Below are 115,343 nucleotides of genomic sequence, written 5' to 3' on the forward strand. Positions count from 1 at the left end.
TTAGACACAGGTAGCGATCCTGAGATTTCCCCAGCCTAGCATCAATGGACAAGCTCAAATGCTGAGCAAGCTTGGCCAAATCGCCTTCAGGCTTGACCAATTGCTCAATTAACGATTCATCTGCACAAGCAATAATGGCAGGCTTGCGGTGGTAACGAGCGTAACAGATGGCGTAGAGCAAATAAACGAGTGTTTTCCCCGTTCCAACTCCCGCTTCCGCGAAAATCGTCTGCTTCTCAGCGAATGCCCTTTCTAATTGAAAGGCCATATAAATTTGCTCATCGCGAATTTCAAATCCCGCTTCTGGCAATATATCGTAAAACACATCCGCAACCCATTCTCCGACTTGCTGAAGGAATGGTTTAGAATGCTCAAATTCAAACGGATATTTACTCAATTGAAAGCCTCCAAGACGAAATGGTGTCGTGACATTATCACATGACTACCTTACAAAAGCAAAGATAAATTGTTCTTATTATTAGTAGTTAGATTTAAATCACACCATTCCTCTCGAATCAACAAGAGAATTATGTGAGGTTTCTCATCATTTTATCATAATGGGGAAAATGGCTTGTGCGGACAAGGTTGCACTTTCTTGCTAGTAAATGTTGGATGAAAAAGGTGTGTTATGGTTGTTTCAGGTGCTCGTCACCTACCATTCCAACTAGCCATAGGAGGCCATTATGAATCATATAAATTATATTCCTAAATCTCGTGTCGGCAAATTGTTGATAGGTACAGCATTGAGTCTTACGGTAGCCTTATCCGCGGGAACGTTGCTCTCAAGCACACAAACCGCATACGCTGCCACTTCTACCAAATCCTCTACCGCTGATAACGTTATTGCATTAGGAAAGAAATATATTGGAGTTAATTATAAGTTCGGAGCCCAAGCGAATAGCACATCAACATTTGATTGCTCTTCCTTCACACAATATGTGTTTAAACAGAATGGGATCAGTATTCCCCGTTCTTCCAAGCAGCAATCCAAGGCTGGCACTTACGTTTCCCGTGCTCAATTACAGCCAGGTGATTTAGTTTTCTCAGATACTAACCGGGATGGTGTCATTAATCACGTTAGTATATATATTGGGAACGACCAGCTTCTGCATACCTACCGGGTTGGGATTGGTGTTACGATCTCTAAATTCTCAGGCAGCGCTTGGGATAAGACTTACGTAACTGCCCGTCGGGTAATTCCTTCTAACGGACAGCCTGAGATTGTTAATCCGCCCGTGGTGACGCCGCCTGTTGTAAAACCACCTGTTGATACGTCGCCTGTGGTAACACCGCCAGTTGTGAAACCGCCTGTAGATACATCGCCTGTCGTTACTCAACCGAAACCAGATAAGAAACCCGATCACCAACCTTGGTATCAGCGACCATCTCACGACAACGATAACAAAAACAATAATTGGTTTTGGTAAGTAGCGAATGATAACCAATCTGAATCGTTTGAAGAGGGACTATCCCGGAAGGTCTAAGTAAGTGAGACCTAGGGGGTAGTCCCTTTTTTTGCGATTGAGCAGTTGGAATACCTCCGGCAAGCGGCGGAAGAGGCAAACTTAATCCGGGCTTGTGCTATAATAAGCTTAACTATGACGAACTGAGGTTCTGATAAGCAAGATTAATGATTAGCAGATCTGGAGGAGCAAACGCATCATGGATTGGAAACCGGATAAAGAATTGCAAATCCCGGTATATATTCAAATCTCCAATTACATGGAGATGAGAATCATGAACGGTGAATTTCCTTCGGGCAGCTCTTTGCCTTCGGAACGCGCGCTAGCTGCCCTACTCGATGTTAACCGTAGCACGATTATTGCTGCCTATGATCAATTAAACGCTCTTGGGCTTGTGAGTCGCAAGAAAGGCTTCGGAACTATTGTAACCCTTTCTTCAACTGCTGAAGGAAGCATGAAACGCATCCCTAATTGGGAAGAGTATGTGAAGGGCGGATTTCTACATCGCAATGATCCCATGACCCGCCAAATCCACAAAATCCTAGGCTCTGACAAGCCTTACATAAACTTTGCAATCGGTGAGCTTAGCCCCGATTTGTTTCCTGTTACCCTTATGCAAGAAGCACATAGTCAGTTGGAGTTAAGTCAGTATTTAGGTTATGAACACATCCAAGGTAATCTCAAGCTGCGGGAAAGCATTGCCATTCATCTACAAACCTTTCGTAGCATCTCTTCCTCATCATCATCTATTCTTGTTACTTCAGGCGCGCAGCAAGCCTTGCAGCTTATTATACAATGCTTGTTACAACCGGGGGACGGTATTGCTATTGAAGATCCTTCCTATTCCTTCTCCCTGCCCATCTTTCACTCTGCAGGCTTAAGAACCTTTAGGTTGCCCGTTACTGCGGACGGTATTGATCCAGAGGAGATCGTTTCCTTATATAAACAGCATCGAATTAAGATGGTGTTCGTTAATCCGATCTATCAGAACCCTACAGGAACTTTGCTATCCTATGAACGTAGGCAAAGATTGCTGGAAATATCGACGAAATACGGGATAGCGATTGTAGAGGATGATCCAAACAGTCTCAGCAGCTATAACCAAGAGCCGGTGTACACCTTGAAGTCGATGGATCAAGATGGATCCGTTTTATATGTTAGCTCATTGTCGAAAATCGTATCATCCGGACTTCGGATCGGCTGGATTACCGGGCCGCAATCCGTCATTCAGCGGTTAACTGATGCCAAGCAGCAATGGGATTTCGGTCATTCCAACATTCCTCAATGGATCGCAGCTCAGCTACTTACTTCCGAGCATTTGGACAACCATCTTATGAAGCTTAGAGTTGGCTTGCAGAAAAAACTCGATCTAACGATAGAATCCCTCCGATTGGAATTCGGCGACAATGCGCAATTCGAAATTCCTCGCGGAGGGATCCATCTTTGGTGTGCTTTAAGTGGGGATTGGGAAGAGCAGCGTTTGTTTAACTATGCCATCGACAACGGCGTTGTATTTACTCCGGGAAGTACACTCGGTTCGGATAACCGCCATATTCGCCTGACCTTTAGTAAGGTTGATGACCATCTGATTAAACAAGGGATTAAAAAGCTTGCGGAAGCTTATCATAGAGCAATAGCTGATAGCAAGTAGGTGATAGTGATCAGTGTTAGGTGATTTTTTAATGAGATCATTTCATTACATTTAGGAAAATAATTAATACTCCGATTATTACGACTACGTAGAGGGACAGTAATCTTCCCCATTTACGCCCTCTATTTAAGGAGTATGTGCTCGTATCCTCTTTTTTAGCCAAGGTCGAGCCTACTTTAAGGGTTATAACTACAGCTGAAACCATAACTATAAGTGTCAGTATTAACAAAACGTTAGTGTTCATACACTAGCACCATCCTTTGTGCTCATTTTAACCGTTTTGTTAATTACTGAGACCATCCATTTTTCGATTTTATAGACCATCCACTTCTAACTCCTCTTCTTCTTGCTCAATTCGCTCAATTAGAATTCCCTTCCAAACTGTTCATTAAATAACTTTCTAATTTGCTCTTCAAATTCAGGATTAGACTTATAGTAAATCTTGTTTATATGATCAGGGGTAAATCCCAGTCTATTTTCTTCCCCTTTAAACAAGCTTATTCCGAATATATATCCGACTCGCCCTTCCTGGTTATCATCGGGTACTAATTGTATATCCTTAATTAAAACTAACCATTCTTTGATAGTATTTTGGTTCTCAATAACCTTCTTCTCTCCAGAAGAACCATCCAGCAATTCAATTTTATTTACTTCCAGAATATCTCCCGGATAGGCCTCTGCTAATGTAATCGGCTTAAGCTCAACAGATTCTTTCTCTCCTTGACATCGTAGAGTAGAGAACTGAAATTTTCATTGGGGGGCGGAAGCCCTCCTTTTAATTTTCCAGCTCCCCCTGCATCAAACCGGACGTGAGGTTTTCCCTCATCCGGCTTTCCGATGTTCTTCTTTCTTCCGCGTTACGGTACTTTCCTATCCAACGAGTTTCTTTAGTCCAGAGTGCTGGGCAACAATGCCCGCTATTCTGGAATGACTATGCTTCTTACGACGATTGCGTTTCTTATTCCAAAACAATGTCAATCTTTTTAGAATATACCAGTCGATTTTATTTAGAAACAGATCAGCAAAGGTATCCATAGCGTAGTAGTTCCTCCAACCCTGTATTTTCGGATTGAGTTCGTCAACCATTCTGTTCATTGTCCAAAATAGTCGGTTACGCGGCTCAGTGACTTCCTTTACCTTCTCTTTCATTTTCTTCATGGCTTTTTTCGAGGGGTAGCTTCGCAGAATATAACGTTCTATTCCCTTGACCTGTTTCGGGATTTTTCGGTGATGCATGCCCAGAAAATCAAATCCCGACTTATCATTCCATAGGTTAATAAGTTTGGACTTGGACGTATTCATCTGTAGTTCGAGTTTTCCGAATACTGCTTTCAATACGTCGATTGACTTCAGCGCTTCTTCCTTGGTTTTGCAAAGGATAACAAGATCGTCCGCATAGCGGACGAGTGTGCCAAGTTCAGTGAATTTGTTCTCCCAAATCGTGTCGAGATAGTTCAGATAGATGTTTGCAAGTAATGGACTAATCACGCCACCCTGAGGGCTTCCGAGGTCGGTTTCGTAGAACTGATCATCTTTTACGAAGCCTGCCTTCAGCCATTTCCGTATGAGTTTGAGTATCCTTCTGTCGCTTATTCGTTGCTCCACAAGCTTCATCAACTTCTCATGCGGAATGTTGTCGAAGTACCCGGCGATATCAATATCCACTACCCAGTAGACGCCTTTCTTAACGGCACGTCGAATGTGGCGGATTGCTCCTTTGGCATCTCGTTTTGGGCGGAATCCATAAGAGCATTCCTTGAAGTCCGTCTCAAAGATTGGCTCAATTACAAGTTTCGTTGCCATTTGCGCAACGCGGTCGACGACAGCAGGAATACCGAGCGGACGAAGCTTTCCGTCCTGCTTAGGTATCTCTTTCCTCCTTGCCGGTAGCGGATGATATACACCTGTAGTTAATTGTCTGCGAATTTCTTCGACGAACTGTTCTTCCCCATGCACCTTTACGATTTGGTCGATGGTCATTCCATCGACACCTCCACTGCCCTTGTTGCCTTTTACTCGTCTCCAAGCTTCCCACAGGATATCTTCCCGATAAATTTTGTCGTAGAGGGCATGAAACCTTCTTTTCGATTTTTCCTTGGCGGCAAGATATAGCTTGTTTTGAAGTTCTTGAGCTTTTACTTTGGCGTAGTTAGCAGGTTTGACTGCATTCACTCACTCGTACCTCCTCAACTTGCTTGAACAAAGCAGGGGCTCTTCCCTCCATGAGGTTTTGTTGTCCTCATTTCATCGGTAATACTGCCCCCTCCGACTTCCTTCTCGCAGCTCGCCATTTCACCTTTCGGGCTTATAGGTCCGCTCCTTACGAAAAAAAAACTTCGTGCGAAGTAGGATATCCCTAGTTCCAAACACAACTTTCCTAGCATGCCGATCCCCGTACACCGGAGGGTTCTTCCGCGTTGCACTTCCAAGGGCTTCACGCGTTCCATGGTCTTCGTCCATAACACCGGGACTCGACTCCCTCTTGTCCTTTTCAGGTCTTTTTTGACGATGCGGCAGGATTCACTTGATGTTACGGCCTGCTGTTTTGCTCGCACTCCTTTACGGAGCTACTTTGTCACGGGGCTTCAGCCTTAGGATCTCTCCACCAGATGCCCGTCAGCTACGAGGCGACTTGGCTCTTACCTCGACCGGACTTTCACCGGCTAGTTGTGCCTAGCTTGGCTAGGCGCGCCCATTATAAAAAGGAGGCAAACCATAAGAAATAGTTGTTTCATGCTCAACCACCTGACCTTCTTTAATTATGCCGCAGAGTTGCGCGGCACGACCGACTAATTACCTCCACTCGCTTCGGATTGGTACCCAGTTGCGCGGTCTCTCCTACTAACTACCACCATTCTCACTGGTTTCCTGCCGAGTTGCGCGGCACGACCGACTAATTACCTCCACTCGCCTCGGAATGGTGCCCAGTTGCCGGTCTCTCCTACTAACTACCACCATTCTCACTGGTTTCCTACCGAGTTGCGCGGTACAAACGACTAATTACCTCCACCCACCTCGGATTGGTGCCCAGTTGCGCGGTCTCTCCTACTAACTACCACCATTCTCACTGGTTTCCTACCGAGTTGCGCGGCACGACCGACTAATTATCTCCACTCGCTTCACCTAGTATTTCGCACGCACTTTTCCAAGCTGAATAAAACTCTTTCACCGATTGATATCTATCATTTCGATTAGGTTCAACAGCTTTAAGCGCTACCTCATATAAGGCTTTTCCAGCGTCCCATTTCGTAGAAGAACGATCAAGCTCCCCGCCAATAAGCGCAAAAGCAATTGCTCCCATATTAAACACATTCGTAACCGAGTCAATACTGGCCCCAAGCTCAAACTCTTCTGGAGACATGAATCTAGAAGACCCCCACAGCCTCCCCATTGTATTAATAAAGGGCTTTTTCTGATAAACATCAATATCACAGACTTTTGTTGCATTCGTATTAAAATCATACAAAATACTACCGTCATAGAAATCAACAGCAACATAACCACTTGCCTCAACTTCCACATGAAAGGAAAAAATACTATCTATAGAAAGTAGACGTAACTCAGTCGGCAATTGTTTATATCGAAAATAGGGCGAGTTCGGATCGTTATATTTGGCTGGTGGTGGAAATGACCAATGAGGATGAAGACACTCCCCATCAAACCATTCAAACACTAACGCATATCCATCCTCCACTTCAAAATGGTTAATTAAATTAATGAGATGCTGATGACTTAAATGCTGATACAGAGGTATCGCTTGCTTTAATCGAGTGACTGCGTCCTTTGGATCACCCAAATAGGCTAAAGGATGCGCTCCCGCATATTTGATAAACCTCTTCGTTTCACCATTTTGAACCCCAAAGGATATATTCCCTGAATCCTGTTGATCGAAAACACAAAACACATTACCTAGCTCTTTTAGCCATTCGAAATCTTTGTCTTTATGTAGTTGAAATGATATGTCATTCAGTGTGATAGTAACAGAATTAGCCATTTCATTCCTCCATTATTTCTTAATTCCTCGATACTGGGCAGTTCTCAACTCCAAGATGTATGCTTCTAAAGATGGCATATCTTCTTCAAGCGCCTGTTTAACAGCTAGCTCAATGTCATATGGCACTCTTACCAACTGAATACTAAAGGATGAAGGTTCTCGGCTGTTATACTCCCCTTCTAGTATGGCATAAGATGCTTGAGGAATTTCTAATGGATTCCCAACGCTTCCTACATTAAATAACGTTTTCCCATTAAAGTTCTGAATGAGTGCATTATGGATATCCCCATAGCCAACTACATCGGCCTCAATCTCTTGCTCGCAGAGATCGGAGGACTCAAACAGTGACAGTCTTGACTCGTATGAATCCCATGGTTGAATTCGTTCATGAACACTGCGAGGAGAAGCGTGAAAAAGCCTAACAAATTTACCACTCATGTAAAATTCAATGGAAAAAGGCAACCCACGAAGGTAATCCAGCCTAACTTTACCTAGCTTATTTTGGTGCCACTTTATCGTTTTACTATCAGTAAGTTGAGGTACATGTGCATCCCAATTTCCCGTAACTACTTTCTCACATGTTGCTTGAACCAAATCTACAGCAATATCAGAGCTTGGCCCCTTGCCAACCAGATCCCCCAAACAGAAAATTCTAGATATCTCCCGTGCTTTAATATCATTCAATACTGCGTGAAATGCCGGGATATTCCCATGAATATCAGAAATGATCGCGATTTTCTCCATTAAATTACCTCCGTCCGTGAATAAATATCCAGTTAAACCACCTATTCTAATATTGTCTTTCTCCTTCAGGTAAATTCCCTTAAATTGATCTTTATTGGTATTATAGACCATTTGTTAGATATTTGGTTAAACACAAAGCTGCGAGCCCAGACTTCCCAGATTCGCAGCTTTACATTTTTTTCATTCGTACAACTGTTGATCTTACCCTTCAACCGCATTACAATAGCATAATTGCTCTCAACATCAGGAAGGAACTATATATGAAAAAAACCTCGCCGCCGATTGCACCTTTTCTACCGCTTCTTGTAGGAATGATTGCAATTTCGTTCTCACCTATATTAGTTCGATATTCTAGTGCTCCCGTTTCTGTTCAAGGAATGTATCGCATGCTATTCACGGTCCTTCTTATGCTACCATTCGGAATTCGCCGAATACCACAATTACGCCTCATCACGAGAAAGGATTGGATTCTGCTAGGTTTGGCAGGATTTTTCCTTGCGCTGCATTTTCTATTATGGATGGATTCATTAAACTATACTTCAATAGCAAGCTCCACTATTATTTTATCGTTAGAGCCTGTCTTCGTTATGATCGGTGCCTATTTCATATTCAAAGAGCGATTAAGTAAGCTTGCTCTGCTTGGTTTATTCGTCGCTATTGTAGGGGCATTCTATGTAGGGTCGGGAGACTTCGGCATATCCAGTAAAGCAATTAAGGGTGATATTTTATCATTTCTAGGCACCATAGCAGTAGCAGTGAACATGCTAATCGCCAAAAGAATTCTCACACGTGTGCCATCCTTTTTGTACAGCTTAATCGTCTTTGCAGTCGCATCCTTTTGTTTCGCTCTATACAATCTCTCGATGGATTTCAACATGACGACTTATGCCTCTAAGGAATGGGGTGTTTTCCTCCTACTTGCTATCGTGCCTACCGTTTTCGGCCATCTCATTTTTAATTGGCTGCTGCAATACGTGAATCCTACAACCATTTCTATAACTGTTCTAGCCGAACCAGTCGGTGCAAGCATCCTTGGCATCATCCTTTTTCAGGAGATGGTTACTTCCTCCCAACTCATTGGGGGCGTGCTTATTATTGCAGGTTTACTCCTTTATATGAGATCGGAGTATTCTGTTAAATCAGGGGTTGTTTAATTTGTTTTATCAAGGATATCAATTTAGCTTTTAAGAGATCTTAGTAGAATCTTTAATTATGTTTCTATCCAATAAGACTTTGGATTTTGGGATAGCACATCCTCTGTAACAGCTATCAGACTCCCATCATCAAGCCATGATACAGAGTAAATAATAAAACCATCATCAGAAACTGGGGTATCTTTTATCTCCCCTGTCACTGAATTTACTAGAATCAATTTATTTCTACTTTCAGTTCTGTTTTGTTGAAAAAGAACTGCAATTTCTTTTTTACTATTAATAATTACGTTAGCAATGTTCCCTCCTGAGTTGCCTGACCAAATTATTTTTTGACTAAGATCGAAAGGATTAATTAAATATATTCTATTATTATCATATTTAATCAAGCTATCATCTACTAATACAACGGATTCCAACGGTGACAAATCTGGAACTACTACATGAGAGATTCCAGTAATTATATTAACTGAGATTACTTGATCAGGTGATTTTAAGAACAAATCATCATTTATCCACCCCATTATTAAACCACTGCTATCAATAAGCTTTTCTTCGCTATTATTAAAGTTCTTCACCCAAATCTCACCTGATGCATTCCTATCTTCACTATAAAAATATCCTCTATTGGAGTTGAAAGCTATTATATCTCCCGCCTGATTGATACACGGTATAGTACCCCATTGCAAGATTTGCTCTTCTTTCTTCACTTTCAATAAGTCTAATCTTTTATAAACCCCAACCTCATCACTTAAGACTTGTGAAACTTGCCAGGTACTCACATCAAGGTTAAATAAATTTTCTGCCCACTCAAGAATATATTGATTTTGGTTTCTTTTTGTTAAATGGTAGTTACTGCGATTATCTGTTAGAAATATTTGTTGTCCGTTTTTTTTATAGTAACTAAGTGTAATTTCAGATATTACACCATTATAATTAATTTGAATCGTCTTATTGGATAACACTGTCTCTTCTAGGACATCATTTGTTTTTTCCACCACTTTTAGAGGATACAGTGGATTAGAAACTTCACTATTATTAATGTACTGTTCAGCCTCTTGTTTTGAAGGGTTTTTAATAACCAAACCGGAATCTACATACAGAGATCCATCGAATTCAACAGTTTTTGACATAACATTAGAAGCATCTACATTCTCATTCTCAATTGAGCTAGATATGACCTTTCGATTGTTCTGTTCTTTTTGCCCACATCCAACCAAAAATAATGATAACAATAAAAACAATAGAAATACTTTCTTTAGGAACAAAGTAATTTATCCCCTTTTTAGAAGATTTTAATTAATTCACATCATAAACCTTTATACTCACTGCATTTTCCCACCTACTTTCCAAAACAAAAAAATCCAAAAGCGATGTTCATCATTTGTTGCTATGACCTCACCGCCAAACAAGTGAATAAATATCATTTTTTGTTTTTTTCAATGTTATAGAATACAGCGAACAAAATCCCTAAGAGTAAAACAATCAGTAAGGTAGTTGTCGTTTTCGACAAATTAATTAGCTCATCATACCAAACATATCCAACAACAAATATTATATTCAGTGAAATCAGGGAAACTATTATGTTTGCCCTATTAAAGTTTGAAAAAACCAAATATCTAAAGAACATTATGATATTTACTAAAACCATTCCTGAAATGAATTTTTCAAGATTGTTCAACGTGTTACCTCCTAAAAATCCCCTTCTTTTTCATCGTTGGAAATTCTCTTCTAATGCTCTCTAGCTTAACGCTTAAATAACGCTTTCAATAGCAAAATAACAATAGCTCTTTTACAGTTATCACCAATTGTATCATTCTAATAACTTCTCATACACTGTTACATTTACACACTCCGACTTGTGGAGTGCTTACTATGGATGATTCTTAATCAATAGATGAGATATGAATGTATGGTGCTCAACCAAATTTTACTGATAAAAAACACCCAAATGTTAGAGTGCAGGTACAGAAATATGCTGAAAAATTAAAAATATAAGTGTATGTGGTGTCTCTTGTTGTTTCATTCCCCCCTCCCTCCCTACCCAATCGGGGGATATATTAATTTTAGAGATAGTGATACTATGCATAGCGGACAAGATAAATAGACTCAGTGGAGGTAACTACATGGTAAGAAGAAGTTCAAAGCGTTTTGCATCCGTATTCATGGCACTTATTTTAGTTTTTACGATGTTTGGTAATGTGGTTTCAGCGGAAGGAGGCGCACCGGGGTCTTCTATGAACCTCACAGCATTCTCCATCAAGGGATATGCAGGTGTTATTAGCACGAATAATGATGGTAGTGCTGAGAGTGTTACTATCACCGTACCTTACGGTACAGATTTAACCAACATTAAGCCTCAATTCAGTCACAACGGGACTTACGCCGATGTTAACGGGGTTGCTCAGAAATCTGGTTTGGATGCTGTTGATTTTTCTTCACCTGTACTTTATAAAATACACAATGCATCAAATGAAAATACTCACAATTACTTGGTCACTGTCAACGTACTTCCCCATTTGACGCTAACTTTAACCACGGATAAAGCTTCCTACAAACCTGGAGAGCCTGTTGTAGTTACTGTATCAGCCAGTAATACTACAAATGTCAACGCAGATGGCGTCCAAAGGATTAAAACCACTTTGGAGTTCGATCCAACTAAGTTCTCTGTGAAGTCTTACATAGACGAGGATGATGAGTATACAGAGAAGGGGTACAAACCTCTTCTAAATACAGAAAATACGTATATGAATGCTCCATATTTTCTTAAAATGTCATCGCCCAATGCGAAGTATTTAGTCTTAGACTTGCGTTCCGATATTCCTTTTAAGGATGGGCCTATATATCAAGTAACTTTAGATTCTCTAGACACTTTAGGTAGTTATGTTGCTGCGCTAAGCATTTATATTGGTACCGTTACCGCAGGTGGTGATTATATACAGGGCTCACCTATTATTGTTAATACCTTGGTTAATGTAGTAGCACCGAGTTCAGAAAAGCAAATAACACAATTTTCTATACTTAATAGCACGGGGTCAATCGATCAGAAAGATAAAACTATAAATGTACAGGTACCTTTTAATACTGACTTAACCACCTTAGCACCGCAATTCACTGTATCAGCTAGTGCATCTGTCAAGGTAGGAACAACTGCACAAGTTTCAGGAACTACATCTAATAACTTCACGAACCCAGTTAAGTATACTGTTTACGCAGAAGATGGGTCTAAACAAGATTATATGGTTACTGTTAGTCTTGAAACCGCACCACCAATACCTAGCACATCGAAGGATTTAAGCACATTCTCGATACTGGGTAACGCAGGGTCTATTAGTCCAACAGCTAAAACTGTTGATGTAATAGTACCTTTTGCAACTGATTTAACTGCATTAGCACCACAATTTACGATTACAGGTACATCCGTTAAGGTAGGAGATATTACACAGGAGTCTGGTGTAACATTGAATAACTTCACGAGTTCAGTTACGTACACAGTTTATGCAGAAGATAAATCGTACCAAGATTACAAAGTTACCGTTAGGCTTGCATCACCAGATGTAGTTTATCCACCAACTAGTCCTCCACCAACAGGCCCTGTTTCAACGCCTGCACCAACTGCAACACCTAAACCAGTCTTGAATGAGAAGCTAAATATCGATGTAATCAAGGCTCAAGTAGAAAAAGCTACCTCTGCACCTGCAATTGCATTCAAGGATGTACCCAAAGATTCCCCAACAGCTAAAGCAATCGAGTTAGCGACTAAGCTTGGGATCGTTATGGGATATGCGGATGGTTCATTCCATGCTAATGCTACGGTCACTAGAGCAGAATTTGCAACTATGTTAGTGAAAGCGCTTGGTTTAGAATCTACTGACAAAGCGAACTTTAAGGATACCAGAGGGCATTGGGCAGCGGATGCAATTGCAGCATTACATTCGTTCGGTTTTATTAACGGTTACGCAGATGGATCATTCAAGCCAAATCAAAGCATCTCTAAAGCGGAAATAGTGGCTATACTTTCAAAAGTAATAAACATAACTTTATCTTCAAACCCAACGAAGTTCAGTGACGTTTCTGGTTCTTGGGCGGAGGATGCAATTAACAAATTATCGGATAGTGGTATTGTAAAAGGAGCGAGTGACGGATCATTCAAACCGAACGCTAAAGCTACTAGATCAGAGTCATTACTCATGATCTTACGTATGTTAAATGTGAGTCTTAATCTTTCACTAGACATAGAGTAGTCGCTGCAAGTTACTTATATAAGGTAGGTACTGGTAAAACAGTATCTGCCTTATTTTTTTACACCAATGTCACGATTCAATCCCGCTACTCTTCAATTGTTTTAACTCGAACCACAAGATATACTTATATTCACATAAACAAACTAAGGATAAGAAGGTGACGAAGATGAATACCCTGATTGAGGAGAAAAGAAATAATCATGTCTGCGAGGTTTTACAAGTACTTGGCTCAAAATGGGGATTTGCGATTATCAGTGAGTTGTATACAAGCCCCAGACGGTTCAATCAACTCCAGAGGGAGCTAGCCCCCATTCATACGCAGTCTTTAACGGATACTCTTCGTCTACTAGAACAAACAAAATTGGTTCAGCGTCAAGTATTTCCTACTGTACCCGTAAGTGTCGAATACTCTTTGACGGAAAAAGGAAACGACTTTCAAACCGTAATAAAGGAAATGAACAACTATGCAATAAAATGGGATACTCAACGTTGAAAACTACAGGAAAGACAAAGATTGCTCCGCCCTTCCTGCAATAGTTCTTTCATTATTATAGGGATAATAAGATTTATGCCTTAATCGAACCCTTAGATTTGCTCAAGGAGAAAGAAATGCTAGCCGTCATTAATCCAAGCGCAATCACACTGCTTGCAACCCATGGATTGTAAACTACAGAGGACGTAGCGGTCACAATTAAGCCTCCCAATCCTGCTCCAACCGCCAGCCCCAAATGACTGATTGGAGTGTTTAATCCTAGCAGAAGATTAGCCGATTGAGGCGCTTGTTGAATAATGTAGGTTTGAACCGCAGGAGCAGTCACAAACATCGAACACATACAAATGGTTATCAATATTAATTCAACTGCAATAATCGAAGCAAAGACAGGTACAAATGCAAGAGATACAGCTTGTACTGCCAAGCCGATAGAAATCACACGAACTGTTCCCCATTTATCTACTCCATAACCTCCCAAGCGTGACCCGATAATCCCGAAAATTCCGATAATAAGCATGAATGCGCCAATGTATGAAGTTGTCATGTGAAGAATTGTTTGTAAATAAGGAGTTAAATACGTTTGTGCGACTGAATTGCCAGCGCCCCAAAAGAAAGAGACCAACAAACCACTGATCACGATGGGATTTCTGAGCACTGTGAATTGCTGTTTAAAGGAAATGGGTGCATCGCCTTCAATATCCGGAAGAAAAATCATAATGCCAAGTAAAATGAGAAAGCTGATGATGCCCAAGATTAAAAAAATGCTCTGCCAATGTAGCCATTTGGTGATCGTTATCCCTATAGGTACGCCTAGCAACATTGCAGTACTAAATCCCAAAATGATTGTGCCGATTGCTCCTCCTAATTTCTCGGGTGGAACTAATTTGGCCGCCGAGCTAAAAGCAACAACATTGAATACGCCTGCGGCTATACCCGAGACTACGCGGGCAAACAGCAAGACAGAATACTGAGCGCTCCAAAAGGAAATCAGACACCCGACTATAAAAACTACCAGTGAACAGATTAGCACTTTTTTACGTCCAATACGGGAGGTAACAGAAACCAAGAAAGGCGTTCCAATGGCCAGGGCTATAGAATATACCGTTATGAGTTGCCCTGTGAGGGCAATGGTAATACGCAAATCATCGGCGATGATATTGAGAATACCGCTAACGACCAGCTCCGATGTTGCTGTTACAAACACACCCTAAGTAAGAAGATAAATGTGTATACGATTCATTTTTGCAGTCCATCCTTTCTGAATATCTCTAGAAATTATAACTGCGCATTCATGTCTGCATAAGAAGGCAATCGTTTTGGTGTTACTCTCAGTAGTACGACCTACTCACTTAAAGTAAGTTAGTAGTGTGACAATAAAAAAAAGAAACCACATTGAGTTGTTACACTCATGTGGTTTCTTTACTTTTCCCCTGCCTGGAAAATATGAAGTTTTATTTGTTACCTAACGCCCACCAATAGTAAAATTACCTGACCCCGTGTGGACACGGACTGGCGTGCTGCCATCGCCGAAACGTATATTTTGTTTGTGATCGTCGTTAGAGTTCTTATCCCATTGGTTACGGAATGTGCCAGAGCCAGCGGTAAAATTGAATTCGACGGATGCCGGTTTTTCATCTGTGTTAATGGTTACATTACCGCTTCCGGTTGAGAGATCCATAGGGCGTTTGATATCCTGTTGCTCGGCTCTAATGTTGCCGCTAGCAGCTTTTACTACAAGCTCAGCATCCACGTCAATCATTTTAACATTGCCGCTACCCGCCTTCACCGATAGCTTCTGCGCTGTCAGCTTCTCGATTGTAATATTGCCAGAATATCCATCCAGCTCAGCTGAATTAGCCGAAACATTAGTAACTTGAGAGGAACCACTACTTACGTTTAAGGTAAGTTTATTTGCTGTTAACTTATTCAGCTGCACATTACCTGAACTATTCTTAATTTTGATGGTTTGAGCAGCCAACTCGGCTACGTTAATATTGCCGCTGCCGTTGTCCATGGTGATGGATTCATATTGCTGCTCCGGCAGCTCCAGTCTGAGCTCTAAATCAAGAATGCTTAATCCAAATGTAAACCCATTTTTAGTATCTACGCTAACTGTAATAGTATCGGCTTTCCGAGAAATATTTAGTTTAGTTGATTCCAGAAATTTTTTACTCACTTTCCCAGTAAGAGAAGCCTTAATTTCATTCGTAGAACCTTTAACTGTAGTTACATCCAAGCTATTGAAAGATAGTACAATATGCTTTACCCCAGTGGCATCCATCGCTTGTTGCTGATCAATCTCTACACTTCCAAAATTAAAAAATCCTTCATTCCCCATCGTTCTGCCTGCACCAACTAACCCGACTACTAATAGAATAAGTGCGATAATAATCCAGTTTCTCATTTTATTTTCACCCTTATCACCCTTGAATTAAATTTCAAATATTGCAATGTAACTCTTGAGACTACACGGGTAAGCCAAAGTGAGAACGCTCCTAGCAGCATACCTACCGCTATCAGAGTTATTGCTACATAGATTCCTTGGACTTTGGTAAATGCTTCTCCGAATACCCCTTCGTAAATGGCAACCAATGAGGACAATCCGATAGCGACCGATGAAGCCCATAATGCCAATAGTACACCGAGAAGGGCGATGAAGGGCCCGAGAATGAATATCAGATTAAAAAATCCTAAGCTCACCGCAGCAAACACGGCACGCGACACATGCGTAATCCCACCATTTTTGCTCACTGCTTGCTCCACACGGTAACCTAACAGCATTTCTTTGGCTATAAGGCGCGGATCGCCAAGCTCCTGTGCAATTTCCTCCTCCGTACTACCTTCCTGGCCGGCTTGCCGGAAATGCTCCTCGTAATCAAACATCCATTCACGACGTAGCGGTTCGGGAACCGGCGCAAGCAAATCCCAAAGCTGCTGCAAATACTTATCTCTTATCATCGCTCGACACCTTCTTTAATTAATTGATCCACAGATGTGGAAAATGACCGCCATTCGCTTGTTAGCTCCATCAGATGCTTGTGTCCACGCTCTGTAAGCTTGTAATATTTACGCGCCGGACCCTCAGCGGACTCCTTCAGATAAGTGGAAAAATAACCTTCAAGAGTCAGCCTGTTCAACAGCGGATATACACTTCCTACTGCGACTTCAAATTTCGAGGACATCATTACGGCAAGCTCATAGCCATAACGGTCCTCCCAAGCGGTCAAAGCAAGCACACATAAATCCAGAACGCCCTTCTTAAACTGTACATTCATTCCCAGCGCTCCCTATGTAGCATGGTATGGTATTCATCATTGTAGAATAGCTAGGCAAAAAAAAATAACGACCACAGCTATAATATATCATCAGCTATTCTACAATGCAATATAGTGAAGCTAAATTTTTCCAGCTTATTCCATCGAATCTTAAGATTCGTCTGTTCAAGTTTACTCACTTACCTTTTTAACCGCCCAAATTTTCACGAGCACATCTCCTCCCCAGACTTCCTGAGCGAACTACACATACCCGTCTGCCAACCCATATGTGTACTTCACTCAGTAAGTTTAAAATAGAGGCCTTCATGAAATGGCTTCTCAGTCCTTCGGACGGCGGTACACTTAATAACAACCCTACAACCACTGAATACAAGTTAAAATCAATCCAATAACGAACCCGCATAACGCGCCATTGACGCGGATCCATTGCAGATCGCTGCCGACCTTTTCCTCCAGCATCCGTACTAATTCCTTGTCATCCATACGATCGAGGTTGTCTTTAAGTAAAGCCCCTAGACGATAGTGGTTTGCCTCCACGAAGTCAACGATAAAAGATAGCAGCTTTCGTTCAGCGCCCTCCATCATTTCCTTCTCAGACTGCAGCCTCCGTATAACGTAACGTACGACTGTTACGACCTTCCGTCCACCGCCTTGTTTCTCTTTCTCAAGTGATGCCAGGAGAGAAGTCCGAATGTCCTCCAGCCGCTCTAACAAGAATGCCTTGCTATCTGGAGACTCAGCTTTATTAATCAGCCACTCCTTACCTCGATTAATCAGCGATTCATCTTCTGTAATCTTAATCATTTGATTTCGAATTTCAACAAGCAATCTTTCCCGATTCGTGTTATCAGGTCTAACGAGATCCTGAATTCCTGAAAGCAGAAGCTGCTGAATCATCGTCCCCAGCTTCTCCTCATTCATGAAACCAGCAAAAGCTTGTACAGCGAACCCCATAATGCCGCCGACCTTGGCTTCCGATATTTTCTGCTGGGCGATGGATCCAAGCAGTTGACCCGTTTCCGGCTTACTCACCCAAGCTCTACCTTGATTAAGAGCATAGTCAAGTGCCTGTTCGTCCCATTTCCCTTGTATCGCTGTATGCAATACTTTCTCAGCCAGCGGCTTCATGTCCGTATGACGAAGAAACGACGCAATGCCCGTTTGAATGGACGGAACAATAGAATCGAGTGGCAGCTTAGTTAGATTGGTTTGCAGCATAGCGATCGCGCTAGTACGATTGCTCTTCTTCCCTATCCACTTGGTCACTGCTGATCCAACAATCTTTAACAAATCAAATTGCTTTAGCTTGCGTGTAATGCTTTCCTTATTCAGAAGCTCATTTTCCAAAGCTGATATAAGAGAAGTGGCGATTTTATTTCTATTCTTAAGCAGCAACGATGTGTGTGGGATTGGAATGCCCATCGGATGTCGGAACAAAGCCGTTACAGCAAACCAATCAGCGAATCCGCCAACTAGCCCCGCTTCAAATCCCCCCTTCAAAAGCTGAACAAACGCATTATCAGGAAGAAATAAAGTCGTGACGAACCCGGCACCCATCGTAACAAGCGATAATCCTGCTATATATCTCGATTTCATATTAAGACCTCATTAAGTAAGATTGGATATGGATATTACATTAATTATAACCGAATTAACAAATGAAAGATGCACCCCTGCAAAGAGAGTGCATCACCTTTACCCTATTTCATTTATTTTTCTCGTTATTATTCACTTCAATCTCTTCGACCAATTCTCTTGTACCTGACCGAAATTCACGAATGGTTGTTCCAATTGCTTTACCGAGCTGAGGTAGCTTAGATGGTCCGAAAAATAATAACGCGATAAATACCAGAAGTATAATACCCGAAAACCCAATATTTAATGGCATATGCTTTTCCACTCCTCTCTATGTGTATCAATGCTTCATTAGAATTTGACCAACAAAGCCGTCACATACATTAACACAATTCCTAACGTCAATCCAGAAAAATTCAACCAAGAGATGGTCGGGGTTCCGTTTTTATTAGCCTCTCTAACAATCATTTTACCAATAACGTATATAACTTGCACGATTGCCCCCGCTCCAATTCCGAAGAATAAAGCAGCTAATGTGTTATTGAAAACAAAGCCTCCTGCCCAAGTGCCTAGAATCGCAGGCCCTCCAGCTAAACAAGCCAAGCTAACAAATGTCTTCCAGGTCGGTCGCTCCCGCAATAAGGGCGATGCGATACCGATTCCCTCTGTAATGTTGTGAAGCGTGAAGCCAATGATAAGGAATGTTCCAAGCGCCGCTTCCCCTGATGCGAAAGCGGCACCTATCGCTAGCCCTTCACCCAGATTGTGAAGCCCTATCCCTCCAGCAATTTTGTAGGAAACCCTAATGCCAGATTCGTTCCCTTTCCTCTCGTTCGCTTGATCAATGGCAAGCAGAAGAAGAAAGCTCAGTAAAGCACCGAACCACACCAAGCCTGTGCCTTGGAACACCCCAGGTGCCTCCGCTCCTAGCTCAAAGCCTTCCTGGAAGGTGTCAATGACGAGAAAGAACAATAAGCCAATTGTTAGCGCCAGCACAGCCTGCATCCATCTGTCAGAAAACCGACGCATGAACGGAAACCATAACAAGCCCAGACCAATAGGGACGATACCTACATAGAAGCCAATTAAAGCATACTCTCCAAAAAGCTTGGCCCCAGGCTCGGGTGATTTCATTGCTACAGCAACCTCACCATTGAAAATCAATCCATTAGTCGTAATGAATCTAATCTCATAGGGGTCACCCTCAACCCATGCATAAGGGATGTTCACCGTTGTCTGTGCAAACCTTGCGATTGAAGGACCTGGATCATAGCTTGCATTCCAGAACGCATCATTCACAACAACCTGAGCGATCTGAACCTCCTCCGGCCCGGAATTGAGAATTTTAACCTTAAAGCCATTGTCTGTAAGCAAAATCTTCTGGACATTTAATACTTCAATAGGGGCCACGGATTCATTGGTTATCCCAGTACCTAAGCGAGTAATAAGAAAAATAATAGCGAACAGCAGCACCAATGGGATAACTCCCCATAGCCACACTGTTTTAGATTTCCGCGGATATGACCCTGTCACGGTTTGAAGACTCATCTATGATTGCTCCCTTCTAATTCTATTTAGCTAAGAAAAAGCCCATCCATCCAAGCTCAGCGAACTCACTCTGATGCGCATGGAACATATATTTGCCTGGCGCTGGGAATTCCATCTCGAGTATGCCTCGCTGCCCCTGACACTGCATGACCGTATCCGTGTAGATGGGACGTGCCTCTGGATCAGCACCAACCTCGTAATATCGAAAGAAGTTCGCATGTAGATGTAAGGAGTTAATGAGATCGAATTCCGTCATATTGCTTAAGTAAATACGAACCAATTCCCCAACCTTAACCTCAATAGGATAAGCCTGATAAGCAAATGCATAACCATTTACAGTATAAATTTCATTCTCATTATCCATATCAAGATCGAAGCCGTTCATCACCATGCTCATCTCGTGTGCCGATTTTCTTGGCTTAATTGGATCGACGATAAAATTACCGTACAGCCCTTTGTGTATATGCTTTGCAAGCGGCGGGATGTGGCAATGATAGACATGCATACCGGCTGGCTTTGCTTCGAATTCGTAGATGAATTCATTACCGGACGCGATAGGGTCTAAACCATCCATGCTCGTAGGGTGTATACCGTGAAAATGAATGGTATGGGGATGAGTCGAGCCATTAATAAATTTGATACGCAAGAAGTCCCCTTCTGTGCATCGAAGCGTAGGACCAGGAATCGTACCGTTAAACGTCCATCCTGGGAATTTAATACCGTCAGCAATCTCAACGTCTGTGTCATATGCAACAAGCTCGTATTCTCTTACTGTCTTCCCATCGGCACGAATACTCTTTTTTCCGTAATCAAATGCACTTAACGCATCTATTGCAGCCTGTAAGCCCTTATTCATCTTAGTGGAAGGATCATAGCCGTGAGCCATCTCATGGCTGTTTTGTTGATGATGAAGATCGTGCTTATCCATTGCCTTCACTGTCTTAGTAAATAAGGAGGAAGGATTGAGAACCGTTGCTCCAAGTATTCCGACCGCACCTGCGGCTCCCCACTTCAGGATATCACGTCTAGAAACGGGCTTCTGGGAATCAAAAGACATAAATATACACTCTCCATTCTTGTATCAAGCTAATATTCTTTACCTAAGGCAACTTATTGTTCAAAAAAATATATTATGGCTTTAGGACAAAATGTTTCCTTAGTGCAAAATTATCTAATAAGACTATATGACAGGAAGTGGTATTTGTAAACCCTCAATTTTAGTGAAAATTTACTCGATATCTGAAAATTAATTAGGCAACAAGCAAAAAAACCGCGCAGATTGAATTCAATCTGCGCGGTTTTTTGATCTTACAGCCGAGCCCTTATAACAATTACCTAAATTCAATTATTCACCTTCTGGAGCCTTAGTCTTTTTCACGAAGAAGGCAAGCACCAATGCGAAGATGGCGAAGAACATACCGATGTAGAAGGAATTATGAATACCAGCGCTTAACGCTTTAGCTAGCTCTGTCGTTGAAGTCGGATCCTCTGAATTAGCCAAATAATCTTTCTGCCCCGCTGACATAATACTAATAAAGAAAGCAACCCCTATTGCACCAGACACCTGCTGAAGGGTATTAAAAATCGCCGTACCATGTGGGTAGTATTTTCTTGGTAGCTGGTTTAGACCATTCGTCTGTGCAGGCATCATAATCATGGAGATGGCAACCATCATAATACAGTGATAGAAAATGAGTGTTCCACTACCCGTTTCAAGATCAATACGGGTAAACAGCCACATCACAAGGACGAGAATAGCTGCTCCTGGTATTACAAGCACACGAGGACCGAACTTATCGAATAGCTTACCTGTCACTGGGGAAAGGAAACCATTAAGTATTCCACCTGGGAGCAATAAAAGTCCCGCAGCGAATGCGGTCATCATTAATCCTTGCTGCAAGAAAATCGGTAATAACAGCATCGTTGAGAACAATGCCATCATAACGATAATGATTAATACCGTGCTTAATGAGAACATTGGAGACAAGAAAGCTCTAAGATTCAGCATCGGCTCTTTCGACACAAGCTGTCTCCAGATGAATAGCAGCAATGCAATACCACCGACAATAAGCGTGATATATACTTCTGGATCTGACCAGCCTTTTTCACCTGAGCTACTGAAGCCGTATACGATACCACCGAAACCAATTGTGGACAGGATAATCGATATGATATCTACTTTAGGCTTGGTTACTTCGGATACGTTCTTTAAGTAAATAGCTGCAATAACAACAGAAAGCAATGCAAAAGGAAGTACAAAATAGAACAGCCATGGCCACTCGAACTTTTCAAGAATTAAGCCGGACAATGTCGGTCCGATTGCTGGAGCGAACATGATAACAAGACCGATACTTCCCATTGCGGCTCCACGTTTCTCAGGTGGATACAGAATGAGGATTGTGTTCATCATTACTGGAAGCATAAGGCCTGTCCCGAACGCCTGAATGATTCTTCCGATTAGCAATACAGGGAAATCAACTGCAAGTGCACAGACTAGCGTTCCGGCTGAAAATAATATCATAGCGCCAAGGAACATCTGCCTCGTCGTAAACCATTGTACCAGTAAAGCCGAAATCGGAATTAGGATACCTACGACCAGCATGTAGCTTGTTGATAGCCACTGGATCGTTGAATACGGTACATTCAAATCAAGTGTCATGTCAACCAATGCGATATTCAATAATGTTTCGTTTAGAATGGAGAAGAATGCACCGATGACAAGTGTAATTAATATCGGTAATCGTTTAATGTTGCCTAAATCTTTATACTGTGACTTTACTTCAGAGCCTGGGTTATTCACTTCATATCCTCCAATATCCAATAAGCTTCTTTTTTAGTTTTTACTGTGCATCTTATAAGCAAATAGATGGTTTGTTTAAGCTTTGCCACAACTAAGGTAAATATCTCTCTTTGATGACATGCAAATGATGGAGCTCATGTCCGGCAAGGATGTAAGCTAGTGCTCTTACAGAAATCCTAGTATCATTAGCAATGCCAACCCTTAAATATGCTTCCTCCTTCAAGCCACGAGCTAACGTAATTGTTGACCTACGCACGGCTATGTAATCCTCAATAAGCTCTGTTAAAGTAAGTGCATGGAAATTCGCACCCTTTATCAAAGCATCTTGATCGTAGCCCGCATGAGGAGTTTGATCCCCTCTGGCAATTCTGAGTAAACGATAGCTCATAATGCGCTCATTGTCGTTGATATGCCCGATTACTTCCTTCAAGCTCCATTTGTCAGGCGCATAACGATAATCACCCTTCGACTCAGGGATGTCGGATAGAAACGTAGAAGTCGTCTCAAGAAGGCCCTGGAGCACGTCCAAGATATCTCCATCCCCCACTAAGTTTACATACCTTTCATAGTAAGGAGCATATTCTTCACTTGCAGGTCGATTGCTCATTTTGCGTCAGCTTCCTCTCTGATGTACATTAATTGTTAAACCTCTGACGATAGCCGCATTTGCGGCATAATTCCTCTACAACTTCTCTTCTAGAAAATCCATCGTACAGCTTAGTTGCTCGTTCGCCCTCAATGATTTCGGAAAAAGGAGTTTTGTTTATGTTACCTAAGTTAATAACGCCCTCCCCATCAAGACAGCAAGGAATAACCGTGCCATCAACGAGGACACCGGCCTGATTACGAAGCGCATGGCAGAAGCCTTTGCTTTCATCTTCCTTTTCCTTCAAGTCTGGCCATACGAATTCTTCCTCATGGTTCAAGTAAATCCTATCCGCAATCTTAATACCCTTGCCCCTTACAAAATGCTCCTCGATCTTATAATCAAGATCGAATGCTTTCTCAATCTTCTCCAGAATTTCACGATTGCGATCATTTTCCAGATTAGTTGTATTGTCTTGCGTTAGATTCCACAATCTTAAAGAAATGAGAATATCAGAGGTCGCCACGGCTTCCTTCGCAAAATCAAGAACGCTCGTTACATATCCTTCTTTATCAACAGAACCCTCGTGACCGTCAAAGCTGTGCAAGGAAAAATTGATTTGTCTCAGAGCCGGCTTACCCAGAATCTTCGACTTAGCCTTATGCAGCAGTGTACCATTAGAGGTTAGATTCACCTTGAACCCTTTCTGATGACTGATATCGAGCAGCTCGTCGATTTTAGGATGAAGCATAGGTTCGCCTTTGACGTGGAAATAAATATATTCAGCATGTCCTTTAATTTGGTCCAATGTATTCGTAAAAGCATCTACCTTAATAAAATTGGCTTGACGCTTTGTCGGAGGACAGAAAGAGCAAGAAAGGTTACAAATGCTCGTAATTTCGATGTAAAACTTTTTGAATTTCTTCAATTTAGCAAAGCTCCAATCCATATAGCCCTTGAATGATGCTCCTATTATAGCATAAGTACAAATTGGAAACTTAGGCTGAAAGAACTTCTTATACGAAAATATTCGCGCAACACCAGCAAAAAATCAAACAAAAGAAGCAATCCAAAGCTAGAAATTTTAGCTCTGGACCGCTTCCTATTGTACATATTCGTTATTAAATGCTTTTGTACTCGTTAACTGGAAGTCCTTTAACACCCGGCTTATAGCGGAAGCAGCTGCCAGCTAGAGGCTCTTCGCGCAATTGCTCTTCACTCAAGCCCTCTCTAGCAGAGGTAATGTATAGCTCATCCAGCTGTTCCCCACCGAAGCAGCAGGAAGTCACTTGGGAGACAGGTAGATTAATTTGGTCAATCTGCTCACCTGTATTAGGATTCCAACGGGTGACGCAATTGCCCTCCCAATGTGCAACCCAGATCATCCCCTCAGCGTCTACAGTCATACCATCAGGATAACCCTGACCCTCTGACAGCTTAACGATGATCTTCTTATCGGCAATGGCACCAGTAGCCGGGTTGTAGCTAAACCGCTGAACCTCACGGGCAGAATTCGTATCAATATAATACATCTCGCTATCATCCAGGCTCCAGCCCAGTCCGTTGGAACAGTTTATGTCTGTAAGCACCTTGCGGACGGTTCCATCACTCTCCAAGCTATACAGAGCTCCTGTGCCTTCCTCACCCTGCAAGGACATCGACCCTGCCCAGAATCGTCCAGATCGATCGCATTTGCCATCATTAAACCGGTTGTTCGCAAGCTGCTCTTCCGGATTTACGATTTTCTCAAACTTTCCACTGACAACATCCAAGAAATAAAAACCATCCTTTAATGCGCACAATAGGCGACCCTGTCCAGCAGGTACCGCTGCTCCAACATATTGTTCAGCCTGGATTGTCCATTGCTCATTAGTTTCTGGTTTATAGAATCGAATCTGCTTTTCTATAATATCTACCCAATAGAAGGTTTTTTCGGCTGCTAGCCATACTGGACCTTCTCCCAAAGTAGATATTGTTCCCTCGATGACTTCAAGTCCCTTTTGCACAGCTACATCTCCCCAAGATCCCAAGATCAAATGTTTTATCCTCGTTCAGCAACCATTCGATTCGTTAAAGATCCCAGCTTCTCAATCTCGATAGTGACCAAGTCCCCTGCCTGCAAGTAAACTTGCTTCTCTGGCGGGTAACCCATTACAACCCCTTCTGGCGTTCCCGTTAGGATGATATCACCAGGCGTTAATGTAAAATGCTGCGAAATATAGCTAACAATCTCATCGCAAGCGAAAATCATATCGGATGTATTGGAATTCTGTCTTACTTCACCGTTAACGAATGATTTGATTTCTAGATTGTTAGGATCTCCTACTTCGTCAGCGGTTACCAGATAAGGTCCGAGTGGCGAAAATCCGTCGCAGGTTTTGCCTAGCAGCCACTGTTGTGTTCTCATTTGCAAATCACGTGCCGACAAATCATTAACATTACAATACCCGTATACGTGGCTTAAAGCTGCTTCCTTCGTCACATACTTAGCATTTTTACCGATGACGATAACAAGCTCAGCTTCATAATCTACCTTCTCAGTGACTCTTGGTAGCTCAATCTCATCGCCATCTGCAGACAAAGTATTATTAAATTTATTAAACAAAATCGGATACTCTGGTATAGCCATGTTCGTTTCCTTCGCATGCTTCCGATAGTTCAAACCCACACAGATGATTTTGTTAGGGTGCGTGACACAAGGTCCCAGCTTTAAGCTTTCTTCCTCCAACCAGCTATTAGAAGCTTCTGGAGCACTTTCTGCTTGATCCACGAGCTTCTGAAGAGCAGCTTGACCCGCATCCCCTTGCTCAATCGCTTCGTGTATCGTTGTTGGAACTTCAGTTACAGATAATTGCGTTGAAGCGGAAAGAACATCGAGAATACCTTTGTCTGTTTTGATTCCTAAACGATAGTCATTATTTTGCTGGAAAGTGAGTAGCTTCATGAGTATACACAACCATTCTTATTATAATGTATGAAACATAATCTTTCTATTATTGGCGATGGGATAGTAGTTTTGCGAGTTGGAGTACCTCACGTTTTGCCAGCTCTTGCTTGCTTTCCCATCTATGCTGAGGAATCGAGCAGCTAACTGCCGCAATAACCTCATTGTTAGAACCATAAATCGGTGCTGCGACGCAGCTAAAGCCATTGACCGCTTCTTCCAGATCTAACGCATAACCAGCAAGCTGAGTGTCCTTAAGCTTGTTCAGTAAAACAGATCTTGTCGTTATCGTGTTGGTTGTAAAATTGGGCAGCTGCTCCTCCGGATATAACGCTATCAGCTCTTCCTCGGTTTTTACCGAAAGCATTGCCTTTCCAAGCGCAGTCACAGACGCAGGCCAGCACATTCCTGGCTCTGATGCCAGCTTAATTGGAGAAGGTGCTTCTTCTTTAGCCAGATAAAATACCTGATCCCCTTCTAGCCTACCGAGCTGAAACGTTTCCTCTACCCGTTGCTTAACTATAGAAGCCTCACGATGAAAATCTGAGATCAGATCAAATTGTCTAAAGTAGACGCTTCCAATTCGACCAAAGAAAGAGCCTAAGCTGTACGTATCACCCAAATCGCGCTTAAGCCAGCCCAGCTTCTCCATCGTGTGAAGAAGGGAAAACATCGAGCTCTTATGGATATCCAGCTCTCGTGAAATATCCATCAGCTTGAGGCTTGACGGCTGTGAGGCTACAAGATTGATGATCCGATTGGCTTTATCCAGCGCGGGGACTCCGTATTTATTTTCTTTTTCTATTGCAAATCCGCCCCTATGGTTTTCTATGGAAAACCTAGTTTTCAAATCTTCATAAATTATATCATCGACTCCTGAGACGGTCAATTCAAGTTTATTCCTGCTATCTCCGTAACTTTTCCAGTTTTCTTGCGTTACTTATACAGAAGGAGGCGCTTCAATGAGGCACTTGGCCATCGTAGCAACCGTAATCAGAAGACTAATCATAGTCGTATTTGCCATCATACTGATCCCGAAAGCTATAGAATATATCCCACAAAGCGACAAGGGGGGCCCTGACAATATTAAAGCATTAGCACAGGACGGTCCCGTTACGCAGTATGAAATAAATAAATCATTTGAAATAGACAAAGACAAATTTACCGTTGATACTCTCTTCGTTACACCCAAACAGGTCGTCATCCACTATACTTACCGCACGAAAGAACCAAGCGGATGGTCCTTTCCAAGCTCAGCTATTAAATTATTTGAATCCAATGGAGAAGAGCTTGTTATGGATTCTTCAGGTAACGACGGGAGACCGTGGGGTTCTACAGGATTGATCTATTATAGCGCCTTAAAGAACACCAGCTCGAGCTTGAGTCTGAAATATGAGTGGTATGATCGTCAAGCAACGCTAGACCTCCCTCTAATAGATAAGGAGGGGGAGGGAAAATGAGAAGAAAAACGATTATCACTACTGTGGAGTGGTGTATTGCCATCCTACTCGTCTTTCTTTACTTCAAAGAGGGGCACACTATGAATGGAAGCTTAACTGCAGCTAAAGCCCATCAGCTGTCTGAAAGAAGCTATCATTATGGTCCCTCCCAAATCGTCAGGGAAGTCCCTTATGGCAAGGATACTGTCATTTTTTTAGGTTTATACAAGGATTGGTTTTCTGCGGACACGTCTGTTAAGCAACGGATGGGGTGGTATCCAGGCGGGGGTGTTTCAGGTGTTGCCATCGACAAGAGCAAACCGCTTACTTACTTCTGGGAGATCTCACAGCTTAATAAGACGCTCCGACTAGGGAAATTTTTCGGTTATGTTTCCGATCCTAAAATCACTACAGTCGTTCTAAACATGGTTTATCTTAACGATAAGCGGGAAGAGTTAAATAAGACCATTGAGCTACGTGAAAGCATTAAGGAAGACCGAATGTTCTTATTCTTATGGAATGAGCTCGAAAATCAATATCGCTGGAAGTCCATACAAGGAATGGACGACGAGGGAAAGGTTCTGTATGAGTATTCATTTGAGTAGGTCTAAAAAGCCATCAATTCCACGATAGTGTGGGCTTGATGGCTTTTCTCGTTGAAAAAAACGCTAAAATGTTATATCCCAAAGGCTTCAGCAACATGACGGTAGGACTGAACTCTTTTGTCAAAATCATGGATATGTGAAACGATCATCAGCTCATCTAGATGCATACGATCCGCATAACGCTTAAGCGCTTCCTTAACCTGACCAGGTGTGCCGATGAACCGTCTTGACCGCATCTGCTCAATCATCTGCAGCTCTACTGGTTGATACGGATAGTCTACTGCAGATTGCACCGATGGCAAGTAGCCAAGCTCCTGTCCGCTTAATAGCTTGAGGAAAAATAGCTCATTGCTCTTAGCGAGAAGACGAGCTTCCTCCTCCGTGTCACTGCAAATAACCATAACAGCGGCTAGCGCTTTGGGCTTGCTATTGTAAACCGACGGTCGGAAATAGGCAAAATAATGCTGGAGCGCTTCATCGCCAGCAGCTCCGAAAAACTGGGCAAAAGCATAAGCAGTCCCCTGCTCTGCCGCTATTTTAGCACTACCGTCGCTGGAGCCAAGCAGCCATAATTCTGGAACCGTTTCTGTCTGTGGGAATGCTCGCAATCCTGCAAAACGATGACTAGCCGGGTTCCTATCGTAAAGGTAATCGTTCAAATCCGTCACCTGCTGCGGATACAAATCAATATCTACACGTTTGTGCTCCTGCAACGCACGAGTCGCGATTGGCATTCCGCCAGGTGCCCGACCAAGGCCGACATCGATGCGACCGGGATGGAGCGCTTCCAACAGCTTGAAGTTTTCGGCAACTTTATATGAGCTATAATGCGCGAGCATTATTCCACCCGATCCAACCTTTATGGATTCTGTATGGGCGGCGATATGTGCAATGAGAACCTCTGGACTTGAGGAGGCTAAAGCTTGGGAGCCATGATGCTCAGACACCCAGAAGCGATGATACCCCATCTTCTCCGTTTCTTGGGCAAGCGCAACCGTTTCATTCAGCGCATCCTTCACGGTTCTTCCTTCATTTACATGGGAATGGTCAAGCACGCTCAATTTCATCGCTGTCTAACGCCCCTTTCTCCGTCGACCTAATTATACAAGCATAAACGGCTGACGCCGTCCTTTCACGGCGTTCAACGTTTATGTCGAGCGATCAGATGAGTATAAAGACATTGAAATTTATACTTTCTGATCGTACAAAAAAGCCCGCAGCAAAGCGCGGGCTCTCATCATCAAATTAACGTTTGTTGAAGATGTCCGTGAGAACAGGTACGATTTGTGATTTACGTGAAACAACGCCTTTAAGCACTGCTTTGTTGTCTTGAAGCTTAACATTGTAAGCTTGCTCTACAGCATCAGCTGCACGGCCAATAGCAAGACCAACAGAATCGTTGTTCAGAATGTCCGTCACGACGAACAAGAACAGATCCAATCCTTTTTCACTAATGATAGCTGTAAGAGCATCTTCTAGCTCAGCTTGCTTGGACAGAACATCATTCACATCCACAGCATTAACTTGAGCAATTTCTACCTTTGCGCTACCCATTTGGAATTCTTTTGCATCCAAGGAGATAAGCTGAGCAATGGTTTTGTCGCTAAGATCAGCGCCCGCTTTCAGCATATCCAATCCGTAGCTATCTGCGTCAACGCCAGCAATTTCTGCTAGCTCACGAGCAGCAGCAACGTCTTGTGCTGTGCAGGTAGGTGATTTGAACAACAAGGAATCGGAGATGATTGCAGAAAGCATCAACCCAGCAATTTCTTTAGGGATAGATTTTCCGTTTTCTTTGTAGAGCTTATTAAGAATAGTCGCAGTACAGCCAACTGGTTCAGCACGGTAATAAAGTGGAGCGCTTGTCTCGAAATTAGCAATGCGGTGGTGGTCGATAACCTCCAGCACAGTAACTTGATCGATATCAGACACGCTTTGTTGACGTTCATTGTGATCCACGAGAATAACGCCTTTAACTTCATTAGCAACCGTCTCAACAAGACGTGGTGCTTGAACGCCGAATTTATCAAGCGCGAATTGCGTTTCACCGCTAATAGAGCCTAGACGTACAGCTTCAACGTCTTCTCCTAGCTGTTTCTTCAAATCCGCATAGGCAATGGCGGAACAAATCGTATCCGTATCCGGATTTTTGTGACCGAAGATCAATACTTTGCTCATTTTCTTGCTCCTCATCTATTATTTTGGCGAGAAAAGTATAACTCAAATGGATAGGTATAATCAAGAAAAATGGCAATCTATTCATAATCTATTCCGATAGGCATACAGAAATTTTGCTCTACTTAATCATGAAAATCCGTATTTCAGGCTTCAATGCCTTCCCGCGCTCTCCAAACTAAGCAGCTGCTGCTTCATCGGAATTCCGCCTCGATAGCCTGTCATTCCGCCATTTTTACCAATAATCCGATGGCAGGGTGCGACGATTAATACGGGATTTTTGCCGATTGCTGAGCCAACTGCTCTTACTGATTTCGGGTTGTGAAGAATTTGTGCCACATCGAGATAGCTCACTGTTTGACCATAAGGCACTTGGCTCATCGCATCCCATACTGAACGCTGGAACGGAGTGCCCTGCAAATCCAAAGGTAGAGAAAATGAAGTTCGCTCCCCTTCCAAATACTCCTTCAGCTGTCGATGATACGGCTCCATGTGGGCTTCATCCTGAACCCATTCATAGCTCGGATAGCTTTTCTTAGCCCAATCCTTAACCACCTGCAATGACTGTTCCCATGAACCGACGTAGCACAGACCCTGCGAGGTAGCTGCAATAACCAGTTGTTCGGAGCCCTGCGTTAGATATGTCCAGTATAGGTAAGGAGCTTCTCCTTTATTCTCCATTCGGTGCACCTCCATTTGTTAATAAGTCTCTATTGTTTTTGCGATATAAGGACGGCGAGCATCCGACTCGACTTAGAAATTGGGTTGAAAAATGTGACGTGTTCGGTATCCCGACTGCGAGGGCGATTTCCGTTACGGAGAGAGTCGTATTCAAAAGTAGCTCGCGCGCTTTAGATATTCTTGTTTGAAGAAGATATTCAGCCGGCGAAACGCCCTGAATTCTTTTGAATGTGCGTTGAAGGTGATAGGGACTCCCATGAAAGATTTCGGCAAGCTTACCAAGCGTCAGCGGCTCCGCAAAGCGTGATTCAATGACTTGAATCATCTGCATTACCCATTCTTCATTAGGCAGCCTCCCGCCATCTGGCTTACACCGCTTGCAGGGTCGGAAGCTTGCTGATAAAGCCTCTGCACTATTTTGAAATAACCTAACATTCGATCTTACGGGTACTCGTGATTTACATGAGGGTCGACAGAAAATGCCCGTTGTCATGACTCCATAATAAAATTTACCGTCATATGAGGCATCGTTCAGGACGATTGCCTGCCACAATTCATCATTCATCCTGTCACCTCCACATTCAGTATACCCCGAACGATTCGTACATGTTAGCTATTAGAGATGAAAGCGCAAGATTACCAAAGTGAGTGGGGGAGATTTTATGGTACAACTAGTTTAGAATGATGTCATTGAAGGAGGTGTCCGGAATGAGTCAAATAATAAAAATCCCCGTCCCTACAGAATTCTTATTTTCCGTCAACTTAGATTACTTATCCCGTTCGCCCGATGAATGCTTGTACCAAATACGCGAGGATAAGCTATATAAGGCTATTCTAGTTGGGGACTCTACGGCTTTGTTTGAAGTTAGCGAGGAAAATAACTGTCTAGTCATTCGGTCCATTGAGGAAAATGTAGCTTGGAGCATCGAGGTACAGGAAGCGATTATCGCCTACGTTAGGGAGTGGTTCGATCTCGATAACGATTTGGCTCCGTTCTACCTCATGTCAGGGCAAGATGCCGTATTACAAGGTGTTGTTGCTCGATTGTACGGACTTCGAAATATGGGTATACCCGATTTGTTCGAGGCATTGTGCTGGGGCATTATTGGTCAACAAATTAATTTGGCTTTTGCCTATACCCTTAAGCGACGCTTCGTTGAAACATTCGGGAAGCCGGTAAAGGCTGGCGAACACACTTATTGGTTATTTCCGACTCCTCAGGATATCGCTAAGCTAACTGTTGATGATATAGCTGCATTGAAAATGACCTCCAAAAAGTCCGAGTATCTTATCGGGGTTGCCCAGCTTATAGTCGATGGTCGGATAAGTAAGGAAGGTCTATTGGAAGCAGACAGCTTCAAAACAGCCGAAAAAATGCTTGTGTCGATACGCGGAATAGGCCCTTGGACTGCGAATTATGTGCTCATGAGATGCTTGAGATATCCTGCCGCCTTCCCGATTGACGATGTAGGCCTTCACAATGCCATTAAATCCGTCCTAGAGCTTCAACAGAAACCAACCGTCTCGCAAATCAAAGAGCTTGCAATCGGCTGGACGAATTGGGAAGCTTACGCTACCTTCTATCTGTGGCGTGTCCTGTATTGATGTTTCAGAAATGTCGAAAAGCCTGCAAAACCACGTCTTCAGGTGGCTTTGCAGGCTTTTTGGTTATATGGTTATGTGGTTATGTGGATATACTATTAATCGTCTATTTCCGGTAAATACCGTCCATAGCCCTCTTGCTCCAGCTGATCCTTCGGGATAAACCTAAGCGAAGCAGAGTTGATGCAGTAGCGAAGTCCGCCCGGCTTCGGTCCATCATTGAACACATGTCCTAGATGGGAGTCCGCTTCTCTGCTTCTTACCTCTGTCCTTAGCATGCCATGACTAACATCCTGATGTTCATGAATATTGCCGTCATGTAACGGCTTCGAGAAGCTAGGCCAGCCACAGCCGGCGTCGAATTGATCACGTGAGCTGAATAGCGGCTCCCCTGATACAATATCCACATACAGTCCCTGCTCCGTATTATTATAAAATTCATTGCGGAAAGGGTGCTCAGTAGCATTGTTCTGAGTGACCTCGAATTGAATAGGAGTTAGACGCTTACGCAGCTCTTCCTTATCTTTTTCAGTGTTCCAGCTCTTTTTGATGAATGCGTCTCTGCCCGAACCACTGCGGTAGGACTTGTATCTCAGCGGATTTTTATGATGATAATCCTGATGATAATCCTCTGCCGCATAGAATACTTCAGCAGGTTCAAGTGTGACAGCAATCGGCTTATCAAATCTTCCACTATTCTGTAAAGCTTCTTTAGAAGCTAACGCTTCCTCATGCTGCTTCTCATTGTGATAGAAAATGGCTGGTCGGTAGGACGAGCCTCTATCGTGGAATTGTCCGCCACCATCGGTCGGATCAACTGAGCGCCAGTAAATATCGAGAAGCTTACTGTATGGGAATAATTCTGGATCGAACGTAATTTGCACTGCTTCTGCATGACCTGTTGTCTCCGAGCATACTTCTTCGTACGTTGGATTAACTGTATGTCCTCCCGTATAGCCTGAGACGACTTTTAGAATACCCGGAAGCTCCTCGAAAGGTGTAACCATACACCAGAAGCAGCCTCCGGCGAATGTAGCGAGTTGCGCTCCGACTTTGTTGTTATCGTTATTTTCCATATAAAGTCTCCTCTCCATTTACAATTAAACATGTCGTATTATTCTATTGTAATCATAAATCACTCTCGTTTCCAATGAGGAAGCTAAAAGTTATTCATTTTCAGTTCAGTGATACGAATTATTTTAGCACAAAAAGCGGATTGGTTGATCCAACTTTAGCATTATCGATTATGATAGAAGTAATTGTTACTGATTCGATTGAAGTTTATTTAGGGGGAAAATAGCATGAGCTGCAGCAATATGGAATGGGTTTGTGCGGACGGTACTCGAATGTTTGCTTGCGAATGGACGCCGGATACACGGGGAGAAGCCCGGGCGGTTATCGGTCTCGTTCACGGGATGGGTGAGCACATGGGCCGTTATGCGCACGTGGCGGAAATGTTCAATTCAGAGGGCTATCCCGTATTGGGATTTGACCAAAGGGGTCATGGTAAAACAGCTGGCAAGCGTGGTCATGTTTCTTCCTATGATGGGCTGCTTGAAGGTGTGGATTTATTAGTCGCTGAGGCACAACGTAAGTATCCGGGTGTCCCTCTATTCTTATACGGTCATAGCATGGGCGGAAATGTTACACTCAATTACTTATTAAAAAGACAGCCAAAGCTTGCTGGAGCCATCGTCACTGGCCCGTGGTTGAAATTGGCATTCAAGCCCCCTTCCCTGCAAGCCACAATTGGTAAAATAATTGAAAGAATTTACCCCAAATATACGAACAATCGCCCGATGGTTGCGGAAAGTCTTACCACTGATCCGGAGATGATCAAGCGATATGTAAGCGATCAGCTCGGGCATGGTCAAATTACCGCGAAGTTTTTCTTTGGTGTACAAAGAGCCGGCCTTTGGGCATTAAATCATGCTCAGGACTTGAAGGTTCCTTTGCTACTCATGCACGGAGGCGATGACCGCGTAACCTCAATCCATGCCAGCCTACAATTTGCGGAGCACACGAAAGCTCTAACCACTTGGCTAGAATGGCCCGGCTACAAGCACGAGCTACATAACGAAACAGGACGGGAAGAAGTCTTCGCCGTCATCCGTGACTGGCTAAACAAGCAACTGGCCGACCAGTAGCGGAGAATTGAGCAGAGGTGCCGACTATCTACTCTCCAATACGCGCCTCTACTAGGGAGTTAGTCGGCCTCTCCGCCTATCTTCTCTTCAAAACGCGCCTCTGCTAGGGAGTTAATCGGCCTCTCCGCCTATCTACTCTCCAATTCGCATCTCTCCTTCGGATTTAGTCGGTCCCTCCGCCTATCTACTCTCCAATACGCGCCTCTACTGGGGATTTAGTCGGTCCCTCCGCTTATCTTCCCTCCAATACGTGCCTCTACTGGGGATTTAGTCGGTCTCGCCGCTTATCTCCTTCATCAAACCGTTCCGCTGATGGGAATTAATCGGTGCCTCCGCCTATCTTCCTTCCAATATGTGCCTCTACTGGGGATTTAGTCGGTGCCTCCGCCTATCTACTCCACCACACTACGCAGCTACTGGGAATTAGTCGGTCTCTCCGCTTATCTTCCCTCCAATACGTGCCTCTACTGGGAATTAGTCGGTCTCTCCGCCTATCTATTCTCCATTACGCGCCTCTACTGGGGAGTTAGTCTGTCCCTCCGCCTATCTGCTCTCCAATACGCGCCGCTGATGCGAATTAGTCGGTCTCTCCGCTTATCTTCTCTCCAATACGCATCTCTTCTGCGGAGTTAGTCGGCCTCTCCGCTTATCTTCTCTCCAATACGCGCCTCTACTACGGATTTAGTCGGTCCCTCCGCTTATCTACTCTCCAAAGCGCGCCTCTACTACGGATTTAGTCGGTCCCTCCGCTTATCTCTTTCCAAAACGTCCCGCTGCTTGGGATTTAGTCGGTCCCTCCGCCTATCTCCTTCACCACACCGCATCTCTCCTGCGGGTTTAGTCCGAGCGCCCAAAAAAAATAAGCTGCCCAAAAGTCGTCGCTTCTGGGACAGCTTATTCGTATTAGTATTCTCCTCACTAAATCTCTTAAAGCTTATAGTAGGATTTCAGCAACGGGATAAGGCCTAGCGGGTTTTTCCGCAAATGATTTGCGCTGAAGAAAATATCACCTTTAATTATTTCTGAATATTGTTCATTATAAATAAGCTGATTAATGATTTCTTGCGCATTACTCCAATCCGCTGCATCCTTGCTGCCGAGCTTGTAAGGTGCGTGGCCGATATAGAGATCGACTCCCGTTCCTTTGACCTCATTAACCCACCAATCGACTAACTTATCATACCGCGCTGCAGAAAATGTAAGGCTCCAATAAATTTGTGGAACGACATAATCGATCCAGTCTTGTTTAATCCAAGTCCGCACGTCCGCATACATACTATCGTAAGCCGTCACGCTCGCCTTTGTATCTGAGCCACTTTTGTCTTTCGCTAGGTTCCTCCATACACCGAACGGACTAATTCCAAACTGTAGCTTCGGCTTAGACTGGTGTATTGATTTACCTAACTGCTGAACAAATTGATTAATATTATCCCGACGCCAGTCTTCCTTGTTCAAAATCGAACCACTATTATTAGTCAAGTAAGTAATATCATCCGCGAAGATACCACTAGAAGGATAGAAATAATCATCAAGATGAACACCGTCAATGTCATAATTATTTACAACTTCCATAATGACATCTATGATATGCTGTCGTGCGTCTGGAATGCCGGGATTTATGTACATAATAGTGCCGGATGTCACGATCCATTCCGGGTGGGTAATCGCCACATGGTTAGGAGCTAGATTTTCCGTCTTCACTTCCGTGTTAGCTCTGAACGGATTAAACCAAGCATGAAACTCCATTCCCCGTTTGTGCGTCTCCTCAATCATGAATGCTAGGGGATCATAATCCGGTGCTAGTCCCTGTTTTCCGGTTAAGTATTTCGACCAAGGTACAAGCGCTGACTTGTAGAAGCTATCTGCAGAAGGACGTACTTGTACGAATACGGAGTTCATCCCTACAGCCTGTAGCTCATCCAGCATTTGAACATATTCCTGTTGCTGCTTAGCCGATTTGCCATAGGATCCACTGGAAGGCCAATCTAAGTTATAGACCGTAGATACCCAAGCTCCATTAAGAAGTTTTTTCTCAGTCGAGCCGTCCCCATTTCCATTTCCATTTCCATTACCACTGCCATTACCGTTATCAATATCATTATTGGATTGAAGATTAATAGTTTGCAAAGCTTGATTCCAGGCTACAAGCAGTCCCAGCTGATTACTCACAAAACGTAGCGGAACCACAATGCGACCATTAATTAGCTGAACGGAAGTGTCTAAGCTAATGCTCTGCCCGTTAACCAACACATTTTTCTGCCCTACCGTCATGATGAGCGTTAAATCTGATTTTGTAATAGTAGCTGTTTTCGTATTTTGCTCCCATGATGCACCTGCACCAAGATTTTTGGTTATGACCGTTAGAGGCACCATCGTAATATTTACTTTAGGAATGATGTAAGGTGCAGCCTCTGAGTTGATTTGATTCCCATCCAGATAAATACGTATTACTGTTGGTTCTTTTGCAAAAGAGGTATCTCCTAATACAGGCAAAAACAGGACAATAGATAATAGAGTGTACAAAATACGGTAAAACAGCTTCATAAAACAATCCTCCAAAGTTAGTCTCATTACAATCCTACATTGCGATGTAACCATTAGACGCTCTAGAGTGACATTTGTTTCATTATTCGACTTAATTAGCGCTTTTGGACCATGTAAACATAGCTAATAGCTTCCCTGCTTCACTATCTTGAATTAACGTTGCCAGCCTCTTGAGCCTCGTTTCCTCTCTCTTGGCCCCATTTATCCACCAAATTGCCGATTTACGATACCGTGGAGATTGATTTTGAAAGAAGTCCCATGCCTTTTGATTAGCCATAAGCTGTTGCTCGTATTTGGGATCGAGCACAACATTCTCATCCTTCTGCTCATGCATATAGATAGCCGACTTTTCCAGCTTACGTCTCCCGAAAGCTGCTAGCCCCGCCGGACGCATCAGCCCTTGCTCAGTTAAATGTTCAACACGAGCAATATTAACCGCACTCCAAATACTGTTCGCTTTTCTCGGCGTAAACCGGATCGTGTAGCTTTCTTCGTCTCTACCTTTGCGAACGCCATCAATCCAGCCGTAGCACAACGCTTCATCCACAGATTCAGGCCAAGTCATGCTAAGCTTTCCCGAGCCTTTCTTATAAAATAGAACCAACAAATGAGACACTTGCTCATGGTTATCATTAAGCCAGATCCGCCACTCTGCAGGTGAAGGGAAATACAAGACTTGATCATCCATTACAACAAAACACCTCAACTTTATTTATTCATTAGTTCTAATGTACACCATCCGGTACACACATAAAAGCCAACACCCCTACTCTGGTGTTGGCTCTCGTTTATTCCCTTAAGGAATAAATTGCTGTACGATTTTCGTAATTTTATTATTCTCAATGGTTAGATGGTAAGGGTAGTCTTTCAAATTCATTTCGGAGCTATCGGAGAGCAGAGTCAGAAATTTACTCAAGTCAATCTGCTCATTCCAATTCGTAGTGGCTTCTTCAATTTTACCCGTGCGATTATAGATTTGCATATATATTTTGACATCGTCTGCTACTTCTAATGTTTGCAGCTGTGTGTCATCATTTACAATATAATAGCCGTCCGGAGCTTCCGTCATATCAGGATCCTGCTCCTTCTCGCGAAACACCTTATTAGCTTCCTCACCTTCATACCATTCTATGAAGTCGGCTTTAATATAGGTTTTACCATCTTGCTGATAGATTTGATCAATGTACGAGGCTTGCGTCTGCGAGTTTCTAGGGACAGGAGTATAATCGCTTGTATTTGCATGAATAAATCCGAGAGACACGAACCCCAACAACACGGCTGCAAGACTGAGAATCATTTTGTTAACCATAACCGCATTCTCTCCTTCTGGGGCACGGACTTGCTGCCCACACTATCCTTTATCCATTAGACGTAAGTTTCAAACAGAAGGTTTCATGTCCACAGCAAAATTATTAAATTTTTTTAACTTTTGTGAATTTGAATCCGAAAGGGCATGCGAATGCTTGCAGAACCGTTGAAAACCCACCCATTAAACGTATTATGCCGAAGTGCCTTTTAGTCTGGATCGCACAAAAAAAGCCCGCATAAGCGAGCTTTTTTTGTTATTCAGAATGCATCTTTCACATTCTATAAACCTATAATTCTATTCATCTCATCGTGGATCTCATAGGGCGCATCCTTCGGTATATTGACGATAAACACACCGCCAAACACATGCTCCCACCGTCCATGTAAAGCCGTAATCCGACTCTTCACTGCATCAAGCTGTTGCGAATCTGTTGCTTCTTTACTTAACAGCCAAGAAAACCGATTGTAATCGGATGTACGAACAGTTTCAAGATAAACATAAGTATCTGGCTCTTCCCTGACAAGTATCGTATCTCCGAATGCAACAAGCTCTGTGAATATCGGGTTTTCTTCTATTCTATAGAGGCTGTCTCCAACCTGAATGACGTCGATGACTTCAATCTCTCGACTGTCTTCGGTAAACCGAATAGGTAGCTGCTGAATGTTACGAATAGGTCCCTTCACGCTCCTTCACTTAATCCCTTTATAGGATTACAGCTCTATAATAATATAGTTACCTATATCATATAAGGTTGCTTTTTCTAATCGATCGTTCGCGATCTCTTTAAACACATTCCTCGTTGCAGCCATAATTTTATCATCATCTATCTTGGCTAACATACGTACGGAAATAACCGGCTGCCCTTGCTTTAATAGCTCGGCTAGCTTGGTCTTGTATGCAGGCAACGTTTTGATCTCCAAATCATTAACAACATAGTAATCATTAACGTTCGTAATTCCAATAAGATCGCTTAGCTCATCATCAAGCCAATACAATTCATCCGATACATAATCTAAGCTCTCAGCGGTTTTGTCACTGGAGTTATACAGTAAGTAAGGAACCCCTGCATTCGTTCGTCCGTTCGTTGGATCTACGTTCAACCATTCTGTACCTATTTTAACCTTATTCCAAGCATGAGGGACATCGCCCATTCTTCCTGTTACTACGATGGTATCAATTCCGGCTAAATCAGCAAGCAGCTTATATGAGTAGGCGTAGCTCATACAAACTCCAACTTTGTTCACCATAATACCGTATGTCGTGAATGAATCATTATACTTATCATCTACAGTCCGGTAATTATTTTTCTTAGCACTCTCTAATGCAGCATCATCGTACTTTGTGTTGCTATCCAAATAGTCATATATAGCTTTGCGCTTTTCCTCATCGCTCATGCTTGGTGTAATAACCTTAGCGACAACTTTCTTAGCCTCAGTAACAACACTCTTCTGCTTCTTTTTCATCACATCAGTGGAATCCTCGTACTTAATTCTAAGCGTCAGTGTACGATAGTTGTAGCCGTAGCTTTTCACCCCTATTATTAAGGGGTTCTGATACATGACCTTTTGCATCGTATCGATTAAGGTTTCCGAATTTTGTGCTTCTGGAAAAGCTTTGAGTGATATCTTCTCCTGTCCGGCGATCATACTTCTGGCAAGATACTCTTCAATTGCAGAGTCCGCGTTTAACTCTACCTCACTCAGGATATCCGGATTAGAAATCACTCCCTGATTTCCCTCTTTAACTTGTTTACTCGTATTATTTCTCTGCTTGTCTATTAAGTCGAATGCAGATTTGGGAGAATTGCCCTTATCAGTAGAATTCTCATCCTCAATGATTGTCGGCAAATCTGGAGTAGGCACATAATCTGTCGTATTGACAGGTTCAATATACCCCGCGCTCGACTCCTGAGTATGACTGTTCTCGAATGCCTCTTTGTCCTTCTTGGTCACATTCCAAACATTCACGTAACCCTTTAATGCCGTTCCTTTCACATGAAAACGAACACTTGGTTCTCTAAATTCACCTAATTCTATCGTTGAAGTTTCCCAAATGATATCTTTTGTGACAATGGAGCCATTTAAGAACTTTACTTTCATTTTCTTAGGCAGCTCGGATAGCGTTTCATAGGATGTAAAATGAACGATGTCGACTGGGTCCACCGGAAGCTTATTTGACAAGGCATGCGTGCTTACAGCAGCGCTAAAGTTGGACTCCTTGCGCCCCTTAATGGCTGTAACATAATAATCTCCGCCGACCGAATAGTTCTGACCCGATATATATCCGTCCTCATCACCATTAATGCTACCCTTACCAAAGAAATCAATATACTCTGTATTATGGACAGTACCGTATAATAAAGGATATTGATCCGCATATCCTTCCTTCGCCCCGGAAATCGCGTCATTAAATTCATTACTTTTCACCCTGTTGCTATTGTAGACTTTATACCCGTCCACACCTTCAATCGCATCCCATACTAGCTTAAAACGTCCATCTGCGCTAATTTCATATCTAAGGTTAGGGACAGGAACCTCGGACTTGACGGTAAAAGGAATAATGATAGGTTGTTCAAGCTTTGTTGGTGTGCTGGCTTCCATATCATAGTTAATACGAATGTAATAGATTGGGGCATTCCCCCAATATCCATCGTAGCCGCCATAGGTTTCCGTAGATACCAAAACACCGATTAAGGGCTTAACTTCAAGCACCGACTTATTATTTTTATCGTCCAAGTAATCTGTGAGAGTATCAATCTCACTTTTGCGCAAAGCTTTGATGTCTGTATGAACGGAAATAACATCCTCGGGCTTAATGCCCGTAATATCCGATTTAAAGCTAAATTTGAATGCCTCATCGCGTTTGACATTGTACAGGGGCATCACTGCGTTATTCGTTTCTGTTTTATATTTCTTCTTTAAATCTAATACAGTCAAACCGCCATTGGAATTCGCAGATCCTTCTGTATTCTGAATGGGAGATTTGCTTTCCTTTTCCACGCTATCTTTCCGCACATTATCTTTCTCAGCAACCTTACCCGAATCTGATCCGCCCATACATCCCGTAAGAACGACACACATAACCAATAAGCCTATAATTAACCTCTTCAAACCCTACACCTACCGTTTCATCGCTCTATGTTAGTAAACTAGTAATATTCTATATATTACCACACCCTATCTAATTTGGCTGTCATTCCCTTCCTATTCTCTTTCTGACTTCATATGAAAATAACCTTTTGGGCGCTTCCCGCATAGAATGTAGCACTTGAATCACCAAGGGAGATGAATATCGATGTATCATTATTATAGCTATCGTGAGCAGCCTCTTACCTTCGTGCTCATTCACGGCTCGTGGGCGGATGCCAGCTTTTGGGACGGAATAGCGGCACATTTGCGCCAAATGGGTCATATTGTCTATACACCAGAGTACCCCGGACACGGCGCTGACCCCAATAAAAATGTCACTCACGAGATGTTAACCAAATCTATTGTCAATTTCATAATCGCGAATCAATTGAGAGATATTGTCCTTGTTGGACATAGCTTTGGCGGAACTCTCATTCAGAAGGTCGCAGAAATCGTTCCAGACCGAATTAGAAGACTTGTTTTTTTAGATGCCTTTGTTCTCCTAGACGGTGAGAGCGTAGTAGATGAATTTCAAGCGGGCACACGGGCAACTTTCGAGCAGCTTAGAAAAAACAGTAAGAACGATACGATCATGCTGCCCTTTCCGATTTTCCGTGAAACCTTCGTTAACTTAGCTAGCTTAGGCTTAGCCCAACAAATATATGATCAAGTATCGCCTGAGCCTGCAAAGCCTCTATTCGAAAAGCTAGATCTGAAGAAGTTTTATACGCTTAATACCCCTCGTAGCTATGTTTACCTCACAGAGGATACAGCATTGCCTCAAGGCAATGACGTAGGATGGCATCCGCACATGTCCAACAGACTAGGCTTGTTCCGTTTCATTCAAGGAAACGGAGATCACATCTCAACGGCTAAAACCCACCCTGCCTATTTAGCAAACAAATTATATGAGGCTGGAAGGGATTAAGGTGTAGCGGTAGCTTGTACCCTGGCATACAAAAAAGCTCAAGCATGAATGACCTCTGCTTGAGCTTTTTTATATGCCAGGATTAGGCTTAAATCGTTTAGCTACTCTGCCAGTAGCCTACTCTTCTAATCTATCTTCCTTTATAGGCTAGCTAACGCCTGATTAAAGTCTTCCATTAAATCATCGATATCCTCGAGCCCAACAGATATCCTAGCGGTGTGCTCTAATCGGGTTTCATGCTCGGTGCGAGTTTTCTGTTCAGGATTAATGCCTAGACCCGGGGAATAAATTAGACTTTCGAAGCCTCCCCAGCTCACGCCGATTTGAAATAGCTTCAGATTGTTCATTAGCTTTGCTACAGCAGATGGACCTCCATGTAGCTCAAAGCTGAACAAACCCGTACTCCCACTAAACTGTTTTACCGCAAGCTCATGCTGCTCATGCTGCTCCAGCAGTGGGAGATTAACTCTGCTGACTTGAGGGTGCTGGCTAAGCATAAGCGCAATTTGCATTGCGGATTCGGCATGCTGCTTCATACGTAGTCCGAATGTCTTCAGTCCACGAGTAAGCAGCCATGCCTCCAGCGGTGCTAATGTAGCCCCAAGTAATGCAATCTCATTGTTCGCTATGGCGTCGATCCGCTCTTGCGAAGCAATGACTACGCCAGCAGTCACATCACTGTGACCTGACAAATATTTGGAAGCGGAATGAATGACGATGTCAATGCCCCATTCAATGGGGCGCATAGTTGCAGGTGTTGCACAAGTGTTATCCATTACCGTTAGTAATTGATGTTCCTTGGCGATTTGGACGACAGCCGGAATATCGAACACATCCATGAAGAAGGTTGAAAACCCTTCACAATACAGCATTTTCGTATTCGGCTTAATCGCTGCTTGTACCTGGTCTAATTGTCTGAAATCCACGAAATCAGCAGTAATACCAAACTTAGGCAAGTAGTTCTGAAGCAGCTGATATGTGCCATTGTATATCGGATAGCTGCACACCACATGGTCGCCTTGGCTCAAGCAGTGAAGCAACGTAGAGGAAATCGCCGCCATTCCTGAAGTGAACAGCTTAGCCGCTTCTCCCTTTTCCAACGCCGCTAGCTTCTTCTCTGCTATCTGCTGAGTAGGATTAGAAATTCTTGAATAATAATAAGTTTCTTCCTGCCATTGCGATTGTTGGAATGCCTCATACGAATCAAATGTAAAAAGTGTATTAATAAATACGGGTGGAACAACCGCTCCTAGAAACGTTTCATCCCCATAGTGGGCAAGAATGGTCTGCATACCTGCATCCTTGGTTTTTTTGCCTAATTGCTTACTCATCTTGTCCTCTCCACCCTCTACCTCTATCTATTCAAACTTATCGAGTGTTATCCTTTAACAGCTCCGTCTGTCAGTCCATCTACAACAAAACGCTGTACAATTGCAAACATAATTAATGAAGGAACAAGCGCCATAACAGCACCAGCTGTCATTACTCCCCAGTTGACATCATAGTTCTGTACGAACATAGAAAGCCCAACAGGAATCGTCTTAAATTCATCACTGCTAATAAACATGATGGCACAGAGCAATTCATTCCAAGCTCCGATAAATGCGAATACGAAGGTAGCTACAATTCCAGGAAGCATAATCGGTAGCACGACCCGGAAGAGTGCCCGCAGCTTGCTACAGCCGTCGATTAAAGCCGCTTCCTCTAAATCTACCGGTATTCTATCGAAGAAGCTTCGCATGAGTATTAGACAGAATGGAATATTACCCACGATATAAATCATGATCAAGCCGCCTAGATTGTTCATTAAACCAATCTTGCTGAACAGAATAACGGTTGGAATCATAACCATTACACCGGGAATCATTTGGGTTAGCAATAAGCCATACACAGCCATTTGCTTCCCTCTGAATTTATAACGTGCTAGCGCGTATCCACCTAGAATCGCGAAGCAGGTTGTGAATAATCCAGTTCCTAACGACACGAGAACACTGTTTTTCAGAAAAACATCGAAATTAGAGGATTGCCATAATACTCTGTAGTTGTCTAATGTGAAATTTTTGGGCCAGTATTGAATGTCTGTAGTAAGGATATCCAGTTTCGGCTTCAAGGAAGTAATAAATAGCCAGTAGAATGGCAGAAGGACCCCGAGTAGAAACATAGTAAGTATTAATACACGAGATATCGTAATCAAGGCGCGTTGGGTTCTAATCATCAGAAATTACCCGCCTTCTCGAATTTAGTCGCCCTCATGAACAGGTAGCAGAATACGATCAACAGCGCCATGAAGAACAGACCGATTGCCGATGCTTGACCATAATCCAAAGTGGCATACGCTTTCATGAACATGTAGGAAGAAAGAATATTAGAGGAATTAGCTGGTCCTCCAGCCGTCATAATATAGATGAGATCAGCTGCGGCAAATACCCATATTGTCCGTAGTAATAAAGTAAGTACAATCGTTTGCTTAATGTAGCTGAAAGTAATATGCCAGAACTTAGACCATATCCCAGCACCATCGATAGAAGCAGCTTCGTACAAATCCTCAGGTATAGACTGCATGGCTGCAAGCAGCATGATGGCAAAGAAAGGAACTCCATACCAAATCATCGTCAGAATAACGGTGTACAGTGCTAGATTAGGATCGGATAAGAAATAGATTTTGTTCTCAATAATGCCCCATTTCATTAACAAGTCATTAACTGGACCATATTCGGCATTTAGCAACCAACGGAAGGTTAAGCCTACTACGAACGAGGATACCGCCCAAGGCAGAAATACAATCGCTTGGTAGAAGTTTCTTCCTGGGAATGGTTTTCTTAACGCCAAGGCTAAAATAAATCCTAGAACAAACTGCCCGCCTACTGTGAGTACAACCCACAGAAATGAATTGCGGAGAACCATACCGAAATTGGCGTCTTGAAAAACCGCTTTGAAGTTAGCTATCCCATTGAAGCCAATATCATTCGGAGCGGTAAGCTTATAGCTTTGAAAGGCATATAAGAAGGAGCTCAGCAAAGGGTAGATTAGGAAAATAAACAAAAGAAGAAAGCTTGGAGCTAGCATAAAGTAAGGCTCTTTTGATCTAAATCGTTTCATTAGAGGAATCCTCCTTGCCGTTCATGAATGTAAGCAGCAGGGAAAATCTCTTTTCCCTGCCCCACTTCCTGACTGGCTATTATTTCATTTGTGGCTTCGTTACATGTGGCAATGGTACTTCTGGGTTATCCTTCATATACTTCTGCTGCGCTTTCGTTAAGAAGTCACCCAGGTTTTTCAACGTTTGCTCAGCTGTCTGTTTGTTCAATAAATACTTCTGCACCTCAGCATCCATGAAGCTTTCACGGAATTCGCCTAGCTCTGGGAAATTACCCAGATCGGCAACCAAATAGCTGTCCGGATCATCCAAAGTGTCGATAAAGCCTTGCATTGGACCTTCAGCGAGCGTCTTGTCTTCATTCTTGAAGATCGGAATCATCGTCAAGGCATTGGAGTACTTCAAGTTATTTTCTGGAGAGGATAAGAACTCAATAAATTTCCAAGATTCATCCTTGTGCTTAGATTCTGCCGATACGCTGTAGCCCCAAGTTGCTGAAGCACCGATATAACGTTTGCCGTCCGCGCCTTTCGGATAAGGAATTACTGTCCAGCTATCATCCGTCATGGAAGATTTAGCTGTCGCAATAACTTCCGTTGTTTGGTTCAGGATACCTGTGACACCGGAGGTAAAGCCCTGTACCATTTCTTGATAGCCCCAGTTGATGGCATCCTTCGGTGCAAAGCCTTTCTTGTAAATATCCGTAAATCTAACAAAGGCTTCGAGCGCTTCCGGTCTCAACAACACGGACGTACCATCCTTCTCGTACGATTCGCCGCCTGTTACTGCCGTAATATAAGCGAAAATTTGGTCAAAGCCTGCACGTGATCCACGATAAGCCCATCCATAACGGTTTTTGGCAGGATCTGTTAGCTTCTCAGAAGCAGTGAACAATTCGTCCCAAGTCGTTGGAAGAGGTAGATTAGCATCTTTAAACCAATCTTTACGAACGAATAGAGCACTCGACATCAGAGCATCAGGCATGTAGTAGATCTCTTTGTACACTTTACGTTGAAGCTCTTCCATCGTGATTCCGCTTACAAAGTTAGTTAACTTGTCTTTATCCGACCAAGCATCATATCTAGTAGAGAGCGGTTCTAAGTAGCCAGCTGGAACGAATGTATTTAACCATGTAGGGTACATATTCACGACGTCAGGCATTGTTTTACTAGCCCCTTGCATCGCTAGCTTTTTGAAGGCTTGATCCCATGGCACCGTTTCCATTTTTACTCTGATGTCTGGATTTGCTTGTTCAAATGCTGCAATAACCTCGTTAAAATATTTTGTACGGTCTGGAGAAGGAGAGACGTCAACAAAGCTGATCTCCACCTTCTTATTGCTCGATCCCTTGTCCTCCCCATTCTTCGTTTCATTGGATGATGAACAAGCACTAATCGTTAACATTGCACCAACTAAAACTCCGGCTGTCACTTTCTTAAGCATGTGGTAATCCCCCTTGAAAATTTTGATTTATGAATTGGAGAAGCATACTGCGAATATTTCACTCACCTCCCTTAAAAGAAAAATCACCAAAATTTTACTATTGGATAGTTGTCTGACCAATTTGATCAAAACAATTTGGAGAAAAGCTAGTCTCCAATGCTCTTTAGATCGTTACGCATAATCTCAAAATGCTTGCTTATGAGCTTCTTCGCCTTTTTCGCATCGCCTTCTCTCATCGCTTCATAAATGAGACGGTGAAGCGGCTCAGTCTCTCTCCCGAATACATGAACATCCAATACATCAATAACACGATCCGCCCATAAGGTATCCATCTCCTTAATGGATTGAAACAATGTGAGCATTAAGCGATTGTCTGATCCTTCGTACAAGGTAAGGTGGAACAGGTAATCCTCTTGACGAGGAATTCCGCCTTTACTAATCTTGCGGTCATACTCATCAACAATTTCCCCAAGCTTATCTAAGTAGAAGGCTTGACCATTTTTAATAATCTGTTCGATTGCGTGCTTCTCCATCATTTCACGCATATCGATCATTTCAAGAATCGCCTTCTTCTCCATTGAAACCTTAAGAGTAAGGTTAGCCATTTCAGCTAATATCGTTTTTTCCGCACGCAGATACATCCCGCTGCCTGGCTTAATTTCGATTACACCATAGGATTCTAATTTCTTCATCGCTTCGCGAAAAGATGGACGGCTAATTTGAAACTGCTCGCAGAAAAACCGTTCAGTAGGCAGCCGATCTCCTTGGATGTAGCCCTTCTGCTCTATAAATTTAAGCACTTCCTCCGTTATGGATTCATGTAGCTTCTGTCTCTTTAATGATTTCAGCATCTCTATCACCCCAGATGGTAACTAGTAAGTTGTCAGACCAATTAATCGAATTGTACATTCTCCTGAAATCGCTGTCAATACAAAATAAGGATAAAATTTATGACTTGAAAGTTTGGAATGTAACCGTTATTATGATGGACATTGTGGCATATGCAATTGCAATGACACTAAAAAATACGAAAGGTGTGATGGTTATGACTAACAAATATTTAGACGGAAGACCGGAAACACATGCAACAATAGCAGCTAAAGATTACGGTATTGTTCTTAGACGTGGCAGCGAAGAGCTCGATGGCTTCGGCATTAGAGAACCCCTTATTTTCGAATCCGAAGGTACTTATTTCATGCATTACGATGCCTCTGATGACAAGACAGGCTGGAGAAATTATTTGGCAACCAGTAAGGATCTTATTAACTGGGAAAAGAAGGGTGTTATTCTTAACCTAGGGGTGGAAGGCGAGGACGATTCCAGCTGTGCTGTATATGGCGTAACTTATCTTGAAGACGGTGTGTGGCATATGTTCTATATCGGCTCCGATTACTATCGTGAGCATCCCTATGACATACCGGATTTCCCCTATGTCACTATGAAAGCAAAGTCCGACTCCCCTTACGGGCCGTGGATTAAGCAAGATATCGTTCCTTTCAGAATGAAGGAAAACACATACTACAGCACGACAGCAAGCTCTGGTGCAATCGTCAAGGCTGGAGACGAATATTTGCAATTTTTTAGTGCATCCGTATTAGATGCAAACAAGATTACGAAGCGGACTCTAGGCATCGCGCGCACTAAAGATCTAGACAAAGAATGGACGATTGATCCAGAGCCCCTCTTCCCTCTTGAGGAACAGATCGAGAACAGCACTGTTTTCTACGAGGAAGAAACCGAAACATGGTTCCTATTCACCAACCATGTAGGACTTAACGAAATTAAAGAATACACCGATGCTATATGGGTTTATTGGACTAAGGACATTCAAAACTGGGATGTTAATAACAAAGCTCTAGTACTGGACGGCAATATGTGTAGCTGGTCTAAAACAATCATTGGCGCACCTAGTGTTTTCCGACTTGGAAATAAATTAGCGCTATACTATGACGGTGTCGAAGGTGCTGGTTTTGATCATTTTTACCGGGATATCGGCCTTGCATGGCTTGACCTGCCAATCCAGCTGCCTCAGAAATAAATTTCATATGGCTTGCTCTGCATAATATGAATAATTACTGCATAAACCCCACTCTCTTATTGGTAAAACCAATCAAGAGGGCGGGGTTAGTTTGGTTTATCCTATTAAGAGATCGAATCGATTTTACTAATTCGGGGAATAATCCCTACGGGCAACTCATTTGAATTAACTACCAATTAAACAGCTCATATTCTTTTACAAAGCGAACCCCCTACTCTACCTTAACTTTGTTAAAAATTGACCCTTTCCACCCCTTTCCCAGTTTACATTACTTTTAACATGAAATTAACAGCTACCAAACAGTAGACGGATAAGATGGGCTTATGTCGCAAATCAGGTTTCTTGAATTTTGTGGACTGAGCTAAAAAATAGAAAAAAGTGGAGGTTTTCGTACGTGAAAAAGAAATTGATGCCGTTTGTCGTTTTAGCTTTAGTAGGTGGACTTATCGCTGGATGTGGATCGAACAACAATAATAGCTCCAGCAGCCCCTCGGAAAGTGCCGCAAGCCCTTCGGGGGACACAGCAGCTCCAGCCAAAAATATCAAAGAGCTTAAAATTAGCTTTGTTCCTTCCAAGGATCCGGATCAGATTATTACAGCAACCGATCCACTTAAGGACCTGTTGAAGACTCAATTGGCAGCCGAAGGCTACAATGTCGACAAGGTAAGCATAGATGTAGGTACAACTTACGAAGCAGTAGGAGAAGCGCTTATCGCAGGAACGACGGACATTGGATTTATTCCGGGCGGTACCTATGCATTGTACGATGACGGCGCGGACGTAATTCTGACAGCTACCCGTTCGGCTTTGTCGAATGATTCTGACAATGCCAAGGATTGGAACGACAACAAGCCTACGGATCCGACAAAAGAACAAGCGACTTATTACCGTTCATTGTTCATCGCCGGTCCTTCCAAGAAAGGCCAAGAGTTGGCCAGTAAAGTGAACAAAGGCGAGAAACTGACTTGGGACGAGCTAAACAGCGCCAACTGGGCTGTTATGTCGACCTCATCGTCTGCCGGCTATATCTATCCGACTTTATGGTTGCAAAACAATTACAGCAAGAGCATCACAGATTTGTCCCACGTGGTAACATCTGATTCTTACGGCAGTTCGTTTGCCCGTCTTGCTGCTGGCCAAGCTGACGTCATTGTCGCTTACGCAGATGCAAGAAGAGACTATGTTGACAAGTGGACGGCCGACTTCGGACAAAAAGCTTCGATCTGGGATGAGACGAATGTAATTGGTGTTACGCAAGGTATTTACAACGATACGATCAGTGTCAGCAAGAAATCTTCTCAGATAACGGATGAATTCAAAAAGGCGCTTCAAGATGCTTTCATTGCTATCGCTCAAACGGAGGAAGGCAAAAAGGTCATCGCGATCTACAGCCATGAAGGCTACAAAGTTGCCCAATCCTCTGACTACGACGGCGAGAGAGAAGCTCAGAAGCTGATCAAGAGTATGAAGAAGTAAATCGCAATCCCTATTAAATGGGTACTTTCCTTTCAAAGATGAGAGCATCATCTCCAAATGATGCTCTCATCTTTTCCTAAACTACAGGATCGGGGTATTACCATGATTGAGTTTATCGATGTACAAAAGACATATCCGAATGGCACAGTCGCCTTGCAAAATATTAATCTAAAAATAGCTCAGGGAGAATTTGTAGCAGTCATCGGTCTATCCGGTGCGGGCAAGTCAACGCTGATTCGTTGCATTAATCGGATGCATGATATTACCGGTGGGCAATTAAACGTAGATGACGTAGATGTAGCCAAGCTCAAGGGCAAGCAAGTTCGCCGCTTCCGCAGACGAATCGGGATGATCTTCCAATCCTTCAACCTGGTGACGAGGACTACAGTTATTAAGAATGTTCTTGTCTCCTTTGTGCCGGATCTTCCCGTATGGCGCAAGCTGACTGGAATCTTCACTAAGGAGCACAAGATCCAAGCTCTGGAAGCACTAGATAAGGTGGGCATCCTAGACAAAGCATTCATTCGCGTGGACCAGCTGTCGGGTGGGCAACAGCAGCGGGTAGCCTTGGCGCGTACGCTTGCCCAAAACCCCGCCATTATCCTAGCGGATGAGCCGATTGCTTCACTCGATCCTCTCACTGCTAAGCTGGTCATGGATGACTTCAAGAGAATCAATAAAGAGATGAACATCTCCGTTATCATGAATATTCACCATGTGGAAATAGCTTTGGAATATGCTGATCGCATCATTGGGATAAGTAAAGGAGCAGTCGTCTTTGACGGAAAGTCTGCCAAGGTAACCAAAGAAATCCTAGACGCTATTTACGCCGGCAAAGCGAACGAAATGAAATCCTCGTCGGAGGAGTCCTCGGCCCATGTATGATAAAATTTTCCCGCCCAAAAAAATTATGCTGCCCGGCGGCAAGATTGTTCTTGAGAAGCGGACTAGAATGCCGCTTATTATACTTGTACTAATTACTGCGACTATTCTATCCGTGAACATAACGGAATTTAATCTCCACAAACTTATTACGAGAATTGGCAAGTTCTTCGGCATTCTTGGGGATATGATCCCTCCGGAATGGAGCTATTTGTCCAGCTTGTGGCCCGCATTAGTTGCCACCCTGCAGATGTCGCTGCTCGGCTCGATGATCGGGGCACTGCTAGCTCTCCCGTTCGCTATTTTGGCTTCTGCGAATATTATTCGCAGCAGAACAATTGTGACTATCTTTAGAGTAATTCTCAGTCTATTGAGGACACTTCCTACGCTTGTGACGGCTTTGATTGCTACCTTTGTTTTTGGCTTGGGTCCAACCGCTGGAGTTGTCGCTATACTGCTCTTTACTCTCTCGTATGTTGGTAAGCTACTGTATGAACAAATCGAGAACGCCGATATGAGACCCTTCGAGGCAATGGAATCGATCGGCATGACCCGGCTTCAAGCGTTTCGCTATGCCATTATGCCGCAAGTGCTGCCGGGATATTTGTCCACCTCCTTGTTCTGCTTCGAAGGTAATGTCCGTTATGCGGCCATTCTGGGTTATGTAGGAGCTGGGGGCGTAGGACTCCTTATCAATGAAAATATCGGCTGGCGCGATTATCCGAACGTGGGGATGATTATCTTGGCGTTGGTCGTAGTCGTATATCTGATCGAGATGGTTAGTGAGCACTTCAGAAAAAAGTTAATTTAAGGAGTAGTTGGCGCTATGACGACAGTACTGAAGCAATTACATGCTTCGCCACGTAACCACCGTTATATCCTGACTGTTACGGTGATCATCCTCATCCTCTTTGTCTGGTCATTGGCCTCTGTAAATCTCCAGGATATGAATCAGAGCGGGTTCAAGATTGCACTTAATATCCTGAAAGGGATCACACATCCCGATCTCGATTTGCTATTCAATGTATCCAAGCAAAGCATTCTATACCTGCTAGTTCAAACCGCTGCAATTGCTTTCCTGGGTACGATTGTCGGTGCGATTTTATCTATCCCACTCGCCTTTTTAGCAGCTTCCAACATTGTTCCCAAGCCGATCTCCTGGCTTACGCGGCTTCTGCTAATCGTAATCCGGACGATTCCGGCTCTGGTCTATGGGTTGATGTTTATCCGAGTATCGGGTCCGGGACCCTTCGCAGGGGTGCTGACAGTCGGTTTAACCTCCATCGGCATGCTCGCCAAATTGTATGTGGATGCGATTGAAGAATTGGACACGCGGGTGCTGGAGTCGATGACTTCCATCGGCTGTTCTACACTTGAGAAGATTCGTTATGGCATTTTTCCACAGTTGTTATCGATATTCCTGTCGGTCACCATCTATCGCTTCGATATGAATATGCGCGAGGCTTCGATCCTGGGCCTTGTTGGTGCCGGAGGAATCGGAGCCCCGCTGATCTTCGCTATGAACGGGTACAAGTGGAGTCAGGTCGGATCCATCCTGATCGGATTGGTTATTCTCATCTTGATCATTGAATGGATGTCCAATCGAATTCGTGCCAAACTAATAAACGGTTAAAAGCTCACTTCATATTTTAATAAACGACCTTCCAGTTATGGTCACATGAGGCGCGGATAATTCCGCGCCTCATAATATGATCGGCCAGAATTTCCGTCATGTCCGTAGGAATCTCCCGTACGACAGGCTTGTCCTTGATCATATCGAAGTTGCCCCCGCCACCTGCGCGATAGCTGTTCATGACAACCTCATAAGCCCCATCTGGGTTTAGAGGCTCGCCATGCCGTAGCAGCTTGACGACCCGCTGTCCCTCAGGCTTTAAGATATCAAGCTCATATTCGATCCCTTCCCACATATCGTAATTAAAGTGCTGCGGCTTCGGCCACAGGTAAGATTCGGACACCCGCAAGCTGCCCGTCTGTTCCTCAATCACGAAGTATCGGGCATTCTGCTCAAGCGCTTCGCGGATGTCGCGGCCGCTTAGGAGCACGACCTTAAGCGTGTTGGGATATATGTAGTTGGATACTACGTCACGCATCGTGATCCGTTGCTCGAACCCTCTGGCCTCATTAGTAAAAATAGCTGCGCACGAAATCTCTGTCCCCGTTACTTCCATTTGCACGCGATTGACGAATTCCGTGAAGGCATGATCTGTCTGTCGCGCCGCGAACGGGTCCTTTATCGACAGATCGCCCTCCGCCGTACCGATCGGCTGATCCAGCCATTCCTGAGTCCTCCGTTCGTCCTCGATAAACAGAGCGAAGAAGTCCTCATCCGCCGTTACGGAATCATCCACATGAATCAATTCGGCCATCTTGCGCCCAATTTCCCATCCACCGTCCGCCTTTTGCTCGAATACAAGTTGAATTTTGGCGATTGCCTGTCCTGCGCTGCCAGGCTGCGCGAACGCTATGCCATTCAGTTCACCAGCAAGCAGTCGATGCTGGTGTCCCGTCAGCAAGGCATCGATGCCTTCCAGACGACTGCACATCTCATAGCCCTGATTTTCCCCGGTCAGTGGTTCGGTCGCCTCCCCAGTAGCCGGGTCCCGCTCGAATCCACCGTGATAGCAAACGACGACCGCATCCGGATTCTCAGTTTCGCGGATAAGCTTGACCCAGTGTTGTGTCGTTGCCAGTGCATCCTCAAAGGCTAGACCTTGAATATTAGATGGATCCTCCCAGTTCGGGATATAGTGTGTCGTGACGCCGAGCACGGCAATTCGAATACCAGCAGGCATCTCGAATATCCGGTAAGGCTGTCCGAACGCCGGCTGTCCGTCAGCTTTATTCACGATATTGGCGGATAACCAAGGGCAGGAGGACTCCTCGGTTGCCTTATTCAACAGCTCCAATCCGTAATTGAATTCATGATTGCCAAGAACGGCTACATCATAGCGAAGGACGTTAAGAGCTCTAGCAGCAGGATGGATACCGCTTCGGTCATTTTTGGCATAGTGGTACATAAAAGGCGTGCCTTGTAAAATGTCTCCGTTGTCGATTAGCAGAAGCGCCGGGTTCTCACTTCTCTCCCTGCGAATGATGTTAGACAGCTTCGCAAGCCCGAGTGGCTTGTCTTCAGGCCCCCGATAATCAGTCGGAAAGAAATGTCCATGCAAATCGCTTGTTCCAAGCAGAGTAACTGTGACTGTGTTTTGAGAGTTCAATCTGGTTCTTCCTCCTATCCAATACTCGCCTTTACTACTGGTTATGGCTCTTTCAAGACTATTTTATACTGAAAGGATAAAATCCCCTATATACTATACTGATTTTGGAAAAGAAAATCATAGGTTTCGTCTCTGTTACTCAGGTTTTCATGGGAGTCGAAAGCTACCGTTGCGCCATCTTGTAAAACCATCTCTATGAAGACTATGCGACTGGTGAGTAGCACAGCAAAAAGACACCCATCAAGGTGTCTCATCGCATAATATTGGTGGATGTTTGGTAAGATTGCTTAATGCCTTGCGGGGCGACCTTACGTTTCTTCATTCGTTAAAACGCTATGCGCGTCATTTTATACATTCTTGCTCAGGAACAGGGATGGCCCCAGCAGCGTTGCCACTTCTGTTAGTTCAGATGCTCGTATCCGTCCTTGAACCGCAATACCCATTCAAAGGAAAGCTGTCCCGCCGATTTGCGGGTGAGCTTCAGTTCCGGATAATCTTTGGCAAAATCGATCGTATAGAGCAACGAGTATTGTACATACGGCGATGTCTCTCCGGCGCTGGCCTTGTCGCTCGGCACATGCTGATCGGGATCGAAGCCGTTGTCGCGGGCAAATTGCTCCAGCGTCACAGAGTTGTCGATTTGACCGGAAGCGCGTGCTACCTTGTAATGATCCTCAATCTCCCCATACTGACCCGAACGCGGCGTCGCTTGCTGAGTCACATCGATCTCATCATAGACTGCGCCGCCTTTTTTGATTCGAATCAGCGCCTTCTCTAGTTCTGTTCCGGGTATTCCCAAATCCTTTAATAAAAAAGAGAAGTCGGCATTCAACCGTTCATCGGAAATCCCGGTGCCCGTACTCCCGTTGTCCACACGGTTACGATACACATCGTCGAACAGAGGCAGCCGACGCATCTCGACGTTCAGTTGCTTCTGCCCTGCGTCACTCTGCTCCCACACTGTCAGCTCGTAATTGTGCTCCAGCGACAGTTCCAGCTCTGTTCCGTATTGCATGCCTCCTTGATGGTCCAGTACCGCTTCCAATGGTTCAACCTGACCATCGTGGCGCATAGATACCGAAATGACTGCGGAGGACGACATTTCTTTCAACGCAACCTGCAGCCTAACCTTCGCTTTCTTCTGCACCAGATCAGCCTCAGTTAATGCATAGTCTAACCGCTCTACCTTGTCGGACTGGGCGGTCAGTTCTCGCTTGATGCCGTTTACTATCTGGCTTTCCAGCAGTTGCACCTGCTGCTGCAGCCCACGGATTTCCATGCCAGTCTTGTTGTCATTGCTGTGAATCGCGCCATTGGTCCTGTAGCCAATGTACAGAACAGCCAGTATATTAACGACCAGTAACACCATAATCACTTTTGATCTATCCATAGTGCCTCCTTGTCTCGTGTCGTCTGATAATTAACTATTTCGGCCTTATCTTCTACCTCGACGATTTCATTCTCCATATAATAGTCCTTCAACTCATCTTGGACGCTCTGGTCGGCTAACGGCACCTGATCGCGGTAAGCGGCGCGACAGATCACATGGGCGGCCACTGGAGCTGTCAAAAATACAAAGAAGATTCCCAAAACGAGGCGAATACTAAAGAAACCGTCAGATATTAAGAAATACAGCAATGTTCCAAGGAGCGCGCACAGCACGCCAAGTGTAGAGCTTTTGGATGCAGCATGAGATCTTGTGTACACATCGGGTAACCGCACAATTCCGATCGCGCTGATCAAGCTAAATATGGCTCCTATGAGAATGAGGACGGCCCCGACTACTTCACCTATTTCACCGTTTACGTTCAATAACAACACCTCTTTCAATAAATCTGGCAAAGGCAACGGTACCGATAAATGAAAGAATCCCGATTAGCAATATGAGATCAAAAAAGGCATGTGTGTGCAGCAGCACGGAGAATACGGCAGTACTGGCGATCAAAATAATACCGATGGAATCCAAAGCTTGAACGCGGTCTGCACTGGATGGGCCTTTAATAATCCGATATAAATTGGCTAGCATGGCCAGCACTAAAATACATAATGCTATGACCAACACCGTTTTAAATATCATTTTCTCGTCACATCCTTTATCGCTTTTTCAAAAACAGATTTTGATTTTAATACAGAATCCTTGGATTCGGGCATGTTCAGACCGTGAATGTACAGCACCTTTGAATCAGGGCTTACCTCCATAATGACCGAACCTGGCGTTAAACAAATTAATAAGGATAGGAGCGTAATTTCCAGATCTCCCTCCAAATCGGTTTCGACCTTGAAAATTCCCGGCTTGACATCGATTTTGGGACGGAGCACGTGCTTCATGACCATCATCGCAGAAATATTCAGCTCATGAATAAACAGAATGAACAGCTTGCCGACTGCGGCTAGCGTAAATAGATAAAACGGTTTTTTAAAGAATCGGCGGATGCACATTAAAATAAACAGACCAACAAAGTAACCGCTGATAAAGTTTAATATACTCATTTCCTCTAGCAGAAACATCCACAAGTAGGCGATGAATATGTTGAGTAGCACCTGAACGGGCATGGCTGTTTCCCCCTTTATTCAAACACGGCCTTAATATACAAGCTTGGATTCAACAATTCTTTCGCAGCTTGGTCTACGTAACCCGTAATCGCCTCAGCGCCAATTCCCATAGCAACACTAGCAACCGTCAATAGAGCGATTGGAAACAACAAGCCTTTCGTCGTCCCCTTCTCCTCATCAACGCTTAGAATCGTTTCGCCCCAGAAAGCGTTCATAAACAATTTAATCATCGAATACAGGATGAACAAGCTGGCCAGCAGCCCGATTGCTCCAAGCCAATAATAACCAGATTCAAAGACGCCTTGCGTCGTAAATACTTTACCAAGGAAACCGCTTAGCGGCGGAATCCCGACCATAGACAAAGCTGCAATGAAGAACATCCAGCCTAATTGGGGGTGAAGACGAATCAAGCCGCTAATTTTTCTCAAGTCGCTTGTACCTGTGAGATGAACAATCGTTCCCCCAATCATGAAAACAAGCCCCTTAATCAGCACATCGTGAATCAAATAATAAATAGACCCCGTTAGACCGGTGGTTGTAAAAGAGACGAGTCCAGTCATAATAAATCCAACGCTTATAACCACATTATAGGTTAATATTTTTCTCAAATCCCAAAAACCGATCGCTCCGAGTGCGCCTAGTACCATTGTAATAGCGGCTAATATCCCGATAAACAGATGGGTAATCTGCGGTTCATGATAAAAGATGAGCGTAAACATTCTGAAAATGGCGTATATCCCTACCTTAGTGAGCAATGCAGCGAAAATAGCAGCGATTGCCGTTGGGGGTACGCTATATGATCCGGGTAGCCAGAAAAAGAGCAATAATCCCGCTTTCATGGCGAAAACGATCAGGAATAATAATGCGACGGTAGTAATTAACCCATCCTGACCAATCTCTGCAATCCGCATCGATAAATGGGCGAGGTTCAATGTACCGGTCATAGAATATAAATAAGCAACACCAATCAAGAAGAACGCCGATGCAATAATGTTCGTAAAAATATATTTCAACGACTCGCGAAGCTGTCTCTGGGCTCCCCCCAATGTGATCAATACATAGGAAGCAATCAGAAACATTTCAAAAAAGACATATAAATTGAATAAGTCCCCTGTCAAGAACGAACCATTGACACCTGTAATCAAAAACAAAAATAGAGGATAGAAATATAGTTTTTCTTGTTTTCGGCCAATCGATGAAAAAGCATAAATTAAGCAACATACCGAGACGATAGAGGTAGCCAAAAGCAGCAAAGCACTGAACATATCACCGACGAGACTAATGCCGTAAGGCGCTTCCCAACCACCCAATTGTAAGGTTTGAATACCGCCATCTCTGATCTGATTCATCAATAGAACTGAAATGACACTGGTAGCTAGCAATGCAGCCAGACTAAGAATCCGCTGAAGCTTAATATTTTTCTGGAATATAATAAGGAGCATCCCCGTCAATAGAGGAATGATAACCGGCGCGATCAACAAATTATTCATTGCTCATCTCCCCTTAATTGCTCCATGTCATCCGTCCCGAAGCTTTGATAGGCGCGATAACATAAAACGAGTACTAGCGCTGTCACAGCAAAATTAATGACGATCGCAGTTAAAATTAATGCTTGAGGAATAGCATCCGTAAAATTCGCAACTTTCTCTCCCAGCAAAGGGGCGCTTCCCTTCTTCAGTCCACCAGAAGTGATGAGCAGCAGATTAACCGCATGGCCCACAATCGATGCTCCGAGCACAATTCGCAGTAGTTGCTTAGATAGAATCAAATAGGTTCCAATGGATATTAAAATGCCAACCAGTATGACCATTAGTGTCTCCATATTAACGATCCTCACTTATGCTTAGAATAATATTGACTGCGGTGCCTATAACAGCCAAAGCGACTCCGGTATCAAAAATCAAAGCAGACGCGAGCTCGGTATCTCCAAAGATCGGTAAATTATAATGACCGAAGACCTGGGTTAAAAACGGTTTGCCAAATACCACGCTCACCATTCCGGTTCCAATCGCAATCAATACGCCGATCGCCGAAAGCTTTTTGAAATCCACTCGAATATTTTCCCTGATCTTATCGATTCCAAAAGAAAGATACAGTAGGACAATAGATGATGCCATACTAAGCCCCCCAATGAATCCCCCTCCCGGATGATGGTGACCGTTCATAAATAGATAGATTGAGAAGGTCAATATAATCACGGCAGCTACTCGAGTTACACTTTTCAATATCACATCATTCGATTTCATTTTGCTCCCTCCTTTTGGAACGCTGATGAATGAATATATATACACCTAGTCCAGCAATGACCAGCACGGATATTTCCAGCATGGTATCGAATCCGCGGAAGTCCACTAATATAGCGTTGACAATATTTTTGGCGCCCGCCAGCTCAAAGGCATTCTCAAAAAATGATGATATTGGTTTAAATAATTTATGTCCATTCGCGGACAATGCGAGCAGTGTTACCGTTAGACCCATGGCGATCGATATGACCAGATTCGTTAGTTTGAAAGGAATCCTCTGGATGCTTTTCGTAAGCTTCGGTAAATGATAGAAGCACAGCAAGAACAGAACCGTTGTCACAGTCTCCACCACCATTTGCGTTAATGCCAGGTCAGGAGCCCTAAAGATAACAAAGAACATAGAAACCATATAACCTAAAGCGCCAAGTGCAACAATAGCCACAATCCGATTGCTGGCAAATAAGACAGTACCTGCGGAAATTATCATCCCGAGCACAAGCCCCACATCAAAAATACTGATGCCTGCATCACTTGTGAAATCGAACTGAATTCCATGGAGCAAAAGAAGCGAACTGATCAAAACAATGACAAAGAAAGAAAAAGTGTAGATCAGATAATGTCTCAGCGAGCCTGTCATATACCGACTCGTTAGGGATGCAGATAGCCTCTCCGTACCTGATAAGCCTTGATTGTACAAATGATTCAACGTTAAGCCCTGCGGATAATTTCGCATGACCTGGATCCATCCCTTCGCTGTTTTGAAGAGTAGGAGACCGACAACAATAACACCGAATGTCATTACAAGCTCCGTATTAATTCCATGCCATGCGCTGATTTTCAGGTCGTAAAGAGTCGTCGGCATATTCGGTAAAATCGAAGTTAATGCCGGGGTGAGTATATACTTGCCCAATACATTCGGGAAGAAGAAAATGAGTATAACGAGTAACGCCAAAATAGCTGGTGAAAACAGCATCCCCCAAGGCGCTTCATGCACTTTTCGTGTCAATTTTTCAGGACGATATTGTCCACCAAAGGTTTTGAATACAAAAATCATGCAATAAACAAAAGTAAATATGCTGGCTACCCAAGCAATGATCGGAAACAGGATACCCATGCTGCCCAAACCGAAAATACCGGCTTTTGACACTTCATTCACCGCTGCAAAAAACATTTCCTTACTCAAAAATCCGTTAAACGGCGGTAATCCCGCCATAGATAAACCGCCAATCAAAGCGATCGTAAACGTAATCGGCATGACTTGCATCAAACCGCCTAAATAGCGAATATCCCGTCGACCTGTCTCATGGTCAATAATTCCGACAACCATAAACAAACTGCCTTTAAAGGTCGAATGATTAAACAGATGGAATAGGGCAGCAAATGTAGCTACCGTGAAGATTGTGCCACTCTCACCAGGTCCAAAATAGACTGCTAAAGAGCCGACCCCAAGCAAACACATGATTAATCCCAATTGACTAATTGTAGAATAAGCTAACATCGCTTTTAGATCGGTTTGTCTTACCGCCGTCAAAGAACCATAGAGCAGCGTAATGATACCAATCCCCGCCACAAGCCAGAACCACACCGAGCTCCCCCCGAATATCGGAGTCATACGCGCCACTAAATAAATGCCAGCCTTGACCATTGTAGCCGAGTGGAGATAACTACTTACCGGAGTTGGTGCCTCCATCGCATCTGGTAACCAAATACCGAACGGAAATTGCGCGGATTTCGTAAATGCACCGAGCAAAACACATAGCATCGCAGGAATAAACAATACATGACTTTGTATAACCTCCAGATTAGCTAGCATTTCCCGAATGCTGTAGGTATCCGCCATCATGATTAGCATAATAAACCCCGCTAACATGCCGAAACCGCCAAGGACAGTAATCAATAGCGCCTTCTGGGCGCCTTGGCGTGAGCTCTTGCGCTCGTACCAATAGGAGATTAATAAGAAGGAAGAAACGCTCGTTAACTCCCAAAATCCATATAGGACTAGGAGGTTATCTGAGAATACTACCCCCAGCATAGCACCCATGAACATGAGCAAATAAATATAGAAGTTATGGAGAGCCTCTCGAACCTTAGACATATAAAATATAGAATAAATAATGACCAAGCTACCGACACCGCTGATGAGTAGACCAAATAACAGGCTGAGCCCATCCACATAGGAGATCATATTCAATTCAAGGGACGGAATCCAAGATAATGTATACTTATATGTGTCGCCTGCAGCTACACCGGGTATATACTGTAACAAATAGACAAAAATAGACACAGGTACTAGTAAAACGAACCATCCCGTATGTACTTTGCGATTGAAATACTTATATAAAAAGGGAACAAGTATTGCACTGATCAACGGGAGAAAAATATAGGTATAGAACATAGTCAAGCGTACTCCTCCTTATTCATGACTTGTGCTTCCGTATATACAGGTTGACTCTTGTCGCAACATCAACTATAGTCTTACATAGTTTATCGAGTCCTAATACTAATATTGAGGTGAAATACTTAAATGATTAACGTATATAATGAGAGCATTCTTGTTTGCGTTTATTATGGTCCCAATAGCGAAAGACTAATCAAACGTGGCTGTGCAATCGCTAATATAATGAAAGCTCCGCTGTATATATTGACCATTGATCCGAAACCATTCGACGAACTGGATGCCGAGAAATTACTATATATCGAACAATGGAAAGAATATGCCCACTCTAACGCTACGGCTCAATTTATCATGAAGGATAATGAAAGCCGCCCTGTCTCTAAGATCATTGCGGAAGTAGCTAGAGATAACAACATTACACAGATCATTCTTGGTCAAACAGCGCACAGCCGATGGGAACAAATTACAAAGGGGTCTATCATTAATTCTTTGGTACGCGAGATTCCCTTTGTCGATCTGCATATCGTTTCCGTAGCCCGTTATATTCGGGATGAAGAAGGTAATTATCAAAAGGGAATTCGTGCTTATTTGATTAAAGATGGGAAGAATTATCAGCTAACCTTCAGTCACAGAAAAGATACAGAATATGAAGGTATTTTCTTCAAAGAAGCTGATACTGATTTCGATAACGGAATTTTCCGTTTTATGAAAGATGCATCAACTTTACATGTTCTCGTAATTGACGGGATTGTCACTGAACTAACAAATGTAGATATTAATACAGCATTGGGTCTGGATGACTCTGTTAAGTAAAAGCTAATAATAAAACTTACCTTCTCCGCATGTTCCAAGCGGAGATTTTTTTGTATTTTCAAAACACAGATCTTTTATAAATTAACATCCACTTTAATTGTCCGCTTCTCAGTCCTGTCAATTCCCAGATACTTTAACGTTTCTGCTGTGGAATGATGATGCAAAATGGACTTTAAGATAGAGATGGCAACCCCTCTATAGTACGCATGGTAGCCAAAAGTCTTTCTAAGAGTATTCGTCCCGATTTTCTCAGATATTCCTACCTCCCTTGCCGAGTGGTTAATAATTCGGTACGCCTGTTGACGGGTGATCGGACGACAATCCTTTTTGGATTTAAACAAATAATCCTCGGATTTCCAATCGACGTTCGCTAAATACTCGCTTAATATCTCCGCGATCTTGCTGTTTAAGTAATAAGCCTTTTCTTCTCCTGTCTTTTCATCCTTAAGGTAAAGAAACTGTTTAGCATTCTGGCCATCCCAAACGTCCTGTACAGTAAGATTGAGCAAATCGAGGAGACTAATCCCGGTGTTAATTCCCAAAACAAAAAGCAACAGATCCCTTACAGAGTGTTTTCTCAACTCCTCTTTCATCGCTTGTATGGTTTTTACGTCCCGAATTGGATTAACAAATTGCACAGAGAATCCCTCCGAATAATGTTACTTAACTTAAGGTTAACAGATATTAAGTAACATAACAATTAAAAACTCGCTCTATTTTATAAAAAAAATGACGGAAAGCATGTCATAAAAAATAAAAACACGACATAAGAAGCTTTCAATTGAACATGATACCCAGTCGGACAAGCACCTAATCAACAAGCTCCGATACCCTTAAATATTCTAGAATCATTAATCAGCATCAAGCGCACAATTATCACCGGAAACAAACGCATTCACTATTCAGCGAGCAAATTTTCGGGCATAAAAAAACAGGCATACCGCTGTGGGCATACCTGCTTTGAAACAATTTATGAGATTAATAATTTTCCTACTCATTTCAGAATAGTTATCTATTAAACTGCCTATACATTTGAAAAAAAGGAAAAGTTATTTATCTTAACTCATTTAATCATTACATGCTGCGAAGTAATCTTTATGTTGTATGTATCGTTCAGTTAAAAGGCGTATTTCCTCTCTATAATAACTTGAATTGCGTCTAAGCCCGTAGAGAGGTAGTGTTTCTTGATGTCCATTTCATCACCTCTCGCCAGCCGCATTATAGATACTTTTGATAAAAACCATAGTTTGTCCAATACTCGATTTTTTCAACAATTGCCTTTGTACTCCTACCCCCAAAAAAATATTCCAATGGTTTTTCCCAATTATAATCCTTAATTAATAAAAGTTTATATGTACCGTTTTTATCGCTATCTGGATACCAACCCAAGTCAAGAACAAGATTATATTTACTATTGGTAAGTTGCAATAAATCTTCAACAAAATATGCACCAAAATCATTGCAGTTATCAGGTTCGCATTCATAAAAGTTATTAAATTCTACTGTCCATTCTCCCAGTAATCTTAATGGTTGAATTTCAAATGGCTTATTCATAAATCTCACCTCATTTATACTAGAGATATATGTCCTAAATTGCCCATTAACATTAATCAAAATGGCAGATAATAGTCTAGTCTGCTACAGCGATATCTTTATTCAACTATCGTGTCCCGTTCGAATTCAAGCGTTTCGATAGAGCATACATGAATTATCAATTAGGGCGTACTATCCTTCACAAATAATAATATCACTTATTGGAACCACCCTGCCCTTTAACTTAATTAAATATCCTTATGTATATGAATAAAAAGACAGCTAAGGCAATTTAATCGTCCTAGCTGTCCTTTTATTAACTAGACCAAAGTGTGACTGCAAATCCACCAACTAAGTATATTTTATTCGTTTTTAGTAAAGTAAGGTTGGTGGAGGCGAGGGGAGCCGAACCCTATCCGAAAATATCGCCACACAGGCATCTACGGGTGTAGTCACGGTTTTGATGTCACCTTAGCAGAGCCACGTTTATAATTGACAAAGTTCTTTTGAGATGATAATTTGGCGTATTACCCATTTTATGGGTCATGTTATGAGGGGGGCTTTATATGCTTTTACCTTTACACGAACGATTCGTAAATCAAGCAAAAGAAAAACTTAGTCAAGATCGACGAGTTTGGGGTCTCCTTGCTGGTGGTTCCATGATGACGAAGACCATGGATGAGTATAGCGATTTAGACCTTATCATCGTATATGACTCAGCATACCAAGCACAAATCATGAATGAGCGGCTCCTCATTGCAGAGGAATTGGGCAAGTTGCTTTCTGGATTCACTGGTGAACACGTTGGTGAGCCTCGTTTGGTAATTTGCTTATACGGACCAGAACCTCTGCATGTCGATCTCAAGTTCGTTACATTGGAAGAGCTTAAAATACGAATCGAAAACCCTCTTATTTTATGGGAGAAAGATCAGGAAATCAGTAAAATTTTTGAAGAAACCTCCCCCTCATATCCATACCCAAGTGCACAATGGATTGAGGACCGCTTCTGGGTCTGGATCCATTACGGTGCAACGAAGTTAGGGAGAGGAGAATGGTTTGAGTTAATCGACAATATTACATTCATTCGTAGTGTTGTAATAGGCCCATTGGTTTTAATGAAAAATGGTCAGCTTCCTAGAGGCGTTAGAAAGCTGGAACAACATGGCATCATCGAAATAGAAGAACTAAAAAAGACGATCCCTTTACACGATTTCGAGAGTTGCTACCATGCGTTAAAAAGCACTATTCACATATATAAAAGCTTGCGTCAACATTCTAATGTGCTTGTAAAAGAAGAAGCGGAACATGTTTCTATTGCTTACCTTGAAAAGGTGTATGCTTCGTTGATTAATTAGAATGTAACAAGAGCACCTAATACGGTGCTCCTATTTAATTGGAATATATATATCCAGCCCATTGGTGGAATGGCCTTTTATAAACTCGTAGCACTCAATGGTATCCAGTTCAGCGACCTCATAGCCCGAATCAGGCAACCAAACTCCATATATATATTGATAGATGTCTTTTAAGTGATCCTTATAATTACAATGAGTAAAGACCGCATACTTTGAGCTTGGAATCGTTCTTTTTATCATCCCCAAAGGGACTTGGTCAGATTGAGCAACCGAGAATGATGACGTGTCTGCTCGTCTCTGATGTAACCGATGTCCTATATTGGCCTTTTCATAGAGAACAATATTATCTTTACATCTTCTGTACCTGCCAGGTGTTATTCCAAACATTTTCATAAAAGCACGGATATAGGTTTCTTGTGAATCAAAACCGTACTCCATGGCAATCTCAATGATTCTTTTTTCGCTGGCAAGCAATTCAATTGCACTCTGACTTAACCTTCGTTTACGAATATATTCTTTCACTGATTCCCCAACCATGCCTCGAAAAATCCGATAAAAATGAGTAACCGAAAAAAATGCCTGCTCTGCAAGATTATTTGGGCTGAGATCTTCTTTTAAATGTATTTCAATGAAATCAATTGTTTTGATTATCTTATCGTAGTAATTCATATCATCATCCAGTTACACTCATTTTTCATTAATTGGAAGCCAAAACTCACAACAATTTCCTTTATCCGATTTTCTGGGCGGGTAAGCTTCTATTTCCGGTACATATGCATGAACATACAGGGAATTGGGGAGCCACTCCCCAAAGGCATACATTTCAGCCTCAATTAAGGCTTCAGCAGTTTCTCCGTAATTTTCAAAGATTGCCCAGGTCGAAGCAGGCACCGTAAATCCCTCCAAGTCCCAACCCTTCAGGGCATGGCCACTCTCGGTCGCGACGTAAAACCAGAAACTTATATTTAATGGATTCTTCTCCACACGTGAAACACCTATACAATAACTGTTAGTGACCGTCTCTGCAAGATTATTATGATTATTATGAAATAACTCTACTAAACCCTCTTGTCTGCATTTTTCCCAAAATTGGCTGAACATTGCGTTATCCTGTTCTACCCAGATCTTACGACCATAAATCTTGAATTCTCTCTTGTTTTCAATTCTAACCGTTACCATATCATCAACTCCTCTTGGCCTGTACCGTGAGTATACCTAATTTAGCCAAATTTTTATTGATGTTTCATACCATAAACGCAGCCGTGGAGTTGTCCCAGTAGGTGTTCAAAGCGTTAGCTATATCCCAGTGCTATTAACATAATAAATCCACAATTCGCCCTCTTACTTGTCGCAAATCGAACAGTTGAGAATATGTGTCGACAACTATCAAAGGAAACTGTAGGATAATGGAGAGTAATATTGAACAACATTTGAAATTAGGGGTATTTTGTCGAATGACATTCAGGGAACTAGGACGCCTAGGGAGAGGAACTGCTTCATGATAAAACTTAAAAACCACCTGGCAGTAAAATTATCCATTAGTATTCTGGTGCTACTCATCATCTTGTCCGCCACTTTCATTTACATGCAAATTCAGAACACCAAGAAGGCTAGCAATGAAACGATCGGCAACTTCAGTATTCACGTAGCCGAAGCCTACGCGCAACGATTCGACTTGAAAGCCTACAAAGAATTCCTGAAAGATCCGAAAGAGAACGATCTGTATTGGAGCATTCGCGCAGAGTTGGATCAATTCCGCTCGCAGATCGGCGCGCTGTATATGTACACCTTTATGATCGACGACGAAAAGAAATCTATCCTGCTCATTGACGGTGAGTCAAAAGAATCGGATTCCGCATCGCCGATCGGGGAAGTCTCCGATGTGCCAAATGCATCTATTAGTGCGTTGCTGAGCGGGAAATCGTCGAAGACCGACGTAATCCACAACCCCATGTACGGGGATTATATTTCTTCCTATGTGCCTCTTCGCGATTCGGATGGAACGATTATCGGAATGCTAGGAATTGATACTGATGTATCCGTTGCGTCCGCTATTCATCAGAAAGTCATGAAGAATAGCATCCCCTTATTCATACTGATGGGAAGTTTAACCTTACTTGTCTTTATTCTAATCGCGTGGTTCATGTCCCGTTCTCTGCGGCCTTTGCGTCTTATCGTAGGCAGCGCGGAAGCAATCGCTCGCGGCGATCTTGCAGAAGCAAAGACGCTTCTACTGTCCAAGAACGTGAAGTCCGGCGATGAAATCGGACAAGCATACTCCGCTATGAATAAGATGCTAGAGAGACTGGGAGGTACCCTTGGAGATGTCCTTGGTAATATTACGAAAACGACGGATGATCTCGTCCATTCCACCGAGCAGTTCAGCTTGGAGGTAAACCAACTGGTCTCCTTAAACCAACAGCTCGAGCAATCCATGACGGAACTTGCAGATGGAGCACAACACCAACGTATCGCGTCTGAAGATAGCGCAAAATCTATGGAGGAAATTACGCATGCCATCCAACGGGTGTCCGAGGCTTCCGCCGACGTATCCAATGCTTCCGGCGAAGCACTGGATACGGTGGAGCACGGGCGTAGCTCCATCAATGGATTGAAGGAGCAAGTCTCTTTCATGTCCGATGTCGTCAAGCAGACAACAACCTCCGTGCAAGCGCTTAATACTTACATGTTAGAGATCGAGCCTGTCCTCAAATCCATTGCCAGCATTGCCGACCTCACCAAACTGCTTGCGCTTAATGCTTCAATTGAAGCGGCTAGAGCAGGCGAGCACGGTTCGGGATTTGCCGTCGTTGCTGGCGAAGTACGCAAGCTAGCGGAAGCTTCTTCGGTTTCTACGGCGCATATTACTTCACTTCTACACCAAATCCAACAGGAATCCACACAAATCGGAGCATGGATGCTGAAGGAAAGCGATGAGATGGCGAAAAGCGCAGAGTTATTCAATCAAGTGGAATCGCTGTTCAACCATACGGCTGATCGGTTCCTGATCGTCAACGGCCAGATTCAAGATATTACGGCGGCTGCCCAAGAGATATCGGCCGGCTCCGAGGAAGTCGCTGCATCAGTCGAGCAAATTTCTCAAATCTCCTTAGTGGCTGCAGAACACGCGACGGCGATCCAATCGATGTCGGCCAATCAGTTAAAGGCCACGAAACGCATTGCCGAGACGACAAAGCAGCTTGAGACAAGGACGACCGGCCTGGAAGAAGCGGTGCTGAAATTCAAACTGTAGGCTGCTCCGGCTATCGTTGAAAAGCAAAATCCACAACCATACATGAAGTGCCCCCATAAAGTTAGTTAAGTTATATTATTAAGCAAAACTAAAAGGCATGAGACCGGTACAGTACCGGTCTCATGCCTTTTAGTTTTGCTTTGATTCGCTTGTGATTGTAATAATCAATATATTTAGAAAGCTCTTGTTTAAATTGTTCGACACTTTCAAATTCCTTTTAATACAGGATAATCCCACGTTTAGAAACAAGGAAAAACGTGAGCCTAGAGCCAATTATGTACGTGAGATAATATAACCGAATCCCCCCTTATACGATCGATTTAGCGCAACGAGGCTGCCGATCCATGCCGGCAACCTCGTCTGCGATGTATAATCAACAATAGTTCCCCGTTAGAGTTTAATGATTCATACTTTAATCGCACAATTCAAGTCTGTTTCGTAATTTTGCAATTCCTTTTGAAAGTTCGTTACGATTCTTTCCGCTCTTAATCCAATCAGGAAGCCTGCTCGCCAAACTCTGATTTTTATTGGGGATTCTTTCACGTAGCGAAGCATTGATATAACCATCCATAAAATCTAAATGCTCTATATTATAAGCCCAAAGCAAATTTCCGCAGCAATTAGTCCTCATCCAAAGATTCAGACCCATAAAAGTCCCGTTTCCCCACGTTCCAATCATCGGATCACTCAAAACACCACAACGTTTACATTGTAGAATATATCCGAATTTACCTTCAATTTTTCTTATCCCTTTAGCGCTTTTCATACAATGGGGACACTCAATGAGAATGTTATGTTCGAATAAAAAATCGTAAATTATTTCGCCAGTATCTTTGAATCTTGAATCAGTCATAAAATTAATTTCCTTTTTTTATTTGTTTTCTTCACTTACATCCTTTAATCCATATCTTAGCATGAAGTGTTCAAGAAAACTGCCTCTTAGTTGAACAAAAGCAGCCGATCATTGCGACCGACTGTTTCGTGTGTCATTATTCAGCACTCGTTCTCGGTTTGCTTAATCTGAAGATTAAACATCCAATCCTAATTGTTCAATTAGAAAATCACCTTGTTCGATTTTCAACGTTTTCTTTTCTAAACTATACACCCACCCATTTGCAATTGCATATGTAATCAAACGTCCGCAATTCTTTGGCTTATGAGGGTTGAAGTGAAAACTGTCTTTCCAAGTAAATAATACTTCGAAATATGAGGTTTTGGATGAATATACCTTAAAATTGACAAATTCATTAATTAATGGCCTACTCTGCCCGTTCAATATTTCTTCCTTCGTCAATCGAAAATGTTTCGACTCTAAACATGTAACTGATTATTTCCGACTAATGACCGTAGTTTCATGAAATATCTTTTTTTACCGCGAAACTTATTCAAGTTGATCCTCCAAAAAGTTAATTTTTGTTAATCAAATAATACCACAGGAGGATCCCTTAAGCGTTGTATTAAACTGCCGGTTATTTTTAATAAAAATCAATAACAAAAATTAATATTACCTAATGCATGCGAGCTGAGCTAATTTGGCATCTCAAATTAGCTCAGCTTAAACCGATCAAAGCCGAATTTTGTCACCGTCCTGAAGCGGCTCGCTGCTCTCGATGATGATGCTTTCCTGATCAAATAAACCCTCAGATACGGCTGATAAGGATTCATTTGAATCTATGATAGTTATGAATATTTTACGAGTATAAAATGTATTTCCGAGAGGCCCGTCTTTTTCCTCAATACCAAAGACATACTTCTTGCCTCCTTCGTCGTGAATAGCGTTATTGGGTACTAGGATGACATCATCTGTCGTCTTTGTTAGCTCGACTTGAACTCTTTCGCCCCCCTTAACCGCTTCATCCTTCAGCTTAACCGTAATACGCTTCATCAGATTATTCGCTCCAGTCTCTGTGCCATCACCCGCTTCGACATCCCTAATATCTTCAACTTGACCTTCAATTTGCCGGGCATCACTTCCAGCCACTTGGGCTCCCATTTTTGCCCCAATCTCAAGCTGAGCGACCGCATCAGCAGGAGCCAGAAAACTAAACTCGAATCCAAGCTCACGATTGGAAATAATCACATCAGGCCCACCACCCGAAGCAAGCCCTTCTATTGCATTAGCCTTAATAATAATTCCATCAAACGGGGCAATCAGCTCACGATTTGCTATCAAATCCTCTTGAAGCTTCTTTACTCTGCGCTCCTGAACATCCAAATCTATCGCACTGATTTTCATAGCATGCTTAGCATTGTCGATGCTCTTCTCATCCCCACTGTGCGAGGCCTCAATAAAATTTTTCTGCTGCTCTTCAATCGAGAGCTTAAGCTTCTTAACACTGGCTTGTTCATCCAGAATTTGTTGCTCCGCAGCCTTGTTGTCATAGGTTACTAACGACTGGCCTTTCTTTACCAGATCCCCTACCTTGACCTTAACTCTCTCTACCTTCCACCCCGTGCTATTCGTTAATGCCACCTCTGCCTTCCATTTCACTACCCCACTGCCTACGAATGTATGAACAAGCTGACCACGACTCGACGTAGTTAAAGTTACCTTCGGTAAGGTCAGCTTCATTAACGTGCTACTAAACAACGTAAAAACAATTAGGAGCCCGATAAACAAACCAAAAATGAGGCGAATCCTTCGTTTCCGTCGAGAAATCGCTTGCTCATTAGATTGCAATTCCACTATGCTCACCCCGTAAATTTGACTAACCTTTTATCCCAGATAGCTGAATGCCTTCGATAAAGTAGGACTCTGCATATAAAAACAACAGCACCATCGGGGCCATATATACAGCAGAAGCGGCAAAAGCGACACCAAACGCTCCTTCGTTAATACGCGATAAATACAACGATAAGGGCTGCTTAAAGGAATCCTCCAGAAAAATGAGCGGCTGCTCGACCATGTTCCAATTGTCCACAAACAGCAATACAACCAACGCTGCAATTCCAGGCTGAATAAGGGGGACAATTATTTGATAGAAAATTCTCAAATGTCCCGCTCCATCCATTTTCGCCGCTTCGATATAGGAATAAGGGATGTGCAGCATAAACTGTCTCAGCATAAACACCCCGAACGCACTGAATATTCCCGGTAAAATAATAGCTGAGTTGGTGTTCATCAGTCCAAGCTTGTCCGCAATAATGTAGTTGGGCACCAAAGTGACCTGAAATGGCATCAGCATCGTCATTAAATAAACGACAAACAGCTTATCCCTTCCCCAAAATCGGAGCTTAGCAAACGCATAAGCAGCCAATGACGCGACCAGTACTTGCCCGATAATGATCGGTACAACTAAATAGACAGAATTCCAGAACATATGGAGGAATACCGGCTTATGGATAAACACTTCCGCATATTGGCCAAAGGACACCCAATCTGGGATCAGCTTCAGATTAATAAATCGCTCCTTCTCCCCTGCTGCGGTATTGACCATTTTGCCAATAAGACTGTAATTATAGTTAATCTCGGCCTCGGTCATTAACGAATTTGTAATGGTGACAATAATGGGAAATAGCATCGCCGTAGCGACTACACCCATCACAATCGTCAGTGCTAGCTTGCGGAATAATGCCATTTTTCTCACCATCCTTACTTGCCTTAATCCATGAAATTCCGAAAGCGACGCTCTACAGCAAGCAACAAGCTCACTAAAATCAAAATACAGCCAACCATCAAGGTAGCAGCAGCTGTCAGCTTCTGAATATCAAGCGATAGAAACATATTATTCATATAATGCTGAAGCATATAAATACTGTCATGCGGATAATCGCCTGCTATTAGGTAAGTTTCACGGAACACTTTGAACGAATTAATAATGGACATTAAAGTGACAAAAAACATCGTTGGAGTTAGATATACAAGCGTAATATGAATCCATTTGTGAAACTTACTTGCGCCCTCGATATCAGCCGTCTCATAATAATCCCTCGGAATACTTTGCAGCCCAGCTAAAAACAAAATGATGTTATACCCGATGTTTTTCCAGATATAAACAATAACTAAAACTCCGGTTGCCCAATTTGATTTCATCCAGTCGATTCGTTCTATATGCAAGCTTTGCAGCCAAACATTTAATGTGCCATTCCAGTCGAATAAAATTTGCCACATCATAACAATAGAAGCGACAGGTACCACTAGAGGCATTACAAACGCAGTTTGAAGCCAGTTCCGGATAAACAGCTTTTGGCTTAGCAAATGTGCAAATAATAAGGAAAGCGCAATAATGAGCGGCACGCTTACACCGGTAAACAGGAAAGTATTTGCCGCTGCTTTGCGAAAGGATGAGCTCGCATGCAATGCCTTGTAATTGTCCAATCCGACGAAAGAACCATCAACCGTGCTATCTTGAAAGGAATAAAGAAAACCCATGGCAAACGGGATAAGATAAAAAATAGCAAAGCCAATCAAGCTCGGCGCCAAGAAAAGAACAGCAACTACCCCATCTTTGCGCATTAGCTTGGTCAGCTTGCCCCAATAAAGCTTGCCTTGCTTACCTTCCACGTTTCATACCTCCTATGGATTGCTTTAGAATGAAGGAACCTTGAATATCTATTCAAGGTTCCTCGGAGGCAGCCAGCTATTCATTCAAAATCGAAGTCACTCGATTCTGAATTAACTTAGCCACAGCTTCTGGAGATTTCTGACCGCTATAATACGCTTGGGATTCCTCCCTGAGAATTTCGTCGATCTTGGAGGGCTTAAACTGTACGGGATAGATCGCCCCGGTCAGAAACTTGTCCAAATCGTCGATATCCTTCTGCGTAATATCAAATACCTTACCTTTCATAGGTCCGATTGGCTGAACAGACTCCACCTTCCCTATTTTCAACAGATCCTGCGCTGTTTTCTTATATGAAGCTTTATTTAACGGGAAACCGGCCCCTTTTGATTTATCCTGCATCTCATCAGACAGCATAAATTTAAGGAAATCCCAAGCCTCGGCTTTTACAGCTGAGCGATCATTAAGACCAATTGTTTTATAGGTTCTAAAGAAGCTTCCTGTTTGCTGTCCATTTGCATTTGGCTTAAAATACAGCTTGGACTTGTAAGCAAGATTGTTAGGGAAAAATTCGCTTTGCTTTAATTCACGAATATAATCAGCAGGGGAATTAATTTGTGCCTCGTTAAAGATCGGGAATCCCATCTCTTGGCTAATGATTTTATCATCAAATAAGGACTTCACTTCCTTGAGCAAATCCGTAAAAGCGACGGAATCAAAATTTGCCTTCCCATTGACCTGATCTACAAAGGTTGAAAATTGATCGTTTACCCGTTGGGTTATCATATATTCGGGCAAGCTTCTTCCTAATGCAAATTGGTGATCTTTGTCCGCATTTTTCACCAGTTCCTTGGCTACGCTAGCAAATTGACTCCAGTTCCAATGCTTGTCATCGAACTTCACTCCGCTTTTCTCAATAAAGGTTTCATTACCGAGTAAAGCAAATACGAAGAAACCCATAGGCATGCCGTAATTTCCTCCGTTGACCTTCAAACCGTCCAATACATTAGTGAAATAATTGTCCTTCTTGAAGGTAGGGTCGTTATCCATTAGGTCGCTCATATCAGTCAACAAATGCTTTTTTATATAATCCCCGGATGGCAATTGATCCATCTCCATAAGATCAGGACCTTTACCTGATAGCATCGCTGTGTTCGTTGTTTTGACGAACTTCTCTAGATTTTCTTCCAGCTGTGCATCGTCCGTCGAGACCGATTTCAGCTCAATCGTAATATTGGGATGCTTAGTTTCATATCTCTTTTTTGCTTCTTTAAAGAATTCGTCTGGGAAAAAGGTAGAAAACACAACGGTCTTTTTCTCCGTAGTTGATGGAGCGCCGACAGTCCCCCCTTTTGCTGGTGGCTCGGTCGTCTGGCCATCTTTCGGTGTCTCGCCTACATTAGGTGTTGTAGTGACATTTTCATTTCCACTTCTATTTCCGTCGTTGCTGCATGCAGTAGCCATAATGATACAAATCAAAGTAAACAGAATAAACAGGGTTCTCTTCATTGCTATCTTCCTTCCGTACTCTTCGTTTTATTTTTTTAGCCAAACGTGGTCACCCGTCGGTAGAAGCCATTTTGCCAATATGTCGCTCCTCTTCTCTCTGCGGTACTGTCTCAGTATAGTGGGGAGATATATGATAAGTGAGATAGACTTATATAGAAGTTGTAAAATTTGAAGCCGGCATAAAATAAAAAAAAGACTAAGCCTAGGTCATCAAAGATGACAAAGATTTAGTCTTTTTTATTCTGTGTGGGGAATCTACTTCGAGAAAGTTAGACCTTTCGCCTCTAGAGCATTGCGAATTTGTTTAACAGCATTTGGACCAATACCATGTAATTGCTTAAGCTCCGCCTCGCTGATCTTTGAAATCTGCTCTAATTGTAACAAGTTGGCATTGGTAAGTGCACGAATGGCTGGTTTAGCTAGTCCTGCTGGAAGATCACTCATCTCGATTCCTCCCTAACGTAATGATGTTGTTCTTCAGTGTATCTATCCTCTGTGAGAAACCCTTCAAGTCTGCTCTTTACATCATTCCATTCACTTTTGATAACACTATATATGAAATAATCCTTATTGTAATATTTCTTTCTTAATAGTCCTTCTCGCGTTGCACCTAATCTTTCTATTGCCCTTTGTGACCTTACGTTTTCCGTTGTTGTTACGATTTCAATCCGAACTGTATTTAGAACTTCGAATACATACCTAATCATCAAAAACTTTGTTTCCGAATTCACTCTTGTTCTCCACACTTTGGGCGAGTACCAGGTTGATCCTATATTTAAATTACCGTGCTCTTCTGAAATTCTAAGAAATCGTGTTGTTCCTACAAATTCATTAAGCTCTTTATCAAAAACAGCAAAAGGAAATTGTTCTTTCCTTTCACGACCTTCTAATGCTTTATAAACAAACTTATCCATTTCTTCAATGGTATTGATCTGCACGGGATAGCTAGCCCATATTAGCGGGTCCCTAGAGCATTCAAATAAAGGAATCGAGTGCTCAATTTCCAAGGGTATCAATTTAACTCTCTTTCCTTCTAGACCAGCAAAATGATACAAAAATAGCCCCTCCCTTTGGGCTTGCGCTTATTTCCAAACGAATATTTAAGTTCCGGATTACACTTTATTTTTCAGTACTATTTCATATTTTTGACTAGTTCTTTATCAATAGCTTCCTTTAATGATTTTTCATCAATACCATTTTGAACAAATTGGAATTTCACCCCCGTTAACCTTTGTGTCCTATCTACAACTTGTCCAAGATGATAGCCTGTATGCTCTACAAGGTGATATATATTGTACATATCCAAAGAAGCTGCATCACTAATCGCAATATCAAATTCCGCAAATGTTTGTTGAAGATGCTCAATCAAAATCTCTTTATCCTGCACAGGATCAGTAAATAAGTTCTCTATCCCAGATTCGTATTTTATATCAGGATTTATTAAACGCTGAGTATTCCTTTTGATATGTTCAATAACATGGATAACAATGCCTCCGATACTATTCGAAGATTCCGATTCTTTGAAAATAATTTGGCTATTGTTCAGAGATTCTAAACAAGCTTTGAATTTTAAGTAGTAATGGCTCTTCATCCTATGTTTTGAAATGATCATAAATTCATTAGATAGATTCGTAGTCATTTCAGCCTCCTCGATGAAAATGTTTGAATCGGCCCTGCCCAATCCTCTTCTGTAATCTCTTGATAATTACTCTTTGTATAGCTTTCAATTGTTTTTCTCCAAAATATTTGAGCTGGTTTGTTGGCAGCTATCTGAGCAACTTTCCACTCGCCACAGAATAAATCAAATACTTCAACTGCAGCGTGTTGACCAACTCCTTGACGCCTATATTTCTTCATTACAAAGAATTCAGCCAACGAATATATAATGTCATTATTCTCATTAGTCCCAATCTCTCTAATTAAGGCAAATCCGGCCAACATTCCATCAACCCTAATAAAAAAAGGATGCCTGCCCTCTTCTGTAAAGTAATGATCCAAATACATATATTCATACTGGCCATTCTCATTCACGTCGTCCGAATCAAACTCGCTAAAATCATACTTATATAATTCAATAAGGTTCCTTAAAGTAGATTTCTGATGATATTCAACCTTATGTATCGTTGTAGTTGTCAGGATGTTTCCCCTTTTCTAAATAAGCTCATACAGCGCACCTAATTTATCAATTTGATGTAATGGTTTGGTAGCTATCCCATCTTTCCAAGGTTGATTTACTTTCATCCATATTGTTTTCATTCCTATTTTGGCGGCTCCCTCAATATCATTCACAGGATGGTCTCCAATATAAACGCATTCTTCAGGGCTCAATTCTAGTTGCTGTAATGCCATTTCAAAAATTCTTGGATCCGGTTTCTTAACTCCAGCTTCTTCTGAAACAATAATCAGATCAAAATCATCTCTAATCCCTAGTTGATCGATTTTCCCATATTGAATTAGTGTCTTCCCGTTTGTGATTAATCCTGTTTTATACTTCTTTCGTGCGTGTTGCACAATTTCTCTGGCCTGCTCCATTAGTACAGCACTACTAACATACTCAGTGCTATAAAACTCCATCAGCTCGGTTAATGAGGGCTTTGTTTTCCAAGGCAGCTCTTCCAATAGCTCCGAAAATAACTCCTGTTTATCTTTGTACCCATCTTGATCAAGATGAATGATTCGATTAAAGATATCATCTGGCTTTTCCAAATGGTCAAAAAAATAGCTCAAAAATGCGTTAGTAAACCTTATAAAGGTACTCGTTCGATCTAGAATCGTATTATCCAAATCAAAAATAATTGCTTTGATATTATTCATTATATCCCTCCAGAAATGATAGATTAAGTTGGTTTACATCCGTTTCCTCCACCATTGTCGCGTTTTGCTACTTTGAGGGGCGGTTTGCTTCCGTTTCCTCCGCCATTGTCGCGTTTTGCTACTTTAAGCGGCGGTTCGCTTCGGTTTCCCCCACCATTGTCGCGTTTTGCTACTTTGGTGGGTAGTTTGCTTCCGATCCCCTCACTATTGTCGCGTTTTGCTACTTTGATGGGCTGTTTGTTCCGACTCCTCCACCATTGTCGCGTTTTGCTACTTTGATGGGCTGTTTGTTCCGACTCCTCCACCATTGTCGCGTTTTGCTACTTTGATGGGCGGCTCGCTTCATTCTCCCCCGCCGTTATGGCGTTCTGCGAATATGGAAGGCATGCAGGCTTTATAATTGGTATTATAAACCATTTAATTAAAAAGTGGCTCTTTATTCGCTACTATAGTGTCATTTCCATACTACCACCCCGTCATCTTTTAACTAACAAACGCTTTTGGCGGCAATCTCGACTTCTGTTCGAAGTAGAGTATCGGAAAAGACAGGATTAGTTGGAGATGTACCGATTTTTTTGAATAGCGAGGCCGGGGAATGGCTGGATCTGTCGGCGGTATACGATTTTGTCTTCAGCGGGGTCTGAATGAGGCGCAATTGGTAGTGGTGTAAGAATATTTCGAGCAACGTGGAGGAGGAATGGCTGGATTGGTGGGCGGTATACGATTTTGTCGAGCAACGGTGTCTGAATGAGGCGCAAATTGGTTAGTGTAGTAAGAATATTTCGAGCAACGTGACCGGGAGTGACTGGATCAGTGGGAAGTGTACGAGCGAGTATTCTTATGTATAACGACTCCACCTCGGGGTCTCCGAGGTGGAGCCGCAACGGGAAGGAGATACTTCCCACATACTAATTGTTTCTCAAACTTTACAGCATCCGTACGTTTCAACTTACCTACAAAAAGGCTTAACGGAAGTGCAGCAACACTCTCCCCATCTACCCTTGCTTACTAGATATTCCCCATCCGCTAGTTTCCTGCTGCAACGACCACATCCGAGCATATAGGCCACCAAGTGCCAGTAGCTCACCATGACGTCCTTGCTCGACGATCTGTCCCTCGTTAAGGACGATAATACGATTGGCTTTTTGAATTGTTTTCAACCGGTGGGCGATCGCTATGACTGTTTTCCCCCGAATGAGTCGGTTAATGGCTTTCTGAATTTCCTCTTCATTCTCAGGGTCCAAAGAAGCCGTCGCCTCATCGAGCATAACAATCGGGGCATCTTTAAGCATTGCTCTAGCAATGGAAATTCGCTGCTTCTCACCGCCCGATAGTGTGCTGCCGCCTTCACCGACCAACGTATCATAGCCATTAGGCAGCTTTATAATGAATTCGTGGCAGCAGGCCTGTTTCGCTGCATCCTCTATCATCTGCTGTGAAGCGTCTATATTTCCAAATCGAATATTGTTAGCAATCGTGTCCTGGAAAAGATATACATCCTGAAACACCATAGAGACCTTGCGCAGTAAAGCCTCTGGATCCATTTTGCTTATATCTTCTCCACCCATTCTTACCGTCCCCTCGTTAGGGTCGTAAAATCGAGCAAGCAGACGTAAAATTGTACTCTTCCCGCTCCCTGAAGGACCTACTAACGCTGTAAATGCGTCATTTTCAAAGCTTATGCTTACATCCTTCAGCACTGCCTTTTCAAGATAACCGAACGTAACCTGATGCAGCTCGAGCTTGCTATTGTTAGGAGGCTCTTGTTCCCCCGGCATGATAGGCTCCTTAAGCAAGTCCACAATACGCTCGCCGGCTTGCTCGTGATAACGAAACTCTGCATAGCTAACTAACGCTGTTGTCATTGGGTCAAAAATCCGGGTTCCGATAATGAGAAAGGTGACGAACGTGAGCAAATCCAGACTACCCCCCAGCACCAAATTCACACCGACAACGACCATTAGAGTAAGCCCTGCTCGGATAAAAGCAATTGCGCTAAGGATAATCGGACCAAGCATTCCCTCAATACGAATACTGTGCCTCATTAATTGCTTGAATGATTGCTCTAATCGAACGAACCGCTCACCCGTCAGGTTATATGCTTTAATGACACGAATACCGTGCAAAAACTCCTGCAGACGATTGCCAGCATCGATTTTAGCCCTCATGTGACTGGCTCCGAGCTTACGTTGAATGCCCGAGGTCAGTAATACAAGGACAATGGCAATTGGAAATGCTGCGAATAAAGCAGCGGCCATACGCCAATCAAGAAAGGATAGACCCGCTAGAGCGAGGACTGGCATAATCAACGCACCGAACATTTGGGGAACAAGATGGGATATGCCATGCTCAACCATCGTGTAATCGCCCATCATCATATTAGCCAGATCACCAGGATCGCGCTTATTTAAGAAGCCGAGTGAAAGCTTTCGTAAATGCTCGGCCAGTCGAGATCTTCCCTCTGCTGCTGCACTTGAAGCACCGCGAAATTGGGTCCGATATGCTGGAATCTCAGCTACAAATAGAAGTAGAACCGCAACGCCCATCGCTCCACACCCCCACCACAAACGGGTTAAATCTATTAGCGTGCCTGGATTTACGAAAGGTACGAAGATGAGACGAATAGCTTCAACTAGCAGCACAAAGGGTAGAAGTCCTACTAGATTAGCAATAGTCGTATAGAACACGGGCTTAACCAATGCTCGCGGGTTACCCGCCGTTATATGCTGTAGCATGTTTGTTGCCAAGTTCCAACTCCCCTTCCTCACCCATTTCCCATCTATCTGCGCCTGTGTAAGCACGCCACATTTTTGCATACAAACCATTTGCGGCAACAAGATCGCCATGTTTCCCCTGCTCGAAGAGGCTACCCTCATTTAACACAATGATTTGATCTGCATCCTTAATAGAAGAAAGCCGATGTGCAATGACAATGACCGTCTTCCCTTTCGTTAGCTGTTTCAATGCAAGTTGCATCTCATATTCATTCTCGGGATCGGCGAAAGCAGTCGCTTCATCTAACACAAGTATCGGGGCATTTTTCAGAATGGCCCTTGCCACAGCAACTCGCTGCTCCTCGCCACCAGACAGATGCACGCCCCCTTCACCAATGAGCGTTTCATACCCTTGATCCAGCCTGCTAATAAAATCATGGCACTGTGCAGCCTTTGCCGCAGCATACACTTCCTCCGGTCTCACATCTGGACGCCCAACAGCGATGTTGTTAAACACCGTATCGTAGAAAAGGAATGTCTCTTGAAACACGAAAGCAACAGTATCCATCAGATCCGGCGTTGCCATTTCTCGTATATCGACACCTCCGATGGAAACCGCCCCCTCCTTCACATCCCAGAAACGCGGAACCAAGTTCGCTACCGTTGATTTTCCAGCGCCCGATGGACCCACCAATGCCGTCACTTGTCCCTGATAAGCTGTGAAGGTCACATTCGAGAGCGCTTCACTGCTTGTCTCCTTCTGGGCTGAATCGTACGAGAACGAAACATTGTCGAAACGAATATTAAATGTAGCTGGTTTTTTGGCGTTTACTGGCTCTGGTATCGGCTTTTCAGCAAATATGCTATCCATGCGGTTAACACCTTCGCCTATATCCCGAAGCGTTGAAGTAAGCGACATTATTTTGAACATTGGAGCCGAAACACCAGGTGCCATAATGAGAAAAAATAAAAGCACAGAAGCAAAAGCTACGCTCCCCGAATCACGACTAAGGAGAAAGACTCCAACAGGAAGAATGAACGCAGCAAACGAGCCGAGAATAACCTTAAAGATCAAGTACCCATTCTGGAATTGGTCCGTATATTTCACGCAAAAATCCCGGTAATGGATCATGTCTGCATAAAATTTACGGAATGAATGTACAGTCTGCCCGAACACTTTAATAGCCGGCATTCCTCTTATGTACTGAACAGCTGATCCGCTCATTCGATCCAAAGCATCATAATACCCCTTAACGTTATATTGGGTATTCGAGCCTTTCAGTAGCAGCATCTGAACACTTAAGCCAACTAGAATAGGTAATACGCAAGCAACCGCCAACCACACGTTTAAGTAGAACATGACAGCAATCGTTACAATAGTCGTAACGATAACCTGCACCAAATCGGGAAGCTGGTGGGCCACGAACGTTTCTACCTTTTCCACATTTTGTTCTAAAGTTTTCTTTACGGATCCAGTTGATTTGCCATTCAGCCAACCGAGCGGCAATCGACCAATATGAGTCGTCAGTCGCACACGCAAGCCGTACAAAATTCGGAAAGCAGCAATATGAGAAGCCATTCCTCCTGCATACATCGTAACCAAGCTCGCTAGTAGACCAATCAAGGCAATGACACCCCAGCGAATCATGAAATCACCATCGGCTGAGGAAGGATTAGACGCGTGCTCCAGTAGTTCCTTTAATATAAAATAGACCGAAGCGTATGGTACCAGCATGAAGACCGCACTCAGCGAAGAAAGCAAGCCGGAGACGATCAGCAGCCCTCGTTTTTCTCCAGTCATTTCGAGTAATCTTGCTATTCCTTTTTTTTGAGTCACTTATTTCCCTCCTTTTCTCCACCCTGTATATAAAGCCAATTCATAGCCACGTCATCTTCCGTTCTGCTGAGGTGCGCTGCTTTGCTTTAGGAACCCGGTCATAATAGCCCATGTACAGCATACCTGCGATGCGCTCATCCTTCTGAATCCCAATGCTGTCGCAAAATGTTCGATTGCCGCACAGTGTATCCTCTATCGACCAGATCATTCCGATCCCCTTTTCCCATCCGTACAGCTGTAAATTCTGGATTAACGCGCAGCTCGCTGCAAAATCTTCCTCGCGCTTCAGCTTGCCTTTCTCCTCCTTCACAACGACGAATAAAATAACCGGAATTTGCATGAGCTTCTTCTTGTACATCTCCTTGATCTTCCCAGGCAGCCACTTATACCGATTGAATTCTTCAAGGGCTCCAATGATTCGGTCAGACAGCTTTTCCTTTGCTTTCTCATCTGCGGCACAAATAAATCTCCACGGCTCACGAAGCCCATGGGTAGGCGCCCATTTGGCTACCTCCAAAAGCTCAAGGATTGTATCAGTCGTCAACTGTCTTTCGCTGAACTGTCGAATTGTTCTTCGATCTCGAATCACATCTGCGATGTCCAATTCCTTCTCCACCTACCTCAATTGAATAATTTTAAGAACGAGAGCGTCCCCATCCCGCCAAATCGCTCAATTACGGCAATAATAGCCAAGGTCATCAACCAGTAGCTGGCCAAAAAGACCCAATCACGCGTACCAAAGGAATAGTGTCTGTAATAGGTACGAATGGTAGAAGAACCAAATCCTCTTGCATCCATCGCATAAGACGTTCGTTCAGCTCTTCGAATGGCAGCAGCCAGAAGCGGAATCATATACCTGCGCAGCCGCTCAGAAAACTTACCTTTGGAGCCTCGACCACTCATTCCGCGTACCCTATGGGCTGCCTTCACCGCTTCCAGCTCACGTCGCAAATCGGGAATAAACCGAAATACAGCCAAGGTTCCATAGCCAAATTGCTCGTTCAGCTTCCACTGCTGAATCATCGCACGGATGAAGTCTGCTGGTTCCGTCGTCATAACAAACATAAGCGTTACGCCGAACATCGCGTATAGACGTAGTGCAGTAGCCGCGCCATAAAGAACACCCGCTTTATACACCGTGACCGGTCCTAATGTAAACCAAACGACAGAGCCATCTGTCACGCGGGAGCTTGCAAGTAATGAATAAGAAAGCAATATCCCACAGGCAATAAACAGCATCGGGATGCTGCTACGCATAAATTGCAGGGGTGAAATGCGGCCAAGCCACATAATTGCAATGCTATTGGCAATGGCAAGGGCCATCGGTATCCATGGATCAGTGACAAGCGTCAAAAAAAGAATCGCCGGCAAGACGGCGACCAGTTTAATTAACGGATTCAACCGGTGCAGCGCCGAATCGCGCCAATTGTACAACCCTGTCATCAGTAATGCACTCCTTCTCTAAATGCAGCTGATGCTTTCAGCCAATGCCGCACCCACCCTTCCGCTGTGAATATCGGAAAGTCGTTCCTAAGAGAGCTTTCATCAATAAGAAGATGGGATAGTATCGCAACAGGAGGAGGCTTCAATCCTGCTTTGTGCATAAGCTCATGATCTGTAAAGAGCTGATTAACTGTTCCAGTTGCAAGCAGCTCTCCACCGGATAGAACAGCGGCATGATCTGCATACTCAGCGACTAAGGTCATATCGTGTGTAATCATAAGAATCGTTCGGCCTTCGTTCTGCAGTTCTTTGAGCATTCCCATTAACTCCACAGCATGACGTCTGTCCTGTCCAAATGTCGGTTCATCGAGTATAAGAAGCTCTTGCCCGTTGGTGAGCATGACCGCCACACTTAATCGTCATTTCTGGCCGTGACTCAGGCAGAATGGATGTGCATCTGCATAACCCTTTAATCCGAATCGCTCGAGCAAGTGGTTCACTCGAGTCGATATCTCCTCCTCAGGTAATCCCATTCCCTTTAAGCTGAAAGCTATTTCATCCCAGACCCGTTCTGTCACGAACTGATGCTCGGGGTTTTGGAAAACAAAACCTATGCGACGGGCAAGCTCATAGACGGGATAAACCGCTGCATCATTTCCATCAATAAAGATGACTCCCGGACGTACAGGCAGTAAGCCTATAATATGGCGTGCTAGCGTCGTTTTCCCTGCACCATTTTCTCCGACAATTGCCCAGAACTCTCCTCTCCGTACTTGCAGCTCTATTGGCCGTAGCCATCCAGCACTTCGTCCCGGAGGTCCAACAGGTCGAATATCAAGCAAAGGCGGTGAGGAATGGGAATGGAGAGCTGTTGAGGTAACATCTAACTCAGAAGTATCAGGACTCTTTTCCTGAGCATCATTCCACTCTCCACCAACACGCGGGGAATGCTCGAAACCTCGCAGTGCTTCAGCAAGCTGCTTCATCGAAAGCACCTTGCTCTCAATGGGGACGCCCGCTAGTTGAAGCTTGCGTGCTATTTCCACCGCCTGTGGAAACCATACCCCCAGGCTCTCCAGCTCAGCTGCCCAATCATAGAAAATGGATTCCGGTGCTCCACTGCATACCAGCTCTCCATTCTTATCGATAACAATGACACGATCCACAAGGTCGACCAAATCATCCAGCTTGTGCTCGATTAGCACGATTGTATAATGTCCGGACGCCTTCAATCGGCGAAGTGTATGAAATACTTCTGCCGTTCCCGCTGGATCTAAATTAGCCGTCGGTTCATCAAGCACAAGCACATCTGGCTCCATAGCGAGAACAGAAGACAGCGTAAGCCGCTGCTTCTGACCGCCAGAGAGCTGATCAACAGGCTGATTTCCTTGCACGGTTAACCCTACTGTCTTCAGTGCTTCTCTTATGCGCTTTTCCATTTCTACTCGGGGAACACCAATGTTCTCCAGTCCAAATGCAATCTCATCCTCAACTGTCATCATAACCGTCTGCGCATCTGGATACTGGAACACTGTACCCACTACTCTTGCCAGTTCGCCCGGCTCTGTCTCCCTGGTATCTAGACCGGCTATGCGTACAACACCACTCATCTTTCCTGCAACTGCATGTGGGATAAGACCACATAAGCCAAGTGCTAGTGTGCTTTTCCCTGAACCGGAGGGACCGAGCAGCAGAACAGTCTCGCCTTCCTTAATCTGCAGGCTCATTCCGTTGTCCGACAAGCTATCGTCTCCTGGATAAGTAAACGAGAAGCTTTCCAATTCAATTATCCAGGGCTTTCCTTCCGCAGCTGATTTAGGCTTGTGCATTAGAATATCCCGACAGCATCCCTGTTTTGACAAGTGAATCTGTTAGCTTCTTGCATAACCAACCGCCTATTGCGCCACTGATCACACTAGCAGTAAGAATACCGATCTGGACGGGAAAAGCTAGACCCCCATAGCCCGAAGGACCATATTCAAAGAGCGTATATAAGAGACTGAGTACACCCATTCCAATGATCATGACAGCGTACGTATAACGTTTGTATCGAGTAAGGAAAAATACCATTTCAATAAGTAAACCATTAAGCAGCGTCCCTACTAAAATCATAATTCCAAATGGGGTGAGCGGTGTCATCACAAGACCAGCAATCGCCTGTGCTACGAATCCGATGCCAGGTTTACGGATAATCGACAGAGCCATGAATCCAGACATAAACCAGAAGCCGTTCAGAAGTCGGGCATAAGCCGGACCTACCGACGAAGACATAGCCATGAACGCATAAGTAGCACCAATTTGTACAAAAGCGAACACTACCGCGATCATACCAGCAACTAGAATATCCTTTGTTTTCCAACGTCTTTTCTTTTGCGGAAAAGCCGTCGTGGCTTGTAATGTAACCTTGTAATCACTCATTTTATTTCCTCCAAGTCGTACATGAATATCCTACATGAGAAAGATTATCATTTACAACTTGAAAAGTCCGCTGCTGTACGGTTAATATCTGCCTATTTAGGGTGATTTCTCTCAAACTGCTTCATTTTCATAGGTATACTGTGTAGGTGAATTGTTTTCTCTGCGTAACAAAAAGAAGGCGCACGATATAGGAATCATGCGCCTTCTCTGAAAGCTGATCGGTTCTTTCCCTAGATCAATTGTCTCTGCTTGAACTTGCGAAATAATACGCCTTGCGTCGGTGAAAAGAATAGAGCAATTAAGAATAAAACGCCAGCGACACTAATCATACTTCCCGCAATTGAAGCATCCAGTAAATAGGCTACATAATATCCAATGATGGAGCTGCAGCAGCCAATCACAACACTATAAGCGATCATCCGACCTAATTTATCCGTAAGCAAATACGCTGTAGCCGGGGGAACAACTAACATACCGACAACGAGAATCGCCCCAACGCTTTCGAAAGAAGCAACTGTGCTGACGGAAACGAGTCCCATAAGCAAGTAGTGAAATAGGGCCACCGGAATTCCCACTGCCGCAGCCATCGCTGGATCAAAAGAGCACAGCTTAAACTGCTTGTAAAAAACAGAAATAACAACAATGCTGAGGAGCAACGCTAGTCCAACCCCCCAAACCGCTTTTGGTCCAATATCGATTCCCGCCACATGGATTGTATTCCAAGGCACATAGGCGATCTCTCCATAGAGCACACAATCGAGATCTAGATCAATATGTTTCGTATATATACTGACTAGAACGACTCCAACAGCAAAAAGCGCAGTGAATACGACGCCTATCGAAGCATCTGATTGAACGCCGCTTTGATGGAACAGTTGAATCAGAAAAACCGTAATTAGTCCAAGCACTGCTGCGCCGAGCAGCATAAACAAGGAGCCCCTCGATCCGCTAATCAGAAAGGCGATCACAATGCCCGGTAGCACAGAATGACTTATCGCATCCCCAATCATCGCCATTTTCCTCAGTACGAGGAAACAACCCACAATTCCGCAGGTGCTTGCAACAAGTGCGCCGGTTAAAATAATCCAAAATGTACTCATAGCGCTTTCTCCCTCCGATCCGATTGAAGCATAGTTTGCTCTTGCCTCACTTGTTTGCGGACAGAAGCACGCAACATCATTTTGGATAACACACCTCGACGTGGCGCTGCTATGACCGTAATGACGAAGATGGCGGTTGCGACAAGCACGATTAGCGGACCGGTTGGTAAATTCCTTCCATGCGCGCTAATAAAAGTGCCTACTAGCCCACTAATGGCGCCAAATAGTCCGGAAAGCACGACCATAAGACCAAGCTTTTCCGTCCAGTACCTTGCCGTTACGGCTGGAGTAATTAGAAGGGCGGCCATTAACACAACACCCACGGCCTGAATGCCCACAACTACCGCAACTACGATTAGAAACATAATCAGCTGATCTAAGAAAGCAACGGGATAACCGATACCGCGGGCAAATCCAGGATCAAAGCTGAGTAGCTTAAACTCTTTAAATAATAGTGCACAAATACTAATTAAAACGATTGAAATAACGGCTATGATGATGACATCAGATAGCATCATGGTAGCGGCCTGACCGAATAGGAATTTATCCAGACCGCTCTGATTTCCATTTCCACTATGTTGAATTTGTGTGAGCAAGACGATACCGAGGCCAAAAAATGTTGAAAGTACAATGGCCAAGGCAGAGTCCTGTTTAATCCTTGTGTTACGTGTAATAAAGCCAATACCGAAGGTTGCCACAATACCAGCGGCTGCTGCGCCAATCAGAAAGAAAAAAATTGATTTTGATCCGCTCAGCATGAAGGCGATACAAACACCGGGAAGGGCGGCATGCGATAAGGCGTCACCCATCAAGGCCTGTTTACGTAAATAGGCGAAGCTTCCTATCACTCCACTGCTCACACCGAGCAGCATGCAGCCGAAGAGAATCCATTGCACATTGGGGTCCTGAAATACTTTTAACCACTCGAACATCGTCATCAGCTCCCGCTCATAATCAAGCTTGATTGGTTACCGCGATCGAGCATCGTTAGTTTCCCACCGTACGTTTGCTGTAATTTGTCCGCAGTGAAAATTTGCTCCGTAGGGCCAAAGGCAACAATCTCTACATTTAATAGCATGAGCCAATCGAAATATTCCTTGACTGTAGCTAGATCATGGTGGACAACCAGTACCGTTTTCCCTTGCATCTTTAACTCATTAAGTAGAGTAATAATTGCTTTTTCCGTGGCTGCATCGACACCGACAAAGGGCTCATCCATAAAATATAGCTTCGCATCTTGAGCCAGTGCTCTTGCAAGGAAGATTCGCTGTTGCTGGCCCCCGGAAAGCTGACTGATTTGTCTATCAGCGAAATCCGACATCCCGACTTTCGCAAGACATTCCATAGCGATTCTCTTTTCGGAGCTGCCCGGGCGTTTAAACCAACCCAAGTGTCCATAACGACCCATCATTACGACATCAAGAGCATTCGTCGGAAAATCCCAATCAACGGATTCCCTCTGAGGAACATAACCGACCAGTTTACGCTGTTCCGCGTATGGTTTGCCATAGATGGATACTTCGCCAGACAGACTGGGGATCAACCCGAGTGCAGCTTTAATCAATGTTGATTTCCCTGCGCCGTTTGGACCAACGATGCCAATTAGTTTACCTTCCGGCACCTCAAAGCTAATGTCTCGGAGTACCGGCTTTTTCTGATAGGCGACCGACATATTATGAATGGTTAAAGGTTTTGATTCCATAGTTATATCTCCTAATGTCTATTATGTCAGAGCATTTACGATCGTTTCCACGTTGTGGCGGACCATTCCGATGTAGCTACCTTCCGTTGTTCCCGCTTCACCCATGGCATCTGAGAACAGCTCGCCGCCAATTAACAACTCATGCCCTTTTTGCTTGGCGCCCTGAATGACGGCATCGATTGCTTTACGAGGAACACTTGATTCGATAAATACCGCTTTGATGTTGTTTTCGACTAGAAAATCCCGCAAATCCGTTACATCCTTGGTGCCAGCTTCAGAAGCTGTGCTCATACCTTGCAACGCCATAACTTTAAGACCATAGGTATCTCCGAAATAACCAAATGCATCGTGAGCCGTCACAAGTACGCGGCTTTTTTCCGGAATGGTTTTGACCTTCTCAGCAACTTCATCATTAAGCTGCTGCAATAGCTTGAGGTAGGCTTCGGCATTTTCTGTGTAATCTGCGGCATGATCTGGATCCTGTTTGATGAGCGTATCGCGAATGGATTCCGTTGCCTTCATCCAGTGCTTCACATTAAACCAAATGTGTGGATCGTATTCGGTATCCATTCCATTCTCAGCCCCGGTTCTCAACGTAGCGCGGTCGATGTTGTCTGATACAGCAACGGTTGTTTTCTTTTTGGCCATTTTCTCTAAAATTTCGACCATTTTGCCTTCCAAATGCAGACCATTATAAAAAATGATTTCTGCCTTCTCTAATTTTTTGATATCGCCTTGGGACGCTTTGTACAAATGAGGGTCTACCCCTGCTCCCATAAGTCCCGTTACTTCCACGTGCTCTCTACCAACTTGCTCTACGACATCGGATATCATTCCAATCGTAGTCGTTACTTTGATTTTTCCTTCAGTACCCGATGGGGCATTATTAGTGCCACATGCAGACATGATGGCCAAGCAACCTATACATACTATTGTAAGAAACAACCTTTGAACCGAGCTGCCGAATCTTATGTTTGTTGAGAATCTCATTGTTTCATTTCTCCTCGTCCTATTATTTAAGGGTAATGATTGTACTAGAGTAACTATGTATATGCCTTCTATTAATTTCCTTGTCGGTTAAGCTATTTCCATTCGACACCCTCTTTCCCTCGGCTAAAGTTGTTGCATCAATGCAACCAATTTAGCTCAAAAAAAACCGTTTTTTTCGCTATAATGTTATCCTACACCAAAATAGTTTACTATACAACAAAATCTTTCCCTAGGGAAAACAATTTTGTGACATGGACTAGGCTGGATGATCAAACCGATTCCAATACCGACAAGTGGCTACCTCTGCCGCCAACCGCTATGTCCATTTCATCGTCATGCTTGTTGAAAAAAGCAGCCCTTTGTTAGGCTGCTTCCGCTACTTCTTAGTCTTCAATTCTATATCTCTTTCCTCTCATTTTCCCCATTGCCCTGGGTTGACGCCATATTTCTCCCGGAAAACGGAAGCGAAATGACTCGGGTTAGAATAGCCCGTTGCAATGGCTGCCTCATATACGCTAACTCGCTCCGTCTCCAGCAGAAGCAGTGCCTGCTCCATTCGCTTGTCGCGCAAATAACCAAATACCGTCGTACCGTAAAGCTCCTTAAACCCTGTTTTCAGCTTAAAATCACTAATTTCGGCCAATTGGGATAATTCAAGCAAGGAAGGCGGCTGATCCATCCGAGCCACAAGCATATCAGCAGCTGCGCGAATCTTATCTAAATCCGTACGGCGCAGTCCCTTCCCGCGTCTTGCGGTTGAACTAACATTGTCAAACAAGCATTTTTGGAGATAAATCGCTAGTAATTCCAGAGCTTTTCCCTCAATATACATTTTCCTTAAAGGCGGCTCATACGGACAATTCAACAATTGTCGGACAAGCAATTGCTCTGTGGGTTGAATCATTTGCTGATAAATTCGGACTGGTTCATTAGCCAGAATTCTCTTGATATCTAAACTAGCATCTCCACCTAATGTCTCAATCAGATCAATAAAGACCGATTCTTCCAGCCGAATTTCACATGCTAGCATCGGCTCACCAGCTGAATAATACATCTCCGCATCCAAATGCTGCATGAAAGCAAGCTGGCAATGGTTATCACGGATATGAAGAGGCTTGCCAGACAAAGTAACATCGTTGTTGCCTTTTATCCAGAAGCTCAATTCGATCATTGGGATATCGGATTGAAAGCGAATCTTCTGTTTCTGATTTAGGTGACAATCTGCAATGACTAGCTCCATTCCGGGACGAAGCCTTGTACGTGTAATAGCCCCACTACCGATTAGTTCGGGGATCTCAATTCGATCTATTATTGGAGCATCAAGCGCATTCAATATATTTAAATACCGAGGATAGTGATCATGAAATTCATCATGTATCGAATCATTCATTTTTCTATCCTCCACTGTCGTTTGTTTTACACTATTATTATCTTTATAATACTCTTATTGAGAACTATTATCAATAAGGATTAAAGATTATCATTTACTTAGCCCCAGAATAATCCTCTATTATCAAGTTCCACAATCTTTAATTGCTTTTCAAAATTCTCATCCGGCTCAATGTCTTCAACCAAATGCCAACGATCCTTACTGTCTTTCCAATAAACCTTCCATAGTTTGTCTTCAAACCTGAATTGTGCTACTGGCAATTCCACTCGATGCCCAGGTACGAAGGATGGTCTATCTTGGACTAGTGTTAACGTGTCGCCTCTGAACTTATATTTAATCATCAATTCTTCTCTAAGATGTATTGGAATTTGTCTATCAATAAATTTATCTAGCACTTTTTCAAGTTTCTTCTTAGTGAAGGCGTCCAGCACTGGGATCACTCCATATCAATTGTTATCCGTTAATTCTGATAGAAAACGACAATTGTGTCAATTCGAACTTTCCGCTTATCTCGTTGCCAATCAGCCCGCTGGCGAGAATTAGTCGACCGCACCGCTTAACTACTTCCCATACGTGCCTCAGTTGCACCATTTAGTCGGTACCTCCGCTTTACTCTGCCCCATACTTGCCTCAGCTGCCCCACTTAGTCGATACCTCCGCTTAACTCTACCCCTTGCTTGCCTCGGTTGCACCATTTAGTCGGCACCTCCGCTCAACTCTGCCCCATACTTGCCTCAATAGCACCAATTAGTCGTAAAAGCCTCATAAATCCGCACCCTTTCGCGGCTTTATTAGCAAATAAATAATAATTACTGGGATAAGGTTTATTGCAACCGATGGTATATAAAAAAAGGATCCCGTCTTAAGATGAAATTCACTTACAATACCGAACTTCATCTGAAAAATCCATCCATAAAAAAATTGAACCGACAAATGCGCTCCTGCCACAAATGAGAAGTATATTCCCCTTACAAAAAAATGAGGTGCCTGCAAAAACTGAATAAATATCGAAAGCCTTTTCCCCATCTTGTCTTCCTTCAATAATAGCAAACCCGCTAAAATCGAAATCAAATATAACAATATAAAAAGGATGAAATAAGTGGTAGTCACTGCGTTGTCCAATATTTCTTCTCTTTTACCACCAAAAATAATTAGGAGTAACCCCACTATCCCTCCAATAATTTCATACCAGCCTATTATTTTATGTACATTTAATTCACTTTCACTTTTATTTGTCAATCTATCAAATTCATTGTTTCTATATTCTAAAGAACAGAAGAAGCAATACCCAGGAATTTCGGGGTCATGGCATTCACCGCAAAGCTCTTTACGACAACTCTTACATTGAACCTCCGAGCTCATTTCCGGATGAAAATAACAATTCATATATCTTCCCCCTCAACTATGAATCATTATTTAAGATATTAAGATGTACCTTCAGAAATAACAAAAACGATTACCCCAGAGAGATGCTCTTGGTGTAATCGTTTGTGTGGCTGCTTGTATTATGGCGTAGAATTTTGTGCTGATAGCCGGGCAAAAACCTCGTTAATCGTCTTCATACGTTCCTCCACCTTGCGGGCGGCGGCATCCAGCGTGTACCCGTCATCGAGCAGATCTTTAACAAGTAACACCTTTTTAATATTCAAATAATCATATTTTCTAGTCGTGCCTTCGCCTTCCTTGACTGATTGTATAATCCCTTTGTCTTCCCAATAGCGAATTTGACGTTGGGGAACACCGCTAATATCCGCGACTTCGCCGATTCCTACGATCAGTTTTCTCAACAAATCAAAATCCATTAACACATTGTCTGCCGACGTTGGCTCGCTCAAGTAAATCCCCTCTTCTCGGTATAAGCTCTTAGTAATATTTTACGCGATTTGAATATTTCTCTCAACACAAATAAACATATTGACAACGATTGTAGATTTGTTACAATTTGGGTAGGTTGGCGCCAACGTAAAAATAAAACAATTACTAAGGAGAGAACCGACTATGCCAGTTATTCAAGTCGATCATTGGGTAGGCTTTAGCGATGAACAGAAGAAACAATGGATCACAGCGCTTACTGATACAACTCATAATTTGTTCCAAATTCCTACGGATAAAATAACGGTCATTTTACGGGAGACTGAATTAGGTAACTGGGGGAACGGCGGCGTAGTTGCTTCTGATCCTGACTTCCTGAACAAGAGCCGGGCAGCTGCAACGGAAACAAAATAAGTGAACGCAAAGGGACTTGTTATTCTGATTTGGTGCAGCCTGACTGTCGTTTCCAATGTGTATGTTACCATCCCAATCGCGCAAACGATTGCACAGGCATGGGAAAACAGCAATGGTTCCGCAGGTTGGATTGGAAGTTCGTTCACTATTGCCTATGCCGCGGGTTTCCTGTTATTGGGCCCGTTAGCCGAACGTATTGGACATCATCGTATGATGCTATATGGTCTTCTAGCATTAGCTATAACGACTTCACTAGCAGGCTTTGCAAACAGCTTCTCTCTGTTTGTCTCATTGCGCGTCGCTCAAGGGCTTGCAGCATCTATGTTCGCCCCGTCCGTGCTTAATTATGTAGCTGCGAACTTCCAAGCCGATCGCCGAACAACGGCGATCGGCTTCATCAGCACCGGCTTTCTTATCGCAGGAATTGTCGGTCAGCTTTACAGCGGCTTCATTGCAGAACATTTTGGCTGGAGGATCGTATTTTTCGGATTGGGGGCCGTTTATTTACTCTCATCCATTTTACTTGGAAAATATATTCAGAATAATAAGGACAACGCACTTAGTACGCTTAATCAAACTGCGCCTGCACCCTTGCATCAACAGATTAATGCTCTAATAAAGAACCGGGCGCTTCTCGTTTGCTACGCAATTACTTTTACCGTTCTTCTTAGCTTCGTCGGAATGTATACTGCACTTAACATCAATCTTAGCCAATCACCCAACACACTATCCTCCAATCAATTCTTTTCCTTTAGAGCAGCAGGTGTAATTGGGATGGTGCTTTCTCCGTTTGCAGGTGTCCTGAGTCGTAGATGGAGTGTGTTTACTTTACTTAGAACTGGAATTTTGCTCTCAATAGTTGGGCTTCTAGGGATTTTTTCCGTCCAAAGCTTACCTTTATTAGTTGGAGCTAGTGTCATTTTCGTAGCCGGGGTTTCACTTCAAATCCCTTCCTTAATCTCAGTGGTTGGGCAATTAGCAGTTCCTTACCGATCAGCGGGCATTACACTTTACTCCTTCGTTTTGTTCTGTGGAGCATCCATTGGCCCCCTATTTTCGCTTCAACTGCTCAAGCTATCCAACTCAAATATCATTTTCTTAGCCTTAGCAGCATTGCTGGCGATTGCCTTTGGTTTATCCTTTCTTGTGGGCACACGACACATAGCAAATAATGCAGCCTCATTAAAAAGCCGTACGGTGAAAGTTTAAGCGATGCGCCCAGATACCCATACTGACGTGAAAAAGCATCTGCGACTCGTGAGAGCTGTAGATGCTTTTTTTACACCGTATTTAGATTTAGATGGGCCCTAACATTCTTCAATTATTATTGAATTGGGTCTCGTCAAAGACACTTAAAAGGTAAACCCTCAAACGAAAAACCTCTGTCATTATATCCCCTCTATAATTCACATAGTGGGCATGCAATACCATTGTGCTAAACAAATAAAATAGTTTTCCAACGAAAGATCGAGGTAATAGGGTTTGATCTTTAATTTGTTTTCTGTAATCACTTAATAGATCATTTAAACTATTAATTGCCGAATAATCTATTGTTTTTTCTATTTTCAAGTCTACAATAATCTTATGAATAACAGGCTCCATCTGTTTTTCTAGTAACTGTATGTCAGTCATTGTATATACCTCGAGTTACTCTCCATCGAATTTCTGTTCTTTATCGGCTCGATATGAATTGTAATCAATGGATATGTATTTAACATCCTTGCTTTCATTATTAATTACAAAATCAATAAATTTATCCCCGTATGTATAACGTAGTGCTTCAACGCCTTCATATGGCTTGGATCTCGAATGAGGCTCACCATATTTATTTATTACACTTTCGTAGGAATCCCCTGCCTTAATCCCTCTATGTGTCTCTAAAGTGTATAAGTCGGCAAATACTAGATAGGTTTCTTTTATGTTTGTTAAATACACCAGTCGTAATTTAATATCTTCACTGTTTGGGTATTCAACCTGCCATCTTCTTGAGTTACTATCGCCACTAATGAAGCCATTGTGGTTATCCTCAAAGTTTTCACCCGATCCTAGAAGTAATCTAATCCAGTCAACATTTACATTGTCATTTATTTCTACTGAATAATACTTAAAACTAAAATCTTCGTCTTTTAGCGCTTCTACACTAGGTGATTGATTTGAGCAGCTCACTATTCCTAAAAAGAGTAGGACAAAGAATAAGACCCTCGCTATTTTCCCAGCATTAGTAATTAATATCTCTTGCTTATTAAGTGAATTTCCCATTATATCATCCTTTCAAATCAGCTGGACCAAAATAGTTATTCAGAGTCTCTTTCATGTAATCATTTGGAAATATATTCAGCTTTACAACTGGACATTTGTTATTATTTTTATTAAGTTCGACGATATTCATCTCTTTGATTGGTAAAAATTTTCCCACTATAATTTCAGTCATTTTGACCACATCAACCATTGAACCTATGACACTTCTATCATTCGTCTTGGCAAACTTTATATGATCTATCCTGCTCACGTACTTACTAATTATAGAATCCTCTACTCCCTCCGCTCTTAAGTTCTCCACAAGTGAATTAATAAATATCTCATTAAATCTCTTAAAATGTTCTTTCTTTACGCCAAATAAAATAAAGCCATATCTGGTTTTATTATTAATAACAATCAAATTATTCTTTCTCTCCAGACGGAATATATTTGCATGCCACTTAAACAATTCATCAATTGACTCATCATTTTGTTCTTCAATAAAAGAGCTAACTTCAAAAAGCTTCTTTGTGCATGAGATGGTTATCATTATTTAAGTCCCTTCACAGTCTATATCGGTTTTACTATCTTACAAGTTCTCGCTCACTATAACGGATTATCACATTTCCAATCAACATCAAGCAAAACAATATCGTTCAAATACTTACTTACGATTTCTTCTAAAGCTTCGATCCCAACAATTCCTATAACATGAATGGAGTTGGTGAGCTCATCATCTGAAACATCCCAATCATTTTCTATATATTCATCAGGGACTTCATATTTCCTTAACCAAAAAACCATAGTAGTAGGATTAGAGGTGTTAATATAAAGATTACTTCCCACTGCGCTCACTGTCAAAAATGAACGTGTTTCCTCATGGGAGCTTGAAAGTTCACAGGATAGTGTATTGCCTATGATCAGGTTATTTATTTTTGTGGTGCTAAATTTATTTATTGTGACTCACCACCCGGAATAATTGAATCTGCTTTTATAGGTATTAAAGTGTTGACTAGGGATAAAAAAAAGACAACTAAGTTTCCAGTTACAACCAATTATATCATCCTACTTACCTGTTATGTAATACTCGTAGTAGACCCTCGTTTAGTCTGCTATTTGCGCACAGAATGCCTGTCATACAGTTCATGCAAAGTTTGATTTCTAAATTTACTTTGAAGTCTAAAGGTACTGCCTTCTTAATTTCTAAACACCAAGCGCTCAATTAATTTGAATAATCTTGGTTTGTAAGCAATACTTGTTGCAATGCCAGGCCAATCGGTAAGGCCCCTTTTTTCTAATTCACTGAGCACGGTAGAATACGACCTTTGTTCTTGTAAATCCCTTCCACCCTTGTTCTTACTAAAATACGACAAACATGACACATTCTTACATTTCAAACAATCTATTTCAGCGGAAGTAGCATCAAAATACAACTCGTTCTCACAGTTCGGGCAATAAATTGTATGTTTCAAATAAAGTTTCTTTAACAGCCTCAGCAGCTTACTCACCCCGCTTAATTCTAAAAGAACCTTTAGAACATTTTGACACTTGTTGAACTAGTAGAAGTGCCCCAATTATAATGCCACGATTCCCATTTGATTTTTCTTTGTTTAACGTCGATCTTAATTTCCCACTTTTGTAAAACCAGGAGAACTAATAAAATGAATATTACTCCTATTACAATAGATACATAACTACTGAACTTGTATCTTTTTATTGCTGACTTTGATGGTTTTTTCTTTTGGGTATTAGTTGCAGTCATTCTATAAGATAACTCAGGATTAAATACCCCAATTAGCCCTGGTATAATTAGAATGACAAACGCAAAACATGAGAAAAGAATTCTGTCACCCATTTATTTCCCTCCTAAATGATAATTCTTGATAGCGCAACGGTTAACTAGGTGCTGCGTTAATTGTTGTCTGAAATAATATTACCTTCGGTATCGTACTATGGAAGTTCTCCTACAACACCGATACTCCCTCCGGCTTCCCCATTTACGCCATAACATTGTCAACTGCCCATCTTGCATTTTGTCACATTCATAGGACTTTTGAACAATAGGATTAGCTTTGTACGCACCGTTACACTTCAGTCATATAAATTTGTGGAAAAATTCTCTTAGCTAAACACTATTGTGTTTTTTTAATTCCAGAAATATGGCCATCCCTAACAATGAAAGTACAATAATTACCGATTATAATTTTTTCCCAATCTAGTTTATCAATTTTTATATGTTCATTTTTCCTGGATTTACTGGTCACTTCAATATAATACTCATCTTTTTCTTTGTATTTACTAATGACCTGTCTAGTTGTTTCGACTAGTGGTCCCTTATCTCCGTAATATCCGTTGCAAGAAGTAAGAAACAATATAGTAATTACGACCACACTAATAACCAATTTTTTCATTTTCCCTCACAGCCCCCTTAGAATTATCCCAAACAAATGATGCACTGTCTTCTCATCTCAAAAAATATTAATTGTAATTAATCTAAACTACTCTCTCCATACGTATCCTAGTTTATAAACCGTTCACTTCGGATAAAAAATGATGGCAACTTACAGTTTCGGATACGTCTAATATGACTTGAATAATATAGTCTCTATCAGAATCCTGTTTCGTATTACCGTCTTCTTGCACCATGCTTAGAATTTTCTCGGCAGACTTCAAGGAACAAGGACTATAAAGAAAACCACATAGAGTTGTTACACCCGCATGTGGTTGAAAGGCCGTACTACGATTATAAAACTTTATTCCTATAACACATGACTAGTGAAGTTTACTTCTTCAGGTAATAAACTAATAAATATAGAAGATTATTAACAATGCCGACACCAACAATTATTAGTGGGATGTTTAGACCTAAATGATACGTCTCACTAGCTGTGTAAACGGTTATATCATGATATGAAAAGTTCAAATCTTGAATTGTGTCTTTAGAATAATAAATACTCATTAGCATACTTCCAATATCATTAAATACCATTGTACAAGAAACAAACAAAAGAATGAGAAATATAACATTATTTACAATAATACTTTTTTTTCCTTTATCCATGATTCACCTTCTATTACCTATTTTTTTCTGGCATCAGCTACAGTAAAACCTGAGACCCATCCTGGAGCATATGGATTAGGATCAAAAACACTGATTGTGGTGGTTACAACTGGTCCATTAATGTTGTCTATTTATTTCTTTGCTTGGTCAATACTATCATCCCTTAGCCAACTGCTTGTAGCATAGACGAAATTAACTATAACTAACGCTTCATTCTTATAATTAATGATGGAAAATTTTTTCCAGTTACCACCAATTATATCATTTATCTATCCAGTATTGGTATAAAACATCATACTCATATCGCTCTCCCCATAGCACCGATAAATGTTTATGCGGCAAAAGGGTAAATCCCAAGTAATGTCCGTAAAGTTGCTCTCTTTGGCAACCTCGTCCATGTAAGTATTAGTAGCTTTGTTATTCTTAGTCAACCAGAAATCATTCATCTTCTTTACCTTCCTTCTATAGTCGTTGTTTGTATCGCCGATTGTCGCTATGAAATCGAAAGGTGGCTTGCCTGAACGAACCTTACCTGTTCTATGCCAACTGGCACGTTACCAGATCGTTTTCTCACGATAACTATCGCTATATATGTCTTGGTAGTTGCGGATCAAAATTCGCTTATTAGTTAACCGCTCTCACTATCTTACTCGGGCTATGTGTATTTAGAGTTGGGGCACTTCTCCACCTTCTCTGCGAAGGAAAAATAATTCATTTCGATTACTTACAGATTCAATTCAATTATGTCATCAGACTTCTTAAAGCAAGTAGGGGAGCGGATTCGCTCATTGAGGAAAGAAAAGGGACTTACGCAGGAAGCGCTTGCTGAAAAGGCGAGCATCCATTACAGCTATATCTCCGGTATTAAACACGCTGACCGGAATATCTCACTCGAAACGTTAGAGAAAATCATCGACGCGCTCAACGTGGTGCCGCTGGAGGTTTTCCAGTTTCATGCATTAGATGTTAATGAGCAAAGGACGGATAGAACGGTAGCTCTCGACGCGCTTAACTCGCTTCTCGTGGAGCGAAACACCAACGAGATACTTACGGTTCTCCGGGTAGCGAAAGAGATTTTAGTAGCAGTAGATACTGCCAAACACAAGTGAGACCCTCTTCGTAGATTACCCCGCTCCTCGTGAAATCGCACCCCCGTATACGCTATTATCGAATGTTTCGCGGGAGGTTACCAATCGAGTAGGCCCATGCGCAATTGCATGGGCCTCTCACAGATCCGGACAAGCGGGTCGACGCATCCGGCTCCTCCAGTGATTATCCCCTTTGGGGATGAAGTTCTCTGTAAATATCAAGCAGACTACTTAGACCGATTTCTTTAAACCATTTATTCGGCATAGCATACTGGGCATACGTGGAATGGGAACTCCTCCATGCTGTCATGCGCAATCCGGGCAACTCTTTGTTGTCCCATCCTCGTCTTCGCATCTCCCTATGGAGCTTCCTCAGCTTCTTCCAGCTTCGTAACTGTACGGCTCGAAGTCTTCTTCTTATCCATGCATCCCATTCCCGGAATCGGCTCCCTATATCACCTGTTCCATAATACCTTCCCCATCCTCGTAAGTAAGGGTTCAACACTTTCTTGACCAGTCTTTGCACACTCACCGTCTGGTTCCTTCGCGTAATCGTCTTCACCCGTTCCTTGAATTTCGTTTCCGCTTTCTTGGATGGAACCATTCGTTTTCCCGGTTTAAAAGCATGCCCTAGGAATACAAATGTCTCCCTCTTGCTGTTCACGATTTTCGTTTTCTCCGGGTGTACTTTCAGTCCCATTTCTCTTTCCAGTAACTGAATCACAGACTTTAACACGCGTTCAGCACCCTTTTGGCTCCTGCAACAAATGACAAAGTCATCCGCATATCTCGTTATCCGATGACCTCGCTCGGTCATCGTCTTATCCAGAGGGTGGAGGTAGATGTTCGCTAACAAAGGACTGATGACTCCGCCTTGCGGTGTCCTTTGGTCGTTCAGGTGATAACTGCCGCTTTCTAGTATCCCTGCTTTTAGAAAGCTTTCCAGTAAACTCAGCACACTACCGTCCACAACCGTTTCTCTTACCATCCCTAGCAATTTCTCATGAGGTATAGTATCAAAATACGATTTAAGCTCCGCATCAATGACATACCGATATCCGTCGTTTAGATCTCTCCGGATCTTTTCCAGTGCCATGTGTGCGCTTCTCTTAGGACGGAAGCCGTAACTGCAGTCTATGAAATGTGCTTCATAAATCGGCTCCAATATTCTTCTTGCCGCGGCTTGCACGACTCGATCTCCCACGGTAGGAATGCCCAACGGTCTTTGCGTTCCATCTGCTTTCGGGATATATACGCGCTTTACCGGCTTAGCCCGGTAAGTTTTACTTCTTAACGCTTGTTGAAGCACTTCTAGATGGTGTTCCAACTTCGATTCAAATGCCTTAATGGTCACCTGATCGATCCCTGCCGCTCCACGGTTCCGTTTGACCTCTCTGAACGCTTCCTCCAGGTTTGGTTTTGCCCAGATCTTGTCAATTAGGCTGTACCACTTTCGTTCTGCCTGATTCTTTACTCCTTCACGTGAGCGATTTTCTTGTCCTTGTTCCCCCATGCTCGTTCTCCTTCCCTTTCAGCTTAGCGGTTTGTAGCCACTGGCAATCTCCGCTTTACTGTCGGTACTCGCCCCAGACGGCTTCTCCTTATGTTCGTTCCCCGGTTCTACGCACATCCTAGCTCCCCGGCTCCTGTCTGGCACATGGCTCTCCTCAATCCCTCATCTTCCACGGTTTCGGGCTTCACGCAAGTCTCCGCCTTTTGAGTCGGTGCTTGCATCGACATCTTTGTGCCGATTCACTTGCCTTTGCGGCCTTTCCGGCAAGTTTCATCACTACTATCCCTACGTCTGACTTCTCACCACTCGTAGTTCTTGCCTTGATCGTCACGATCTTAGCAAGAGTTTACCGCTGTCTGCGGGAACGATGAGACCTTCTTGGGTCACGTCAACCGACTTTCCCCCGAATCCAGTCCTCCTAACTTCCGAAGCCTTTGGTGGTATTGGACCTTCCCGTCTCTTGCAGGGTTATCCGACTTCGTCAGCCAACATGGTATGCCGCCTGTTCCGGGCTTTGCCTTCGCATCCTCCGCACCTATCCTCACGGACTACGCACTATGCGTCTGCTATGTACTTCCGCCACCTCGCGGTGTACTGGAGACTTTCACCCCTTAGTCGATTGCGCTGCCAAGCGCACAAGAGAGCCACATGGAGCTGTTACGGTTCCATGTGGCTATTTGAACTCTAACAATCAGCCGCCCGTTTCATTCGGCACTGGGTGGGGCTAAAGAAAAACCTTGAGGATTGCCGCCCTCAAGGTCAATGAATATTTTATAAGTCTTTGCTGACTATATTCTACCTAATGCTCTATCAGCTTCTATTTGAAGTCGTATCGTTTTGGTTCCCATGTACTTCTGTGCAGTCCCTAAAATCAATCTGTCATTTCCGAGTACTTCCAACACCGTAGTTGAAAAAATGCTCTTTAAGTGAACATCTTTATCAGTAGATACTTCCTCAAAATATTTAAAGATACTTTCTAGCAAATTGATGTTTTTTTCCTCGCTCAATAATTTAATTATTTTCGGCATGAATACTCTCTCAATTATGATAGTTTCTAGCACCTCACCGTAATACTCGATTGATTCTCTATACTCATCTTCAGCCGACGGTAAGAAATCTAACATTATTCTAAAGAATTCTTCCGATTTTTTACTCATATCCACCAACTCCTCTATTTAAACAGTCTTATTGCCTTTTCTAAATCATCTGCTAAAGCATCAAGTATATCTAAATCATTAAGGCTAAGTTTCCCGGATTTCGCTAGGTTATTTAACCCCCTTAACTGATCCTGAGCTTTTTGTAGATGAGTTAAAGAACCCTCGTAAAACTCCTTTGTAAGAATAGCAGCAGTTCCGCCATCTCCAACTTTTGCACCAGGTCTATAAAGTTCATTTATGAATCCTCTGAGATCTACACTTTTAACAGCAGATAACAATTTTTCTCTATTAGAACCAATAAATTCAGGCATATTGTTTAAAAGTCTATTAACAGCACAATTATGAACCCAAACTCCAAGGTTAGAAACAAAGTAAGAATGGAAATCCGCTACCTCAAAGTTATAAACCGTTGCTTCGCGCGGCGCTTTCTCAATCTTGTCTATTACCAGTGTAGATCCGCTGCTCGTAACAAGCAAGTCGCCAACTTTCAGGTCTTTAACGAAGGTCCATCCTTTGCCGTCCAACCAAAACGGATGCTCACCAGTAACCTCAATGATTTCATCACCGATATGGATATAGTAGATTTCGTCAGCTTGTTTTTGGAACAGCCCCAAGACCTCTTTATACGCCACTTCTCCAGTCTCGTCAGACTTAGCAAGAACTTTATCCCCTATCTCAATTTCCTCGATAGGTTTCTCCCCTTCGTCTGTCTGAACCTTGGTGCCTGCCGTAAAACAATTGCAAAGGTTCAGTATCTTGCCCACAATTTTAACACCTTTTGAAGCACCTAAACCAGATGAAAAATCTATGAATGTTGACGCTACTTCTACTACTTGACTATATTTTGCTTGTCCAGCATCCAGCGCATTTAGCAATTGAACCCTTGCCCACTTCTGCTGACCCTCGTTAACTCCATTTTTCCCAGCAGCCATATTATACAAATATGTATATTGGTTCGTATCATTCTTGTATATGCCACCGAAGGTTTTCTTTAAATCCTTTTCAAACTCCCCGGCATGCTTGAGCATTAATGCAATTTCTGCTCGATCATGCCCACTAGGATCAACATATCTCAACGGATTATTATGCACATAAGTATACTGGTTCAAACTCAGTGGATTCGTAATCTGCCCCTCATACGTATCCTCATTAATAAGCCTACCCAAACTCGTGAAGTACCCTCATTGAAATATCATATCAGTGTCCTTATTCCTTATTATAAGTTCAAGACTTTCCTTTGTTGACATATCATCAAAATGGGTATGTCCGTCATTGGTATCTATTAATGATTTGCATATTAGTTCGGCAAGTCTAAGTCCTAATAAGTTACAACTCATAAGTATTAATTGTCCATTAGACCTTATAGAATACAGATCTTTAAACTTCCAAGATTCGTATAATTTATCAGCCTTCGTTTCTTCATTGATCTCTAGTGAATACTTCTTGTTTGTTTTCACCTTGTATGCTTTTTTTCTTAAATTGACACAGTCACTATAAGTAATTGGATTACTTGTTCCATGAAAAAGAACAATATCTGATGCCTTATTTGATGATCTTTGAAGATAGACGATAATGCTCTTTTCTTTTTGAATAAGATTGAATAAAGCACCTAAAATATAAAGTGACTTACTGTCTCCATAAATATTTATTTGAGTCTCAAGAAATACAGAATTCTCTATCCCGATACTTCTTTGGTCTACAAATGCAATTGAAACGAGTCTATTGTTCATATTAAAACATTTAGTTTCGATATCTATGTTTATCACTCCTATTTCTGTTCTTAGGGCATTTCAGATAACGTTCCTGTATTCACGACGTGCCCTCCTGTCACTATGGTTATGTTTTGGGGATTACGTGGGGTTTCTAATGAAAGTATATTCACGTTTTTTGCAAATCTTCAAACCAAATATTGATAAATCTAACTCGTTGATTCTTAAATTTTGTACCTTCAACCTCTGAGCTTGCATGCGCTTCATAACCGCCGTGATTCCATACCCATTTATTACCTATTGCACTTAAGAACTTGTCAGCGATTTCCTTTGTTAAAACTTGCTCGATATTAAAATTTACAAGCACTTTATACAATTGATTCTCCTTCCAATACTGTTCCACTTTCACAACTTCTACGTTGTCACTATCAAAAAAATCAAACAAATCAAATAATACTGAGATTGCATCATCTTTGTCGGAGACTTCAACAATAATGTTTGCTTGTAACAAATATTTCAACCCTCATTTAATGTTATATTTTTTCATATCGTCAAAAGTTGATGTATCCATCCCTTGAATTTAAGTTAATCCAACTAGACCCTTGTTAACTGGACATACCATTCATGCGAGTTCTTCACAGTTTCCACGGTTTCGTCTATGTGCACGGGACTCGACTTCCTCTATTTTGTCTTGCGAGCCTTTTTGACGACGCGGCAGGATTCACTTGATTTTACGGCCTGGAGCATTGCTCACCCTGTCTCTGACGGGGACTTTTGTCGATACGCTTCTCCTTCGATTGGACTCTCACAACTAGATAATGCGTCCCTCTCGACACGCCGCACAATAAAAGCCACAAGGAGTTACACTCACATGTGGTTCAAACCATTTATCAAGCTTATTTTATTTGCCCGGGTACCCCTCAAAGGTGCGGAATCCGTTGGCACTGACGGCTGAGCATCGATCAATAACGGTTGTGTTGCCGGCGGTAGCCCTGTCTTTGATTTGTTCCTTGTGGAAGCAAACGCTTACCCATATAAAATGAGAATGCTAAATCAGTCTAAGATCGATCTCCAAAAATTAATATCAATATCGGGGTTCTCATTCAAAATTGCTTTAAATACTCCATCCGAATAATTTTTTGCGTTCTGCTCTAACAATTTTAAAATCTCCACAAAGTTCGCAAACGAAGAAGCTATTGGAACATGGCTCCATGTCCCTTCCCCATGACTTGCTGTATATACAGGAAATTGATCCGAAGAACCATCAATAAATATAGGATCGCCGCATAAATCTTCATATCCAATTACTTTCCATTCATTTTGCCAATCCCCTTTCTCCTTACCATAAAGCGCATCGCCGTGTTTCGTCTCTGCATAACCAACTTGTGCAGCTTCCAATTGCTCAATTCTAAAAATAATGATGTTACATAGACCAAAAGAAAAGCTGTCAATCTCACATTGTTCCCGTTGTTTTCGAAATGATTCCGGTATTTTCAATATTGTTTTCTCCTCCTCAAGATACGAATACCGATGATTAATTAATCGGGATTCGACGAAGTTACCGAATTAAGGTGTTGTTGGTACCGAGTCATTAATGCATATACCGTTATAGTCATATAAAGCACTAAGCCTGTCATTCTCATCAATCAACCACTTTTTAAAGTCGGGCCAACGATTCAAAATTTTAGTTGTTCTCCTTTCACAGTAATAGACACTAGTGGTATCTAGACCCTCGGACAAATCAATGAATACTTTGGTGCCGTCCCATTCATAGCTTCCAAAGTAAAACCATTCCTTCGGTGCATTCATCGGGCGATCATCATTCAGTGCTATGATATCAAAAGGCTGTCTCGCCTCATCACCACTTCTCGAATATGAGAACCTTAACCCCATTAGCCTTAATGAAAAAGAGAACAGGTTTAATCCGTTTGACCACATGAGAAACTCTCGATACACGCTAGGGATCGTAACATCCAATTGATTTTGAAGGTCGTTTAGTTGTTCAAGATTTAATGCACCGAATTGAGTGTGCAGCCAAGCTTCGGGTGCCACACTCGGGACGGGGCAAATCAGCTTTGCCCCGTTTGCTATCTTTTTTGTTCCAGAAGCTTCCCAGCCTGACAATCTTTCTTCTATTTCTTTGAGAAAGGAATCACTCAAGTCGTCACATCCTACTTTTTAATTTGTCTGTTGATATTAATTGGACATCCCGTTCATACGTAAACTCAGCATTTGGATTTTCATGTCAATGCCCTTTAACCTATTTCCATAGCTAAGAAAAATTAATATCTTACTCCTAAAAGTATTCCTATTATTATTATGACTGCTCCAATATACCTGTATTTCTTAATACTACCTTTGTTTATATTATTTCCTCCTTCATCCTCCCAAATAATATGATTAACACCCATAAATCTATAGCACCAAGATCCCCATTTAATTGCAGTAACAGGAAAGAATAAGTGAAAACAACCTATAGCAATTATTAAATATTTTACGATTAATAACACCCCTCTTTTTACTTTGAGAATATTTCTTTAATTCGAGTAGATCGCACAAAAAATATAACCATACTTATTGAAAAAACTAATTTTAAAACATTTTCAGTAATCCATCCTTGAAAATTTGTTTTAAGCTCAATTGCTAAATAAGGAACAAAACTAGATAAAATGAGGTCAATAAAAATAAAAAAAAGAGTGCCAAGGTGAAAATAAATAAATGCTGTTCGAACTTTTTTCTTTTTTCGAATTAAAAATACTGAAATACCTAATATAAAAATAATAGATAATATACTGAATGTAAGCTCGGAGAAAATAACAACTTTAAATAGTGGATGATAGATTATTGAATTTTTATCAATAATATTCTCCCAGATATCCGAATTTACTAAAGAAAACAAATCATAAACAAAATAACATAATCCAATAAAATATATGGAGTAAACAAACAATATAATCAGTATCAAATTTGGACCTCCCGTTATCGTTTTATAAATATTCCACTGATTATTATTATCTAGCAGGGTCATCCAAGCTAACCAAAAAAGAAAACCACATGGAGTGAACGACATACTTTATTTTAAACTGTAAAAACCTATAAAGGGTCTCAAATCAATATTATCAGTAGTAAGTAAAAACGACTCAATTTCTGCTGAAATTATTATTATAGTAAATTAGGAATTTCAGAGAGCCCTTTACCAAGCGAATAAATTCCATTTCCCAGTTACATACCATTGTATACATTTTTACCATTCTTTTCACCCAAAAGTGATTTTTCTCCATTGTAACGGTAATTGACGATCTTCCCATTCCTGGTAGAAACCTTCGTTAGCCGATCACGACATCATACACAAAAGATTTTTTGCCACACCATGAAAAAACCCACCAAGAATGATGGGTTTGAGTAGAATATTATTCTCACTTCGACAGCTTCATGTGTGTATAGGATGGCTCAAATCCAAACTTTCTCCAAAAATTTAAGCCACGAGGATTTGATTCCAAGACATCTATTGACACTTTGGCACCGTTAGATACCTTATCCTTCTACTAATCAATTTTCATAGAAAAATAAGACTGAATCCCTTTAACAATAGCCGCAGCCACTTTATCCTTCTGTTGCTCGCTTAGCATGGATGCTTCCTCGCTCGGGTTGGTGAGGAACCCTACCTCAAGCAAAATTGAGGGATTGTTGTTTTGCTTAAGCACCTGCCAGCCTTCCTTTTTTACCCCTCTATCATTAAATCCGGTTGCCTTAACAAGCTGCTTGTGCACCTCGGCTGCGAGCGGAATGCTTCCTTCGTCATAATAATATGTTTCTGTTCCAGAAATTTTAGGATCTGTGTAGGTGTTTCCGTGAATTGAAATAAAGGTATCCGCATTGAGATCATTTGCTATTCTCGCACGATCGACTAGCTCTACGAAGGTGTCATCCCTCCGTGTCATATACGGTTCGAACTCGGGGTCCTGCTGAAGCAGATCGAATACTTTTTGTGATATAGCCAGTGTGTAATCACGCTCCAGACTACCACTAACCCCTTCCGCCCCAGGGTCCTTGCCTCCATGTCCTGCATCAATGACCACTTTGTGACGCTCTGATACAGGCTGATTTAATGCCTTACCCTCGACCTTGTTCACTAGAGCTACTGTTTTTTTCGTAGGCACAATAATATTGGCAGAAGTACGAGAAGAAGAAAGTCCATATGCGGATAGAACCACTCCCGCTAATACAACGATTCCTAGCATGTAAGCTGTTTTACGTTTTTGAAAAGGTGTATTGTTATTCCCGTTCATGCTGAGACTCGCCTCCCTGCATCGATTATTAACATCTCTCTATGATACTCTATCATTATAGTACGAGAATATATAAAAAATGAGATAGACTTATATAGAAGTTGTAAAAATGACTAGAATAGCTTACCGCTTCGAGTAGCTGAGTAGTGCCATTACATCTTTACTGAAGCCGATAATTTCATTTGAGCTCGCATTGATCATTACACAGTATTTAATAGATTTTCTATCCTTGCTTGTATAATACATTTCCACTACACTGCTGCCCCAGTTGATCATTGTCGGTTCAAAAGTCAGCTCGTCTAACGGATAGCTCCCCTTCTCCTCAACAAAACGATCCGCAACGTCAAAAACCTTCTCCCGTTTCTCACCCACAGCACTTGGTAGGACGCGCGCTGCTACTGTTTTGGAGATTTTCATAACATCGCCGTCTCTAGCATTCAGAACAATATCGTAAATACTTTTGAGATCAGTAGACGAGGTCAGGGTCACATAATAAAGACCACCCGGAATATGATCCAGCTCAGTTTTGTAATCAAAGCTAAGCTGCGGATTTAATTGTTGCTTTGGAGTAACGTAATGAGCCTCCTGCAATAATTCCTTAAGCTTATTCTGATCGATAGACATCAGCTCAAATTGCAGCTCGTCCATTTTCAAATTCTCGTTATAATATTTATTGACCGCATTCAGACTGAGAGTCTTCACACTATCCTGAGAAAGAACACCCTCGTACTCTACTTCATTCGTTTGGTGTTCTTTAGTTATTTTCTTCTTCATAACCGTATCTTTTGGAAAAGAATTAAACCATCCCTCGCATCCCGTTGCCAGCATCATCAATGCCGCACATAGGGCAACCAAGATTAACCTTTTCATGGGATTACCCTGCCTTTCGCGGAGGCTTACTCTCATTTCCCCCTACTAATCTCATCATCGAGATCAGGAACTTCAATGTACTCCGATACTCTAGTCTTTAATATATCAATTAATTCATCATCCATGTACTGATATTCATCTGGTATATCAAGCCTTATTAGTCGTTTTTTGCTTATTTCTTGTCCCTGACCAAGTGTTCTCCCTCATTTGCTGAAAAGTATTTATCTATATTAACGATCTTGCCGAGGAAAAAGTTTCCTACTAATAAGCAAGCAAATTGGCGATAAATCATTTAATTTTTCAAAAAATAGGAGCAAATCTTCTTCCCAATTTCTACTCCATCCGGTAGAGTGAAAAGAACGTAGCTTCAACAACATTCCACAGTCGACCTGGAGGTCTTCCCAATCACATGCAGCATACATCTGAGTTACTTCAAACACAGGAAAGCGTGCATCCGTTCAGCCGTAGGCACCTCATTTTCGCAGCTGCCACGATACTGTACTGGTCTACACTTTATATCTATGTACCAATATTAAGCCCTTATTTACAAGACCGAGGCCTATCCATGGGCTGGATCGGTTTCATTCTTGGCAGCTATGGTCTAACTCAAGTTATCACTCGTTTGCCACTTGGAATGTATTCCGACGTCATGTCCCGGCGTAAGCCTTTTCTCATTGCAGGCATGATAGCCGGACTTATTAGCTGTATTTTCTTTATGTTTCCTGGAACTTGGGGAGGACCGCTCGCGGGACGTCTCATGGCAGGCTTATGTGCGGCTACTTGGGTGCCATTCACGGTGCTGTATGCCTCGTACTATCCGACCAACCAAACCCACCAAGCGATGGGTACCTTAAGCTTCCTGACCATATTCGGTCAACTGGCTGGCATGAGCGCAAGCGGCTGGCTTTCCTCTCTTGGAGGGTGGAATTATGCTTTCCTATGTGGGATTGGAATTGCCGCTGTCGGAACAATTGTAGCTTCGTTTATTTATGAGCCGAAATCCGTGACGCTCTCTCAAGCAAGCAAACCAAGTGCGGAGAATCTAGTAACGAACACCCAAGCCCCACCCGTTTCCCGACAAAAAACAGTGCTCAAACGTGTTCTTCGCTCATCCATGCTATGGAAAGTATCGATCCTTTCCTTATTCGCGCATGGAATTTTGTTCATAACGATGTTTGGCTTTACCCCGCTTCAAGCAACAGAGCTAGGAGCTAAGGGAGCTCAGCTAACCGGAATCGTCATTGCTTTCATGGTTCCTCACGCCTTAGTTTCGCTATGGACTGGACGTTATCTAGCTCCTCGTTTCGGAACTCGCAAAATCATGATCATTGGATTTATAGCTGCTACTATTTTTACAGCTGCTATCCCTTTCAGCCCGAATCTATACTGGCTTGCCGTTACTCAAATTTTTAATGGTGCCGCCCAAGCGCTTTATTTCCCACTTTTACTAAGCCTGGCTATTAGAAACTTTGCTCCAACCGAGAGAGCTACAGCAATGGGATTGTACCAAGCCGTCTATTCCATGGGGATGTTCCTTGGTCCTTATATAGCTGGGGCTTTGAACTCGTTCGGCGGATTAAAGATTGGCTTCCTGTTCGGTTCAGTCTTAGGTTTAATCGCAGCCTTCCTTTCTACAAACAAAGAGCTCGATTCCTAAGGTGCTGAGATAGATTTAGTTAACTAGATTCACTTAGATACATTCACCTAGCTAGATTCCCATGTTTACGCTCCCTTATAAATTACGCTTAGTAAACAGCCACAAACCAATTGCTAGAGCCAGGGACATAGCTACAAGTCCATAGTCCTGCTTCCTCCACTTTAATCGGATAGCGCGAGTCGGTATCACACCATAGCCGACTCCCCGGCTTTCCAGCGCAAGCGCCACTTCATCTCCAAGTCGAAACAAAGCCAATAGAAAAGGAAGAGATACATCGCGAATCCTTTTGCCTATAGCCAATGGGTTTCGTGCTATTGATTTGCCCCGCGCAAGGAATATCCGGACAAAACGCCCCCACAAGCCAAGTAAAACCGGAACGAAACGCATTATTAGTGTAACCGTCAATATAAAGCTCTGCGCCCAGCCTAATGTTGTTCCCTTAAACGAAATCATTTGTTCCAAGGATCTTCTCAGAGATAAAGGCGTCATTACCAGCGGAATGGCTAAGCCCAACAGTAGAATGAGCATAGTCCGTGTAAAAGTAAACAAGGTGCCCGTGAACGCTCCCCATTCGATAATGCTTCCACTATTACCGCTCGCTCCCCAAGCAAAAATAGTCGATGTTACAATTGAGAATACCGCGTAATTAATAATTAGGCCACGCCAACGTAACAGCGATATTCTCCCCACTATCAAAAGTCCGATTACAACAATCGCACCTACTAGAATAGAAATCCAATCCTTAAGAAAGAATAATCCAGTCGATAAAATAACATAAGCAAGCCACACAGATCTAGGATCAAATCCAATCAATCGATGCGCCTTAACCTTGCTAACACTTCGTTTTCTTTTTTCCAACTCCACTGAACGGGAATACGGAAGATAAATATCCGATTGCAATGAGGATGTGTTTTCTGAATCCCTTACCTTAATCTGCTCGGCTACCGCTTCTGCAGGATGCCCCAAAACTTTCTGCTCGGCAGCAGCCTCCACAGGATTCCACACTTTGTCTGAAGCTACTCCACTTCGCCATAATAAATGAGCCAGCTCTAGCCATTCCGGAATTTGCATTCCTGTCTCTGCCAGCCATTCAGGATGCATCAGCAGCTGCTCCGGGGTGCACATTCTTACTGACCCATCCGCACTAAGCAACAAGGCACAATCAGCCAAAGGCAAAGCCCAGTCAGAGTCATGCGACACAAGTAGAATACCGGACCCGCTCGTTTTCATTTTTAGTAGCTGTCTTGCAACCGTCTCATGTCCTGCGCCGTCTAGTCCTGACGTTGGCTCATCCAATAGAAACCAAGAGGCAGGCGTCACGAATACTGAAGCTAGCGCCGATCTACGCCTTTCCCCTCCACTCATGAGATAAGGATCTCGGCTCAACCACGATGAATCCCAACCAACCGCTGCCAACGCGGAATCTATTAGCTCCTCACGTTCATTCTCCAAGATGGAATATGGCTTAAGAGAATAGACCAATTCCTCCCTGATGCTACGCGCGAATAAACCTTCCTCCGGCGACTGACAAGCATAGCTATATTGACGAAGCGCGTTTTCATTTAATCGTAGTTTTCCGAATCGATTTACCCGCCATAACGGCTCCAAGCCATAGCTAATCTGCAAGCCCTCAGGAGACCTAAGTCCAGCAAGTTTTTCTAACAATGTCGTTTTTCCCGCTCCATTAGGTCCCATGAGCAATGTAATCTTACCTGGAGCTAGCTCTAATGGCACAGCCGGGTCTTGATGCTCATCCCCTTCTCCCAAACGCCAGGCGATCCCGTTCACGAGAAGCGGCAAAGCTTGCTTATCATTATTATCTCGTTGTGTTATCCGCTTCCCTGCTCCCACCGTTCCCCAACACCTTTCGCCACTGCTCCGCCGTCACCGGCAACGGATTACTGAGCTTTCCTAGCCGCCTTAACTCCAGCGCCATCGCCGCTAGATAAGGAAGTCTTAACCCCACCCTGAGGCAAGGGGATAGTGGAGATAGCTCGTCCTCTTCCCCATACAGAAATTCCTGAACATCCCCGTCGAAAATAATTCGACCCTCCCCGAGCGCCACGACGCGCGAATCAGGTGCCAATTCATCTAATCGCTGTGTAACCCATACAATCGCCGTTCCCTTGCTATGTAAATCCTGTGCCATACGCAGAACAGCATTCCGATTGAATTCGTCTAGCATAGAAGTAACTTCATCTAGAACGAGTAGCTGTGTTTCGCAAGCTGTCGAGGCTGCAATTGCCGCCATCTGCTGCTGTCCTCCAGATAATCTTTCCCAAGGCTCATCTGCAAATTCAATCAGACCAGCTCTCCTTAATGCTTCCTCTGCCTGCTGCATAATTAATTCAGACGCAATGCCACGCCATTCCAGGGCAAACAATACTTCCTCCCGGGGTGTTTCTCCGAACAATTGAGCTCTCGGCTGCTGAAGTACAATGGGTCCACCTCTATCTCCGGCAAATCCACGTCGGATCTCTCCAGTGATACCCTCTGGATGAAGCCCCGCAACGATTCTGGCCAGCGTGGATTTCCCGCTGCCATTAACGCCAACAACATTTATCCATTCGCCCGCTACTATCGTTATATTGACCTCTTCAAGGCGAATGGAAGACTCGCCGAGCTCGTTGTGACTATATATAGATACATCGCTCAGGACCAGATCATCCGCTGCTTGTCGCTTCATTTTTCAAAATCCCTCTTTTCAATCTGTCGATCTCGTGCTACAATCTCAATTGTTAACCAAAATCATAAACATAGGTTAACATTCAGGAGGCTTTTTGACAATGTCCAACCCATCAACTGTACCATCTGCTCGAACAGCAACACCGGCCAACCAATGGATCAAGGGAATTGTGTTCACCGCCCTATTCGGCGCACTATTCATTGCAGGAAGCTTTATCAAGATCAACATAGGCTTTACACCCGTCCCGATTTCTCTGCAAACTTTCACCATCATGCTTGCAGGCGGATTACTGGGCGCTACTTATGGATTTTGGAGTATATTCATCGTCGTCGCTTTGACGGCAATCGGTCTTCCGCTCATGAACGGATCAGGCGGAATAGCTCAAATAACCGGACCAACCGGCGGCTTCATATGGATGTTTCCGATATCCGCATTTCTTATCGGCTGGGCAAGCGATCGAATCTTCGCACAGCGCAAGAAGCTCAATCGCGTGCAACAGCTACTATTGTTATTGAGTGTCTTCGCTTTTGGTGGCTTGCTGCCATTCGTTACGGGTGTTCCTTGGCTCGCACATGTCGTAAATAGCGCTAAATATGATACAGTAACAGGAGCCTTAAGAGCAGGATTTTACCCTTACCTTCCAGGTGATTCCATTAAGACAGTTGTTGCCACTCTCGTTATTCTCTCTCTGAAGCCTGTACTTCCCACTATACGCCCTAGCAAAAGCAAGAAATAATATTCATTTTACTGGATTCCCGTCACTTACGGGAGTCCTTTTTTCTTTTTCAGGACGATGGTACAAACGTGCTTTATGCTCGTTGCATAAGGTAATAGGGTCCCTTCAATATTAACAAAATGCTCATCAGCTGCTCTTATTAAGTCATTATATGGCGCTGATTTACTGCCTTAAAGGAGTGTGTCTCATTTCTATGGCTAGCGGAAGGCTAGACCTATTTATCGCCAAGCTGCCCATCCATACCGTCGTGCTCACCCTCAATTACTCGGATCCTGCTTCAGAGCTTAATGCCATTCCCCGCAATAGGCAGATTTACCTTAAACGCGGTGGACTCAAGCAAGCAATTC

At 42.8% G+C, this 115,343-nt stretch carries 115 protein-coding genes and 2 pseudogenes (2 of these 117 only partly in view); 24 read left to right on the forward strand and 93 right to left on the reverse strand.

What is annotated here, in order from left to right; translation table 11 throughout:
* Window positions 1-397, reverse strand: the 5' portion of a protein-coding gene (locus KCTCHS21_RS17755; RefSeq protein WP_130611210.1) for an ATP-dependent DNA helicase. It extends 1,550 nt beyond the left edge of the window; only the first 397 of its 1,947 coding nucleotides appear in the window; the start codon lies at window positions 395-397; its stop codon lies off the left edge, out of view.
* Between the two features lie 286 nt (window positions 398-683).
* Here KCTCHS21_RS17755 and KCTCHS21_RS17760 point away from each other — a divergent pair, with 286 nt between their 5' ends.
* Together KCTCHS21_RS17760 and pdxR are read left to right on the forward strand one after the other, a co-directional pair.
* Entirely contained in the window at window positions 684-1,427 is a 744-nt protein-coding gene (locus tag KCTCHS21_RS17760) for a C40 family peptidase (protein ID WP_179952621.1), read from the forward strand.
* Between the two features lie 235 nt (window positions 1,428-1,662).
* A complete protein-coding gene (gene pdxR, locus KCTCHS21_RS17765; protein ID WP_130611213.1) occupies window positions 1,663-3,114 on the forward strand; it encodes a MocR-like pyridoxine biosynthesis transcription factor PdxR in 1,452 nt (483 codons plus the stop codon).
* A gap of 363 nt (window positions 3,115-3,477) precedes the next feature.
* Here the strand turns inward: pdxR and KCTCHS21_RS17770 are convergent, their stop codons facing one another.
* The 4 genes from KCTCHS21_RS17770 to KCTCHS21_RS17785 form a co-directional block, all read right to left on the reverse strand.
* Window positions 3,478-3,750: a hypothetical protein gene (locus KCTCHS21_RS17770; RefSeq protein ID WP_130611216.1), complete on the reverse strand. Its 273-nt coding sequence runs from the start codon at window positions 3,748-3,750 to the stop codon at window positions 3,478-3,480.
* 234 nt (window positions 3,751-3,984) lie between these two features.
* Window positions 3,985-5,286, reverse strand: coding sequence for a group II intron reverse transcriptase/maturase (gene ltrA, locus KCTCHS21_RS17775; protein WP_130611219.1), 1,302 nt, complete (start codon window positions 5,284-5,286; stop codon window positions 3,985-3,987).
* A gap of 928 nt (window positions 5,287-6,214) precedes the next feature.
* On the reverse strand, window positions 6,215-7,108 hold the full coding sequence (locus KCTCHS21_RS17780) for a serine/threonine protein kinase (RefSeq protein ID WP_130611221.1): 894 nt from the start codon (window positions 7,106-7,108) through the stop codon (window positions 6,215-6,217).
* Window positions 7,109-7,120: 12 nt separating this feature from the next.
* Complete coding sequence (locus tag KCTCHS21_RS17785) at window positions 7,121-7,852, reverse strand: metallophosphoesterase family protein (protein WP_130616571.1); 732 nt, start codon at window positions 7,850-7,852, stop codon at window positions 7,121-7,123.
* A gap of 260 nt (window positions 7,853-8,112) precedes the next feature.
* On the opposite strand from KCTCHS21_RS17785, the gene KCTCHS21_RS17790 reads away from it, so the two are divergent.
* Window positions 8,113-9,006: a DMT family transporter gene (locus tag KCTCHS21_RS17790; RefSeq protein ID WP_130611224.1), complete on the forward strand. Its 894-nt coding sequence runs from the start codon at window positions 8,113-8,115 to the stop codon at window positions 9,004-9,006.
* Between the two features lie 56 nt (window positions 9,007-9,062).
* On the opposite strand, the gene KCTCHS21_RS17795 is transcribed toward KCTCHS21_RS17790, so the two are convergent.
* Both KCTCHS21_RS17795 and KCTCHS21_RS17800 read right to left on the reverse strand, forming a co-directional pair.
* Entirely contained in the window at window positions 9,063-10,247 is a 1,185-nt protein-coding gene (locus tag KCTCHS21_RS17795; RefSeq protein ID WP_162309348.1) for a hypothetical protein, read from the reverse strand.
* A gap of 179 nt (window positions 10,248-10,426) precedes the next feature.
* A complete protein-coding gene (locus tag KCTCHS21_RS17800; RefSeq protein ID WP_130611230.1) occupies window positions 10,427-10,684 on the reverse strand; it encodes a hypothetical protein in 258 nt (85 codons plus the stop codon).
* Between the two features lie 445 nt (window positions 10,685-11,129).
* On the opposite strand from KCTCHS21_RS17800, the gene KCTCHS21_RS17805 reads away from it, so the two are divergent.
* Both KCTCHS21_RS17805 and KCTCHS21_RS17810 read left to right on the forward strand, forming a co-directional pair.
* Window positions 11,130-13,247: an SGBP N-terminal domain-containing protein gene (locus tag KCTCHS21_RS17805; RefSeq protein ID WP_130611233.1), complete on the forward strand. Its 2,118-nt coding sequence runs from the start codon at window positions 11,130-11,132 to the stop codon at window positions 13,245-13,247.
* Window positions 13,248-13,413: 166 nt separating this feature from the next.
* On the forward strand, window positions 13,414-13,740 hold the full coding sequence (locus KCTCHS21_RS17810) for a winged helix-turn-helix transcriptional regulator (protein ID WP_130611236.1): 327 nt from the start codon (window positions 13,414-13,416) through the stop codon (window positions 13,738-13,740).
* A gap of 73 nt (window positions 13,741-13,813) precedes the next feature.
* Here the strand turns inward: KCTCHS21_RS17810 and KCTCHS21_RS17815 are convergent, their stop codons facing one another.
* From KCTCHS21_RS17815 to KCTCHS21_RS17880, 14 genes are all read right to left on the reverse strand, one after another.
* On the reverse strand, window positions 13,814-14,944 hold the full coding sequence (locus KCTCHS21_RS17815; protein WP_232057871.1) for an MFS transporter: 1,131 nt from the start codon (window positions 14,942-14,944) through the stop codon (window positions 13,814-13,816).
* A 258-nt stretch (window positions 14,945-15,202) separates the two neighbouring features.
* Window positions 15,203-16,144 carry a DUF4097 family beta strand repeat-containing protein gene (locus KCTCHS21_RS17820; RefSeq protein ID WP_130611239.1) on the reverse strand — a complete coding sequence of 314 codons (942 nt, stop codon included), beginning with the start codon at window positions 16,142-16,144 and terminating at the stop codon, window positions 15,203-15,205.
* Window positions 16,141-16,698, reverse strand: coding sequence for an HAAS signaling domain-containing protein (locus tag KCTCHS21_RS17825; RefSeq protein WP_130611242.1), 558 nt, complete (start codon window positions 16,696-16,698; stop codon window positions 16,141-16,143). The genes KCTCHS21_RS17820 and KCTCHS21_RS17825 overlap by 4 nt, the downstream gene beginning before the upstream one ends.
* Window positions 16,695-17,015 (reverse strand): PadR family transcriptional regulator, encoded by a 321-nt coding sequence (locus KCTCHS21_RS17830; protein ID WP_130611245.1) that lies wholly within the window; start codon window positions 17,013-17,015, stop codon window positions 16,695-16,697. The genes KCTCHS21_RS17825 and KCTCHS21_RS17830 overlap by 4 nt, the downstream gene beginning before the upstream one ends.
* A gap of 354 nt (window positions 17,016-17,369) precedes the next feature.
* Entirely contained in the window at window positions 17,370-18,611 is a 1,242-nt protein-coding gene (locus KCTCHS21_RS17835; RefSeq protein ID WP_130611248.1) for a DUF445 domain-containing protein, read from the reverse strand.
* 109 nt (window positions 18,612-18,720) lie between these two features.
* Window positions 18,721-18,903, reverse strand: a complete 183-nt coding sequence (locus KCTCHS21_RS17840) for a twin-arginine translocase TatA/TatE family subunit (protein ID WP_130611251.1) — start codon at window positions 18,901-18,903, stop codon at window positions 18,721-18,723.
* Between the two features lie 38 nt (window positions 18,904-18,941).
* A complete protein-coding gene (locus KCTCHS21_RS17845) occupies window positions 18,942-20,138 on the reverse strand; it encodes a ZIP family metal transporter (protein WP_130611253.1) in 1,197 nt (398 codons plus the stop codon).
* Between the two features lie 22 nt (window positions 20,139-20,160).
* Window positions 20,161-21,195, reverse strand: coding sequence for a multicopper oxidase domain-containing protein (locus KCTCHS21_RS17850; RefSeq protein ID WP_130611256.1), 1,035 nt, complete (start codon window positions 21,193-21,195; stop codon window positions 20,161-20,163).
* Between the two features lie 288 nt (window positions 21,196-21,483).
* Window positions 21,484-22,938: an MDR family MFS transporter gene (locus KCTCHS21_RS17855; RefSeq protein ID WP_130611259.1), complete on the reverse strand. Its 1,455-nt coding sequence runs from the start codon at window positions 22,936-22,938 to the stop codon at window positions 21,484-21,486.
* A 91-nt stretch (window positions 22,939-23,029) separates the two neighbouring features.
* Window positions 23,030-23,545 (reverse strand): DinB family protein, encoded by a 516-nt coding sequence (locus KCTCHS21_RS17860; RefSeq protein ID WP_130611261.1) that lies wholly within the window; start codon window positions 23,543-23,545, stop codon window positions 23,030-23,032.
* A gap of 28 nt (window positions 23,546-23,573) precedes the next feature.
* Window positions 23,574-24,452: a radical SAM/SPASM domain-containing protein gene (locus KCTCHS21_RS17865; RefSeq protein ID WP_130611264.1), complete on the reverse strand. Its 879-nt coding sequence runs from the start codon at window positions 24,450-24,452 to the stop codon at window positions 23,574-23,576.
* Window positions 24,453-24,645: 193 nt separating this feature from the next.
* Window positions 24,646-25,530: an SMP-30/gluconolactonase/LRE family protein gene (locus KCTCHS21_RS17870; protein ID WP_130611267.1), complete on the reverse strand. Its 885-nt coding sequence runs from the start codon at window positions 25,528-25,530 to the stop codon at window positions 24,646-24,648.
* Window positions 25,531-25,565: 35 nt separating this feature from the next.
* Window positions 25,566-26,468 carry a fumarylacetoacetate hydrolase family protein gene (locus KCTCHS21_RS17875; RefSeq protein WP_130611270.1) on the reverse strand — a complete coding sequence of 301 codons (903 nt, stop codon included), beginning with the start codon at window positions 26,466-26,468 and terminating at the stop codon, window positions 25,566-25,568.
* Window positions 26,469-26,517: 49 nt separating this feature from the next.
* Window positions 26,518-27,318 carry an IclR family transcriptional regulator gene (locus tag KCTCHS21_RS17880; protein ID WP_232057872.1) on the reverse strand — a complete coding sequence of 267 codons (801 nt, stop codon included), beginning with the start codon at window positions 27,316-27,318 and terminating at the stop codon, window positions 26,518-26,520.
* Window positions 27,319-27,430: 112 nt separating this feature from the next.
* Between KCTCHS21_RS17880 and KCTCHS21_RS17885 the strand changes: the two genes are divergently transcribed.
* Both KCTCHS21_RS17885 and KCTCHS21_RS17890 read left to right on the forward strand, forming a co-directional pair.
* On the forward strand, window positions 27,431-27,928 hold the full coding sequence (locus KCTCHS21_RS17885; protein ID WP_130611273.1) for a DUF5643 domain-containing protein: 498 nt from the start codon (window positions 27,431-27,433) through the stop codon (window positions 27,926-27,928).
* The gene (locus KCTCHS21_RS17890; RefSeq protein ID WP_130611276.1) at window positions 27,925-28,512 is read left to right on the forward strand and encodes a hypothetical protein; all 588 of its coding nucleotides are present in this window, start codon (window positions 27,925-27,927) and stop codon (window positions 28,510-28,512) included. The genes KCTCHS21_RS17885 and KCTCHS21_RS17890 overlap by 4 nt, the downstream gene beginning before the upstream one ends.
* Window positions 28,513-28,583: 71 nt before the next feature.
* On the opposite strand, the gene KCTCHS21_RS17895 is transcribed toward KCTCHS21_RS17890, so the two are convergent.
* The 4 genes from KCTCHS21_RS17895 to KCTCHS21_RS17910 form a co-directional block, all read right to left on the reverse strand.
* Window positions 28,584-29,579 carry an LLM class flavin-dependent oxidoreductase gene (locus KCTCHS21_RS17895; RefSeq protein ID WP_130611279.1) on the reverse strand — a complete coding sequence of 332 codons (996 nt, stop codon included), beginning with the start codon at window positions 29,577-29,579 and terminating at the stop codon, window positions 28,584-28,586.
* 178 nt (window positions 29,580-29,757) lie between these two features.
* The gene (locus tag KCTCHS21_RS17900; RefSeq protein ID WP_130611282.1) at window positions 29,758-30,690 is read right to left on the reverse strand and encodes a manganese-dependent inorganic pyrophosphatase; all 933 of its coding nucleotides are present in this window, start codon (window positions 30,688-30,690) and stop codon (window positions 29,758-29,760) included.
* Between the two features lie 150 nt (window positions 30,691-30,840).
* On the reverse strand, window positions 30,841-31,368 hold the full coding sequence (locus KCTCHS21_RS17905; RefSeq protein WP_130611285.1) for a methylated-DNA--[protein]-cysteine S-methyltransferase: 528 nt from the start codon (window positions 31,366-31,368) through the stop codon (window positions 30,841-30,843).
* Window positions 31,358-31,933, reverse strand: coding sequence for a bifunctional transcriptional activator/DNA repair enzyme AdaA (locus tag KCTCHS21_RS17910; RefSeq protein ID WP_130611288.1), 576 nt, complete (start codon window positions 31,931-31,933; stop codon window positions 31,358-31,360). Before KCTCHS21_RS17910 ends, KCTCHS21_RS17905 begins: the two co-directional genes overlap by 11 nt.
* A gap of 143 nt (window positions 31,934-32,076) precedes the next feature.
* Here KCTCHS21_RS17910 and KCTCHS21_RS17915 point away from each other — a divergent pair, with 143 nt between their 5' ends.
* Complete coding sequence (locus KCTCHS21_RS17915; protein WP_130611291.1) at window positions 32,077-32,973, forward strand: DNA-3-methyladenine glycosylase family protein; 897 nt, start codon at window positions 32,077-32,079, stop codon at window positions 32,971-32,973.
* Between the two features lie 95 nt (window positions 32,974-33,068).
* Here KCTCHS21_RS17915 and msrB read toward each other — a convergent pair whose 3' ends face one another.
* Window positions 33,069-34,046, reverse strand: coding sequence for a peptide-methionine (R)-S-oxide reductase MsrB (gene msrB / locus KCTCHS21_RS17920; RefSeq protein WP_130611294.1), 978 nt, complete (start codon window positions 34,044-34,046; stop codon window positions 33,069-33,071).
* Window positions 34,047-34,271: 225 nt separating this feature from the next.
* Between msrB and KCTCHS21_RS17925 the strand changes: the two genes are divergently transcribed.
* Entirely contained in the window at window positions 34,272-35,117 is an 846-nt protein-coding gene (locus tag KCTCHS21_RS17925) for an alpha/beta hydrolase (RefSeq protein WP_130611297.1), read from the forward strand.
* Window positions 35,118-36,044: 927 nt separating this feature from the next.
* On the opposite strand, the gene KCTCHS21_RS17930 is transcribed toward KCTCHS21_RS17925, so the two are convergent.
* The 5 genes from KCTCHS21_RS17930 to KCTCHS21_RS17950 all read right to left on the reverse strand — a co-directional run bounded on the left by KCTCHS21_RS17930 (window position 36,045) and on the right by KCTCHS21_RS17950 (window position 42,080).
* Complete coding sequence (locus KCTCHS21_RS17930; RefSeq protein ID WP_130611300.1) at window positions 36,045-37,661, reverse strand: family 10 glycosylhydrolase; 1,617 nt, start codon at window positions 37,659-37,661, stop codon at window positions 36,045-36,047.
* A gap of 91 nt (window positions 37,662-37,752) precedes the next feature.
* Complete coding sequence (locus tag KCTCHS21_RS17935; RefSeq protein WP_130611303.1) at window positions 37,753-38,349, reverse strand: YdeI/OmpD-associated family protein; 597 nt, start codon at window positions 38,347-38,349, stop codon at window positions 37,753-37,755.
* Between the two features lie 108 nt (window positions 38,350-38,457).
* A complete protein-coding gene (locus tag KCTCHS21_RS17940; RefSeq protein WP_130611307.1) occupies window positions 38,458-38,970 on the reverse strand; it encodes a hypothetical protein in 513 nt (170 codons plus the stop codon).
* 278 nt (window positions 38,971-39,248) lie between these two features.
* Complete coding sequence (locus tag KCTCHS21_RS17945) at window positions 39,249-39,653, reverse strand: DUF4265 domain-containing protein (RefSeq protein ID WP_130611310.1); 405 nt, start codon at window positions 39,651-39,653, stop codon at window positions 39,249-39,251.
* Between the two features lie 27 nt (window positions 39,654-39,680).
* A complete protein-coding gene (locus KCTCHS21_RS17950; protein ID WP_130611313.1) occupies window positions 39,681-42,080 on the reverse strand; it encodes a transglutaminase domain-containing protein in 2,400 nt (799 codons plus the stop codon).
* Window positions 42,081-42,264: 184 nt separating this feature from the next.
* Between KCTCHS21_RS17950 and KCTCHS21_RS17955 the strand changes: the two genes are divergently transcribed.
* Complete coding sequence (locus KCTCHS21_RS17955) at window positions 42,265-43,026, forward strand: alpha/beta fold hydrolase (protein WP_130611316.1); 762 nt, start codon at window positions 42,265-42,267, stop codon at window positions 43,024-43,026.
* A gap of 140 nt (window positions 43,027-43,166) precedes the next feature.
* Here KCTCHS21_RS17955 and KCTCHS21_RS17960 read toward each other — a convergent pair whose 3' ends face one another.
* The 5 genes from KCTCHS21_RS17960 to KCTCHS21_RS17980 all read right to left on the reverse strand — a co-directional run bounded on the left by KCTCHS21_RS17960 (window position 43,167) and on the right by KCTCHS21_RS17980 (window position 48,417).
* The gene (locus KCTCHS21_RS17960; protein ID WP_130611319.1) at window positions 43,167-44,357 is read right to left on the reverse strand and encodes a trans-sulfuration enzyme family protein; all 1,191 of its coding nucleotides are present in this window, start codon (window positions 44,355-44,357) and stop codon (window positions 43,167-43,169) included.
* Between the two features lie 47 nt (window positions 44,358-44,404).
* Window positions 44,405-45,241, reverse strand: coding sequence for a carbohydrate ABC transporter permease (locus tag KCTCHS21_RS17965; protein ID WP_130611322.1), 837 nt, complete (start codon window positions 45,239-45,241; stop codon window positions 44,405-44,407).
* Complete coding sequence (locus KCTCHS21_RS17970; RefSeq protein WP_130611326.1) at window positions 45,241-46,125, reverse strand: carbohydrate ABC transporter permease; 885 nt, start codon at window positions 46,123-46,125, stop codon at window positions 45,241-45,243. Before KCTCHS21_RS17970 ends, KCTCHS21_RS17965 begins: the two co-directional genes overlap by 1 nt.
* Before the next feature lie 79 nt (window positions 46,126-46,204).
* Window positions 46,205-47,566 (reverse strand): ABC transporter substrate-binding protein, encoded by a 1,362-nt coding sequence (locus KCTCHS21_RS17975; RefSeq protein ID WP_130611329.1) that lies wholly within the window; start codon window positions 47,564-47,566, stop codon window positions 46,205-46,207.
* A gap of 146 nt (window positions 47,567-47,712) precedes the next feature.
* Window positions 47,713-48,417, reverse strand: coding sequence for a FadR/GntR family transcriptional regulator (locus KCTCHS21_RS17980; RefSeq protein WP_130611332.1), 705 nt, complete (start codon window positions 48,415-48,417; stop codon window positions 47,713-47,715).
* A gap of 104 nt (window positions 48,418-48,521) precedes the next feature.
* On the opposite strand from KCTCHS21_RS17980, the gene KCTCHS21_RS17985 reads away from it, so the two are divergent.
* From KCTCHS21_RS17985 to phnE (KCTCHS21_RS18005), 5 genes are all read left to right on the forward strand, one after another.
* A complete protein-coding gene (locus KCTCHS21_RS17985) occupies window positions 48,522-49,604 on the forward strand; it encodes a glycoside hydrolase family protein (protein WP_130611335.1) in 1,083 nt (360 codons plus the stop codon).
* A gap of 409 nt (window positions 49,605-50,013) precedes the next feature.
* Window positions 50,014-51,081 carry a phosphate/phosphite/phosphonate ABC transporter substrate-binding protein gene (locus KCTCHS21_RS17990; RefSeq protein WP_130616572.1) on the forward strand — a complete coding sequence of 356 codons (1,068 nt, stop codon included), beginning with the start codon at window positions 50,014-50,016 and terminating at the stop codon, window positions 51,079-51,081.
* 102 nt (window positions 51,082-51,183) lie between these two features.
* Window positions 51,184-51,966 carry a phosphonate ABC transporter ATP-binding protein gene (gene phnC, locus KCTCHS21_RS17995; protein ID WP_130611338.1) on the forward strand — a complete coding sequence of 261 codons (783 nt, stop codon included), beginning with the start codon at window positions 51,184-51,186 and terminating at the stop codon, window positions 51,964-51,966.
* Window positions 51,959-52,774, forward strand: a complete 816-nt coding sequence (gene phnE, locus KCTCHS21_RS18000) for a phosphonate ABC transporter, permease protein PhnE (RefSeq protein ID WP_130611342.1) — start codon at window positions 51,959-51,961, stop codon at window positions 52,772-52,774. Before phnC ends, phnE (KCTCHS21_RS18000) begins: the two co-directional genes overlap by 8 nt.
* 15 nt (window positions 52,775-52,789) lie before the next feature.
* Window positions 52,790-53,596 carry a phosphonate ABC transporter, permease protein PhnE gene (gene phnE / locus KCTCHS21_RS18005; RefSeq protein WP_130611345.1) on the forward strand — a complete coding sequence of 269 codons (807 nt, stop codon included), beginning with the start codon at window positions 52,790-52,792 and terminating at the stop codon, window positions 53,594-53,596.
* Window positions 53,597-53,612: 16 nt separating this feature from the next.
* On the opposite strand, the gene KCTCHS21_RS18010 is transcribed toward phnE (KCTCHS21_RS18005), so the two are convergent.
* The 9 genes from KCTCHS21_RS18010 to KCTCHS21_RS18050 form a co-directional block, all read right to left on the reverse strand.
* Entirely contained in the window at window positions 53,613-55,202 is a 1,590-nt protein-coding gene (locus tag KCTCHS21_RS18010; protein WP_130611348.1) for a bifunctional metallophosphatase/5'-nucleotidase, read from the reverse strand.
* Window positions 55,203-55,602: 400 nt separating this feature from the next.
* Window positions 55,603-56,592, reverse strand: a complete 990-nt coding sequence (locus tag KCTCHS21_RS18015; RefSeq protein ID WP_130611351.1) for a hypothetical protein — start codon at window positions 56,590-56,592, stop codon at window positions 55,603-55,605.
* Window positions 56,574-57,014, reverse strand: a complete 441-nt coding sequence (locus KCTCHS21_RS18020) for a Na+/H+ antiporter subunit G (RefSeq protein WP_170211433.1) — start codon at window positions 57,012-57,014, stop codon at window positions 56,574-56,576. The genes KCTCHS21_RS18015 and KCTCHS21_RS18020 overlap by 19 nt, the downstream gene beginning before the upstream one ends.
* Window positions 56,998-57,279: a Na(+)/H(+) antiporter subunit F1 gene (locus KCTCHS21_RS18025; RefSeq protein WP_130611354.1), complete on the reverse strand. Its 282-nt coding sequence runs from the start codon at window positions 57,277-57,279 to the stop codon at window positions 56,998-57,000. The genes KCTCHS21_RS18020 and KCTCHS21_RS18025 overlap by 17 nt, the downstream gene beginning before the upstream one ends.
* Window positions 57,276-57,755, reverse strand: coding sequence for a Na+/H+ antiporter subunit E (locus KCTCHS21_RS18030; RefSeq protein ID WP_130611357.1), 480 nt, complete (start codon window positions 57,753-57,755; stop codon window positions 57,276-57,278). Before KCTCHS21_RS18030 ends, KCTCHS21_RS18025 begins: the two co-directional genes overlap by 4 nt.
* Before the next feature lie 14 nt (window positions 57,756-57,769).
* Window positions 57,770-59,245 (reverse strand): Na+/H+ antiporter subunit D, encoded by a 1,476-nt coding sequence (locus tag KCTCHS21_RS18035; protein WP_130611360.1) that lies wholly within the window; start codon window positions 59,243-59,245, stop codon window positions 57,770-57,772.
* On the reverse strand, window positions 59,242-59,577 hold the full coding sequence (locus KCTCHS21_RS18040; protein WP_130611363.1) for a Na(+)/H(+) antiporter subunit C: 336 nt from the start codon (window positions 59,575-59,577) through the stop codon (window positions 59,242-59,244). The genes KCTCHS21_RS18035 and KCTCHS21_RS18040 overlap by 4 nt, the downstream gene beginning before the upstream one ends.
* A 1-nt stretch (window position 59,578) precedes the next feature.
* Window positions 59,579-60,001 carry a Na(+)/H(+) antiporter subunit B gene (locus tag KCTCHS21_RS18045; RefSeq protein ID WP_130611366.1) on the reverse strand — a complete coding sequence of 141 codons (423 nt, stop codon included), beginning with the start codon at window positions 59,999-60,001 and terminating at the stop codon, window positions 59,579-59,581.
* Window positions 59,988-62,393, reverse strand: a complete 2,406-nt coding sequence (locus tag KCTCHS21_RS18050) for a Na+/H+ antiporter subunit A (RefSeq protein WP_130616574.1) — start codon at window positions 62,391-62,393, stop codon at window positions 59,988-59,990. Before KCTCHS21_RS18050 ends, KCTCHS21_RS18045 begins: the two co-directional genes overlap by 14 nt.
* A 129-nt stretch (window positions 62,394-62,522) precedes the next feature.
* Between KCTCHS21_RS18050 and KCTCHS21_RS18055 the strand changes: the two genes are divergently transcribed.
* The gene (locus KCTCHS21_RS18055; protein ID WP_130611369.1) at window positions 62,523-63,206 is read left to right on the forward strand and encodes a universal stress protein; all 684 of its coding nucleotides are present in this window, start codon (window positions 62,523-62,525) and stop codon (window positions 63,204-63,206) included.
* Window positions 63,207-63,280: 74 nt separating this feature from the next.
* Here KCTCHS21_RS18055 and KCTCHS21_RS18060 read toward each other — a convergent pair whose 3' ends face one another.
* Window positions 63,281-63,844 (reverse strand): tyrosine-type recombinase/integrase, encoded by a 564-nt coding sequence (locus KCTCHS21_RS18060; RefSeq protein WP_130611372.1) that lies wholly within the window; start codon window positions 63,842-63,844, stop codon window positions 63,281-63,283.
* Window positions 63,845-64,424: 580 nt separating this feature from the next.
* Window positions 64,425-64,760, reverse strand: coding sequence for a hypothetical protein (locus KCTCHS21_RS18065; protein ID WP_130611375.1), 336 nt, complete (start codon window positions 64,758-64,760; stop codon window positions 64,425-64,427).
* Window positions 64,761-65,305: 545 nt separating this feature from the next.
* Here KCTCHS21_RS18065 and KCTCHS21_RS18070 point away from each other — a divergent pair.
* Window positions 65,306-66,094 carry a nucleotidyltransferase domain-containing protein gene (locus KCTCHS21_RS18070; RefSeq protein ID WP_130611378.1) on the forward strand — a complete coding sequence of 263 codons (789 nt, stop codon included), beginning with the start codon at window positions 65,306-65,308 and terminating at the stop codon, window positions 66,092-66,094.
* Window positions 66,095-66,124: 30 nt separating this feature from the next.
* Here the strand turns inward: KCTCHS21_RS18070 and KCTCHS21_RS18075 are convergent, their stop codons facing one another.
* Both KCTCHS21_RS18075 and KCTCHS21_RS18080 read right to left on the reverse strand, forming a co-directional pair.
* Window positions 66,125-66,763: an AraC family transcriptional regulator gene (locus tag KCTCHS21_RS18075; protein WP_130611380.1), complete on the reverse strand. Its 639-nt coding sequence runs from the start codon at window positions 66,761-66,763 to the stop codon at window positions 66,125-66,127.
* Window positions 66,764-66,781: 18 nt separating this feature from the next.
* Complete coding sequence (locus KCTCHS21_RS18080) at window positions 66,782-67,273, reverse strand: GyrI-like domain-containing protein (RefSeq protein WP_130611383.1); 492 nt, start codon at window positions 67,271-67,273, stop codon at window positions 66,782-66,784.
* A 319-nt stretch (window positions 67,274-67,592) separates the two neighbouring features.
* Here KCTCHS21_RS18080 and KCTCHS21_RS18085 point away from each other — a divergent pair, with 319 nt between their 5' ends.
* Window positions 67,593-69,347 carry a methyl-accepting chemotaxis protein gene (locus KCTCHS21_RS18085; RefSeq protein WP_130611386.1) on the forward strand — a complete coding sequence of 585 codons (1,755 nt, stop codon included), beginning with the start codon at window positions 67,593-67,595 and terminating at the stop codon, window positions 69,345-69,347.
* An 88-nt stretch (window positions 69,348-69,435) separates the two neighbouring features.
* Here KCTCHS21_RS18085 and KCTCHS21_RS18090 read toward each other — a convergent pair.
* From KCTCHS21_RS18090 to KCTCHS21_RS18210, 26 genes and pseudogenes are all read right to left on the reverse strand, one after another.
* Window positions 69,436-69,564: pseudogene (locus KCTCHS21_RS18090) on the reverse strand (IS3 family transposase); the annotation flags it as partial.
* A gap of 195 nt (window positions 69,565-69,759) precedes the next feature.
* A complete protein-coding gene (locus tag KCTCHS21_RS18095; protein ID WP_130611389.1) occupies window positions 69,760-70,200 on the reverse strand; it encodes a hypothetical protein in 441 nt (146 codons plus the stop codon).
* A 711-nt stretch (window positions 70,201-70,911) separates the two neighbouring features.
* Window positions 70,912-72,033, reverse strand: coding sequence for an efflux RND transporter periplasmic adaptor subunit (locus KCTCHS21_RS18100; protein ID WP_130611392.1), 1,122 nt, complete (start codon window positions 72,031-72,033; stop codon window positions 70,912-70,914).
* A 22-nt stretch (window positions 72,034-72,055) separates the two neighbouring features.
* Window positions 72,056-72,925, reverse strand: coding sequence for a carbohydrate ABC transporter permease (locus KCTCHS21_RS18105; protein ID WP_130611395.1), 870 nt, complete (start codon window positions 72,923-72,925; stop codon window positions 72,056-72,058).
* Window positions 72,926-72,948: 23 nt separating this feature from the next.
* Window positions 72,949-73,803, reverse strand: a complete 855-nt coding sequence (locus tag KCTCHS21_RS18110; protein ID WP_130616575.1) for a carbohydrate ABC transporter permease — start codon at window positions 73,801-73,803, stop codon at window positions 72,949-72,951.
* A gap of 124 nt (window positions 73,804-73,927) precedes the next feature.
* Window positions 73,928-75,358, reverse strand: a complete 1,431-nt coding sequence (locus KCTCHS21_RS18115; protein WP_130611398.1) for an ABC transporter substrate-binding protein — start codon at window positions 75,356-75,358, stop codon at window positions 73,928-73,930.
* A 255-nt stretch (window positions 75,359-75,613) separates the two neighbouring features.
* Window positions 75,614-75,802 (reverse strand): helix-hairpin-helix domain-containing protein, encoded by a 189-nt coding sequence (locus KCTCHS21_RS18120; RefSeq protein WP_130611401.1) that lies wholly within the window; start codon window positions 75,800-75,802, stop codon window positions 75,614-75,616.
* A complete protein-coding gene (locus KCTCHS21_RS18125; RefSeq protein ID WP_130611404.1) occupies window positions 75,799-76,413 on the reverse strand; it encodes a GNAT family N-acetyltransferase in 615 nt (204 codons plus the stop codon). The genes KCTCHS21_RS18120 and KCTCHS21_RS18125 overlap by 4 nt, the downstream gene beginning before the upstream one ends.
* 77 nt (window positions 76,414-76,490) lie before the next feature.
* Window positions 76,491-76,997 (reverse strand): DinB family protein, encoded by a 507-nt coding sequence (locus tag KCTCHS21_RS18130; RefSeq protein WP_130611407.1) that lies wholly within the window; start codon window positions 76,995-76,997, stop codon window positions 76,491-76,493.
* Entirely contained in the window at window positions 76,994-77,389 is a 396-nt protein-coding gene (locus KCTCHS21_RS18135) for a GNAT family N-acetyltransferase (protein WP_232057873.1), read from the reverse strand. Before KCTCHS21_RS18135 ends, KCTCHS21_RS18130 begins: the two co-directional genes overlap by 4 nt.
* A gap of 120 nt (window positions 77,390-77,509) precedes the next feature.
* On the reverse strand, window positions 77,510-78,172 hold the full coding sequence (locus KCTCHS21_RS18140) for an HAD family hydrolase (protein WP_130611413.1): 663 nt from the start codon (window positions 78,170-78,172) through the stop codon (window positions 77,510-77,512).
* A gap of 995 nt (window positions 78,173-79,167) precedes the next feature.
* Window positions 79,168-80,907, reverse strand: coding sequence for an ABC transporter ATP-binding protein (locus KCTCHS21_RS18145; protein WP_179952701.1), 1,740 nt, complete (start codon window positions 80,905-80,907; stop codon window positions 79,168-79,170).
* A complete protein-coding gene (locus tag KCTCHS21_RS18150; RefSeq protein ID WP_130611419.1) occupies window positions 80,882-82,723 on the reverse strand; it encodes an ABC transporter ATP-binding protein in 1,842 nt (613 codons plus the stop codon). Before KCTCHS21_RS18150 ends, KCTCHS21_RS18145 begins: the two co-directional genes overlap by 26 nt.
* 40 nt (window positions 82,724-82,763) lie before the next feature.
* Window positions 82,764-83,339 (reverse strand): nitroreductase family protein, encoded by a 576-nt coding sequence (locus tag KCTCHS21_RS18155; protein ID WP_130611422.1) that lies wholly within the window; start codon window positions 83,337-83,339, stop codon window positions 82,764-82,766.
* A 5-nt stretch (window positions 83,340-83,344) separates the two neighbouring features.
* Window positions 83,345-84,166, reverse strand: coding sequence for an energy-coupling factor transporter transmembrane component T family protein (locus KCTCHS21_RS18160; RefSeq protein ID WP_130611424.1), 822 nt, complete (start codon window positions 84,164-84,166; stop codon window positions 83,345-83,347).
* Window positions 84,166-84,567, reverse strand: coding sequence for an ATP-binding cassette domain-containing protein (locus KCTCHS21_RS31740; protein WP_232057874.1), 402 nt, complete (start codon window positions 84,565-84,567; stop codon window positions 84,166-84,168). The genes KCTCHS21_RS18160 and KCTCHS21_RS31740 overlap by 1 nt, the downstream gene beginning before the upstream one ends.
* 18 nt (window positions 84,568-84,585) lie before the next feature.
* Complete coding sequence (locus KCTCHS21_RS18165) at window positions 84,586-85,995, reverse strand: ABC transporter ATP-binding protein (protein ID WP_232057875.1); 1,410 nt, start codon at window positions 85,993-85,995, stop codon at window positions 84,586-84,588.
* Window positions 85,982-86,584, reverse strand: a complete 603-nt coding sequence (locus KCTCHS21_RS18170; RefSeq protein WP_130611427.1) for an ECF transporter S component — start codon at window positions 86,582-86,584, stop codon at window positions 85,982-85,984. The genes KCTCHS21_RS18165 and KCTCHS21_RS18170 overlap by 14 nt, the downstream gene beginning before the upstream one ends.
* Before the next feature lie 230 nt (window positions 86,585-86,814).
* Window positions 86,815-87,684: a metal ABC transporter permease gene (locus KCTCHS21_RS18175; RefSeq protein WP_130611430.1), complete on the reverse strand. Its 870-nt coding sequence runs from the start codon at window positions 87,682-87,684 to the stop codon at window positions 86,815-86,817.
* Window positions 87,681-88,616: a metal ABC transporter permease gene (locus KCTCHS21_RS18180; protein ID WP_130611433.1), complete on the reverse strand. Its 936-nt coding sequence runs from the start codon at window positions 88,614-88,616 to the stop codon at window positions 87,681-87,683. The genes KCTCHS21_RS18175 and KCTCHS21_RS18180 overlap by 4 nt, the downstream gene beginning before the upstream one ends.
* Window positions 88,617-88,621: 5 nt before the next feature.
* Window positions 88,622-89,386, reverse strand: a complete 765-nt coding sequence (locus KCTCHS21_RS18185; RefSeq protein WP_130611436.1) for a metal ABC transporter ATP-binding protein — start codon at window positions 89,384-89,386, stop codon at window positions 88,622-88,624.
* Between the two features lie 21 nt (window positions 89,387-89,407).
* Window positions 89,408-90,376, reverse strand: a complete 969-nt coding sequence (locus tag KCTCHS21_RS18190; RefSeq protein ID WP_130611439.1) for a metal ABC transporter solute-binding protein, Zn/Mn family — start codon at window positions 90,374-90,376, stop codon at window positions 89,408-89,410.
* A gap of 412 nt (window positions 90,377-90,788) precedes the next feature.
* A complete protein-coding gene (locus KCTCHS21_RS18195; RefSeq protein ID WP_130611442.1) occupies window positions 90,789-91,766 on the reverse strand; it encodes a helix-turn-helix transcriptional regulator in 978 nt (325 codons plus the stop codon).
* A gap of 98 nt (window positions 91,767-91,864) precedes the next feature.
* A complete protein-coding gene (locus KCTCHS21_RS18200) occupies window positions 91,865-92,197 on the reverse strand; it encodes a DUF3024 domain-containing protein (protein ID WP_232057876.1) in 333 nt (110 codons plus the stop codon).
* A gap of 331 nt (window positions 92,198-92,528) precedes the next feature.
* Window positions 92,529-93,152, reverse strand: coding sequence for a hypothetical protein (locus KCTCHS21_RS18205; RefSeq protein WP_130611448.1), 624 nt, complete (start codon window positions 93,150-93,152; stop codon window positions 92,529-92,531).
* A gap of 119 nt (window positions 93,153-93,271) precedes the next feature.
* Window positions 93,272-93,601 carry a MerR family transcriptional regulator gene (locus KCTCHS21_RS18210; RefSeq protein WP_232057877.1) on the reverse strand — a complete coding sequence of 110 codons (330 nt, stop codon included), beginning with the start codon at window positions 93,599-93,601 and terminating at the stop codon, window positions 93,272-93,274.
* A 163-nt stretch (window positions 93,602-93,764) separates the two neighbouring features.
* Between KCTCHS21_RS18210 and KCTCHS21_RS18215 the strand changes: the two genes are divergently transcribed.
* A complete protein-coding gene (locus KCTCHS21_RS18215; RefSeq protein WP_130611451.1) occupies window positions 93,765-93,992 on the forward strand; it encodes a tautomerase family protein in 228 nt (75 codons plus the stop codon).
* Window positions 93,993-95,201, forward strand: coding sequence for an MFS transporter (locus KCTCHS21_RS18220; protein WP_130611453.1), 1,209 nt, complete (start codon window positions 93,993-93,995; stop codon window positions 95,199-95,201).
* Window positions 95,202-95,639: 438 nt separating this feature from the next.
* Here KCTCHS21_RS18220 and KCTCHS21_RS18225 read toward each other — a convergent pair whose 3' ends face one another.
* The 6 genes from KCTCHS21_RS18225 to KCTCHS21_RS31495 form a co-directional block, all read right to left on the reverse strand.
* Window positions 95,640-96,251 carry a hypothetical protein gene (locus KCTCHS21_RS18225; protein ID WP_130611456.1) on the reverse strand — a complete coding sequence of 204 codons (612 nt, stop codon included), beginning with the start codon at window positions 96,249-96,251 and terminating at the stop codon, window positions 95,640-95,642.
* A 4-nt stretch (window positions 96,252-96,255) separates the two neighbouring features.
* Window positions 96,256-96,780, reverse strand: coding sequence for a DUF6933 domain-containing protein (locus tag KCTCHS21_RS18230; RefSeq protein ID WP_130611459.1), 525 nt, complete (start codon window positions 96,778-96,780; stop codon window positions 96,256-96,258).
* Between the two features lie 56 nt (window positions 96,781-96,836).
* On the reverse strand, window positions 96,837-97,034 hold the full coding sequence (locus tag KCTCHS21_RS18235) for a hypothetical protein (RefSeq protein WP_130611461.1): 198 nt from the start codon (window positions 97,032-97,034) through the stop codon (window positions 96,837-96,839).
* Between the two features lie 727 nt (window positions 97,035-97,761).
* Entirely contained in the window at window positions 97,762-98,085 is a 324-nt protein-coding gene (locus KCTCHS21_RS18240; RefSeq protein WP_130611464.1) for a DUF6199 family natural product biosynthesis protein, read from the reverse strand.
* Between the two features lie 277 nt (window positions 98,086-98,362).
* Window positions 98,363-98,641 (reverse strand): hypothetical protein, encoded by a 279-nt coding sequence (locus tag KCTCHS21_RS18245; RefSeq protein ID WP_130611467.1) that lies wholly within the window; start codon window positions 98,639-98,641, stop codon window positions 98,363-98,365.
* Window positions 98,642-99,560: 919 nt separating this feature from the next.
* Entirely contained in the window at window positions 99,561-99,737 is a 177-nt protein-coding gene (locus KCTCHS21_RS31495; protein ID WP_179952622.1) for a hypothetical protein, read from the reverse strand.
* 342 nt (window positions 99,738-100,079) lie between these two features.
* Here KCTCHS21_RS31495 and KCTCHS21_RS18255 point away from each other — a divergent pair, with 342 nt between their 5' ends.
* The gene (locus KCTCHS21_RS18255; RefSeq protein ID WP_232057878.1) at window positions 100,080-100,400 is read left to right on the forward strand and encodes a helix-turn-helix domain-containing protein; all 321 of its coding nucleotides are present in this window, start codon (window positions 100,080-100,082) and stop codon (window positions 100,398-100,400) included.
* Between the two features lie 163 nt (window positions 100,401-100,563).
* On the opposite strand, the gene ltrA (KCTCHS21_RS18260) is transcribed toward KCTCHS21_RS18255, so the two are convergent.
* From ltrA (KCTCHS21_RS18260) to KCTCHS21_RS18310, 10 genes and pseudogenes are all read right to left on the reverse strand, one after another.
* Window positions 100,564-101,892, reverse strand: coding sequence for a group II intron reverse transcriptase/maturase (gene ltrA / locus KCTCHS21_RS18260; RefSeq protein WP_130611473.1), 1,329 nt, complete (start codon window positions 101,890-101,892; stop codon window positions 100,564-100,566).
* Window positions 101,893-102,680: 788 nt separating this feature from the next.
* The gene (locus tag KCTCHS21_RS18265; RefSeq protein ID WP_130611476.1) at window positions 102,681-103,049 is read right to left on the reverse strand and encodes a DUF7674 family protein; all 369 of its coding nucleotides are present in this window, start codon (window positions 103,047-103,049) and stop codon (window positions 102,681-102,683) included.
* Between the two features lie 14 nt (window positions 103,050-103,063).
* Window positions 103,064-104,221, reverse strand: a pseudogene (locus KCTCHS21_RS31745) (polymorphic toxin-type HINT domain-containing protein); the annotation flags it as partial.
* A 9-nt stretch (window positions 104,222-104,230) separates the two neighbouring features.
* Window positions 104,231-104,815, reverse strand: a complete 585-nt coding sequence (locus KCTCHS21_RS18280; RefSeq protein ID WP_130611479.1) for a hypothetical protein — start codon at window positions 104,813-104,815, stop codon at window positions 104,231-104,233.
* Window positions 104,816-104,927: 112 nt separating this feature from the next.
* A complete protein-coding gene (locus KCTCHS21_RS18285; RefSeq protein WP_130611482.1) occupies window positions 104,928-105,269 on the reverse strand; it encodes a hypothetical protein in 342 nt (113 codons plus the stop codon).
* 542 nt (window positions 105,270-105,811) lie between these two features.
* Window positions 105,812-106,255: a hypothetical protein gene (locus KCTCHS21_RS18290; RefSeq protein ID WP_130611485.1), complete on the reverse strand. Its 444-nt coding sequence runs from the start codon at window positions 106,253-106,255 to the stop codon at window positions 105,812-105,814.
* A gap of 69 nt (window positions 106,256-106,324) precedes the next feature.
* Window positions 106,325-106,918, reverse strand: a complete 594-nt coding sequence (locus KCTCHS21_RS18295; RefSeq protein WP_130611488.1) for an SMI1/KNR4 family protein — start codon at window positions 106,916-106,918, stop codon at window positions 106,325-106,327.
* 358 nt (window positions 106,919-107,276) lie between these two features.
* Window positions 107,277-107,723 (reverse strand): DUF2569 family protein, encoded by a 447-nt coding sequence (locus KCTCHS21_RS18300; protein ID WP_157994072.1) that lies wholly within the window; start codon window positions 107,721-107,723, stop codon window positions 107,277-107,279.
* A 580-nt stretch (window positions 107,724-108,303) separates the two neighbouring features.
* Window positions 108,304-109,047 (reverse strand): N-acetylmuramoyl-L-alanine amidase family protein, encoded by a 744-nt coding sequence (locus KCTCHS21_RS18305; protein WP_130611495.1) that lies wholly within the window; start codon window positions 109,045-109,047, stop codon window positions 108,304-108,306.
* A gap of 123 nt (window positions 109,048-109,170) precedes the next feature.
* Window positions 109,171-109,917, reverse strand: coding sequence for a hypothetical protein (locus KCTCHS21_RS18310; RefSeq protein ID WP_130611498.1), 747 nt, complete (start codon window positions 109,915-109,917; stop codon window positions 109,171-109,173).
* 409 nt (window positions 109,918-110,326) lie between these two features.
* On the opposite strand from KCTCHS21_RS18310, the gene KCTCHS21_RS18315 reads away from it, so the two are divergent.
* Entirely contained in the window at window positions 110,327-111,574 is a 1,248-nt protein-coding gene (locus KCTCHS21_RS18315; protein ID WP_130611501.1) for an MFS transporter, read from the forward strand.
* 75 nt (window positions 111,575-111,649) lie between these two features.
* Here KCTCHS21_RS18315 and KCTCHS21_RS18320 read toward each other — a convergent pair whose 3' ends face one another.
* Both KCTCHS21_RS18320 and KCTCHS21_RS18325 read right to left on the reverse strand, forming a co-directional pair.
* Complete coding sequence (locus tag KCTCHS21_RS18320; protein ID WP_130611504.1) at window positions 111,650-113,425, reverse strand: ATP-binding cassette domain-containing protein; 1,776 nt, start codon at window positions 113,423-113,425, stop codon at window positions 111,650-111,652.
* Complete coding sequence (locus KCTCHS21_RS18325) at window positions 113,391-114,260, reverse strand: energy-coupling factor ABC transporter ATP-binding protein (RefSeq protein WP_130611507.1); 870 nt, start codon at window positions 114,258-114,260, stop codon at window positions 113,391-113,393. Before KCTCHS21_RS18325 ends, KCTCHS21_RS18320 begins: the two co-directional genes overlap by 35 nt.
* Window positions 114,261-114,360: 100 nt before the next feature.
* On the opposite strand from KCTCHS21_RS18325, the gene KCTCHS21_RS18330 reads away from it, so the two are divergent.
* Both KCTCHS21_RS18330 and KCTCHS21_RS18335 read left to right on the forward strand, forming a co-directional pair.
* Window positions 114,361-114,996 (forward strand): biotin transporter BioY, encoded by a 636-nt coding sequence (locus KCTCHS21_RS18330; RefSeq protein ID WP_130611510.1) that lies wholly within the window; start codon window positions 114,361-114,363, stop codon window positions 114,994-114,996.
* Window positions 114,997-115,189: 193 nt separating this feature from the next.
* Window positions 115,190-115,343: the start of a hypothetical protein gene (locus KCTCHS21_RS18335; protein WP_130611513.1), read on the forward strand. Its footprint extends 464 nt past the window's final position; 154 of the gene's 618 nt are visible here — the first part of the coding sequence; it begins with the start codon at window positions 115,190-115,192; its stop codon lies off the right edge, out of view.

The organism is Cohnella abietis (genome assembly GCF_004295585.1).
In the GTDB taxonomy this organism is placed as follows: domain Bacteria; phylum Bacillota; class Bacilli; order Paenibacillales; family Paenibacillaceae; genus Cohnella; species Cohnella abietis.

What these genes read in the sequence shown, in the direction of transcription:
- KCTCHS21_RS18185 (WP_130611436.1), bottom strand. Translation starts at nt 89,386, where the DNA reads ATGGAATCAAAACCTTTAACCATTCATAATATGTCGGTCGCCTATCAG.
- KCTCHS21_RS18240 (WP_130611464.1), bottom strand. Translation starts at nt 98,085, where the DNA reads ATGGGTGACAGAATTCTTTTCTCATGTTTTGCGTTTGTCATTCTAATT.
- KCTCHS21_RS17990 (WP_130616572.1), top strand. Translation starts at nt 50,014, where the DNA reads ATGCCGTTTGTCGTTTTAGCTTTAGTAGGTGGACTTATCGCTGGATGT.
- KCTCHS21_RS17885 (WP_130611273.1), top strand. Translation starts at nt 27,431, where the DNA reads ATGAGGCACTTGGCCATCGTAGCAACCGTAATCAGAAGACTAATCATA.
- KCTCHS21_RS18140 (WP_130611413.1), bottom strand. Translation starts at nt 78,172, where the DNA reads ATGAATAATATCAAAGCAATTATTTTTGATTTGGATAATACGATTCTA.
- KCTCHS21_RS18195 (WP_130611442.1), bottom strand. Translation starts at nt 91,766, where the DNA reads ATGAATGATTCGATACATGATGAATTTCATGATCACTATCCTCGGTAT.
- KCTCHS21_RS17785 (WP_130616571.1), bottom strand. Translation starts at nt 7,852, where the DNA reads ATGGAGAAAATCGCGATCATTTCTGATATTCATGGGAATATCCCGGCA.
- KCTCHS21_RS18110 (WP_130616575.1), bottom strand. Translation starts at nt 73,803, where the DNA reads ATGCGCAAAGATGGGGTAGTTGCTGTTCTTTTCTTGGCGCCGAGCTTG.
- phnC (WP_130611338.1), top strand. Translation starts at nt 51,184, where the DNA reads ATGATTGAGTTTATCGATGTACAAAAGACATATCCGAATGGCACAGTC.
- KCTCHS21_RS18040 (WP_130611363.1), bottom strand. Translation starts at nt 59,577, where the DNA reads ATGGAGACACTAATGGTCATACTGGTTGGCATTTTAATATCCATTGGA.
- KCTCHS21_RS17960 (WP_130611319.1), bottom strand. Translation starts at nt 44,357, where the DNA reads ATGAGTAAGCAATTAGGCAAAAAAACCAAGGATGCAGGTATGCAGACC.
- KCTCHS21_RS17900 (WP_130611282.1), bottom strand. Translation starts at nt 30,690, where the DNA reads ATGAGCAAAGTATTGATCTTCGGTCACAAAAATCCGGATACGGATACG.
- KCTCHS21_RS18105 (WP_130611395.1), bottom strand. Translation starts at nt 72,925, where the DNA reads ATGGCATTATTCCGCAAGCTAGCACTGACGATTGTGATGGGTGTAGTC.
- KCTCHS21_RS18160 (WP_130611424.1), bottom strand. Translation starts at nt 84,166, where the DNA reads ATGACAGGGTTGTACAATTGGCGCGATTCGGCGCTGCACCGGTTGAAT.
- KCTCHS21_RS18205 (WP_130611448.1), bottom strand. Translation starts at nt 93,152, where the DNA reads ATGAATTGTTATTTTCATCCGGAAATGAGCTCGGAGGTTCAATGTAAG.
- KCTCHS21_RS18095 (WP_130611389.1), bottom strand. Translation starts at nt 70,200, where the DNA reads ATGACTGATTCAAGATTCAAAGATACTGGCGAAATAATTTACGATTTT.
- KCTCHS21_RS17860 (WP_130611261.1), bottom strand. Translation starts at nt 23,545, where the DNA reads ATGAGCAATCGACCTGCAAGTGAAGAATATGCTCCTTACTATGAAAGG.
- KCTCHS21_RS17980 (WP_130611332.1), bottom strand. Translation starts at nt 48,417, where the DNA reads ATGCTGAAATCATTAAAGAGACAGAAGCTACATGAATCCATAACGGAG.
- KCTCHS21_RS18055 (WP_130611369.1), top strand. Translation starts at nt 62,523, where the DNA reads ATGATTAACGTATATAATGAGAGCATTCTTGTTTGCGTTTATTATGGT.
- KCTCHS21_RS17805 (WP_130611233.1), top strand. Translation starts at nt 11,130, where the DNA reads ATGGTAAGAAGAAGTTCAAAGCGTTTTGCATCCGTATTCATGGCACTT.
- KCTCHS21_RS18085 (WP_130611386.1), top strand. Translation starts at nt 67,593, where the DNA reads ATGATAAAACTTAAAAACCACCTGGCAGTAAAATTATCCATTAGTATT.
- KCTCHS21_RS17780 (WP_130611221.1), bottom strand. Translation starts at nt 7,108, where the DNA reads ATGGCTAATTCTGTTACTATCACACTGAATGACATATCATTTCAACTA.
- phnE (WP_130611342.1), top strand. Translation starts at nt 51,959, where the DNA reads ATGTATGATAAAATTTTCCCGCCCAAAAAAATTATGCTGCCCGGCGGC.
- KCTCHS21_RS17875 (WP_130611270.1), bottom strand. Translation starts at nt 26,468, where the DNA reads ATGAAGCTACTCACTTTCCAGCAAAATAATGACTATCGTTTAGGAATC.
- KCTCHS21_RS18050 (WP_130616574.1), bottom strand. Translation starts at nt 62,393, where the DNA reads ATGTTCTATACCTATATTTTTCTCCCGTTGATCAGTGCAATACTTGTT.
- KCTCHS21_RS17845 (WP_130611253.1), bottom strand. Translation starts at nt 20,138, where the DNA reads ATGAGTCTTCAAACCGTGACAGGGTCATATCCGCGGAAATCTAAAACA.
- KCTCHS21_RS17895 (WP_130611279.1), bottom strand. Translation starts at nt 29,579, where the DNA reads ATGAAATTGAGCGTGCTTGACCATTCCCATGTAAATGAAGGAAGAACC.
- KCTCHS21_RS17930 (WP_130611300.1), bottom strand. Translation starts at nt 37,661, where the DNA reads ATGAAGCTGTTTTACCGTATTTTGTACACTCTATTATCTATTGTCCTG.
- KCTCHS21_RS18265 (WP_130611476.1), bottom strand. Translation starts at nt 103,049, where the DNA reads ATGAGTAAAAAATCGGAAGAATTCTTTAGAATAATGTTAGATTTCTTA.
- KCTCHS21_RS17925 (WP_130611297.1), top strand. Translation starts at nt 34,272, where the DNA reads ATGAGCTGCAGCAATATGGAATGGGTTTGTGCGGACGGTACTCGAATG.
- ltrA (WP_130611473.1), bottom strand. Translation starts at nt 101,892, where the DNA reads ATGGGGGAACAAGGACAAGAAAATCGCTCACGTGAAGGAGTAAAGAAT.
- KCTCHS21_RS17940 (WP_130611307.1), bottom strand. Translation starts at nt 38,970, where the DNA reads ATGGTTAACAAAATGATTCTCAGTCTTGCAGCCGTGTTGTTGGGGTTC.
- KCTCHS21_RS18075 (WP_130611380.1), bottom strand. Translation starts at nt 66,763, where the DNA reads ATGAATTACTACGATAAGATAATCAAAACAATTGATTTCATTGAAATA.
- KCTCHS21_RS18120 (WP_130611401.1), bottom strand. Translation starts at nt 75,802, where the DNA reads ATGAGTGATCTTCCAGCAGGACTAGCTAAACCAGCCATTCGTGCACTT.
- KCTCHS21_RS18145 (WP_179952701.1), bottom strand. Translation starts at nt 80,907, where the DNA reads ATGCTACAGCATATAACGGCGGGTAACCCGCGAGCATTGGTTAAGCCC.
- KCTCHS21_RS31495 (WP_179952622.1), bottom strand. Translation starts at nt 99,737, where the DNA reads ATGAATGATTTCTGGTTGACTAAGAATAACAAAGCTACTAATACTTAC.
- KCTCHS21_RS18035 (WP_130611360.1), bottom strand. Translation starts at nt 59,245, where the DNA reads ATGAATAATTTGTTGATCGCGCCGGTTATCATTCCTCTATTGACGGGG.
- KCTCHS21_RS17790 (WP_130611224.1), top strand. Translation starts at nt 8,113, where the DNA reads ATGAAAAAAACCTCGCCGCCGATTGCACCTTTTCTACCGCTTCTTGTA.
- KCTCHS21_RS17905 (WP_130611285.1), bottom strand. Translation starts at nt 31,368, where the DNA reads ATGGAGAATAAAGGAGAAGCTCCTTACCTATACTGGACATATCTAACG.
- KCTCHS21_RS17840 (WP_130611251.1), bottom strand. Translation starts at nt 18,903, where the DNA reads ATGCCATTAAATATTGGGTTTTCGGGTATTATACTTCTGGTATTTATC.
- KCTCHS21_RS18065 (WP_130611375.1), bottom strand. Translation starts at nt 64,760, where the DNA reads ATGAATAAGCCATTTGAAATTCAACCATTAAGATTACTGGGAGAATGG.
- KCTCHS21_RS17890 (WP_130611276.1), top strand. Translation starts at nt 27,925, where the DNA reads ATGAGAAGAAAAACGATTATCACTACTGTGGAGTGGTGTATTGCCATC.
- KCTCHS21_RS18190 (WP_130611439.1), bottom strand. Translation starts at nt 90,376, where the DNA reads ATGAGATTCTCAACAAACATAAGATTCGGCAGCTCGGTTCAAAGGTTG.
- KCTCHS21_RS17965 (WP_130611322.1), bottom strand. Translation starts at nt 45,241, where the DNA reads ATGATTAGAACCCAACGCGCCTTGATTACGATATCTCGTGTATTAATA.
- KCTCHS21_RS18130 (WP_130611407.1), bottom strand. Translation starts at nt 76,997, where the DNA reads ATGACTACGAATCTATCTAATGAATTTATGATCATTTCAAAACATAGG.
- KCTCHS21_RS18230 (WP_130611459.1), bottom strand. Translation starts at nt 96,780, where the DNA reads ATGATAACCATCTCATGCACAAAGAAGCTTTTTGAAGTTAGCTCTTTT.
- phnE (WP_130611345.1), top strand. Translation starts at nt 52,790, where the DNA reads ATGACGACAGTACTGAAGCAATTACATGCTTCGCCACGTAACCACCGT.
- KCTCHS21_RS17975 (WP_130611329.1), bottom strand. Translation starts at nt 47,566, where the DNA reads ATGCTTAAGAAAGTGACAGCCGGAGTTTTAGTTGGTGCAATGTTAACG.
- KCTCHS21_RS18175 (WP_130611430.1), bottom strand. Translation starts at nt 87,684, where the DNA reads ATGAGTACATTTTGGATTATTTTAACCGGCGCACTTGTTGCAAGCACC.
- KCTCHS21_RS18215 (WP_130611451.1), top strand. Translation starts at nt 93,765, where the DNA reads ATGCCAGTTATTCAAGTCGATCATTGGGTAGGCTTTAGCGATGAACAG.
- KCTCHS21_RS17955 (WP_130611316.1), top strand. Translation starts at nt 42,265, where the DNA reads ATGTATCATTATTATAGCTATCGTGAGCAGCCTCTTACCTTCGTGCTC.
- KCTCHS21_RS18245 (WP_130611467.1), bottom strand. Translation starts at nt 98,641, where the DNA reads ATGAAAAAATTGGTTATTAGTGTGGTCGTAATTACTATATTGTTTCTT.
- KCTCHS21_RS17970 (WP_130611326.1), bottom strand. Translation starts at nt 46,125, where the DNA reads ATGAAACGATTTAGATCAAAAGAGCCTTACTTTATGCTAGCTCCAAGC.
- KCTCHS21_RS17820 (WP_130611239.1), bottom strand. Translation starts at nt 16,144, where the DNA reads ATGAGAAACTGGATTATTATCGCACTTATTCTATTAGTAGTCGGGTTA.
- KCTCHS21_RS18180 (WP_130611433.1), bottom strand. Translation starts at nt 88,616, where the DNA reads ATGTTCGAGTGGTTAAAAGTATTTCAGGACCCCAATGTGCAATGGATT.
- KCTCHS21_RS17910 (WP_130611288.1), bottom strand. Translation starts at nt 31,933, where the DNA reads ATGAATGATGAATTGTGGCAGGCAATCGTCCTGAACGATGCCTCATAT.
- KCTCHS21_RS18235 (WP_130611461.1), bottom strand. Translation starts at nt 97,034, where the DNA reads ATGGTTTTTTGGTTAAGGAAATATGAAGTCCCTGATGAATATATAGAA.
- KCTCHS21_RS18080 (WP_130611383.1), bottom strand. Translation starts at nt 67,273, where the DNA reads ATGGTAACGGTTAGAATTGAAAACAAGAGAGAATTCAAGATTTATGGT.
- KCTCHS21_RS18170 (WP_130611427.1), bottom strand. Translation starts at nt 86,584, where the DNA reads ATGAGTGATTACAAGGTTACATTACAAGCCACGACGGCTTTTCCGCAA.
- KCTCHS21_RS17830 (WP_130611245.1), bottom strand. Translation starts at nt 17,015, where the DNA reads ATGAATGTACAGTTTAAGAAGGGCGTTCTGGATTTATGTGTGCTTGCT.
- KCTCHS21_RS18115 (WP_130611398.1), bottom strand. Translation starts at nt 75,358, where the DNA reads ATGAAGAGAACCCTGTTTATTCTGTTTACTTTGATTTGTATCATTATG.
- KCTCHS21_RS17835 (WP_130611248.1), bottom strand. Translation starts at nt 18,611, where the DNA reads ATGAAATCGAGATATATAGCAGGATTATCGCTTGTTACGATGGGTGCC.
- msrB (WP_130611294.1), bottom strand. Translation starts at nt 34,046, where the DNA reads ATGGAAAATAACGATAACAACAAAGTCGGAGCGCAACTCGCTACATTC.
- KCTCHS21_RS17810 (WP_130611236.1), top strand. Translation starts at nt 13,414, where the DNA reads ATGAATACCCTGATTGAGGAGAAAAGAAATAATCATGTCTGCGAGGTT.
- KCTCHS21_RS18225 (WP_130611456.1), bottom strand. Translation starts at nt 96,251, where the DNA reads ATGGGAAATTCACTTAATAAGCAAGAGATATTAATTACTAATGCTGGG.
- KCTCHS21_RS18305 (WP_130611495.1), bottom strand. Translation starts at nt 109,047, where the DNA reads ATGAACGGGAATAACAATACACCTTTTCAAAAACGTAAAACAGCTTAC.
- KCTCHS21_RS18045 (WP_130611366.1), bottom strand. Translation starts at nt 60,001, where the DNA reads ATGAAATCGAATGATGTGATATTGAAAAGTGTAACTCGAGTAGCTGCC.
- KCTCHS21_RS18015 (WP_130611351.1), bottom strand. Translation starts at nt 56,592, where the DNA reads ATGGATAGATCAAAAGTGATTATGGTGTTACTGGTCGTTAATATACTG.
- pdxR (WP_130611213.1), top strand. Translation starts at nt 1,663, where the DNA reads ATGGATTGGAAACCGGATAAAGAATTGCAAATCCCGGTATATATTCAA.
- KCTCHS21_RS17935 (WP_130611303.1), bottom strand. Translation starts at nt 38,349, where the DNA reads ATGGATGATCAAGTCTTGTATTTCCCTTCACCTGCAGAGTGGCGGATC.
- KCTCHS21_RS18325 (WP_130611507.1), bottom strand. Translation starts at nt 114,260, where the DNA reads ATGAAGCGACAAGCAGCGGATGATCTGGTCCTGAGCGATGTATCTATA.
- KCTCHS21_RS17760 (WP_179952621.1), top strand. Translation starts at nt 684, where the DNA reads ATGAATCATATAAATTATATTCCTAAATCTCGTGTCGGCAAATTGTTG.
- KCTCHS21_RS31740 (WP_232057874.1), bottom strand. Translation starts at nt 84,567, where the DNA reads ATGCTCACCAACGGGCAAGAGCTTCTTATACTCGATGAACCGACATTT.
- KCTCHS21_RS17915 (WP_130611291.1), top strand. Translation starts at nt 32,077, where the DNA reads ATGAGTCAAATAATAAAAATCCCCGTCCCTACAGAATTCTTATTTTCC.
- KCTCHS21_RS18310 (WP_130611498.1), bottom strand. Translation starts at nt 109,917, where the DNA reads ATGAAAAGGTTAATCTTGGTTGCCCTATGTGCGGCATTGATGATGCTG.
- KCTCHS21_RS17825 (WP_130611242.1), bottom strand. Translation starts at nt 16,698, where the DNA reads ATGATAAGAGATAAGTATTTGCAGCAGCTTTGGGATTTGCTTGCGCCG.
- KCTCHS21_RS18330 (WP_130611510.1), top strand. Translation starts at nt 114,361, where the DNA reads ATGTCCAACCCATCAACTGTACCATCTGCTCGAACAGCAACACCGGCC.
- KCTCHS21_RS18070 (WP_130611378.1), top strand. Translation starts at nt 65,306, where the DNA reads ATGCTTTTACCTTTACACGAACGATTCGTAAATCAAGCAAAAGAAAAA.
- KCTCHS21_RS17850 (WP_130611256.1), bottom strand. Translation starts at nt 21,195, where the DNA reads ATGTCTTTTGATTCCCAGAAGCCCGTTTCTAGACGTGATATCCTGAAG.
- KCTCHS21_RS18030 (WP_130611357.1), bottom strand. Translation starts at nt 57,755, where the DNA reads ATGCCCGTTCAGGTGCTACTCAACATATTCATCGCCTACTTGTGGATG.
- KCTCHS21_RS18315 (WP_130611501.1), top strand. Translation starts at nt 110,327, where the DNA reads ATGCAGCATACATCTGAGTTACTTCAAACACAGGAAAGCGTGCATCCG.
- KCTCHS21_RS18025 (WP_130611354.1), bottom strand. Translation starts at nt 57,279, where the DNA reads ATGATATTTAAAACGGTGTTGGTCATAGCATTATGTATTTTAGTGCTG.
- KCTCHS21_RS18165 (WP_232057875.1), bottom strand. Translation starts at nt 85,995, where the DNA reads ATGCACAAGCCTAAATCAGCTGCGGAAGGAAAGCCCTGGATAATTGAA.